The sequence below is a fragment of the Cupriavidus sp. 21MJTG02-4 genome (assembly GCF_057798975.1).
Window position 1 is genome coordinate 1 of record NZ_JBYOJP010000020.1, and the last position, 112181, is coordinate 112181.

Annotated in this window: 107 protein-coding genes and 1 riboswitch (1 of these 108 running past the window's edge); of the genes, 48 read left to right on the forward strand and 59 right to left on the reverse strand. The window is 66.0% G+C overall.

The window, feature by feature from the left end; all coding sequences use genetic code 11:
• The 11 genes from pgk to AC3FKH_RS29185 all read right to left on the reverse strand — a co-directional run.
• The coding region (pgk, locus tag AC3FKH_RS29135) for a phosphoglycerate kinase (protein WP_488679169.1) at nt 1–815 on the reverse strand (815 nt) is incomplete at its 3' end.
• Between the two features lie 9 nt (nt 816–824).
• Nucleotides 825–1835, reverse strand: a complete 1011-nt coding sequence (gap, locus tag AC3FKH_RS29140) for a type I glyceraldehyde-3-phosphate dehydrogenase (RefSeq protein WP_488679170.1) — start codon at nt 1833–1835, stop codon at nt 825–827.
• 60 nt (nt 1836–1895) lie between these two features.
• Nucleotides 1896–2603, reverse strand: a complete 708-nt coding sequence (gph, locus tag AC3FKH_RS29145) for a phosphoglycolate phosphatase (RefSeq protein ID WP_488679171.1) — start codon at nt 2601–2603, stop codon at nt 1896–1898.
• The gene (gene tkt / locus AC3FKH_RS29150; RefSeq protein ID WP_488679172.1) at nt 2600–4624 is read right to left on the reverse strand and encodes a transketolase; all 2025 of its coding nucleotides are present in this window, start codon (nt 4622–4624) and stop codon (nt 2600–2602) included. Before tkt ends, gph begins: the two co-directional genes overlap by 4 nt.
• A gap of 9 nt (nt 4625–4633) precedes the next feature.
• Complete coding sequence (locus tag AC3FKH_RS29155) at nt 4634–5512, reverse strand: phosphoribulokinase (protein WP_488679173.1); 879 nt, start codon at nt 5510–5512, stop codon at nt 4634–4636.
• A gap of 11 nt (nt 5513–5523) precedes the next feature.
• On the reverse strand, nt 5524–6618 hold the full coding sequence (locus AC3FKH_RS29160; protein ID WP_488679175.1) for a class 1 fructose-bisphosphatase: 1095 nt from the start codon (nt 6616–6618) through the stop codon (nt 5524–5526).
• A 52-nt stretch (nt 6619–6670) separates the two neighbouring features.
• Nucleotides 6671–7396, reverse strand: a complete 726-nt coding sequence (rpe, locus tag AC3FKH_RS29165; RefSeq protein ID WP_488679176.1) for a ribulose-phosphate 3-epimerase — start codon at nt 7394–7396, stop codon at nt 6671–6673.
• A 1-nt stretch (nt 7397) separates the two neighbouring features.
• Nucleotides 7398–8159 carry an HAD family hydrolase gene (locus AC3FKH_RS29170; protein ID WP_488679177.1) on the reverse strand — a complete coding sequence of 254 codons (762 nt, stop codon included), beginning with the start codon at nt 8157–8159 and terminating at the stop codon, nt 7398–7400.
• 3 nt (nt 8160–8162) lie between these two features.
• Nucleotides 8163–9122 carry a CbbX protein gene (gene cbbX, locus AC3FKH_RS29175; protein ID WP_488679178.1) on the reverse strand — a complete coding sequence of 320 codons (960 nt, stop codon included), beginning with the start codon at nt 9120–9122 and terminating at the stop codon, nt 8163–8165.
• A 165-nt stretch (nt 9123–9287) separates the two neighbouring features.
• Nucleotides 9288–9707 carry a ribulose bisphosphate carboxylase small subunit gene (locus AC3FKH_RS29180; protein WP_488679179.1) on the reverse strand — a complete coding sequence of 140 codons (420 nt, stop codon included), beginning with the start codon at nt 9705–9707 and terminating at the stop codon, nt 9288–9290.
• Between the two features lie 56 nt (nt 9708–9763).
• The gene (locus AC3FKH_RS29185; protein WP_488679180.1) at nt 9764–11224 is read right to left on the reverse strand and encodes a form I ribulose bisphosphate carboxylase large subunit; all 1461 of its coding nucleotides are present in this window, start codon (nt 11222–11224) and stop codon (nt 9764–9766) included.
• A gap of 165 nt (nt 11225–11389) precedes the next feature.
• On the opposite strand from AC3FKH_RS29185, the gene AC3FKH_RS29190 reads away from it, so the two are divergent.
• The 5 genes from AC3FKH_RS29190 to fdhE all read left to right on the forward strand — a co-directional run bounded on the left by AC3FKH_RS29190 (nt 11390) and on the right by fdhE (nt 18098).
• The gene (locus AC3FKH_RS29190; RefSeq protein WP_488679181.1) at nt 11390–12340 is read left to right on the forward strand and encodes a LysR family transcriptional regulator; all 951 of its coding nucleotides are present in this window, start codon (nt 11390–11392) and stop codon (nt 12338–12340) included.
• Between the two features lie 233 nt (nt 12341–12573).
• A complete protein-coding gene (gene fdnG / locus AC3FKH_RS29195; protein ID WP_488679182.1) occupies nt 12574–15663 on the forward strand; it encodes a formate dehydrogenase-N subunit alpha in 3090 nt (1029 codons plus the stop codon).
• Nucleotides 15660–16550: a formate dehydrogenase subunit beta gene (gene fdxH, locus AC3FKH_RS29200; RefSeq protein ID WP_488679183.1), complete on the forward strand. Its 891-nt coding sequence runs from the start codon at nt 15660–15662 to the stop codon at nt 16548–16550. Before fdnG ends, fdxH begins: the two co-directional genes overlap by 4 nt.
• Before the next feature lie 13 nt (nt 16551–16563).
• On the forward strand, nt 16564–17238 hold the full coding sequence (locus AC3FKH_RS29205) for a formate dehydrogenase subunit gamma (protein WP_488679184.1): 675 nt from the start codon (nt 16564–16566) through the stop codon (nt 17236–17238).
• Nucleotides 17235–18098 (forward strand): formate dehydrogenase accessory protein FdhE, encoded by an 864-nt coding sequence (gene fdhE / locus AC3FKH_RS29210; protein ID WP_488679185.1) that lies wholly within the window; start codon nt 17235–17237, stop codon nt 18096–18098. The genes AC3FKH_RS29205 and fdhE overlap by 4 nt, the downstream gene beginning before the upstream one ends.
• 58 nt (nt 18099–18156) lie before the next feature.
• On the opposite strand, the gene AC3FKH_RS29215 is transcribed toward fdhE, so the two are convergent.
• Together AC3FKH_RS29215 and AC3FKH_RS29220 are read right to left on the reverse strand one after the other, a co-directional pair.
• Entirely contained in the window at nt 18157–20232 is a 2076-nt protein-coding gene (locus AC3FKH_RS29215; protein ID WP_488679186.1) for a sensor histidine kinase, read from the reverse strand.
• Nucleotides 20205–21608: a sigma-54-dependent transcriptional regulator gene (locus tag AC3FKH_RS29220; RefSeq protein ID WP_488679187.1), complete on the reverse strand. Its 1404-nt coding sequence runs from the start codon at nt 21606–21608 to the stop codon at nt 20205–20207. Before AC3FKH_RS29220 ends, AC3FKH_RS29215 begins: the two co-directional genes overlap by 28 nt.
• Before the next feature lie 321 nt (nt 21609–21929).
• Between AC3FKH_RS29220 and AC3FKH_RS29225 the strand changes: the two genes are divergently transcribed.
• The 9 genes from AC3FKH_RS29225 (at nt 21930) to moaA (ending at nt 30812) form a co-directional block, all read left to right on the forward strand.
• Entirely contained in the window at nt 21930–23372 is a 1443-nt protein-coding gene (locus AC3FKH_RS29225; protein WP_488679188.1) for an L-lactate MFS transporter, read from the forward strand.
• Between the two features lie 32 nt (nt 23373–23404).
• A complete protein-coding gene (locus AC3FKH_RS29230) occupies nt 23405–23527 on the forward strand; it encodes an MFS transporter small subunit (RefSeq protein ID WP_488679189.1) in 123 nt (40 codons plus the stop codon).
• 283 nt (nt 23528–23810) lie between these two features.
• Complete coding sequence (locus tag AC3FKH_RS29235; protein WP_488679190.1) at nt 23811–25250, forward strand: cytochrome ubiquinol oxidase subunit I; 1440 nt, start codon at nt 23811–23813, stop codon at nt 25248–25250.
• Nucleotides 25251–25263: 13 nt separating this feature from the next.
• On the forward strand, nt 25264–26271 hold the full coding sequence (gene cydB / locus AC3FKH_RS29240; RefSeq protein WP_488679191.1) for a cytochrome d ubiquinol oxidase subunit II: 1008 nt from the start codon (nt 25264–25266) through the stop codon (nt 26269–26271).
• Nucleotides 26271–26420, forward strand: a complete 150-nt coding sequence (locus AC3FKH_RS29245; protein WP_488679192.1) for a DUF2474 family protein — start codon at nt 26271–26273, stop codon at nt 26418–26420. The genes cydB and AC3FKH_RS29245 overlap by 1 nt, the downstream gene beginning before the upstream one ends.
• Nucleotides 26421–26424: 4 nt before the next feature.
• On the forward strand, nt 26425–28512 hold the full coding sequence (locus AC3FKH_RS29250; RefSeq protein ID WP_488679193.1) for an FUSC family protein: 2088 nt from the start codon (nt 26425–26427) through the stop codon (nt 28510–28512).
• The gene (locus tag AC3FKH_RS29255) at nt 28499–28711 is read left to right on the forward strand and encodes a DUF1656 domain-containing protein (protein WP_488679194.1); all 213 of its coding nucleotides are present in this window, start codon (nt 28499–28501) and stop codon (nt 28709–28711) included. The genes AC3FKH_RS29250 and AC3FKH_RS29255 overlap by 14 nt, the downstream gene beginning before the upstream one ends.
• Nucleotides 28708–29532 (forward strand): HlyD family secretion protein, encoded by an 825-nt coding sequence (locus tag AC3FKH_RS29260; RefSeq protein WP_488679195.1) that lies wholly within the window; start codon nt 28708–28710, stop codon nt 29530–29532. The genes AC3FKH_RS29255 and AC3FKH_RS29260 overlap by 4 nt, the downstream gene beginning before the upstream one ends.
• A gap of 179 nt (nt 29533–29711) precedes the next feature.
• Nucleotides 29712–30812 carry a GTP 3',8-cyclase MoaA gene (gene moaA, locus AC3FKH_RS29265; protein ID WP_488679196.1) on the forward strand — a complete coding sequence of 367 codons (1101 nt, stop codon included), beginning with the start codon at nt 29712–29714 and terminating at the stop codon, nt 30810–30812.
• A gap of 18 nt (nt 30813–30830) precedes the next feature.
• On the opposite strand, the gene AC3FKH_RS29270 is transcribed toward moaA, so the two are convergent.
• The 5 genes from AC3FKH_RS29270 to AC3FKH_RS29290 all read right to left on the reverse strand — a co-directional run bounded on the left by AC3FKH_RS29270 (nt 30831) and on the right by AC3FKH_RS29290 (nt 37046).
• On the reverse strand, nt 30831–31097 hold the full coding sequence (locus AC3FKH_RS29270) for a transcriptional regulator (protein WP_488679197.1): 267 nt from the start codon (nt 31095–31097) through the stop codon (nt 30831–30833).
• Nucleotides 31084–32544, reverse strand: coding sequence for an aminotransferase-like domain-containing protein (locus AC3FKH_RS29275; RefSeq protein ID WP_488679198.1), 1461 nt, complete (start codon nt 32542–32544; stop codon nt 31084–31086). The genes AC3FKH_RS29270 and AC3FKH_RS29275 overlap by 14 nt, the downstream gene beginning before the upstream one ends.
• Before the next feature lie 65 nt (nt 32545–32609).
• Entirely contained in the window at nt 32610–33821 is a 1212-nt protein-coding gene (locus AC3FKH_RS29280; RefSeq protein WP_488679199.1) for a molybdopterin molybdotransferase MoeA, read from the reverse strand.
• Nucleotides 33815–34687: a formate dehydrogenase accessory sulfurtransferase FdhD gene (gene fdhD / locus AC3FKH_RS29285; RefSeq protein ID WP_488679200.1), complete on the reverse strand. Its 873-nt coding sequence runs from the start codon at nt 34685–34687 to the stop codon at nt 33815–33817. The genes AC3FKH_RS29280 and fdhD overlap by 7 nt, the downstream gene beginning before the upstream one ends.
• A 31-nt stretch (nt 34688–34718) precedes the next feature.
• On the reverse strand, nt 34719–37046 hold the full coding sequence (locus AC3FKH_RS29290; RefSeq protein WP_488679201.1) for an FdhF/YdeP family oxidoreductase: 2328 nt from the start codon (nt 37044–37046) through the stop codon (nt 34719–34721).
• A 518-nt stretch (nt 37047–37564) separates the two neighbouring features.
• Between AC3FKH_RS29290 and AC3FKH_RS29295 the strand changes: the two genes are divergently transcribed.
• Nucleotides 37565–38674 carry a hypothetical protein gene (locus AC3FKH_RS29295; protein WP_488679202.1) on the forward strand — a complete coding sequence of 370 codons (1110 nt, stop codon included), beginning with the start codon at nt 37565–37567 and terminating at the stop codon, nt 38672–38674.
• 75 nt (nt 38675–38749) lie between these two features.
• Here the strand turns inward: AC3FKH_RS29295 and AC3FKH_RS29300 are convergent, their stop codons facing one another.
• The 7 genes from AC3FKH_RS29300 to madL all read right to left on the reverse strand — a co-directional run bounded on the left by AC3FKH_RS29300 (nt 38750) and on the right by madL (nt 44716).
• Nucleotides 38750–39571, reverse strand: coding sequence for a GntR family transcriptional regulator (locus AC3FKH_RS29300; RefSeq protein WP_488679203.1), 822 nt, complete (start codon nt 39569–39571; stop codon nt 38750–38752).
• Between the two features lie 72 nt (nt 39572–39643).
• A complete protein-coding gene (locus AC3FKH_RS29305; RefSeq protein ID WP_488679204.1) occupies nt 39644–40498 on the reverse strand; it encodes an isocitrate lyase/PEP mutase family protein in 855 nt (284 codons plus the stop codon).
• Nucleotides 40495–41025 (reverse strand): LeuD/DmdB family oxidoreductase small subunit, encoded by a 531-nt coding sequence (locus AC3FKH_RS29310; protein ID WP_488679205.1) that lies wholly within the window; start codon nt 41023–41025, stop codon nt 40495–40497. Before AC3FKH_RS29310 ends, AC3FKH_RS29305 begins: the two co-directional genes overlap by 4 nt.
• Complete coding sequence (locus AC3FKH_RS29315; protein WP_488679282.1) at nt 41022–42317, reverse strand: 3-isopropylmalate dehydratase large subunit; 1296 nt, start codon at nt 42315–42317, stop codon at nt 41022–41024. Before AC3FKH_RS29315 ends, AC3FKH_RS29310 begins: the two co-directional genes overlap by 4 nt.
• A complete protein-coding gene (locus AC3FKH_RS29320) occupies nt 42317–43285 on the reverse strand; it encodes a tripartite tricarboxylate transporter substrate binding protein (protein WP_488679206.1) in 969 nt (322 codons plus the stop codon). The genes AC3FKH_RS29315 and AC3FKH_RS29320 overlap by 1 nt, the downstream gene beginning before the upstream one ends.
• Nucleotides 43286–43523: 238 nt before the next feature.
• Entirely contained in the window at nt 43524–44306 is a 783-nt protein-coding gene (gene madM / locus AC3FKH_RS29325) for a malonate transporter subunit MadM (protein ID WP_483711697.1), read from the reverse strand.
• A 14-nt stretch (nt 44307–44320) separates the two neighbouring features.
• Nucleotides 44321–44716 carry a malonate transporter subunit MadL gene (madL, locus tag AC3FKH_RS29330; protein ID WP_488679207.1) on the reverse strand — a complete coding sequence of 132 codons (396 nt, stop codon included), beginning with the start codon at nt 44714–44716 and terminating at the stop codon, nt 44321–44323.
• Nucleotides 44717–45193: 477 nt separating this feature from the next.
• Here madL and AC3FKH_RS29335 point away from each other — a divergent pair, with 477 nt between their 5' ends.
• Complete coding sequence (locus tag AC3FKH_RS29335; RefSeq protein ID WP_488679208.1) at nt 45194–45685, forward strand: tripartite tricarboxylate transporter TctB family protein; 492 nt, start codon at nt 45194–45196, stop codon at nt 45683–45685.
• 4 nt (nt 45686–45689) lie between these two features.
• Nucleotides 45690–47234, forward strand: a complete 1545-nt coding sequence (locus AC3FKH_RS29340) for a tripartite tricarboxylate transporter permease (RefSeq protein ID WP_488679209.1) — start codon at nt 45690–45692, stop codon at nt 47232–47234.
• A gap of 90 nt (nt 47235–47324) precedes the next feature.
• Here the strand turns inward: AC3FKH_RS29340 and AC3FKH_RS29345 are convergent, their stop codons facing one another.
• Nucleotides 47325–48368 carry an AraC family transcriptional regulator gene (locus AC3FKH_RS29345; RefSeq protein ID WP_488679283.1) on the reverse strand — a complete coding sequence of 348 codons (1044 nt, stop codon included), beginning with the start codon at nt 48366–48368 and terminating at the stop codon, nt 47325–47327.
• Nucleotides 48369–48598: 230 nt separating this feature from the next.
• Here AC3FKH_RS29345 and AC3FKH_RS29350 point away from each other — a divergent pair, with 230 nt between their 5' ends.
• Complete coding sequence (locus AC3FKH_RS29350; protein WP_488679210.1) at nt 48599–49444, forward strand: TauD/TfdA dioxygenase family protein; 846 nt, start codon at nt 48599–48601, stop codon at nt 49442–49444.
• Nucleotides 49445–49640: 196 nt separating this feature from the next.
• On the opposite strand, the gene AC3FKH_RS29355 is transcribed toward AC3FKH_RS29350, so the two are convergent.
• The 7 genes from AC3FKH_RS29355 to AC3FKH_RS29385 all read right to left on the reverse strand — a co-directional run bounded on the left by AC3FKH_RS29355 (nt 49641) and on the right by AC3FKH_RS29385 (nt 59030).
• Entirely contained in the window at nt 49641–50630 is a 990-nt protein-coding gene (locus AC3FKH_RS29355; RefSeq protein WP_488679211.1) for a Bug family tripartite tricarboxylate transporter substrate binding protein, read from the reverse strand.
• Nucleotides 50631–50686: 56 nt separating this feature from the next.
• Entirely contained in the window at nt 50687–51754 is a 1068-nt protein-coding gene (locus AC3FKH_RS29360; RefSeq protein ID WP_483734616.1) for a beta-keto acid cleavage family enzyme, read from the reverse strand.
• Between the two features lie 63 nt (nt 51755–51817).
• The gene (locus AC3FKH_RS29365; RefSeq protein WP_488679212.1) at nt 51818–52798 is read right to left on the reverse strand and encodes a quinone oxidoreductase family protein; all 981 of its coding nucleotides are present in this window, start codon (nt 52796–52798) and stop codon (nt 51818–51820) included.
• A gap of 312 nt (nt 52799–53110) precedes the next feature.
• A complete protein-coding gene (locus AC3FKH_RS29370) occupies nt 53111–54268 on the reverse strand; it encodes a porin (protein WP_488679213.1) in 1158 nt (385 codons plus the stop codon).
• An 800-nt stretch (nt 54269–55068) separates the two neighbouring features.
• The gene (locus AC3FKH_RS29375; protein WP_488679214.1) at nt 55069–58578 is read right to left on the reverse strand and encodes a pyruvate carboxylase; all 3510 of its coding nucleotides are present in this window, start codon (nt 58576–58578) and stop codon (nt 55069–55071) included.
• A 67-nt stretch (nt 58579–58645) separates the two neighbouring features.
• On the reverse strand, nt 58646–58843 hold the full coding sequence (locus tag AC3FKH_RS29380) for a hypothetical protein (protein ID WP_488679215.1): 198 nt from the start codon (nt 58841–58843) through the stop codon (nt 58646–58648).
• Between the two features lie 13 nt (nt 58844–58856).
• The gene (locus AC3FKH_RS29385; protein ID WP_488679217.1) at nt 58857–59030 is read right to left on the reverse strand and encodes a hypothetical protein; all 174 of its coding nucleotides are present in this window, start codon (nt 59028–59030) and stop codon (nt 58857–58859) included.
• Nucleotides 59031–59241: 211 nt separating this feature from the next.
• Here AC3FKH_RS29385 and hisN point away from each other — a divergent pair, with 211 nt between their 5' ends.
• Entirely contained in the window at nt 59242–60021 is a 780-nt protein-coding gene (gene hisN, locus AC3FKH_RS29390) for a histidinol-phosphatase (RefSeq protein WP_488679218.1), read from the forward strand.
• 16 nt (nt 60022–60037) lie between these two features.
• Here hisN and AC3FKH_RS29395 read toward each other — a convergent pair whose 3' ends face one another.
• Both AC3FKH_RS29395 and AC3FKH_RS29400 read right to left on the reverse strand, forming a co-directional pair.
• Nucleotides 60038–60646: an HD domain-containing protein gene (locus tag AC3FKH_RS29395; protein ID WP_488679219.1), complete on the reverse strand. Its 609-nt coding sequence runs from the start codon at nt 60644–60646 to the stop codon at nt 60038–60040.
• A gap of 84 nt (nt 60647–60730) precedes the next feature.
• Nucleotides 60731–61174: a GNAT family N-acetyltransferase gene (locus tag AC3FKH_RS29400; RefSeq protein WP_488679221.1), complete on the reverse strand. Its 444-nt coding sequence runs from the start codon at nt 61172–61174 to the stop codon at nt 60731–60733.
• Nucleotides 61175–61454: 280 nt separating this feature from the next.
• Between AC3FKH_RS29400 and AC3FKH_RS29405 the strand changes: the two genes are divergently transcribed.
• The 6 genes from AC3FKH_RS29405 to AC3FKH_RS29430 all read left to right on the forward strand — a co-directional run bounded on the left by AC3FKH_RS29405 (nt 61455) and on the right by AC3FKH_RS29430 (nt 66184).
• Complete coding sequence (locus AC3FKH_RS29405) at nt 61455–62249, forward strand: IclR family transcriptional regulator (RefSeq protein ID WP_488679222.1); 795 nt, start codon at nt 61455–61457, stop codon at nt 62247–62249.
• An 82-nt stretch (nt 62250–62331) separates the two neighbouring features.
• On the forward strand, nt 62332–63099 hold the full coding sequence (locus tag AC3FKH_RS29410; protein WP_488679223.1) for a glutamine ABC transporter substrate-binding protein: 768 nt from the start codon (nt 62332–62334) through the stop codon (nt 63097–63099).
• Nucleotides 63100–63117: 18 nt separating this feature from the next.
• Nucleotides 63118–63786, forward strand: coding sequence for an amino acid ABC transporter permease (locus tag AC3FKH_RS29415; protein WP_483711715.1), 669 nt, complete (start codon nt 63118–63120; stop codon nt 63784–63786).
• Complete coding sequence (locus AC3FKH_RS29420; RefSeq protein ID WP_488679224.1) at nt 63783–64544, forward strand: amino acid ABC transporter ATP-binding protein; 762 nt, start codon at nt 63783–63785, stop codon at nt 64542–64544. Before AC3FKH_RS29415 ends, AC3FKH_RS29420 begins: the two co-directional genes overlap by 4 nt.
• 2 nt (nt 64545–64546) lie before the next feature.
• Nucleotides 64547–65491 (forward strand): formimidoylglutamase, encoded by a 945-nt coding sequence (hutG, locus tag AC3FKH_RS29425; protein WP_488679225.1) that lies wholly within the window; start codon nt 64547–64549, stop codon nt 65489–65491.
• 273 nt (nt 65492–65764) lie between these two features.
• Complete coding sequence (locus tag AC3FKH_RS29430; protein WP_483734630.1) at nt 65765–66184, forward strand: hypothetical protein; 420 nt, start codon at nt 65765–65767, stop codon at nt 66182–66184.
• Here AC3FKH_RS29430 and AC3FKH_RS29435 read toward each other — a convergent pair.
• From AC3FKH_RS29435 to cls, 4 genes are all read right to left on the reverse strand, one after another.
• Nucleotides 66181–66375, reverse strand: a complete 195-nt coding sequence (locus AC3FKH_RS29435) for a hypothetical protein (RefSeq protein WP_488679226.1) — start codon at nt 66373–66375, stop codon at nt 66181–66183. The genes AC3FKH_RS29430 and AC3FKH_RS29435 overlap by 4 nt on opposite strands.
• A gap of 58 nt (nt 66376–66433) precedes the next feature.
• Entirely contained in the window at nt 66434–66793 is a 360-nt protein-coding gene (locus tag AC3FKH_RS29440; protein ID WP_488679227.1) for a hypothetical protein, read from the reverse strand.
• Between the two features lie 308 nt (nt 66794–67101).
• Nucleotides 67102–67758, reverse strand: coding sequence for a TetR/AcrR family transcriptional regulator (locus tag AC3FKH_RS29445; protein WP_488679228.1), 657 nt, complete (start codon nt 67756–67758; stop codon nt 67102–67104).
• A 91-nt stretch (nt 67759–67849) separates the two neighbouring features.
• A complete protein-coding gene (gene cls / locus AC3FKH_RS29450) occupies nt 67850–69283 on the reverse strand; it encodes a cardiolipin synthase (RefSeq protein ID WP_488679229.1) in 1434 nt (477 codons plus the stop codon).
• A gap of 282 nt (nt 69284–69565) precedes the next feature.
• On the opposite strand from cls, the gene AC3FKH_RS29455 reads away from it, so the two are divergent.
• Nucleotides 69566–70366: a response regulator transcription factor gene (locus tag AC3FKH_RS29455; RefSeq protein WP_488679230.1), complete on the forward strand. Its 801-nt coding sequence runs from the start codon at nt 69566–69568 to the stop codon at nt 70364–70366.
• On the opposite strand, the gene AC3FKH_RS29460 is transcribed toward AC3FKH_RS29455, so the two are convergent.
• Complete coding sequence (locus AC3FKH_RS29460) at nt 70335–72170, reverse strand: phosphodiesterase (protein WP_488679231.1); 1836 nt, start codon at nt 72168–72170, stop codon at nt 70335–70337. The genes AC3FKH_RS29455 and AC3FKH_RS29460 overlap by 32 nt on opposite strands.
• A gap of 285 nt (nt 72171–72455) precedes the next feature.
• Between AC3FKH_RS29460 and AC3FKH_RS29465 the strand changes: the two genes are divergently transcribed.
• Complete coding sequence (locus tag AC3FKH_RS29465; protein ID WP_488679232.1) at nt 72456–74057, forward strand: methyl-accepting chemotaxis protein; 1602 nt, start codon at nt 72456–72458, stop codon at nt 74055–74057.
• A gap of 192 nt (nt 74058–74249) precedes the next feature.
• Nucleotides 74250–74843, forward strand: coding sequence for an HAD domain-containing protein (locus AC3FKH_RS29470; protein ID WP_483711725.1), 594 nt, complete (start codon nt 74250–74252; stop codon nt 74841–74843).
• A 68-nt stretch (nt 74844–74911) separates the two neighbouring features.
• On the opposite strand, the gene rocF is transcribed toward AC3FKH_RS29470, so the two are convergent.
• Nucleotides 74912–75826, reverse strand: a complete 915-nt coding sequence (gene rocF / locus AC3FKH_RS29475) for an arginase (RefSeq protein WP_483734638.1) — start codon at nt 75824–75826, stop codon at nt 74912–74914.
• A gap of 99 nt (nt 75827–75925) precedes the next feature.
• Nucleotides 75926–76453: an MgtC/SapB family protein gene (locus AC3FKH_RS29480; RefSeq protein ID WP_488679233.1), complete on the reverse strand. Its 528-nt coding sequence runs from the start codon at nt 76451–76453 to the stop codon at nt 75926–75928.
• 145 nt (nt 76454–76598) lie between these two features.
• Between AC3FKH_RS29480 and AC3FKH_RS29485 the strand changes: the two genes are divergently transcribed.
• Nucleotides 76599–76970: a 5-carboxymethyl-2-hydroxymuconate Delta-isomerase gene (locus AC3FKH_RS29485; RefSeq protein WP_483734640.1), complete on the forward strand. Its 372-nt coding sequence runs from the start codon at nt 76599–76601 to the stop codon at nt 76968–76970.
• Between the two features lie 277 nt (nt 76971–77247).
• On the opposite strand, the gene AC3FKH_RS29490 is transcribed toward AC3FKH_RS29485, so the two are convergent.
• Together AC3FKH_RS29490 and AC3FKH_RS29495 are read right to left on the reverse strand one after the other, a co-directional pair.
• Entirely contained in the window at nt 77248–77709 is a 462-nt protein-coding gene (locus tag AC3FKH_RS29490; protein WP_483711729.1) for an HU family DNA-binding protein, read from the reverse strand.
• 299 nt (nt 77710–78008) lie between these two features.
• Nucleotides 78009–78254: a hypothetical protein gene (locus AC3FKH_RS29495; protein ID WP_488679235.1), complete on the reverse strand. Its 246-nt coding sequence runs from the start codon at nt 78252–78254 to the stop codon at nt 78009–78011.
• 109 nt (nt 78255–78363) lie between these two features.
• On the opposite strand from AC3FKH_RS29495, the gene AC3FKH_RS29500 reads away from it, so the two are divergent.
• From AC3FKH_RS29500 to AC3FKH_RS29510, 3 genes are read left to right on the forward strand one after another with little or no spacing between them, the layout of a single operon-like run.
• Nucleotides 78364–78741: a PepSY domain-containing protein gene (locus AC3FKH_RS29500; protein ID WP_488679236.1), complete on the forward strand. Its 378-nt coding sequence runs from the start codon at nt 78364–78366 to the stop codon at nt 78739–78741.
• A gap of 20 nt (nt 78742–78761) precedes the next feature.
• On the forward strand, nt 78762–79436 hold the full coding sequence (locus AC3FKH_RS29505) for a response regulator transcription factor (RefSeq protein ID WP_488679237.1): 675 nt from the start codon (nt 78762–78764) through the stop codon (nt 79434–79436).
• A gap of 8 nt (nt 79437–79444) precedes the next feature.
• Nucleotides 79445–80779 (forward strand): sensor histidine kinase, encoded by a 1335-nt coding sequence (locus tag AC3FKH_RS29510; RefSeq protein WP_488679238.1) that lies wholly within the window; start codon nt 79445–79447, stop codon nt 80777–80779.
• Nucleotides 80780–80803: 24 nt separating this feature from the next.
• Here AC3FKH_RS29510 and AC3FKH_RS29515 read toward each other — a convergent pair whose 3' ends face one another.
• Entirely contained in the window at nt 80804–81301 is a 498-nt protein-coding gene (locus AC3FKH_RS29515) for an Mpo1 family 2-hydroxy fatty acid dioxygenase (RefSeq protein ID WP_488679239.1), read from the reverse strand.
• A 173-nt stretch (nt 81302–81474) separates the two neighbouring features.
• On the opposite strand from AC3FKH_RS29515, the gene AC3FKH_RS29520 reads away from it, so the two are divergent.
• The 4 genes from AC3FKH_RS29520 (at nt 81475) to AC3FKH_RS29535 (ending at nt 85964) form a co-directional block, all read left to right on the forward strand.
• A complete protein-coding gene (locus AC3FKH_RS29520; protein ID WP_488679240.1) occupies nt 81475–82266 on the forward strand; it encodes a Crp/Fnr family transcriptional regulator in 792 nt (263 codons plus the stop codon).
• Nucleotides 82267–82280: 14 nt separating this feature from the next.
• A complete protein-coding gene (locus AC3FKH_RS29525) occupies nt 82281–83126 on the forward strand; it encodes an arylamine N-acetyltransferase family protein (protein WP_488679241.1) in 846 nt (281 codons plus the stop codon).
• Between the two features lie 198 nt (nt 83127–83324).
• Complete coding sequence (locus AC3FKH_RS29530) at nt 83325–84089, forward strand: SDR family oxidoreductase (protein ID WP_488679242.1); 765 nt, start codon at nt 83325–83327, stop codon at nt 84087–84089.
• A gap of 126 nt (nt 84090–84215) precedes the next feature.
• Nucleotides 84216–85964, forward strand: coding sequence for a class I adenylate-forming enzyme family protein (locus tag AC3FKH_RS29535; protein ID WP_488679243.1), 1749 nt, complete (start codon nt 84216–84218; stop codon nt 85962–85964).
• Between the two features lie 39 nt (nt 85965–86003).
• Here the strand turns inward: AC3FKH_RS29535 and AC3FKH_RS29540 are convergent, their stop codons facing one another.
• The 3 genes from AC3FKH_RS29540 to AC3FKH_RS29550 all read right to left on the reverse strand — a co-directional run bounded on the left by AC3FKH_RS29540 (nt 86004) and on the right by AC3FKH_RS29550 (nt 87452).
• Nucleotides 86004–86477: a CreA family protein gene (locus AC3FKH_RS29540; protein WP_488679244.1), complete on the reverse strand. Its 474-nt coding sequence runs from the start codon at nt 86475–86477 to the stop codon at nt 86004–86006.
• A gap of 7 nt (nt 86478–86484) precedes the next feature.
• Entirely contained in the window at nt 86485–86970 is a 486-nt protein-coding gene (locus AC3FKH_RS29545; RefSeq protein ID WP_483711740.1) for an acyl-CoA thioesterase, read from the reverse strand.
• Nucleotides 86971–87170: 200 nt separating this feature from the next.
• A complete protein-coding gene (locus AC3FKH_RS29550; protein WP_008651272.1) occupies nt 87171–87452 on the reverse strand; it encodes an HU family DNA-binding protein in 282 nt (93 codons plus the stop codon).
• A 520-nt stretch (nt 87453–87972) separates the two neighbouring features.
• Here AC3FKH_RS29550 and AC3FKH_RS29555 point away from each other — a divergent pair.
• Both AC3FKH_RS29555 and AC3FKH_RS29560 read left to right on the forward strand, forming a co-directional pair.
• Nucleotides 87973–89175: an ammonium transporter gene (locus tag AC3FKH_RS29555; RefSeq protein ID WP_488679245.1), complete on the forward strand. Its 1203-nt coding sequence runs from the start codon at nt 87973–87975 to the stop codon at nt 89173–89175.
• A 189-nt stretch (nt 89176–89364) separates the two neighbouring features.
• Nucleotides 89365–90192 (forward strand): mechanosensitive ion channel family protein, encoded by an 828-nt coding sequence (locus tag AC3FKH_RS29560; RefSeq protein ID WP_483711742.1) that lies wholly within the window; start codon nt 89365–89367, stop codon nt 90190–90192.
• A gap of 3 nt (nt 90193–90195) precedes the next feature.
• Here the strand turns inward: AC3FKH_RS29560 and AC3FKH_RS29565 are convergent, their stop codons facing one another.
• Nucleotides 90196–91416 (reverse strand): Bcr/CflA family multidrug efflux MFS transporter, encoded by a 1221-nt coding sequence (locus AC3FKH_RS29565; protein WP_488679246.1) that lies wholly within the window; start codon nt 91414–91416, stop codon nt 90196–90198.
• Nucleotides 91417–91782: 366 nt separating this feature from the next.
• On the opposite strand from AC3FKH_RS29565, the gene AC3FKH_RS29570 reads away from it, so the two are divergent.
• Entirely contained in the window at nt 91783–92373 is a 591-nt protein-coding gene (locus tag AC3FKH_RS29570; RefSeq protein WP_488679247.1) for a hypothetical protein, read from the forward strand.
• A gap of 55 nt (nt 92374–92428) precedes the next feature.
• On the opposite strand, the gene mdoH is transcribed toward AC3FKH_RS29570, so the two are convergent.
• The 3 genes from mdoH to AC3FKH_RS29585 form a co-directional block, all read right to left on the reverse strand.
• Complete coding sequence (mdoH, locus tag AC3FKH_RS29575) at nt 92429–95032, reverse strand: glucans biosynthesis glucosyltransferase MdoH (protein ID WP_488679248.1); 2604 nt, start codon at nt 95030–95032, stop codon at nt 92429–92431.
• Nucleotides 95005–96606, reverse strand: a complete 1602-nt coding sequence (locus tag AC3FKH_RS29580) for a glucan biosynthesis protein G (RefSeq protein WP_488679249.1) — start codon at nt 96604–96606, stop codon at nt 95005–95007. The genes mdoH and AC3FKH_RS29580 overlap by 28 nt, the downstream gene beginning before the upstream one ends.
• Before the next feature lie 356 nt (nt 96607–96962).
• Complete coding sequence (locus AC3FKH_RS29585) at nt 96963–97301, reverse strand: hypothetical protein (protein ID WP_488679250.1); 339 nt, start codon at nt 97299–97301, stop codon at nt 96963–96965.
• A gap of 237 nt (nt 97302–97538) precedes the next feature.
• Here AC3FKH_RS29585 and AC3FKH_RS29590 point away from each other — a divergent pair, with 237 nt between their 5' ends.
• A complete protein-coding gene (locus tag AC3FKH_RS29590; protein WP_488679251.1) occupies nt 97539–97949 on the forward strand; it encodes an RT0821/Lpp0805 family surface protein in 411 nt (136 codons plus the stop codon).
• Nucleotides 97950–97963: 14 nt separating this feature from the next.
• Here AC3FKH_RS29590 and AC3FKH_RS29595 read toward each other — a convergent pair whose 3' ends face one another.
• Nucleotides 97964–98515 carry a surface-adhesin E family protein gene (locus AC3FKH_RS29595; protein ID WP_488679252.1) on the reverse strand — a complete coding sequence of 184 codons (552 nt, stop codon included), beginning with the start codon at nt 98513–98515 and terminating at the stop codon, nt 97964–97966.
• Between the two features lie 92 nt (nt 98516–98607).
• The gene (ribB, locus tag AC3FKH_RS29600) at nt 98608–99279 is read right to left on the reverse strand and encodes a 3,4-dihydroxy-2-butanone-4-phosphate synthase (protein ID WP_488679253.1); all 672 of its coding nucleotides are present in this window, start codon (nt 99277–99279) and stop codon (nt 98608–98610) included.
• 177 nt (nt 99280–99456) lie between these two features.
• A riboswitch (FMN riboswitch) is annotated at nt 99457–99620 on the reverse strand.
• A gap of 220 nt (nt 99621–99840) precedes the next feature.
• Here ribB and AC3FKH_RS29605 point away from each other — a divergent pair.
• Nucleotides 99841–100467: an acyloxyacyl hydrolase gene (locus AC3FKH_RS29605; protein ID WP_488679254.1), complete on the forward strand. Its 627-nt coding sequence runs from the start codon at nt 99841–99843 to the stop codon at nt 100465–100467.
• Here AC3FKH_RS29605 and AC3FKH_RS29610 read toward each other — a convergent pair.
• Both AC3FKH_RS29610 and AC3FKH_RS29615 read right to left on the reverse strand, forming a co-directional pair.
• Nucleotides 100455–101336 (reverse strand): helix-turn-helix domain-containing protein, encoded by an 882-nt coding sequence (locus tag AC3FKH_RS29610; RefSeq protein ID WP_488679255.1) that lies wholly within the window; start codon nt 101334–101336, stop codon nt 100455–100457. The two genes, AC3FKH_RS29605 and AC3FKH_RS29610, sit on opposite strands and share 13 nt — an antisense overlap.
• A gap of 168 nt (nt 101337–101504) precedes the next feature.
• Nucleotides 101505–101702 carry a hypothetical protein gene (locus AC3FKH_RS29615; protein WP_483711753.1) on the reverse strand — a complete coding sequence of 66 codons (198 nt, stop codon included), beginning with the start codon at nt 101700–101702 and terminating at the stop codon, nt 101505–101507.
• Between the two features lie 196 nt (nt 101703–101898).
• Between AC3FKH_RS29615 and AC3FKH_RS29620 the strand changes: the two genes are divergently transcribed.
• The 3 genes from AC3FKH_RS29620 to AC3FKH_RS29630 all read left to right on the forward strand — a co-directional run bounded on the left by AC3FKH_RS29620 (nt 101899) and on the right by AC3FKH_RS29630 (nt 104817).
• Complete coding sequence (locus AC3FKH_RS29620) at nt 101899–103212, forward strand: hemolysin family protein (protein ID WP_488679256.1); 1314 nt, start codon at nt 101899–101901, stop codon at nt 103210–103212.
• Nucleotides 103213–103230: 18 nt separating this feature from the next.
• Nucleotides 103231–104553: a GGDEF domain-containing protein gene (locus AC3FKH_RS29625; RefSeq protein ID WP_488679257.1), complete on the forward strand. Its 1323-nt coding sequence runs from the start codon at nt 103231–103233 to the stop codon at nt 104551–104553.
• 132 nt (nt 104554–104685) lie between these two features.
• Nucleotides 104686–104817: an entericidin A/B family lipoprotein gene (locus AC3FKH_RS29630; RefSeq protein WP_483714360.1), complete on the forward strand. Its 132-nt coding sequence runs from the start codon at nt 104686–104688 to the stop codon at nt 104815–104817.
• Nucleotides 104818–104914: 97 nt separating this feature from the next.
• Here the strand turns inward: AC3FKH_RS29630 and eda are convergent, their stop codons facing one another.
• From eda to AC3FKH_RS29645, 3 genes are all read right to left on the reverse strand, one after another.
• Nucleotides 104915–105556 (reverse strand): bifunctional 4-hydroxy-2-oxoglutarate aldolase/2-dehydro-3-deoxy-phosphogluconate aldolase, encoded by a 642-nt coding sequence (gene eda / locus AC3FKH_RS29635; protein ID WP_488679258.1) that lies wholly within the window; start codon nt 105554–105556, stop codon nt 104915–104917.
• A 61-nt stretch (nt 105557–105617) separates the two neighbouring features.
• On the reverse strand, nt 105618–106553 hold the full coding sequence (locus tag AC3FKH_RS29640) for a sugar kinase (protein WP_488679259.1): 936 nt from the start codon (nt 106551–106553) through the stop codon (nt 105618–105620).
• A 12-nt stretch (nt 106554–106565) separates the two neighbouring features.
• The gene (locus tag AC3FKH_RS29645; RefSeq protein ID WP_488679260.1) at nt 106566–107834 is read right to left on the reverse strand and encodes an amino acid deaminase; all 1269 of its coding nucleotides are present in this window, start codon (nt 107832–107834) and stop codon (nt 106566–106568) included.
• 172 nt (nt 107835–108006) lie between these two features.
• Here AC3FKH_RS29645 and AC3FKH_RS29650 point away from each other — a divergent pair, with 172 nt between their 5' ends.
• The 4 genes from AC3FKH_RS29650 to AC3FKH_RS29665 all read left to right on the forward strand — a co-directional run.
• A complete protein-coding gene (locus AC3FKH_RS29650) occupies nt 108007–108927 on the forward strand; it encodes a MurR/RpiR family transcriptional regulator (protein WP_488679261.1) in 921 nt (306 codons plus the stop codon).
• A 3-nt stretch (nt 108928–108930) separates the two neighbouring features.
• Entirely contained in the window at nt 108931–110394 is a 1464-nt protein-coding gene (locus AC3FKH_RS29655) for an N-acyl-D-amino-acid deacylase family protein (protein WP_488679262.1), read from the forward strand.
• A 40-nt stretch (nt 110395–110434) separates the two neighbouring features.
• Nucleotides 110435–110827, forward strand: coding sequence for a RidA family protein (locus tag AC3FKH_RS29660; RefSeq protein ID WP_488679263.1), 393 nt, complete (start codon nt 110435–110437; stop codon nt 110825–110827).
• A gap of 116 nt (nt 110828–110943) precedes the next feature.
• A protein-coding gene (locus tag AC3FKH_RS29665; RefSeq protein ID WP_483711762.1) for a GntP family permease crosses the window boundary here: on the forward strand, nt 110944–112181 show its 5' portion. Its footprint extends 124 nt past the window's final position; the window shows 1238 of its 1362 coding nt (coding positions 1–1238); it begins with the start codon at nt 110944–110946; its stop codon lies off the right edge, out of view.

Sequence of the window (112181 nt, forward strand, 5' to 3'; positions counted from 1 at the left end):
CGCGCGGCCATGATGTCGATGATGGCCTTGGCGTCGGCGACCAGGTCGGCCTCGGCCAGCGACTTGCCGATCTTCAGGCCGGCGGCCAGCAGGAAGGTGTTGGCGATGCCGCCGCCGACGATCAGGTGGTCCACCTTGCTGGCCAGCGACTTCAGGATGGTCAGCTTGGTCGACACCTTCGAGCCGGCCACGATCGCCACCAGCGGGCGCGCCGGCTGGCCCAGGGCCTTGCCCAGCGCGTCGATCTCGGCCGCCAGCAGCGGGCCTGCGCAGGCGATCGGGGCGTACTTGGCGATGCCATGCGTGGTGGCCTCGGCGCGGTGGGCGGTGCCGAACGCGTCGTTCACATAGACATCGCACAGGCTGGCCATCTTCTGTGCCAGTTCGTCGCTGTTCTTCTTCTCGCCCTTGTTCATGCGGCAGTTTTCCAGCAGCACGACCTGGCCGGGCGGCACCTGGAAGCCACCCTCGGTCCAGCCGGAGAGCAGCGGCACCTGGCGGCTCAGCAGCTCCGACAGGCGGCGCCCCACCGGCGCCAGGCTATGGCGCGGGTCAGGCCGCCCTTCCTCGGGCCGGCCCAGGTGCGAAGTGACCATCACCGCAGCGCCCGCCTGCAGGCAGGCCGCGATGGCGGGCACGGAAGCGCGGATACGGGTGTCGTCGGTGATATCGCCCGCGGCATCCTGCGGGACGTTGAGATCGGCGCGGATGAAGACCCGCTTGCCAGCCATCCTGCCTGTGGCGAGCAGCGCGGCCAGCGTGTGCGGCGCCGTGGATTGCGGCAGCGAGTGCGCAGCATGGGATTCGCTCATCATGGCCTCCTGTCAGCGCGCCCCGGCGAGCGCCACCGCGGTATCCAGCATGCGGTTGGAGAAGCCCCATTCGTTGTCATACCAGGCCGAGACCTTGACCAGCGTGCCGTTGACCTTGGTCAGGGTGGCGTCGAAGGTGGACGAGGCCGGGTTGTGGTTGAAATCCACCGAGACCAGCGGCGCCGCGTTGTAGTCCAGGATGCCCTTGAGCTCGCCTTGCGCCGCGGCCTTGAGGATGCCGTTCACTTCGTCCACGGTGGTGGGCCGCGCGGCGACGAAGGACAGGTCGACCAGCGACACGTTGATGGTCGGCACGCGCACCGCAAAGCCATCCAGCCGGCCGTCCAGCTCCGGCAGCACCAGCCCCACCGCGGCGGCTGCACCGGTCTTGGTGGGAATCATCGACATGGTGGCCGAGCGCGCACGGCGCAGGTCTTCGTGGTAGACGTCGGTCAGCACCTGGTCATTGGTATAGGAATGCACCGTGGTCATCAGCCCGTTCACCACGCCCAGCCTGTCATGCAGCGGCTTGACCAGCGGCGCCAGGCAGTTGGTGGTGCACGAGGCGTTGGAGACGACCGTGTCGGTCGCCTTCAGCACGTCGTGGTTCACGCCGTAAACGATGGTCGCGTCCACATCCTTGCCGCCGGGGGCGGAGATGATCACCTTCTTCGCGCCGCCCTTCAGGTGGGCCGAGGCCTTTTCCTTGCTGGTGAAGAGCCCGGTGCACTCCATCACCACATCCACGCCCAGCTCGCCCCACGGCAGCTCGGCCGGATTGCGCCGGGCCAGCACGCGGATACGGTCGCCGTTGACGAGGAAGGCATCGCCGTCGACCGAGACCTCGCCCGGGAAGCGTCCGTGGACGGTGTCGTACTGGGTCAGGTGGGCATTGGTCGCGGCGTTGCCGAGATCGTTGATGGCGACGATCTCGATATCGTGCCGCTTGCCGCCTTCATAGTGGGCGCGCAGCACGTTGCGGCCGATGCGGCCATAGCCATTGATGGCAACCTTGATAGTCATGCTGTCTCCGTGTCGTTGTCTTGATATCTTTGCCTGCCGGAATCGCGTGCCGGCCCGGGCTCAGGCGGCTGGCGCCAGCCGTACCGGCGTCAGCAGTGCCGGCAATGCCTCCAGCGAATCGATCAGCGCATCCGCGCCCAGCGCCGCCGGCCCGCCAGGACCGGCGTAGCCGTAGCGCACCAGGCAGACCGGCATGCCGGCCGAGCGCGCCGCCTCCACATCCACCGGCGAATCGCCCACCAGCACGCCCTGCGCGGGATCGACGTCGAGCAGGCGGCAGGCATGGCGCAGCGGTTCGGGACTGGGCTTCATCTGCGCAATCGAGTCGCCGGCCACCAGCACATCCATGCAGGCGGCCAGGCCGGTCATGGACAGCAGCGGCGCCGCCAGCGCCTGCGGCTTGTTGGTCACGCAGGCAAGGCGGTAGCCCTCGCGCCGGAGCGCGTGCAGGCCTGCCTCCACGCCCGGGAAGACGGTCCCGAACTGGCCGTTGGTATCGGCATAGTGGCGATGGAAAAGCGCCACGGCGTCGGCGGCGTCCACCCGCGTTGCCAGGTGCGCAGTCTCAAGCACGCGCCGCACAAGGTTGGGCACGCCGCGGCCGATAAAGCCGGCCACGGTCTCGAACGGCAGCTGCGGGCTGCCGAGGTCGGCCAGCATGAGGCTGGCGGCCCCGACGATGTCCGGCGCGCTATCGACCAGCGTGCCGTCCAGGTCGATCAGCACCGCGGCGCAGGGCGTGGGTATCACGGACAGGGCTGCCATCATGCGTCCTCCAGCAGGGCCAGCGCGGCAGCCGCGACATGGGCCGGGGTCAGGCCGAAGTGCTGATACAGCGCCTCGGCGGGCGCGGACTCGCCAAAGGTGTCGATGCCCAGCGCCCTGCCCCGCTCGCCCACCACGCCGCGCCAGAACCAGGTGCCGCCGGCCTCCACGCTGACGCGCGGCACGCCGGGCGGCAGCACCGTATCGCGGTAGGCCGCGTCCTGTGCATAGAACAGCTCGACGCAGGGCATCGACACCACGCGCGCGGCGATGCCGGCATCGGCCAGCTGCCCGGCCGCACGCACGGCGATTTCCACCTCGGAGCCGGTGGCGACCAGCACCACGCGCGGCGCCGGCGCATCGCGCAACACGTAACCGCCGCGCGCAATGGCGTTGCGCTGCGCCGCATCGCGCGCGAACGGGGTCAGCGCCTGGCGCGACAGCACCAGACAGGTCGGCCCGTCCTCGCGCCGCAGCGCCGCCAGCCACGCGTATGCGGTTTCCGCGCCGTCACAGGGGCGCCAGACCCGGTTGTTGGGAATCAGCCGCAGGCTGGCGGCATGCTCCACCGGCTGGTGCGTGGGGCCGTCCTCGCCCAGCCCGATGGAATCGTGGGTCAGCACGTGGATCACACGCAGGCGCATCAGCGCCGCCATGCGGATGGCGTTGCGCGAGTAGTCGGAGAAGGTCATGAAGGTGCCGCCGTAGGGAATCAGCCCCCCGTGCAGCGCAATGCCGTTCATGACCGCGGCCATGCCGAACTCGCGCACGCCGTAGCTCACGTAGTTGCCGTGCCCGGCATGATTGACCCAGATCGAGGCCTTGACGTTGGTCAGGTTGGAGCCGGTCAGGTCGGCCGAGCCGCCCAGCAGTTCGGGCAAGGCAGAGGTCAGCGCCTCCAGGCACAGCTGCGAGGCCTTGCGCGTGGCGATCTTGCCTTGCAGCGGCGAAGGTGCGTCCGCTTGCGCCTCCAGTTGCGCGAGCAATTCCGCATCGAAGCCGTTCGGCAGGCAGCCCTGGACACGTCGCAGGAACTCTTCGGCCAGTTCGGGGTACGCGGCGCAATAGCCGGCGAAGCGCTCCTCCCATTCGGCCTCGCGCGCGGCGCCCTGCGCGCGTGCGTCCCAGGCGTCGGCCACGTCCGCTGGCACGGTGAACGGCGCGGCCTCCCAGCGCAGCGCGTCGCGCATGGCGGCAATTTCCGCCGCACCCAGCGGCGCGCCGTGCACGTCATGCCCGCCGGCCTTGGCGGGCGCGCCGTTGCCGATCACGGTCCTGCAGCAGATCAGCGTGGGCCGCTCGTGCTCCGCCTTGGCCGCGGCCAAGGCGGCGTCGATGGCCTGCGCATCGTGCCCGTCGACGCCGGCGATCACATGCCAGCCGTAGGCGGCAAAGCGCTTGGGCGTATCGTCGGCAAACCATGCGGCCACGTCGCCGTCGATGGAAATGCCGTTGTCGTCGTACAGGCAGATCAGCTTGCCCAGCCTGAGCGTTCCCGCCAGCGAAGCGGCCTCGTGGCTGAGCCCTTCCATCAGGCAGCCATCGCCGAGGAAGACATAGGTACGGTGGTCGACGATATCGATGCCGGGCCGGTTGAAGGTAGCGGCCAGCAGCCTTTCCGACAACGCCATGCCGACGGCATTGGCAAGGCCCTGCCCCAGCGGACCCGTGGTGGTCTCGATGCCCGGCGTCACGCCCACTTCCGGATGGCCTGGCGTGCTCGCGTGCAGCTGGCGGAACTGGCGCAGCTGGGACATCGGCACGTCATAGCCGCTCAGGTGCAGCAGCGAATACAGCAGCATGGAAGCATGGCCGTTGGACAGCACGAAACGGTCACGGTCGGGCCAGGCGGGGTTGGCCGGGTTGTGGCGCAGGTGGCGCCGCCACAGGACTTCAGCCATCTCGGCCATGCCCATGGGAGCGCCGGGGTGGCCGGACCTGGCCTGTTCGACCGCGTCGGCGGCGAGGAAGCGCAACGCGTTGGCACAGCGCGCCGCGGAGTCGATGCATTCGGGTGCGTTCATCTGGGCTCCTTACTGGGTGGCGCGCTTGCGGCGCTCCATCATGCGCAGCACGAATGGCGTGAAGATCAGCTGCATGGCCAGTTCCATCTTGCCGCCCGGGACCACGATGGTGTTGGCGCGCGACATGAAGGAGTCATGGATCATGCTAAGCAGGTACTGGAAGTCGATCCCCTTCGGGTTGGCAAAGCGGATCACCACCATGCTTTCATCCGGCGCGGGAATCTCGCGCGCGATGAACGGGTTGGACGTGTCCACGCACGGCACGCGCTGGAAATTCACATGCGTGTGCGCGAACTGGGGGCAGATGTAGTTCACGTAGTCCGGCATGCGGCGCAGGATGGTGTCGGTCACGGCTTCGGTCGAGTAGCCGCGCTGCTTCTTGTCGCGCCACAGTTTCTGGATCCACTCCAGGTTGATGACAGGCACCACGCCGATCAGCAGGTTGGGATACTGGGCAACGTTCACCTCGTCGGTGATCACGCCGCCGTGCAGGCCCTCATAGAACAGCAGGTCGGTGTCGGCCGGCAGCGGCTCCCACTCGGTAAAGGTGCCGGGCTCTTGCCCGAAGGGGGCCGCTTCCTCCACGCTGTGCAGGTAGCGCCGGCGCATGCCGGTGCCGGATTCCGCATAGGAGCGGAACAGGTTCTCGAGCTCGCCGAACAGGTTGTTCTCCGAGCCGAAGTGGCTGAAATTCATATTGCCGGTGCGCTCGGCCTCGGCCATCTTGACCTTCATCTCGGCACGATCGTAGCGGTGGAAGCTGTCGCCTTCGATCACCACCGACTTCACGCCCTCGCGGCGGAAGATGTTTTCGAAGGTACGGGTCACCGATGTGGTCCCGGCGCCCGAAGAGCCGGTGATGGCGATGATGGGATAACGTTCTGACATGGCCAGGTACCTCAGGTGGACGCGCGGAACAGGCTGCGCTCGTTGAACAGGGGATTGGGTAGGTCGGGGTCGGTCTGCTCGGTGTGGTAGCGCTCGATCCGCTCCACTTCATTGCACGAGCCGAAGATCACGCCGATGCGCTGGTGCAGCGCGCCCGGCGCCACCGACATCAGCGCTTGCCGGCCAGTGCTGGCGCGCCCGCCGGCTTGCTCCATCAGGAACGCAATCGGGTTGGCTTCATAGAGCAGGCGCAGCCGCCCCGGCCTGGCCGGATCCCTGGTGTCGCGCGGGTACATGAAGACGCCGCCGCGCATCAGGATGCGGTGCGCCTCGGCCACCATCGAGGCGATCCAGCGCATATTGAAATCCTTGCCGCGGGGCCCGGTCTGGCCAGCCATGCACTCCGACACGTATTGCTTGATGGGCGCCTCCCAGAAGCGGCTGTTCGACGCGTTGATGGCAAATTCCCTGGTATCGGCCGGCACGCGCAAGTTCGGATGCGTGAGAAAGAATTCCCCCAGGTTCGGGTCCAGCGTGAAGCCATTGACCCCGTTGCCGACCGTCAGCACCAGCATGGTGGTGGGGCCGTAGAGCGCGTAGCCCGCCGCGACCTGGGCCGTGCCGGGCTGCAGGAAGGCCTGCTCGGTGACATCGGCCGTGCCCTCCGGCGCACGCAGCACCGAGAAGATGCTGCCCACCGAGACATTGACGTCGATGTTGGATGAGCCATCGAGCGGATCGAACACCAGCAGGTATTTGCCGCGTGGATGGTGGCGGGGGATCTGGTACGGCGCCGCCATTTCCTCCGAGGCCATGCCGGCCAGGTACCCTCCCCACTCGTTGACGCGCAGGAAGGTCTCGTTGCTGAGCACGTCCAGCTTCTGCTGGACCTCGCCCTGCACGTTGACGGCTGCCTCGGCTCCGCCCTGGGCGCCAGCCTGGCCGTGCAGGCCGCCCAGCGCGCCGAATGCCACGGCCCGCGCAATTTCCTTGCAAGCCATGGCGACATTGAGGATCAGGCCGTTGAAGCCGCCGCTGGCGTCCGGATAGCGGCGGCGCTCCTCGATCAGGAATTGCGTCAGGGTCATCCTTTGGACTTCAGGCATGACAGGTCTCCTCTAGATTGGCGATGTGTTCTTGTGTGGTGCCGGCTGCCGGCTACGTGACGGTGGCGGCCTCGCGAAGGCGGCGCAGGATGCTCCAGTAGCCGCCGTCGGCATCCGGCGCGCCAAAGACGGCGCTGCCGGCGACGAAGGTGTCGGCACCCGCGCGTGCGATTTCGGCAATGTTGTCGGCCTTGACGCCGCCATCGATCTCCAGCCAGACCGCCCGCCCGCCAGCCGCTTGCTGCCGGTCGATGCGCGCGCGCACCTGGCGCACCTTGTCGAGCACGCCGGGAATGAAGGCCTGGCCGCCGAAGCCTGGGTTCACGCTCATCAGCAGCACCAGGTCGAGCTGGTCCAGCGTATGGTCCAGCCAGCCCAGCGGCGTCGCTGGGTTGAGTACCAGGCCAGCCTTGCAGCCGTGGTCGTGGATCAGGCCGATGGTGCGGTCGACATGGCGGCTCGCCTCCGGATGGAAGCTGATGATCCCTGCGCCGGCCTTGGCGAATAGCGGGATCAGGGCGTCCACAGGCTCCACCATCAGGTGCACGTCGATGGGAACGGAGACGAGCGGCCGGATCGCCTCGCACACCATCGGCCCGATGGTCAGGTTGGGCACGTAGTGGTTGTCCATCACATCGAAGTGGATCAGGTCCGCACCGCCGGCCTCGACCGCGCACACCTCTTCGCCCAGCCGCGCAAAATCGGCCGACAGGATGGATGGCGCCAGGCGAACTGCGCGCTTGCCGCCGTGGCTTGCATCGTGGTCAGGAACGTGCATCTCAGGCTGCCTCGAACAGGGTGCCGCGATGCCAGTTGCGCAGTGCGGCCAGGTCGGCCCAGCGGTGTGCCGCGCCGGGCTGCTGCGGGATCGGTTGTTCCGGGTCGCCCAGGTGCGGCAGCACCAGCAGCGCGCCGTCGAAGCAGTCCTGCGCGGTGTAGGCCGTGGGCGTGATTACGGTGGCAATGCCGGCCGCCTGCGCGGCGCGCAGCCCGTTCGCCGAGTCCTCGATGGCCAGGCAATCCCCAGCCTCCAGGCCAAGGCGCTCCAGCACGGCCAGGTAGACATCGGGTGCCGGCTTCTTGACGGCGGTGGTGCCGGCATCGCAGATGGCGGCAAAGCGCTCGCGCCAGCGGGCGCCGAACGGCGTGCGCAGCAGCACGTCCAGATTGGCCGGCGTTGTAGTGGTGGCAATGGCGATGGGCACGCCCGCCTTGCCGGCCTCTTCGATCAGGCGGGCAACGCCGGGCCGCAGCGGCAACTGGCCGCTGCCGACGCGCTCGGCGTAGTGGCGCGTCTTGATCGCGTGCACGGCGTCGATGGTCTCTTTGATCTTGCAGCCGCGGGCCTCTTCCGGGTCCACCATGCGCCAGTAATGCATCAGCCGCTCTTTGCCCCCGGCCACCTTGAGCAGCCGGGTGTAGAGCGCCTCGTCCCAGCACCAGTCGAGGCCGACCTCGGCAAAGGCGGCGTTGAAGGCCTGCAAGTGGGCGGTCTCGGTATCGGCAAGCGTGCCGTCGACATCGAAGATCAGGGCTTTCATGGTTTACTCCGCGGCCGCAGCCTGCGAGAACACGCGGCTGGCGAGCAGGTCGCCGGCCGTGATGGTGGTCAGGGCACGGTCATCCACCACCGTGCCGGCGTCGTCGAGCAGGCGCGAGGCATGGCGCAGGCGCGCGCGGTCCAGCGCATTGCGCACGCTGCGGGCGTTGGCGAAGTGCGGCTGGGCCATGCGCCGGGCCAGGTAGTCGGCAAAAACGGCGCGGCTTTCCTCGTCGAAGCGATATTGCATTTCGCCCAGCATCAGGTCGGCGATCTGGCGCAGCTCGTCCAGCTGGTAGTCGGGGAAATCGATATGGTGGGCAACGCGCGACGACATGCCCGGGTTGGACTCGAAGAAGCGGTCCATGCGGTCCTTGTAGCCGGCCAGGATCACCACCAGGTCTTCGCGGTTGTTCTCCATCACCTGCAGCAGGATCTCGATGGCCTCCTGGCCGTAGTCGCGCTCGTTCTCGGGGCGATAGAGGTAATAGGCCTCGTCGATGAAGAGCACGCCGCCCATGGCCTTCTTCAGGATTTCCTTGGTCTTGGGCGCGGTATGGCCGATGTACTGGCCGACCAGGTCATCGCGGGTCACCGCCACCAGGTGGCCGCGGCGCACATAGCCCAGCTGGTGCAGGATCTGCGCCATGCGCATGGCCACGGTGGTCTTGCCGGTGCCGGGATTGCCGGTGAAGCACATGTGCAGGCTGGGGGCTCCCGCGCTGAAGCCGCGCGCGGCGCGCAGCTTGTCCACCAGCAGCAAGGCTGCGATATCGCGGATGCGGGCTTTCACCGGCTTCAGCCCGATCAGCTCGCGGTCGAGCTGGGCCAGCAGTTCGGCAATGCCCGAGCTGGCCAGCGATTCGGCCAGCGAGCCTGGCAAACTCGCTGGCAAACTCGCTGGCAGACCCGCAGGCAAGGCAGCAGGCGATTGCAGCGGCGCGGTCGTTTCGGGTGCGGACATGACGGGCTTCCTGGGAGTCAATCGATCAATCGGTTCGCTGAATTCGAGGCGCAGCTTCCCCCCCGGCGCGCAGCCATCAGGCCGCGCAGCCGCTGGATTGCAGCGTCAGGAAATCGCCGGCGGCAGCGCCTTGGTGGCGCTGCGCGGCGGCTCAGCCGGTGCCGCTCAGTAGCGGCTGCCCTCTGGCCGTGCCTGCACGGCGTAGCTCTCGATCGAGTAGCGCAGGGTGCGGCCCGGCTCTTCTTGACGCACCAGGCGGAAACCCGGTTCGTCAGCGGGACGATTGACGATGAACGACATCACCACCGATTCCACCGTATGCGTCGAGTCAAAGGCCGTGACGCGGATGTAGTGGTTGGGGAAGGTGTTGCGCGCGTTGTTGATCTCCAGCAGGATGCCGGCCGCATCGCGCAGGTCGAACATCGGCAGCCCGAACATCTCCCAGTAGGTATTGCGCGGATGCGGGTCGTCGGTGTACTCGATGCCGACCGCCCAGCCCTGGTTCAGGCAGTATTCGAGCTGGCTGGTGATCTGCGCGTCGGTGAGGTCGGGGAGGAAGGAGAAAGTGCCTTGGGTAATACGCATGATGTCCTCTCGTTCTTTGGGTTCGGTCTTCGTGCTTCGGTTGCGTGGCATCCGGTTCAGGCCACCGACGCGGTCGGCACAAAGTCCGAGGTATCGGTCGGCGTGTAGTTGAAGCTGATATCGCCCCAGGTATCGAGCGCCGCCCGCAGCGGACCGCACCAGCGCGCGGCATCGCGCAGGATCTCCGGCCCTTCGTTGAGGATGTCGCGCCCTTCGTTGCGCGCCAGCACCATGGCTTCCAGCGCGACGCGATTGGCGGTGGCGCCGGCCTGGATCCCCTGCGGGTGGCCGATGGTGCCGCCGCCGAACTGCAGCACCACATCGTCGCCAAAGAGGTGAATCAGCTGGTGCATCTGGCCGGCGTGGATGCCGCCCGAAGCCACCGGCATCACCTTGCGCAGCGAAGCCCAGTCCTGGTCGAAGAACAGCCCGCGCGTCAGATCGGTACGCGTGTAGGCATCGCGGCAGACGTTGTAGTACCCCTGCACGGTCAGCGGATCGCCTTCCAGCTTGCCCACCGCGGTGCCGGTGTGCATATGATCCACGCCTGCCAGGCGCAGCCATTTGGCGATGACACGGAAGGACACCCCGTGGTTCTTCTGGCGGGTATAGGTGCCGTGTCCCGCGCGGTGCAGGTGCAGGATCATGTCGTTCTGGCGGCACCAGTTGCTCATCGACTGGATACAGGTCCAGCCGACGATCAGGTCGATCATGATGATGACCGAGCCCAGCGACTTGGCGAACTCGGCGCGCCGGTACATCTCTTCCATGGTGCCGGCGGTCACGTTCAGGTAGCTGCCCTTCACCTCGCCGGTCGCGGCCGAGGCCTTGTTGACCGCGTCCATCACGAACAGGAAACGGTCGCGCCAGTGCATGAAGGGCTGCGAGTTGATGTTCTCGTCGTCCTTCATGAAGTCCAGCCCGCCCTTCAGGCCCTCATACACCACGCGGCCGTAGTTGCGGCCCGACAGGCCCAGCTTGGGCTTGGTGGTGGCGCCCAGCAGCGGACGGCCGAACTTGTCCAGGCGCTCGCGCTCCACGATGATGCCGGTGGACGGGCCGGCGAAGGTCTTCACATAGGCGACCGGGAAGCGCATGTCTTCCAGGCGTGCCGCCTTGATCGGCTTGAAGCTGAAGACGTTGCCGATGATCGAAGCGGTCAGGTTGGCGATCGAGCCTTCCTCGAACAGCGACAGGTCATAGGCCACGTAGCAAAAAAACTGCTCGGGATTGTTGGGCACCGGATCGACCCGGTAGGCCTTGGCGCGGTACATGTCGCAGGCGGTCAGGCGGTCGGTCCACACCACCGTCCAGGTGGCGGTGGACGATTCGCCGGCCACCGCCGCGGCGGCCTCGACCGGATCCACGCCGTCCTGCGGCGTGATGCGGAACAGCGCCAGCAGGTCGGTGTCCTTGGGCTCGTAGTCCGCGTCCCAGTACCCCATCTCCTTGTACTTCATGACGCCGGCGTCATAGCGTTTGCGCGGCTTGGCTTGGACTGGTTCAGGTGCATTCATGCTGGTCTCCTTGCGTGGTTGAGCGTCGTGGCTGCTGCGTTGATGCAAAGATATAAGCTCGCCTCCATAAGGTAAATTCAGATATTCTTAGTGCCTGTATAAGCAATCCCTTAAGTGCGAACCAGACAGCACATCACGGGAACATCCAAAAGCCGCCCTCACTCCATGTCCTTCCTGCGCGCCCTCACCCTTCGTCAGTTGCAGATCTTCGTCACCGTGGCCAGGCACGCCAGCTTCGTGCGCGCGGCCGAGGAACTGCACCTGACCCAGCCAGCGGTCTCGATGCAGGTCAAGCAGCTGGAATCCGTGGTCGGCCTGGCGCTGTTCGAACGCGTCAAAGGGCAACTCACGCTGACCGAGCCCGGCGACCGCCTGCTGCACCACGCGTCCCGGATCCTCGGCGAGGTCAAGGACGCCGAGGAAGGCCTGCAGGCGGTCAAGAACGTCGAGCAGGGTTCGATCACGATCGGGCTGATCAGCACGGCCAAGTACTTCGCGCCCAAGCTGCTCGCCGGGTTTACCGCGCTGCACCCGGGCATCGACCTGCGCATCGCTGAAGGCAACCGCGAAACGCTGCTGCAACTGCTGCAGGACAATGCGATCGACCTCGCGTTGATGGGCCGGCCGCCGCGCGAGCTGGATGCCGTGTCGGAGCCCATCGCCGCGCATCCGCACGTGCTGGTGGCCGCGCCGCGCCACCCCTTGCACGACGCAAAGGCGTTCGACCTGCAGGAACTGCGTCACGAGACCTTCCTGCTGCGCGAACCGGGTTCCGGCACGCGCACCGTGGCGGAGTACATGTTCCGTGATCACCTGTTCACGCCGGCCAAGGTGATCACGCTGGGCAGCAACGAAACCATCAAGCAGGCCGTGATGGCCGGCATGGGCATCAGCCTGTTGTCGCTGCACACGCTGTCGCTGGAACTGCGCACCGGTGAGATCGCGCTGCTGGACGTGACAGGCACGCCGATCGAGCGCATCTGGCATGTCGCGCATATGGCAAGCAAGCGCTTGTCGCCGGCCGGCGAGAGCTGCCGTGCCTATTTGCTCGAGCACACGGCCGAGTTTCTGGGGAAGGAGTATGGGGGGCTGATGCCTGGGCGGCGGGTGGCCTGACCCACAACCAGCGGCGTGGCCAGCAATCTGAACCGCAGCTTCGGCTGCGGTTTTTCATTCCGGACGCCCGACACAACTTGTGTCTGTGCAGATCGTCGCTTCCGGTCAGATCAACTTCGTCAGAAAGCCATCACTTAAGGGATCACTTATGGATGGCCAAAGAATCGCTGAATTTACCTTGAGTGGACAGGCGGATATCTTTGGGCGGAAGGAGACATGACGATGAGACCACGATGATCAAACCCACCCATATCGGACGTCGGCAGTTCCTCAAGATCCTTGGGGCTGGGTCCGTTGCCGTCTCGGCCTCTGCCCTGGGCCTGGGTACAGCCTGCGCACAGGCTCCGGCGGGCGTGCGCCCCTACAAGCTGCTGCGCGCGAAAGAGACGCGCAACAACTGCACCTATTGCTCGGTCGGGTGCGGCCTCCTGATGTATTCGCTGGGTGACGGCGCCAGGAACGCGAAGGCGCGCATCTTCCACATCGAGGGGGATCCCGATCACCCGGTCAGCCGAGGTTCGCTCTGTCCCAAGGGCGCGGGGCTGCTCGACATCGTCCATTCGAAAAACCGGCTGCAGTATCCGGAGTACCGCGCGCCGGGGTCGAAGGAGTGGGTGCGCATCAGTTGGGACGATGCGACCAGGCGCATCGCCCGCCTGCTGAAGGACGACCGGGACAAGAACTTCATCGCGCGCAACGAGAAGGGCCAGCTGGTGAACCGCTGGCTGAGCTCGGGCATGCTCGCCTCCTCGGCGGCCTCCAACGAAACGGGGGTTCTCGACTTCAAGTTCGCCCGCTCCCTGGGCATGCTGGGCCTGGACTGCCAGGCGCGCCTGTGTCACGGGCCAACGGTTTCAGCGCTGGGGCCGTCTTTCGGCCGCGGCGCGATGACGAACCACTGGGTCGACATCAAGAACGCCAATGTCGTCATGGTCATGGGCGGCAACCCGGCCGAGGCCCATCCGGTCGGCTTCAAATGGGTGATCGAGGCCAAGATCAGGAACAAGGCCAAGGTCATCGTCATCGATCCGCGCTTCAACCGCACCGCCTCGGTTGCCGATATCTTCTCGCCGATCCGGGCGGGGTCGGACACGGCCTTCCTGATGGGCATGGTCAACTGGCTGCTGCAGCACGACAAGATCCAGCACGACTATGTGCGCGCGTACACCAACGCGCCGCTGATCGTGCGCGAGGATTTCGGCTTCGAAGAAGGGGTGTTCTCGGGCTTCGATCCCGAGAAGCGCGCCTACGACAAATCCTCCTGGACCTATGAACTCGACGCGGCGGGGAACGCGAAACGCGATCCCTCGATGCGCCATCCGCGCTGCGTGCTGAGCCTGCTGAAGCGGCACGTCTCACGCTATACGCCCGAAAAAGTCGAGGAGATCACCGGCGTCAGGCAGGCCGACTTCCTGCAGATCGCCGAGATCGTGGGCGCATGCGCGGCGAAGGACAAGACGCTGACCTGGCTTTACGCGCTCGGCTGGACGCACCACACCGGCGGCGCGCAGATCATCCGCGGCGCGGCGATGATCCAGCTGCTGCTGGGCAATGTCGGCATGTCGGGCGGCGGCGTGAACGCGCTGCGCGGACATTCCAATATCCAGGGCTATACCGACCTTGGCCTGCTGTCGGTGCGGCTGCCGGGCTACATGGACCTGCCCACCGACAGGCAGCAGACGCTGAAGCAATACCTCGCCGATGCCACCCCGAAAGCGCTGCTGCCCGACCAGGTGAACTACTGGAAGAACCTGCCCAAATTCTTCGTCTCGCTGCAGAAGAACCTGTACGGCAAGCATGCCACGGCGGACAACGACTGGGCTTTTGACCTGCTGCCGAAATGGGACCGCAGCTACGACATGCTGGCCTATTTCGACCTGATGTACCAAGGCAAGGTCAACGGCTATGTCGTCCAGGGATTCAACCCGCTGGCGGCGATGCCTGACAAGAACAAGTCTTCGGCCGCGCTGTCGAAACTCAAATTCCTCGTCGTCATCGACCCGCTGGTGACCGAGACCTCGAACTTCTGGCGCAACGAGGGCAAGTTCAACGACGTCAAAACCGAAGAGATCATGACCGAGGTCTTCCGGCTGCCGTCGAGCTGCTTTGCCGAGGAAGACGGGACCGTCGTGAATTCGGGCCGTTGGCTGCAATGGCACTATGCGGGCCAGCAGCCGCCGGGCGAGGCGCGGCATGATCCGGCCATCCTCGGCGGCATCATGATGGAGCTGCGGCGGCTCTACGAAAAAGAAGGCGGCGCCTGTCCCGAACAGGTGTTGCACATGACCTGGGACGAGGACACCTATCACGATCCCTGCAGGCCCCATCCCGAGGAAATGGCCAAGGAGGCCAACGGCTACGCGCTGGCAGACGTGTTCGACGAGACCGGGAAGAAGATCCTGCGCAAGGGCCAGCTTCTGGATTCGTTCTCGCAACTTCGCGACGACGGCACGACCTCGAGCTACTGCTGGATCTTCACCGGTTCCTGGACCGAGGCGGGCAACCAGATGGCCAGGCGCGACAACACCGACACCGGCCTTGGCAACACGCCGGGCTGGGCGTGGTCCTGGCCCGCTAACCGCCGCATCCTCTACAACCGCGCCTCGATGGACGAGATGGGGAACCCCTGGGACCCCAAGCGCCAGATCCTGCATTGGAACGGCGAGAAATGGGTGGGCGCGGATGTGCCCGACTTTCCGCTCACTGCGGCGCCCGGCTCGCCCGTCGGGCCCTTCATCATGCTGCCCGAGGGCGTGGGGCGCCTGTTCTCGGCCGGCGGCATGATCGACGGTCCCTTTCCGGAGCATTACGAGCCGGTCGAAAGCCCGATCGCGAAAAACCCGCTGCACGAAAAAGTCACCCACAACCCCACCGCCCGCATCTTCCAGAACGATGCGCAGCGGATGGGCAACCGCACCGAGTTTCCCTATGTCGCCACGACTTATTCGATCACGGAACTGTTCCGCCACTGGACCAAGCACTCGCACCTGAACGCCATGCTCCAGCCCGAGCAATTCGTCGAGATCGGCGAACAGCTTGCCGCGGACAAGGGCATCGCCCATGGCGACACGGTGAAGATCACCACCAGGCGCGGGCACATCACTGCCAAGGCCGTGGTGACCAAGCGCATGCGCACGCTCCGGGTGGCCGGGCAGACCGTCGAGCAAATCGGCATCCCCTGCCATTGGGGCTTCGAGGGGGCGACGCGCAAGGGCTATCTGGCCAACACGCTGGCGCCGGGCGTAGGCGACGCCAATTCGCAAACTCCGGAATTCAAGGCATTCCTCGTAAACATTGAAAAGATGGCGGGAGCACAGGCATGAACTCACAGAACATCATCCGTCGCTCGGCCTCATCGGAACTGACGCCGGCCCCTCGCATCCGCGACCATCAGATGGAAGTGGCCAAGCTGATCGACGTGTCGACCTGCATCGGCTGCAAGGCGTGTCAGGTCGCCTGCAACGAATGGAACGACCTGCGCGGCGACGTGCAGGAGAATGTCGGCGTCTACGACAATCCGCGCGATCTGTCGCCAAATACCTGGACCCTGATGCGCTTCACCGAGCATGAAGACCAGGCGGGCAAGCTGGAATGGCTGATCCGCAAGGACGGCTGCATGCATTGCGAGGATCCCGGCTGCCTGAAAGCCTGCCCGGCGCCCGGCGCCATCGTGCAATATGCGAACGGCATCGTCGACTTCCAGTCCGACCTGTGCATCGGCTGCGGCTATTGCGTCGCCGGCTGCCCCTTCGACGTGCCGCGTATTTCCAAGATCGACAACAAGGCCTACAAATGCACGCTGTGCTCTGACCGCGTCTCGGTCGGGCAGGAGCCTGCCTGCGTCAAGACCTGCCCGACCGGTGCCATCTCCTTCGGCTCGAAGGCAGAGATGCAATCGCTCGCCGCCGAGCGCGTGGCCGAGCTGAACGAGCGCGGCTATGCCAAGGCTGGCCTGTATGACCCTGCGGGGGTCGGCGGCACCCACGTGATGTACGTGCTGCAACATGCCGACGAACCGAAGCGTTACGCGGGCTTGCCGAAGGCCCCGGAGATCAGCCCGGTCGTCTCGGGCTGGAAGGATGGTTTGAAACCTGTCGCCGCCGTCGTCGGCGCGGCGGCCGTGGCAGGCATGGCGGCGCATTTCATGGCGGTTGGCCCCAACACCACCGAAACGGACGATCACGACGCCCCGGCTGACGGCGCGGCATAAGCGGAGACCGGAAATGGCGACCCACAACGACAGGATCCTGCGCACCAGATTCTCCGAGCGGCTGTGTCACTGGGCGATCGTGTTCTGCTTCTTCCTCGCGGCGGCTTCGGGAATCTCGTGGTTCTTCCCGACGGTGAGCTGGATGAGCGGCGTCCTTGGCACGCCACAGATGGCGAGGCTGCTCCACCCGTTTCTTGGCATCGCCGTATTCGCGGGGCTTTGCTACATGTTCGTGCGCTTCGTCGGCTACAACCTTCCCGCGCGCACCGACGCGATCTGGCTCCGCCGCGCCAGGGAGGTGCTCCTGAACCAGCATGGCGGCGAACCGCTGCAGATCGGCAAGTACAACGCCGGCCAGAAGGTGCTGTTCTGGCTCATCATGGCTTCGATACTGGTCCTGCTTGTATCGGGGCTGATCATGTGGCGCGCCTATTTCGCAGAATACTTCGCGATTCCTGTGCTCCGTCTGGCGATCATGGCGCATTCCGTCGCGGGGATCGGGTTGATCCTGCTGATCGTGGGCCACATCTATCTGGCAATCTGGGTCCGCGGATCGATCATGGGCATGGTGACGGGCTACGTCTCGCGCGCCTGGGCCCGGCAGCACCATGACCGCTGGGTTGGCGAGTTGACGGCGAAAGAATCGAAAGCGGCCGAAACGGCCGAAGCGAAGGGGCACGCGTCATGAACCCACATCGGACAACGCCGGGCGCAGTGCCATCGGGCGAGGCCTCCCGGCATTTCAGCCCGCTGCTCCAGCCAGACCTTGCCGGTCTCTATGGCCGCCGCGCCACGCGCCTGCGCGCGCTGGCCGAAGGGCACGGCCTTGCCGACTACCTGCGCCTGGCCGCCCGCGTGGCAGAGGTGCAGGCAGCGCTTCTGCCCGAGGCCGGCGGGTCCGGTCCGACAAACGCCAGGGACATCCCGCAGGAGGGGAATTGGGGCGCCCTGCTCGATCGATTGGTTGCGCGACTTGCGCACGATGTTCCCGCCACGGTGGCCCCGCATCTTGCGGCGCTGCGCGACCTCCCCGCGGATGCTCGCCTTGGCGCCGCCCAGGCGCTGACCGAGGGTCGTTTCGCGGCGGTGCCAGCGGCCATCGCTCCCATCCTCTGGGCTGCGCTCTCGCTGCAATGTGCCAGCGCCGCGCGCGCCGCTCCCGCGCCCGCCAGCGGCCCCGCCGAGCACGCGTCTTGCCCGGTCTGCGGCACTGCCCCCGTGGCAAGCCTGATCCTGATCGGCGATCGTCAGGGCATGCGCTATCTGCATTGCGCCCTCTGCGAGAGCGAGTGGCACATGGTACGGGCGAAATGCACCAACTGTGGTGAAGCCTCGGACCTTGACTACCTCAGCTTCGACACCGCCGAAGCCACGGTGCGCGCCGAAAGCTGCGGCGTGTGCCACGGTTATCTGAAGGTCATTTCACTGGAACGCGACCAGCAGGCCGAGGCCGTGGCCGATGACCTGGCCACGCTGGCGCTGGACGATGCCGTGACGGCGGAGGGCTATCAACGCACCGGATTCAATCCGTTCGCCCTGCCGGGATGAAGTCCTGCCCGACGCGATGCGCGCGTGATCGCGCAGCATGGCGCTGCCGCATGCCGCGTCAGCACACTTCGCCGCCAGCCTCTGACTGCGCCGGGACCCCGTCGCCGCGCAGCCACACAACGAACTCGGCGCCCTGCCCCAGCGTGCTTTCCACCGTGATGCGGCCGCCATACCGCTCCACCAGCGCATAACTGATCGACAAGCCCAGCCCGGTTCCCATCTGTTTCCTGGTGGTGAAGAACGGGTTGAACAGGTTGGGCAGGTCTTCTTCCCGGATGCCCTGGCCGGTGTCGCGCACAGAAAGCGTCACGCCCTGCCCGTCCCCGTCCCCGTCCCAATCGCGCGTGCCCAGCGTGAGCGTGCCGCCGTCCTGCATGGCGTGGATGGCATTGGTCAACAGGTTGACCACCACCTGCTGCAACTCGCTGCGGCTGATGCGCACCTGCCGCGTGGCGAGGCAGTCCAGCTCGACCCGGATCGCTGCGCCCTTCAGCATGTGCCGGACGAGGTCGACGCAGCCTGCCGCGACCTCGCCCACATCCAGGGTCTCGACATTGCCGGCGTAGGCCTCCGGCCGGACAAACTGCAGCAGCCGGCTGGTCAGCAGCTGGATGCGTCGGACCTGTTCGTCGATCAGCCGCAGTTCATGCCGGATCGGCTCCGCCGCCGGGCCCAGGATCTCGCGTGCCACGTCCAGGTTGCCCTGGATCACGGCAATCGGGTTGTTGACTTCATGCGCCACGCCAGCGGTAAGCTGCCCCGCGACGGCGAGCTTTTCCGACGTGATCAGCTGCTGCCGGGCCGCCCGCAAGATGGCATTGGATGCCTCCAGCTCGCGGGTGCGCTCGGCCACCTTGCGATCGAGCGAGTCGGCCCAGTTCCTGAGCTCGGCATTGCGCTGCTGCAGGTCCGACAGCAATTGGTCGAACTGGCCGGCAAGCTGGCCCAGCTCGTCTTCGCTGTCCACCGGACCTACCCGTGCCTGCGCATCGCCGGCCTTCAGCGCCTGCATGGTGCCGACCATCCGCACCATCGGCGCAAACACGCGCCTGGCCCATCGCAGCGAAAACAGCGCCCCGGCCACGGCAAGCAGCAGGAACAAGCCCACCAGCACGCCCAGCGCCAGGTCTTTGGCCTGGCTGACCGGCCTGGCCAGGTAGCCCACGTACAGCATGCCGATGCGCTGGCCGCGGCTGTCCGCGATCGGCTCATAGGCGCTCATGTACCGGTCGCTGACGACGAAGGCCAGGTCCAGCCATTTCTCGCCGCGCAGCAGCACCTTGTCGCGCACCTCGCGCGAGACCCGCGTGCCGAGCGCCCGCTCGCCATGGAACAGCCGCACATTGGTGGCAATGCGCGTGTCGTCCAGGAACAGGGTCGCCGTACCCTGGCTGCCGCGCGGCAGGGATTCGGGCTGGTAGACCAGCGCGTTGATCGTGTCGATAAAGCCGAGGTTGTTGTTCAGCAGCGTGCCGCCGTGCAGGATCGCCACCAGATTGCCCGCTTCGTCGAACACCGGCGCCGCCGCATGCACCACCATGCCGCGGGTTTCCAGAGTCTTGTCGGTGGGGGCCGCATTGGCCGTGGGCCGCAGCGCCACCTGTGCGCGCCGGGCAAGCTCGCCGGAGACAGCGGCCAGCTGCGTGGCGGACCAGGCGTCGGTGGCGACGTCCGCGCGGCCGGCCGCGGCACGGGTCACCACGCGCCACGCGGCGTAGTCCGACCCTGCCGCGCCGGCCGGCGCAGCAGCCAGCAGCCGCCCGTGCGGATCCAGCAACTGCAGGAAGTCGAGCCCGTGCGTGCGCCGCGCGTCGGCCAGGATGCCGGGCATGGCGTCGCGGCGGCCAAGTCCGTCCACCAGCGCATACGACCTTGCCTCCTGCAGGACACGGTCGCCCACGCCGCCCACCATATGCTCGAAGTATTCGTGGGCGACCAGCAGGTCGCTGTTGACCTTGTAGGCCAGCAGCGCCTGGAACGCGCGGTTGCCCCACAATCCGATGATCAACAGCAGCGCCACCAGCGCCACCAGCAGGGGCGCGACCACGATCGACACAAGCTTGGCGCGCAGCGAGGCGCGATAGTGGCGCAGCAGCGCGGCCGGGCTCAAGGACGCAGGCCCCACTGCAGGCATTTGCGGTCCAGGGTGCGGCGCGAGATGCCTAGCCGGCGCGCCGCTTCCACGCGGTTGCCGCCCTCCGCCGCCAGCACCTGGAGGATGTGCCGCCGCTCCACAGATTCCAGCAGCGTGGCGTCGTCGGGCGGCGTGGCCGCGTCCTCGCAGGCCTCTTCCGGCAGGGTAGCCAACGCCAGCTCGGCATGCTGCGCCAGCAATTCGACCGGGTATTCGCCCAGGATCAATGCCCGCTCCACCAGGTTGCGCAGCTCGCGCGCATTGCCTGGCCAGTCATAGCCCTTGAGGACCCGGACCAGTGAAGGCGACAGCGGCACCGGGGGCAGTCCGAGTTGTGCGGACAACTCCTCCGAGAAATGCTCGGCCAGCGGCACGATGTCTTCCGGCCGCGTGCGCAACGCCGGGATGGCGATGGACACTACGTCGAGCCGGTAGTACAGGTCCTGCCGGAAGCGCCCGGCGGCAACTTCGTTGGCCAGGTTGCGGTTGCCGGCGGCGACAATGCGAACGTCCACGCCAATCTCGCGCTCGCTGCCGAGCGGCCGGATGCGCCGGTCTTCGATGACCCGCAACAGCTTGGCCTGCATCGCCAGCGGCAGCTCCGAGATCTCGTCCAGGAACAGCGTGCCGCCGTCCGCATAGAGGAACAGGCCGTGACGCGCCCCGGCCGCGCCCGTAAAGGCCCCCTTGGCGTGGCCGAACAATTCGCTTTCGATGATCTCGGGCGCCATCGCGCCGCAATTCAGGGGCACGAACTGGCCCTGCCGCCCGCTGAGGCGGTGCAGCTCGCGCGCCACCACTTCCTTGCCGGTGCCGGATTCGCCCGTCACCAGCACCGTCGATGGCATCGGTGCCACCCGCGCCACCAGCGCCATGACCTTCTTCATGGCTTCCGACTCGCCGATGAAGTGCTTGTGGATGGTGTATTTGTCCAGCTCGCGGCGCAGCAGGTAATTCTCGCGCGCAAGACGGGTCCGGTCGAAGCAGCGCCGGATGGCGTTGAGCATCTGGTCGACGCGAAATGGCTTGACGATGAAATCGGCCGCGCCGGAGCGTAGCGCCTCGATGGCCGTCTCCATGTCGGCGAAGGCCGTCATCAGGATCACGTCGGCGGGGTTGCCGGCCGCGCGCAGGGCCTGGAGCCACTCCACCCCGCTGGCACCAGGCAACGCCACATCGAGCAGGATCAGGTCGAAACGGCGTTGCTCCAGCAGCGCGGCGCCGGCTTCGGCGCTGTCGGCCGTCACCACGCTGCCGACCTTGCTTTCCAACGCCTTGGAGAGGAACGAACGCATGCCGGCCTCGTCGTCCACCACAAGGATCGTGCGGTGCTGCCAATTGTCCGTTTCAGCTGCGTTGCTTTGTCGTTCGCCCATCACTTTGGTCATTGAGCCCGCTATGAGATACCGCCCGCCGGGCAATAGGAGAGTCTAGCGACAGCGCGCTAACCGGCTGTATTGGGGGTAAACCGAGCCAGCCGCCAAAGCCGCTGCCAGAGATGGACAGTTTGGCCCGTGCAACGGGCCGCCGCCTGGACATTTTGTCCATGGCTTCGCCGCAACGCCCGCACCGCGCGGCGCAAACCATTGACGGCAAAGGGCATCCGCCATGGGCACGGCTCTTGCAAAACGACGCGCTCCAGCCCATCGCACCCCGATGCAAAAAGAGGCTGCCACTTCCAGGTAGGAGACAACTTCATGTCATATCCCGCGCAAGCGCAAACGCCGTCGCAATCCTCGCCACAGCGGTCCCGACACGCGTCGCCGTCCGGGCCATCGTCGCGCCCCTCGGCCTTCTCCAAGGAGGCGATAATCGCCGGCCCGGGCTTCAACCGCTGGATGGTGCCGCCTGCCGCGCTGGCCGTGCACCTGTGCATCGGCCAGGCCTATGCCTTCTCGGTTTTCAACGAGCCGCTGACCCGGATCCTCGGCGTCACCCAATCCGCGCCGGGCGACTGGCAACTGACCACGCTGGGCTGGGTGTTCTCGCTGGCGATCTTCTTCCTCGGCATCTCGGCCGCGTTCGCTGGAAAGTGGCTGGAAAAGGTCGGGCCCAGGCGCACCATGTTCACCGCCGCCTGCTGCTTCGGCGGTGGTTTCCTGGTGTCGGCGCTGGGCATCTGGCTGCACCAGATCTGGCTGCTGTACCTGGGCTACGGCGTGCTGGGCGGGATCGGGCTGGGGCTCGGCTATGTGTCGCCGGTCTCCACGCTGATCCGGTGGTTCCCCGACCGCCGCGGCATGGCTACGGGGCTCGCAATCATGGGCTTCGGCGGCGGCGCGATGATCGGCGCGCCGCTGTCGGTTGCGCTCATGAACCACTTCAAGAGCGCGACCAGTGCCGGGGTGGCGCAGACCTTCCTGGTCATGGGCGTGGTCTATTTCATCTCGATGTCGATCGGCGCGCTGGCCATCCGCATCCCCGCCCCGGGCTGGGCGCCCCCGGGCTACGTGCCCGCCACCAGGGCCAGCAAGATGGTCACGCACGCCAACGTGCATATCGACCAGGCGCTGAAGACGCCGCAGTTCTACCTGCTCTGGCTGATCCTGTTCCTGAACATTACCGCCGGCATCGGCGTGCTGGGCCAGGCCGCGGTGATGATCCAGGAAACCTTCAAGGGCGCCATCACGGCCGCGGCCGCCGCGGGCTTCGTGGGGCTGCTCAGCATCGGCAACATGACGGGACGCTTCTTGTGGAGCTCCGCCAGCGACTACTTCGGCCGCAAGGTGACCTACGCCATCTTCTTCGCCTTTGGCGCGGCGCTCTACATGGCCGTGCCGGCCGTCGGCGCGTCGGGCAACGTGGCCCTGTTCGTGGCCTGCTACTTCCTGATCCTGACCATGTATGGCGGCGGCTTCAGCACCATTCCCGCCTATCTGGCAGACATGTTCGGCACCGCCTACGTCGGTGGCATCCATGGCCGCCTGCTGACCGCCTGGGCCGCCGCCGGGATTGCCGGGCCGGCGCTGGTGAACTACATCCGCGAGCACAAGCTGGCACTGGGCGTGCCCAGGTCGGAGGTCTACGTCGACACCCTGCACATCATGGCAGGCCTGCTGGTGGTGGGTTTCGTCTGCAACCTGCTGATCCGGCCCGTGCATGATCGCCACCACCTGCGCGAAGTGGCCAGCGCCGCCTGAACGCCATGTCCCAACACACAGGAACCCCAGCCATGCAAAACGACCGGACTTTCGGCAAGACCCTGCTGCTGCTCGCGTTCTGGGCCTACGTGCTCATCCCGCTGGGCACGGGCATCTGGTCGACCCTCGGGAAGGCCATGAAGCTGTTCAGCTGAGCGACCGCGCCGGCCCTGCGCCGCAGGACGCCGGCGCGGTCCCCGCAGCGTGTTCCGGACCGACTACGCGCAGGATCGATCCATGACTGTGATCCTGCGCGACCGTGCCATCTGTACCGGTGGCGCAAGGCGCCTGGCGAGCGCCGCGTCCGGCCTGCACAACTGAGCATGAGCAGTTCGGCAGGAACTGTATCCCTCGCGGGCAGGCTGTCATCCGTACGCTTGTCCGTAGTGTCGCGCGACACGCCGTCGTGCCGGCGGCAACCCCACGGAGAGCACATCGATGCACGGACTCACAGCGCTGGAACTCGCTCGAATCCAGTTCGGATTCACGGTTTCCTTTCACATCTTATTTCCCGCCATCACGATCGGGCTGGCGTGTTTCCTGGCGTTCCTGGAAGCACGCTGGCTCTACACCCAGGACACCGTGTACAAGACCCTGTACCAGTTCTGGATCAAGATCTTCGCATTGAACTTCGGCATGGGGGTCGTTTCCGGCCTGGTCATGGCCTATGAGTTCGGTACCAACTGGTCTGGCTTCTCGCAGTTTGCGGGGGGCGTCACCGGACCGCTGCTGACCTACGAGGTGCTGACCGCCTTCTTCCTGGAAGCGGGCTTCCTTGGCGTGATGCTGTTCGGCTGGAACCGCGTCGGGCCCGGGCTGCATTTCTTCTCGACGGTGATGGTGGCGCTCGGCACCATGATTTCCTCCACCTGGATCCTGGCGTCCAACAGCTGGATGCATACCCCTGCCGGCTACGTCATCGTTGCCGGCAAGGTGGTGCCGACCGACTGGTTCGAGGTCATCTTCAATCCGTCATTCCCCTACCGCCTTGCGCACATGGTCATCGCCGCGCTGCTGTCCACGGCACTGTTCGTGGCGGCAGCCTCGGCCTGGCAACTGCTGCACGAGCGCGCCGTGCCCGCCGCCCGCAAGATGCTGTCGATGGCCCTGTGGATGGTGCTGATCGCGGCGCCCATTCAGGCGGTGGTGGGTGACGCCCATGGCCTGAACACGCTGGAGCACCAGCCCGCCAAGATCGCGGCGATGGAGGGGCACTGGAACACCGCCGCCAGCGATGACAAGGGCGGCTTCCCGCTGATCGTCTTCGGCATTCCGGACATGGAGCGCGAGCAAACCCGCTACGCCATCGAGATCCCGCGCCTGGGCAGCCTGATCCTGACGCACAGCCTTGATGGCCAGATCCGCGGCCTGAAGGACTTCCCCAAGGAAGACCGCCCCAATGCCACGGTGCTGTTCTTCACCTTCCGCGCCATGGTTGGCCTGGGCGTGGCAATGATCCTGTTCGGCCTGCTGGGTTGCCTACTGCGCCGCAACGGCGCCCTGTACCGGTCCAGGGCATTCCTGCGCCTGGCGGTGCTGATGGGCCCCGCCGGCCTGATCGCGCTGCTGGCCGGCTGGATGACCACCGAGATCGGCCGCCAGCCGTGGGTGGTCTATGGACTGCTGCGTACCCATGATGCCGTTTCCACGCATGCCGCGGCCCCGGTGGCGCTGTCGCTGGCGCTGTTCGTGGTGATCTACTTCGTCTGCTTCGGCGTGGGCATCCGCTACATGCTCAAGCTGGCCAGCGCCGGCCCCGCCCCTGACGCGCATTCCCACGACGAGCCGTCCTACGGCCCGGGCAGCGTCGTTCCCGCCGCCATCGCCGTGGCTTCCGCACCCAACGCGATGGCCCGGCACGGCCGCCGCGAAATCTGAACTGGTGATCGACATGGGTATCAACCTTCCCGTTATCTGGGCCGCCCTGATCTTCTTCGGCGTCATGATGTACGTCATCATGGACGGATTCGATCTGGGCATCGGCATTCTCTTCCCCTTCGTCGGCGACCGTCATGACCGCGACGTCATGATGAACACAGTGGCGCCGGTCTGGGACGGCAACGAAACCTGGCTGGTGCTGGGCGGCGCGGCGCTGCTGTGCGCCTTCCCGCTGGCCTACTCGGTGCTGCTCACTGCGTTCTACCTGCCGCTGATGTTCATGCTGATGGGGCTGATCTTCCGTGGCGTGGCCTTCGAGTTCCGCTTCAAGGCGAGCGACCGCAGCCGCCCCTACTGGGACGCCGCCTTCACGTGGGGCTCGATCACTGCGGCCTTCTTCCAGGGCGTGACGCTGGGCGCCTATATCGACGGCATTGCCATGGAAGGCACCACCTTCACCGGCGGCGCGCTCGACTGGCTGGCGCCGTTCCCGCTCTTCTGCGGCGTGGGCGTGGTGATTACCTACGCCTTCCTCGGCGTCACCTGGCTCATCATGAAGACCGAAGGCCGGCTGCAATGGACCATGCTGCGCGTGACCAACGTGCTGACCGGCGTGATGCTGGCGATGGTCGCCGCGGTCAGCGTGTGGACACCGCTGACCCATCCCGAGATCGCGCAACGCTGGTTCGCGCTGCCTGACCTGTTCTTCTTCCTCCCGGTACCGCTGCTGGTGCTGGCCTCGGCCGCCGGCATCTACCGCGCCCTGCGTGGCCAGCCCAACGTGGCGCCGTTCCTCTATGCGCTGCTGATGATCTTCATGGGCTATACCGGGCTGGCCATCAGCATCTGGCCCAACATCATCCCGCCTTCGATCACGATCTTTGATGCGTCGTCGCCGCCGCAAAGCCAGGGCTTCGCGCTGGTCGGCACCCTGTTCATCGTGCCGATCATCCTGGCCTACACCGCGTGGTCGTATTACGTGTTCCGCGGCAAGGTCAAGCGCGGGGAGGGCTACCACTGATGGCCGACATCCTGCGTTCCCGGGCCACTGCGCGGCTGGCAGCCCGTCTTGGCTGGCTGCTGGCCCTCTGGCTGGCGGGCGTCGGCACGGTCTTCGTCTGCGCCAGCCTGATGCGGCTGCTGATGCGCGCGGCCGGGCTTGCCAGCTGAAGCCATGCCGTCCTCCAGCCTGCTTTCACGCGCGGCGCCATTCACGCTCGGCGCCCTGGCAACGATACGAGGCGCATCTCCGGAGCTTCGGCCGTGGATCCATTCCCTCAAGGTATTCGGTGCCGCGATGCTGGCGCTTTATGCGGCGCTGGCGCTGGGCCTGCCGCGTCCCTATTGGGCCATGGCCAGCGCCTACCTGGTTTCCAGCCCGCAGGCCGGCGCCACCTATGCCAAGGGTACTTTCCGCGTTGCCGGTACGCTGCTGGGTGCCGTCTGCGCAGTGGCACTGGTCCCCTGGCTGGTCGACGAGCCCGTGCTGCTGATGGCGGCGATCGCGTGCTGGACTGGGGCCCTGCTCTACCTGTCCCTGCTGGAGCCGGCGCCGCGCAATTACATCTGCCTGCTGGCTGCCTATACGCTGCCGATCGTGGCGCTGCCGACGGTGACCGCACCGGCCGGCGTCTTCGACATGGCGCTCGCCCGGATCGAGGAAATCGTGATTGGCATCGTCTGCGCCAGCGTGGTCAGCGCAGTGGTCTTCCCGGTGAGGACAAGGCCGGCGCTGACCGCGCGCACATCCGCGTGGCTGGGCCACGCCTCGGGCTGGATCGCCGGCATGCTGGCCACCGATACCAGCCCGGCGCAGCGCCATGACCGCTTCGGCCTGCTTGCCGCCGATATCCTGGCGATGGAAACACAGATTGCCCAGCTGACCTATGAATCCGATGGCGCGCAGACACTGCGCTGTGCCCGCGCCCTGCACCGGCGGATGAAGTCCCTGCTGCCGTTGGTGCTGGCACTTGCCGATGCCGCCAGCGCCCTGCGCCGGCACCCGGCGGGCCTGCCCGATGCCGTCGCGCAACGGCTGCGCGCCACGCTGGCATGGATCGCCGGCGAGCAGGATGCGTGCCGGCCGGTGCCGTCCTGGTTCCTGCCAGGCGTGGCGCAGGCCGCACCGGCGGACTGGCATGCACGGCTGGTCGCAACGACCCATACCTACCTCGACGAACTGGCCGACCTGTGGCACGACTGCCGCCTGCTGCAGGCGAGCCTGCGCCGGGACGGGCGCGAGCCCGCCGCGCTGCGCCATCGCGTGGAACCCGCTGGGCAGGCACGGCACCATGATCACGCCCAGCTGTTGTTCCGGGCTGCCACGGCCGGCACGGCCACGTTCGTGGCGGGCCTGCTGTGGATGGCTTCGGGCTGGGTGGACGGGGCCGGCCCGGTCGGCCTGGCCGCGCTCGCCAGCTGCTTCATTGCCACCACCGAGGATCCACGGCTAATGGCCGGCCGGGTGATCGCATGGAGCGTCGCGTGCGCGCTGCTGTCCTGGTACTACCAGTTCGTGGTACTGGTGCTGGCCCATGACTTTGGCTCGCTTGCCGCCTTGCTGCTGGGGCCCTACCTGGTCATTGGCGCGATGACGACGCAACCGCGCTTCGCGCTGTTCGGGGTGTTGCTGGCAGTCACGGCGGCGTCGTTCCCAGGCCCGCAGCACCTCAATGCCGCCAGTTTTGCCGGCATCTTCAACAGCAGCCTGGCGAGCCTGGCTGCGCTGGCCTTCTCCACATTGTGGGCGGTGCTGATGCAGCCCTTCGGCCAGCAGCTTGTGGCCTACCGGCTGGCCCGGGCAAACTGGGACGAGATTGCGCTGGCCGCGCATCCGCGTGCGTCGGTCAACAGCGCCCGGCTGCGCGGGCGCATGCTGGACCGGCTGCTGCGCCAGTGGCCGCCGTTGACGCGCCGGCATATGGCAAACGGTGAGCAGGCCGGCGGCGCCGTTGCCGACTTCCTGGTCGAAGCGGCCGCGCTAGGGCTGCGGCGCACCTCCATGCGCCTGCCGGCGCCACGCCGCCGTGCCGTGGAACGCGTGCTGGCGGGGGTGGCGCGCCACTACCGCCAATGCTCGCGCGCCGGCCATGCCTGCACGCCGCCGCCGGAGTTGCCCGCGAAGATCGACGCGGCCTTCGCGGCACTGTCCGCGACAACGCACGGCAGCTTGCGCGCCGCGCTGGCGGCGCTCGCCAGCATCCGGCTTGCCCTGTTCCCGCAGTTGCCGCTGACCGACGGAGGCCGCCATGCACGCCACTGAATTCGACGTGTACGGCGTCTTTGTGCCGGCCACCGTGGCATGGATGCTGGCCGCATTCGCCGTGACTGCCGGCGTGCGCGCCGTGCTCGATCGGTTCGGCTTCTACCGCATGGTGTGGCACCGCTCACTGTTCAATTTCTCGCTCTACATCCTCATACTGCGCGCGATCGTCGCGCTCGTCTGGCAGGCTCCATCATGAATCGCAAGCTTTCGCTGATCGGCCCCATCGTGGTGACCCTGGCGGCCGCGGCCGCCGCGGCGCTGGCCGGCTGGCATCTGTGGCAGTACTACACCGAGGCGCCGTGGACGCGCGACGGCCATGTGCGGGCGGACGTGGTCCAGGTGGCCCCGGACGTCTCGGGCCTGGTCACGACCGTGCTCATCGGCGACAACACCCGGGTCCATCGCGGCCAGGTCCTGTTCGTGGTCGACCAGGACCGCTTCAGCCTGGCCCTGAGACGGGCGCAGGCAGAGGCCGTGTCGGCACGCGCGGCGCTGGCCCAGGCGCGGCGCAACCCGGCGGGCACCGAGGCCGTGGCTGTCGCGCAGGCGCGGGTGGAAGACGCCGATGCCGCGGTGGACCTGGCCAGGCTGAACCTGGCCCGTTGCCGCGTGGCCAGCCCGGTGGATGGCTACGTCAGCGACCGCCTGCCGCGGGCTGGCGACTTTGCCACCCGCGGCAAGCCCGCCTTGTCAGTGGTGGCCAGCGGCTCGCAGTACGTGGAGGGCTATTTCGAGGAAACCAAGCTGCCCGCTATCCGCGTCGGCAGCCTTGCCGAAGTCCGCATCATGGGCCTGCGCACGCCTTTGCGCGGGCATGTCCAGAGCATTGCGCCCGGCATCGAGGACCAGGACCGCGGCAGGGGGCCGAACCTGCTTCCCAGCGTCAACCCGACTTTCAACTGGGTACGGCTGGCGCAGCGCATACCGGTACGCATCTCGCTGGACCAGGTGCCACCCGATGCACGCCTGGTCGCCGGCCAGACCGCCACGGTCAGCATCAGCGGGCCGCGCGGGTGAGGCAGCGCCTCCCAGCGCACATCGGGGCGCGGCACGGGCGCGCCCGGCCAACTGTTCTGCTGCCAGTTCCGGGGATTTGTGCGCCTGCCGGGCAGCCATCCGTCCCTACCATGGACTCCATGGCGCGGGCATCCAGCCGTCGCGCCACGCCCCACGCCATAGCCCCAGGGAGATTCGCCATGCACGCCACGCTTGTGCAAGAAGTGCCCGCCGCCTCCAGCCTTGAGGCGCTTGTAGCGGCCCCGCCAGCGACCGCCTGCCGGGACCAGTTGGGCCGTCCGCTGCGGGACCTGCGGCTCTCCGTGATCGACCAGTGCAACTTCCGCTGCACCTACTGCATGCCCAGGGAGCGTTTCGGGCGCGACTATCCGTTCCTGTCCTCCGAGCAACGTCTGTCCGACGCGGAGTTGCTTCGCATCGTGCGGGCCTTTGTCAGCCTTGGCGTGGAGAAGGTGCGCCTGACCGGCGGCGAGCCGCTGCTGCGCAAGGGCATCGAGTCGCTGGTCGAAGCCATTGCCGCCATGCACACGGTCGACGGTGGCCAGGTGGAAGTGGCCATGACCACCAATGGCAGCCTGCTTGCCCGCAAGGCCCGTTCGCTGCGGGACGCAGGCCTTGGCCGGGTCACGGTCAGCCTGGACAGCCTGGACGACCAGATCTTCCGCGCCATGAACGACGTCGATGTCCCGGTCGGCTGCGTGCTCGAAGGGATCGAGGCGGCATGCGCCGCTGGCCTGGCGCCGGTCAAGGTCAACTGCGTGGTCGAGCGCGGCACCAATGACGCACAGGTGCTGCCGCTGGTCGAACACTTCCGCGGCAGCGGCGTCACGCTGCGCTTTATCGAATATATGGACGTGGAAGGCCCCAGCGCATGGTCGCAGTCACGCGTCGTCCCCTCCGACGAGATCCGCGGCATGGTCGAGCGCGCCCATGCGCTCTTGCCGGTCGCCAGGCGGCACGGCGAGACCTCCAGCAACTATCGGCTCGCGGACGGCAGCCTGAAGCTGGGCTTTATTTCCAGCGTGTCGCACCCGTTCTGCGGCGATTGCACCCGCGCGCGCGTTTCGGTCGACGGCCGGTTGCACCTGTGCCTGTTCGCCACGAATTCCGTCGACCTGCGCCCGCATCTGGGTGCCGACCGCCCGGCCGACGCCGTGGCGCAGGAGGTCCGCCAGGCATGGCAGGCGCGCGGCGACCGCTATTCCGAGTTGCGCGCGGACCGGCTGGCCAGCGGCAAGCGGCAATACCCGACGGTGCGCATGTCGCTGGTGGGCGGCTGAACCGCCGCTGCGCGGGTCTCAGGCGGTATCCGGGAGCACCTGCGCGGCAAGCTCCGCGCCGGCTTGGGTGAGGCTCGCGTGTCCGCGGCCATCCTCGTTGATCGCAACGTCGGCCAGCCCGGCGGACTGGAGTTGCGTCAGCACGCGCCGCAGCACGCTCATCGGCAGTTGTGCCCGCTTGGCGACCTTGGCAAGCGACCACGGACTGGCGCTGCCCTCGCGCCCGGCCTGGCACAGGACCTGGAGCACTGCGAGGATGGAGGGATCGATATCAGTGTCTGGCATGATCGTGCCCGTCCCCGGCAGACTCGCCGCTGTGCGCAAGCAGGTGCTGCGCGATCTTGCCCAGCGTCTGCACGGCCGACTCGATGCCGGGTGACCATTCAGCGCTGTAGTTCAGCCGGATGCAGTGGCCGTAAGTGGCCCCGGGCGCGAACATATGCCCCGGCGCAACGGTGATGCGGTGCTCCAGCGCGGCGTGGTACATCTCCATGGCATCGATGCCCTCTGGCAACTGGACCCACAGCACATAGCCCCCCGCCGGCCGCGACGTGGTGGTGCCGTCCGGAAAGAACCTGCGCACGGTGGCGGCCATGATGCTGGCCTGCTGTGCATAGGCCTTGCGCACCCGCCTCAGGTGGAAATCGTAGCCGTCATTCTTCAGGAACTCCGCGATGGCCAGTTGCGGGATGGCGGGCGTGGTCAGCGTATTGAGAAACTTGAGCCGTTCCACCGCTTCGCGGTAGCGGCCCGGCAGCGCCCAGCCGATCCGGTAGGCATTGGTCAGCGTCTTGGAGAATGAAGAGCAATGCAGGACGATGCCGGCCTTGTCAAAGGCCTTCAGCGAGCTGGGATGGGACTCTCCGTAATAGAGCTCGCCATAGACGTCATTCTCGATGACGGGGATATCCTTCTCGGTCAGCATGGCCACCAGGCTGCGCTTCTTGTCATCGGGCATCTGGAAGCCGAGCGGGTTCTGGAAATTGGGCATCACCATGCAAGCCGCCACGCCCTTCTCGTCGATCAGCCGCGCCAGCGCGCCGATATCGATGCCCTCCACCGGATCGGTCGCCACCTCGATGACACGCATGCCCAGGCGCTCGATGGCATGGAGCATGGCGTAATACGTCGGCGACTCCACCGCGATGGTGTCGCCCGGCCTGGCCACGGCCTGCAGGCAGAGGTTGATTGCCTCGGTGGCGCCGATCGTGACGATGACCTCGTTGGGGTCGATGGCGTAGCCGTTCTCGAGATAGCGGCGCGAAATCTGCCGGATCAGCTCGGGGCTGCCGGGCGGCAGATCGTCCAGCATGGTCCACTTGGCATAGCGGCGCGCGATGTTGTTGGCGTACTGGTTGATGCGCTGCCACGGAAACAGCGAAGGGTCCGGATAGGGCGAGCCGAGCGGCACGGCGTCATCGGATCGGATCGAACGCAACGTGGACAGCACCAGTGCGCTGACATCCACCGCCGAAGGCTTGGCACTGGGCCTGGACGGCCGCAGTTCGAAAGCGGGCGCGCCGGGCCGCGCGCGCACAAAGTACCCGGACTGTGGCCGCGATTCGATGATGCCGCGGCTCTCCAGCGTGACATAGGCGCGGATCACCGTGGTGATGCTCATGCGGTGGTGCTGGCTGGTCTGCCGCACCGAGGGAATCCGCTCGCCGGGCAGCAGTACGCCTTGCTGCACCAATGCCTCGATATCCGCAGCCAGCTTTTCATATAGTTTCACGCTGCGCCCCTTGCCAGTCGCTTCCGCCCGGTCGGTGTCTGAACTGGCTTCCCACCGGGCCGTCGTCAGCTGAGCCAATGATGGAAATCATAGTATGGCAGCGGCACATTCTGGCGTTGTCCGGCGCAATGCGGTTCGACGCGCACAAGGCCGCTGGCCCGGCCGAGCGCCGACACGGACGCCGCACCTTGCTGTGCGTTGAGCTGCACCACGCTCTCCCGGCCGTCCGGGTTGCCCATCTCGCCCACGCGCCAGAACGCGTCGCCGCGGTGCGTGCGCAGGCCGGTCAGTGCCGCCCTGATCCGGCCGACCGGCGGGAACAGCTCCACCCGCCCCTGCAGGCGGCGCAGCAACGGTGTTACCAGCAGCGCGAAGGTGGCATAGGCCGCGGCCGGATTGCCGGGCAGGCAGACGACGGGCTTGCCGCGCAGGCGCCCCGCCGTCACCGGCTTGCCGGGTTTCATGTCGACGCCGCGGCAAAGCAGTTCGCCACCCGCCGAGGCCAGCGCCGCTGTCACCAGGTCGCGCTGGCCGACCGAGGCCCCGCCGGCCACCAGCACCAGGTCGGCATCGGCCGCCAGTTCCCGCAGCATGTCATGCAGGGCGCGCTCGTCGTCGCGCACATGGCGGTGGCAAGACACCACGGCCCCCATCGACTGCACCAGCGACTCGAGCATCGGGCCATTGACGTCATGCACCTGGTACACGTCGCGCGGCTCATCGTGCGCCGCCACCTCATCGCCCGATGTCAGGATCGCCACCTCCACCAGCCGGCAGACCGGCGCCTCCGTCAGTCCCTGCGAAGCCAGGGCGGCAATATGTCCGGCGTTCAGCAGCGTTCCGGCCGGCAGCAGCAGGTCGCCACGGCGGGCATCCTCGCCCTTGCGCCGGATATGCTGGCCCGCCTCGGGCACCCTTGCGCACGCGACGCCCAGATAGGTCTCGGAGGCGTCTTCCTGCGCAACGACAGCATCGGCGCCAGGCGGGATCACGCCGCCGGTGTAGATGCGAATGCCGTGGCCGGGCAGCAGCGGCTGGGGCCGCGTGCCGGCATAGACCACCTGCTGCAGCCGCAGGCGGGCGTCGCCGCGACAGTCTTCGCAGCGCACCGCATAGCCGTCCATGGCGCTGCGGTCCGCCGCCGGCGTATCGATGACCGCGTGGATATCGCTGGCCAGCACGCGGCCTGTCAGCAGGCCCCGCCACACCGTCTCGATCTCCCGCACCGGCTCCGCGCTCATCGCAAAGACTGCCTGGGCCTCGTCGAAGCTCAGCATGCCTCGCCTCCCCGTATCGCGCTCGCGGCTTGCGCGTCATTGCCGAGGCCCAGGGCGGCGCCGGTGTAGTCAACGTAGCCGTCCTTGCGGCAGAAGCTGAGCAGGCGCAGGCCCGCCTGCTCAGCGATCCGGATCGCCAGCGAGGTTGGCGCCGAGATCGTGGCCAGCAGCTGGATGTTCATGCGCGCCGCCTTGCGCACCAGCTCATAGCTGGCGCGGCTGGACAGCAGCACAAAGCCGTCGTCCATCGCCACGCGCTGCATCGCCAGGTGGCCGATCAGCTTGTCCAGACCGTTGTGCCGGCCGACATCCTCGAATACATGCAGGATCTCGCCGCGCGCATCGCACCAGGCCGCCGCATGGACGCCACCCGTGGCCCGCATCAGCCGCTGGTGCGACGGCAGCGCCGCGACCGCGCGCTCGATCATCTCGCGCGACGGCTCCAGCAGCCTGGCCGGCGCCGGCATGCGCGCGGGCTGCAGGTCGAGCAGCTCGATGCTCTCGATACCGCAGACACCGCAGCCGGTGCGGCCAGCCAGCGCGCGCCGGCGCGCCCGCATGGCGGCAAAGGCGTGCTCGCTGATCTCCATCTGCACTTCGGCGCCGTGCCGGTGCACGCGCACTTCCAGGTCGTGGATCTCCGCGTTGCGGCCGACGATGCCCTCGGTCAGCGAAAAGCCGACCGCGAATGCCTCGAGGTCCAGCGGCGTCGCCATCATGACGGCGTGCGAGATGCCGTTGTACACCAGGGCCACCGGCAGTTCTTCGGCCACGTCGTCGATGGCTGGCTGCGCCGTGCATTCCCTGTGCCGCACAATGCTGCGCGCTTCATAGCCTGAGTGTTCAACCAGTTCGGTGCAATCCATGGATTCCTCGCCAATCATGGTGCCGCGCGCGTTACGCCGCCACTGCGGGCTGACGACGGGACGGCGTCAGCAACACCGGCACCGACTTCGACGTGGGCGTGCCGCAGCCATCGCCGGTGCTTTCCAGCGGTACCAGCGGATTGGTCTCAGGGTAGTACGCGCCAAGGCAGCCTTGTGGAATGTCGTACTCGACCAGCACGAAGTCCTCGACATGGCGTTGCACGCCGTCGTCCCAGACACTGGTGATGTCCACGTGCTGCCCCGCCTTCAGGCCAAGCCGCGCCAGGTCGGCCGGATTGATGAAGACCACCCGGCGCAGGCCGAACACGCCGCGGTAGCGGTCATCCAGGCCATAGATCGTGGTGTTGTACTGGTCGTGCGAGCGCGTCGTCATCATCACCATCAGCTTGTCGCCATACTGCGCGCGGGCACGGTTGATGGGAGTGTCCTTGTCGATGCGGTTGACGAGGAACTGCGCCTTGCCCGAAGGCGTCTGCCAGACGCGGTGGCATGCCGCAGGCGTCAGGTGGAACCCACCCGGCACAGCCACGCGCTCGTTGTAGCGCTCGAAGCCTTCGATGACCTGTTCAATGGCATCGCGAATGCGGGCATAGTCCTGCGCGTACCAGAGCCAGTCGATCTTCTCCGAGCCAAGCGTGGCGGCCGCCATGCGCGCGACGATGGCGATTTCCGACAGCAGGTGCGGCGACGCCGGCGCATTCATGCCAAAGGAGATATGGACCATGCAAACCGAATCCTCGACGGTCACGCCCTGCGACACGCCGTCCTGCTGGTCGATCTCGGTGCGGCCCAGCGTAGGCAGGATCAGCGACTCCTTGCCGTGCACCAGGTGGCTGCGGTTGAGCTTGGTGGCGATATTCACGGTCAGCGCGCACTGGCGCAAAGCCTCGAAGGTGCGCGGGGTATCGGGCGTGGCGGTGGAGAAATTGCCGCCCAGGCCGACAAAGACCTTGACCTTGCCCTCAAGCATCGCCGAAATGGTGTTGACCACGTCATAGCCATGCTTGCGCGGCGGCTCAAAGCCAAAGACGGCCTGCAGGCGGTCCAGGAACGCCGGTTCCGGCTGTTCCTCGATGCCCACCGTGCGGTCGCCCTGGACGTTCGAATGCCCGCGCACCGGCAGCAGCCCGGCACCGGGGCGCCCGATATTGCCGCGCATCATCATCAGATTGGACAGGATCTGTACCGTCGGCACCGAATGCTTGTGCTGCGTCAGCCCCATGCCCCAGCAGGCGATCACGCGTTTGCCCCGGGCGTAGACCTGGGTCAGCGCATCGATGTCCTCCTGTGACACGCCCGATTCCGCGACGATGTCCGTCCAGCTTTGCGCGCGCAGGTCTTCGACAAAGTCGCCGAAGCCGATGGTGTGCTCGCGCACGAAATCCACGTCGATCAGGCGCTCGCGGCCGTGCTTGATCGCCTCGTTGTCCAGTTCGACCAGGCGCTTGGCCATCCCCTTGATCAGCGCAAAGTCGCCGCCGAGCCTGGGTTGCACGAACATCGAGGCAATCCGGGTACTGGAGCCGGTCAGCATCTCCACCGGGTGCTGCGGGCTGGTAAAGCGTTCCACCCCGCGTTCGCGCAGCGGATTGATCGAAACGATGGTGGCACCGCGTCGCGCGCACTCGCGCAGCTCGCCCAGCATGCGCGGATGATTGGTCGCGGCGTTGTGGCCGAACAGCAGGATCGTGTCGGCATGCTCGAAGTCGTCCAGCACCACCGTGGCCTTGCCCACGCCTATCGTCAGCGGCAAGCCGCGGCTGGTGGCTTCGTGGCACATGTTCGAGCAGTCGGGGAAGTTGTTGGTGCCATAGGCGCGCACGAACAGCTGATAGAGGAACGCGGCCTCGTTGCTGGCCCGGCCCGACGTATAGAATGCGGCCTGGTTCGGATCCGTCAGGGACCGCAGGTGGCGCCCGATCAGCGCAAAGGCCTCATCCCAGGCGATCGCACGATACTTGTCGGTCTGCGGGTCGTAGACCATGGGGTGAGTCAGCCGCCCGTGCTGCTCCAGCTCGAAATCCGTTTGCGCCATCAGCGACGTGACGGTGTGCTGCGCGAAAAAATCCGGCGTGACCCGCATGCTGGTCGACTCGGCTGCCACGGCCTTGACGCCGTTCTCGCAGAACTCAAAGGTGGAGGCGTGCTGCCGGTCCGGCCACGCGCACCCCGGACAGTCGAAGCCATCCGCCTGGTTCTGCTTGAACAGCATCTTGTACTTGCCACCGGCAACCTTCTCCTTGATCAGGTTGATGGCAACGTACTTCAGCGCACCCCAGCCGGCGGCGGGGTGGGTGTAGGGCGCGATGTGGCCTTTTTCAGGGGTCGGGGAGCTCATTGGCGTGGTGTCCTGTAACGACTGGAACGGCGTCCGGCCTGCCCGTGCTGTCCGTGGGCGGGTGCGGATCGTCGTGGTGTCACCAGATTAGATTTCCCGCGTGCACCCAGGTACATACAAACGGGTGCTTGCCCGGAGAGCACAGTTTTGCGGTGGGTGCCGGCGCGGAGTTCCTCGGTAACCAGCGTTTGACCGTCGCCCTGACGCAATCGGTTATCATTCCGCTTCTGCAAATTACGACCAGTAGAGTCGTTCAGAGACGAATCGGACACTTTGTGACGAATTCGCCTCGAAGTAGCGTTTCGGACTTTCCGCTCGCCCGTCATCTACGCGCAATGCGAGACCGCCACTGCGGTCCGTCCAATCGTCAATCCGGTCAATCCCAGCATTTAATAATCTGTCTTGCAGACGGAAAGGGATATTATCGTTCCAAATTTAAATCACAAACTTAAATTAGCATGGATGTAAAAGAAACAAACTGTTTCAGCAGGCAATTTTCTTTAAAAAATATGATATTTATGGCAGCCGTTCCCTTGGCATTGGCTGCTTGTGGCGGTGGCGGGGAAAACTCGACCTCGGCATCGTCCACTCAAAATTCAACCAATCAAATCACTTCGCCGCAGAGTGCCTCGACGACAGGTTTCAATATCGTCGATCACCTGGATGCACTGAGGATTGCCACCGGACCATTCGCCGGCGCTTATCAGGTCGGCATCGGCAGCAATTATTTGAACTGGTATTTTGCAAATCTCGGATTGCTCCCGTTCATCAGGGAACGGCCCAGTGAAGTCCGGAATTATATGAACGTCTACATCCGGAACGTAGACAAATCGAATTACACCATCAATGACGTAAAATTTGGCGGCGACACAAATTTACCCGTTTCATGTCCGGCAGACTCAAATGATTCGTATGCCTCGAGCTTCCTTTCGTTGGCGTCCGAATACCTGAAGGTCACTGGCGATGTCGCATGGTTCCGCGATAACCTGCCAATCCTCAAATCCATTGCTTACTCAAACCTCGCCGCGACGCAAAAGCCGAACGGGTTGATTCCGGTATTTCGGCGAGACTACGCACCGCCCACGGATCCCAGCTATTGTCCGGTCTTCAGGCAATCGGATATCGCGTACACCGAAGACAATACCGAGAACTACCGTGGTCTGGTCGACTTTGCCGGTGCCCTCGACTCGATTGGCGAAGCGGATGCCGGTTACTACAGACAAGTGGCCGCGTCGGTCTCGGCCGGCATGCAACAGTTGTCCAATGGAACCAACTTCTATGCCGCCGATGTCGAACAGACCGTCAGTCCGGGCTTCTATCCCGGCACGGTCACCCAGGTCTTTCCGCAGTTGTACGACGTTCCGCTATCCGCGGATTCCACGGCAACGCAAAATCGCTATGACATTGGTTATGCCTATTTGAACGCGCATGCGCCAACCTGGTCCACGCAGATCGAACCGAGCGCGAATTATCCGTGGATGCTGCTGGGTTATGTGGCGGCGAAGCGGGGAGACAAAGCGCGGGCGCAACAGCAGATGGCTTTGCTCAGGGCCAACACCGGCGTGGCGATCATCAATGAAATCGGCTTCTACAAGCGCATTCTCGATACGGGCGTAAGCGAGAGCTGATTCCGTCCGCGTGCATACCTCCACGTCTGTCGCATCCTCTGTGGCGATCTATTGAGGCATCGGCGTCACGCCCTCTCACTCCAATGGCAACGCCGGCGTCGCCCCGCCCTGTTCCGCCGCCCTGGATGCATCCGCGTCGATCCAGACGCGCGTGGAGCCGCCCACGCGCGACAGCCGCATCTGGTAGGTGTACCGCTCCGGGTGATATAGGCCGACCAGGTACTGAACGCGGCGGCCGTGCCGGTCCGTGGCGATGCGCGCGACGCGCAGCAGCGGCACCCCGGGCGTGATGCGCAGGATGCGCGCGACATCCAGGTCGGCCACGGCGGCGCCCAGGGTCTGGTCGGCGGACACGACATGCACGCCATGCTGTTCCAGTGCCACCAGCATCGGCGTGTCCTGTAGCGTATGGCGATCGAGCGCACCGGCAAGGTCGTCGGGAACGAAGACCTCGGTGTAGGCGATCGGCTGCGCCTTGAATTTGCGCACGCGCACCACCTTCAGCACGGGCGCGCCGGGCGGCAGGCCCAGCGCGGCGCTGACCGCCGGCGGCGCCGGCATGCGCTTCCATTGCAACACGGTCACGCGCGTGCGCATGCTGACGCTGACGATGTTGTCGAGCAGGCCGCCCTGCACCGTGGCGGCTGACGCCTCATGCCGGAAAGTCGGCACCGTGCCCTTGCCGCGCAGCCGGGCAACCATGCCCTCTTCCTGCAGCCGCGCCAGCGCGGAGCGCACGGTCACGCGCGCCACGCCGAATTCCTCGGCCAGCTGGCGCTCGCCTGGCAGCGGCATGCCGGTCTCGTAATAGCCGCCGCGTATGCGGTCGCGCAGGATCAGGCGGACCTGCTGGAAGCGCGGCAGGTCGGGACTGGCGTCGAAGGTCATCAGCGGCATGGAAGACTGCGGTGGCAAAACATGGCGCCACGGTACGCCCGTGGCACCGCCAGAGCAAGCCGACCCCGCGCCCTACTCGTACCGCTTGCCCAGCGCCAGCATCTCGGGCGTGCCGATCAGTTCGTTGAGCGCCTGGAACGACAGCATCCGGTCCAGGTAAGGCGTGGTGGTGTGGTGCGCGCCCAGGCTCTGCAGGTAGTCGCGCAGCGCAAAGGCCAGCGCGCGCACGGTGCCGCCCGGAAAGATCACGACCCGGAAGCCGATCTCTTCCAGTTCCGGCGCGGGCAGCACCGGCGTCTTGCCACCTTCGACCATATTGGCTAGCAGCGGCGCGCGCTGCCCCAGCCGCGCGATCGCCGCCGACATGTCGTCGCGGCCGCGTAGCGCTTCCACGAACAGCAAGTCCGCGCCGGCCTCGGCATAGCGCTCGGCACGCTCCAGCGCCGCTGCCATGCCCTCCACCGCCACCGCGTCGGTGCGCGCGATGATGAGCGTATTGGCGTCGCGGCGCGCGTCGCATGCGGCGCGGATCTTGCCCGCCATCTCCGCCGCGGAGATCACGGTCTTGCCGTCGAGGTGGCCGCAGCGCTTGGGGCTCGCCTGGTCTTCGAGCTGGATCGCCGAGGCTCCGGCACGCTCGAGCGTGCGCACCGTCTGCACGACATTGAGCGCGTTGCCGAAGCCGGTGTCGGCATCGACGATCAGCGGCAACGCCACGCGTTCGCGGATATTGCGCGTGACCGAGGCAACGTCGTCGAGCGACAGGAAGCCGATGTCCGGCCGGCCGAAGCGCGTATAGGCGATGCTGGCGCCCGACAGGTAGGCCGCCTCGAAACCGGCCTGTTCCACCAGCAAGGCAGAAAAGGCATCGTAGACGCCCGGGGCGGTGACGATGCGGGGCTGTTGCAGGCGCTGCTTGAAGGTCATGGTGTGGTTCTGGTCAGGGAAAGTTGGCCCGCCGCGATCTTGCGCGCCAGGTGCGGCACCAGCCCCCCGTCGCGGATCATCGCAACCAGGTGGGGCGGAATCGCCTCGCATTGCACCGGCGATGCCCCTTCGATGACGACCCGGGCGTTGTCGATATCGCAGGCAACGCGCTGTCCCGGCTGGATCTGCGGCAGCGTGGGGCAAATGAACAGGGGCAGGCCGAGGTTGAAGCCGTTGCGGTAGAACAGGCCGGCGAACGACCGCGCCACCACCGCGACCACGCCCAGGTGGCGCAGCACTTCGACCGCCTGCTCGCGCGACGACCCGGCGCCGAAATTGCGCCCGCCGAACACGATGTCGCCCGGGCGCACCGTGGCGGCGAACGCAGGGTCGACATGTTCCATGCAATGGCGTGCCAGTTCGCCGATGCCGAACTTCATGTAGGCGCCAGGTGCCAGCAGGTCAGTATTGATATCGTCGCCGAAGACCCAGGCGCGGCCCGTTTCATGCGATGTAGCCAGGTTCACGCCAGCATCTCCCGTGGATCGGCAATGCGCCCCGCGATCGCCGAGGCGGCGACCGTGTAAGGCGAACCAAGATAGACCTGCGACGAGGCGGCGCCCATGCGTCCCTTGAAATTACGCGCCGTGGCGCTGATCACCACGGTGTCTTCGCCAAAGCGGTGCTCGCCGTAGCCGGCGCACGCGCCACAGGCGTTCGGCAGCAATTCGGCGCCTGCGCCGACCAGCGCGGCAAGCGTGCCTTCGCGCGCCGCCTGGGCCTGGTCGGCGGCGCTGGCGGGCGCCACCAGCAGCCGCGTATCGCGTGCCACGCGCTGGCCCCGGAGCACCTCCGCGGCCATGCGCAGGTCGTCGAGCTTGGCACCGGTGCAAGCGCCGATATAGGCGATGTCGATGGCCACGTTACCCAGGGTGTCGACGTCCCCGGCGTCGGCCGGCGTATGCGGCCGCGACACCTGCGGCGCGAGCGCGGCGGCGTCGAAGTCATGCGTGGCCAGGTATCTGGCGCCGGCATCGGAAGTCCATCGCGCCAGGTCGATGGCGTCGGCCTCGACCCCGGCGGCGCACAACCAGTCGCGCGTGACCGCGTCCGGCGCGACCAGGCCGACCTGGCCGCCAAGCTCGGCGGTCATGTTGGACAGTGTCATGCGCTCCTGCATGGACAACGCCGCCACGGCAGCGCCCGTGTATTCCACGGCCTGGTACTGGCCGCCGTCCATGCCGAACTGCGTGCACATGCGCAGCATCATGTCCTTGGCGGACACGCCCGCGGCCAGCCTGCCGTGCCACTGCATGCGGAGGGTCTCGGGCACGCGCACCCAGATCTCCCCGGTCACCAGCACGCCAAGCATCTCGGTGGCGCCGATGCCGAACATATAGGCCCCGAACGCGCCGCCAGTCGATGAATGGCTGTCGCCGCCTACCGCGAACATGCCGGGGCGTAGATAGCCTTTCTGCGGCACCACCACGTGGCAGATGCCTTCCATGTCATGGAAGCGCGCCACGCCGGTTTCCCTGACCCAGTCGCGCGCGATCTGCACGATCCTCTGACTGTCGGGGTCATGCGCCGGCACGTAGTGATCGGTGACGACCACCACCCTGGACGGATCCCAGACCCGCGCGCCGATCTTCTCCAGCAGCGGCTGCACCCGGCGCGGACCGCCCGAGTCGTGCATCATCGCCAGATCCACGCGGCAGGTGACAATCTCTCCCGGCGTGACGTGCGTGCGGCCCGCCGCGCGCGCGAGCAGCTTCTGCGCCAGGGTCTGCGGCGCGTCCTGTACTGAATCCTGCGCCATCATTCCACCCGCGTGCCCGACGCCTGGATCACCTTGGCCCAATGCTGGATATCGCTGCGCACAAACTGTGCGAACGCCTGTGGCGTCATGCTGACGGCGCTGGCCGCCTCGGCCTCCATGCGCTGCTTGTAGGCAGGATCTTCCACCGCGATCCTGACCGCGCGATAAAGCTGGTCGGTAGTGGCCTGCGGCAGCTTCGCGGGCCCGAACAGCCCGAACCACGCCGATGACTCGAAGCCCTTGACGGTGCTGCCAATCGCCGGCACGCCCGGGAACTGCGCCAGCGGCTGCTTGCTGCTGACGCCCAGGATCTTGAGCGTGCCGGATCTGACGTGCGGCAGCACATTGACGGTGCTGGCGAACATCAGGTCCACGGTGCCGGCCAGCAGGTCGGTCAGCGCGGGATTGGTGCCCTTGTACGGGATGTTGAGAATGTCCGTGCCGGTCTGCTGCTTGAACTGCTCGCTGGCCAAATGCAGCGATGAACCTTGCGCGCCGATGGCAAAGCTGAGCTTGCCGGGATTGCGCTTCGCGTAATCGATCAGGCCCGCGGTGCTGTCGAACGGCGCGCTCTTGCGCGCCACCAGCACGCTGGGCACGCGCGCGACCATCGAGATCGGCGTGAAGTCCCTGACCGCGTCGAACGGCAGGTTCTTGTACAGCGACGCGTTGATGGTATGGCCGGTGAAACTCATCAGCAGCGTGGAACCATCCGGTGCGCCGCGCGCCACGTACTGCGCGGCGATATTGCCGCCGGCGCCGGGCTTGTTGTCGACCACCACACTGCGATGCAGCGTCTCGCCCATCGACCGGGCAATCAAACGCGCCAGTGAATCGGTGGTTCCTCCGGCGGGGCTGCCGACCACGATCGTGATCGGCTTGTCGGCGGCGGCCTGCGCGGCGGGTGCGATCGTGGCGAGGGTAGCCAGCGCAGCGCCGGCCAGTAATTGTCTTCTGCTCAGGGGCATATCGGTCTCCACCGCTGTCTTGTCTGCTTCAGGGGCAGTCCGACTGTATGCCCGGCCGCCAGGCCGTTCAATGGAACCGCGTGGTCCTGTCTACGAGACCAGTGCGGCCAAGGCACATCAGGGAAGGCGTGGAGCGAGCTGTGCACCTGATGAGGTCCGCTGGCCGCGACCGGCACCTCAGGCTCGCGGCCTGTGCCATACCCACGGCTGCAGGCCTGCACGGATGTGAAACGTCGGATCAGCCGCCCACCAGCGCCTTGGTGGCCAGGTACAGCACCGACGGCCCGAGCAGGCATCCGAGCCCGGTGTGGAACGTGGCCACCAGCGCGCCATAGGGCACCAGCCGGCGGTCAGTGGCCGCCAGCCCCGCCGATACGCCGCTGACGGTACCCGCCAGCCCGCCGAACACCATCGCGGCGCGCGGGTTGTTCAGTCCGAGGAAGCCCGCGGCGAACGGCGTGCCGACCATCACGATGATGGCCTTGATGAGCCCGGTGGCAATCGACAGCGCAATCACGTCGGAGCTGGCGCCCAGCGCCGCGCCCGTCACGGGGCCGACGATATAGGTCACCGCGCCGGCGCCGATGGTCGTCATGCTGACGGCATCGCTGTAGCCGAATGCCCGCGCCACCAGCGCGCCGACGATGAACGGCACCACGGTTCCCAGCAACAGCGACACGGCACCCACCATGCCCGCCTTGCGGGCCTCGCGCACCTGCACCTCGAAGGCGGTAGCGACAATGGCAAAGTCCCGCAGCATGGCACCGCCCATCAGGCCGATGCCCGAGAACAGCGCGAAATCGGCCAGCCCTTTTTCCTTGCCGGTCACCACGCCGCCGTAGTACGCCAGCGCCAGGCCGATCATGATGGCGATGGCCGAGGCATGCAGGCGCCCTTTCGTGAGCCGTTTCGATATCTGGGAAGACACCCACATCACGATGCCTACGGTGGCGAATGCCGTTACCAGGCCGTTGTGGAGCAGGACGTTGTCGAACATCGTGGCCGGGGAAGCGATAGTCATGGCGATCTCCTGGCTTATCGGGAAACGGCTTCGGCCGGCAGCGGCGGCAGCGGCTCGTGGTCGCCGGAGCGGCTGAGCAGCGCAATCAGGCAGGCGCAGGCAGCCACCGACAGGATGGCCGCCAGCAATGCAACCGGGCCGCCACGCAGCGCCGCCACCACATTCTGCTGCGCCGCCATCGCCACGACCACGGGGATATACATCGCTCCCCAGAACCCCACACCGGCCTCCGTCTCTTTCGGCATCAGGCCCCGGTCATGCAGGTAGAGCCGCAGGAATATCAGCAGCAGCATGGCGATGCCCACGCCGCCGACGTTGGACTTGACGCCGATGGCGGCGCCCAGCAGGTCGCCGAGATACAGGCCCACCAGATGGCAGATGGCCAGTAATGCGGTGCCGTAGATGATCATGGTTGTCTCCAGTTGGCGTTTTAGGCACCGCATGTCGCGGAGCCGGTCATTTGCAGACAACTCTAGGAACCGCGCTGCCCGGCATCAATCAACCAGCCACGTCCGATCATTACGGTACGGTTAAGCATTTCTGGTGCGCGCCCCCTCTCCGGCAGCACTTTTCCTCGTCGGCTTGCACGCCATCCTGTCGCCCCCACGGCGTGCTTTCCCCCTTTCAGGCGCGATGCCTGTCCTCTCCTCAATACAACCAGCCGCGCCTTACGTTCAATACAGGGGATTACACCAAGGCTCTCCTCCTTCGCGCCAAATACATCACGTTGTGATGCATTTCGTAAGCTTTCCGCAAGCCGCCTGAAAGCCCGTTGCAAGACATCGCTTGTAGATTTGCCTGACCCGCATGCGCGGGCACAGAAGGAGACAGACGATGTTCGATCACACTATGCAGCGCCCATCGCAGGGCTGCCGGGGGGCCGACCAATGAGCCAGGCCCTGCGCTTCAAGAAGGACTACTACGGCGGCGCCCTGATGGTGCTGACGGGGCTGGCAGCGGTATTTGCCGGTCTGCAGTACCACACGGGCACGCTCAGCCATATGGGTCCGGGCTTCTTCCCCGTGGCCATTGGCACGCTGCTGACATTGGTTGGCGTGCTGATCGCCATGTCGGCTCGCAATGAGCCGGCGCCCTCGGCGCAAGCCGAACAGGCGTCGGGACATGGGCACAGCCATGCGGCGCCCGACCTGCGCGGCACGGTCTGCATCGTGCTCGGCACGCTTGCCTTTCTGCTGTTCGGCGTTTATGGCGGCATGATTCCGGCGACGTTTGCCATCGTCTTCATTTCCGCGCTCGGCGACCGCACCAACAACGTCAAGCAGGCTGCCGGCCTGGCGGTGGCGATGTGCGTGATCGCGGCCGTGGTGTTCTCTTGGCTGCTGCAGATCCAGCTGCCGCTGTTTATCTGGGGAAGGTGAAGCCATGGTATCGAATGCTCTGCATGACCTCTGGTTCGGCTTCGGTGTCGCGTTCCAGGGCAGCAACCTGATGTGGTCGTTCTTTGGCGTGCTGGTCGGCAACCTGATCGGCGTGCTGCCCGGCATGGGCGCGCTCTCCGCCATTTCGATCCTGTTGCCGCTGACGTACGCGATGCATCCCGTGCCCGCCATCCTGATGCTGGCCGGCATCTTCTATGGTTCGCAATATGGCGGCGCCATTGGCGCCATCCTGCTCAACCTGCCCTCGCATCCGCCGCACGCCGTGACGTGCCTCGACGGGTATCCGATGACGCGTGCCGGCAAGGGCGGCACGGCGCTGGGCATCACCATGATCTGCTCGTTCTTTGCCGCGTCGGTGGGCATCCTGGTGATGATCTTCGCGTCGCCGTTGCTGACCGCCATCGCGTTCAAGTTCGGCCCGGCGGAGATCTTCTCGATCATGCTGCTCGGGCTGCTGGCGGGATCGACGATGTCGCGCGGGTCGCCGCTCAAGGGCGTGGCGATGACGCTGTTCGGCTTGCTCTGCGGCGTGGTGGGGACGGACGTCAATACCGGCACGTTCCGCTTTGCGATGGGCATTCCCGAACTGAGCGACGGACTGGAGCTGGTGGCCATCGCCATGGGCCTGTTCGGCGTGGCGGACTTCATCCTCAACGTCAACCGCATGAAGACGGTGACCAGCAACGCCAAGCTGCGCATCCGCGACATGCGTCCGAGCCTGGCCGAGCTGAAGCAGGCGTTCTGGCCGATGGTACGGGGCACCGGCGTGGGGACACTGTTCGGCGCCATGCCCGGGACCGGCCCGACGATCACGACCTTCGTGGCCTATGCGCTGGAGCGCAAGATCTCGAAGTCGCCCGAGAAATTCGGCACGGGCATGATCGCCGGCGTGGCCGCGCCGGAGGCATCGTCGCACTCGAAGACGCAGGTCGACTTCATCCCGACGATGAGCCTCGGCATTCCCGGCGATGCGGTGATGGCACTGATCCTGGGCGCGCTGATGATCCAGGGGATTGCCCCGGGTCCACAGCTGATCAGCGATCACCCGGACATTTTCTGGGGCCTGATTGCCAGCTTCTGGATCGGCAATGTCATCCTGATGATCCTGAACGTGCCGATGATCGGCGTGTGGGTGAAGCTGTTGCAGGTGCCCTACCGCTATCTGTTCCCGTCGGCCATGTTCTTTATCGCCGTGGGCGTGTTCAGCACGCAAAGCAGCCTGTTCCAGATCTGGGAAGTCCTGGCCTTCGGCCTGATCGGGGCGTTGCTAATGTACCTGAACTTCTCGGTGGCGCCGATCCTGCTGGGCTTCGTGCTCGGGCCGATGGTCGAGGAGAACTTCCGCCGCGCGTTGCTGCTGTCGCGCGGCGACCTGGCGGTGTTCGTGGAACGGCCGATCAGCTGCGTGTTCGTGGTGATCTCCGCGCTGCTGGTGATCGCGGTCACATGGTCCGCATGGCGCGCGCGCAGTGGCAAGAAGGCGCCGGTGGTCGAGGTCCCGGATGCCGGGCTGGCGGTGAACGAGTAATGGCGGCCGACTGAACGGAAGCGCTGACCTGCAAAGCCCCGGAAGACGGTGTCTTTCCGGGGCTTTGCATTGTTGGTGTGCCACCCGGGGTTATGCCCCGCTCTCCCCCGAAGCCCCGGCCTGCCGGCGCGCGGCGCCGCTTGCAGCCCGGCTTTCCTTCGGGCTGCATCCGAACTGCGCGTGATACCAGCGCGAGAACCCACTGGGTGCGGAAAAGCCGAGCAGCGTCGCCACCTCGGTCAACGGTCGATCGCTCTCGATAACATGGCGCGTCGCAAGCTCTATGCGGATGTCGTTGACGATCGACGAGAAGCTCTGGCCCTGCTCCGCCAGCCGGCGCTGGACCGTGCGGCATACCACGCCCATGTGTTCGGCCACCTGCTCGATGCTGCAACGCCCGCTCGGCAATAGCAGGGGAATTGTGCGCCGCACGTCTTCCAGCATGGTCGACTGCTGCGGCACGCCGGAATCGTCGATCAGCCGCTGCGCGTAGCGCACCATGGCCGGATCGGCCCAGGGGTTGCGCGCGTCCAGATCGGCCTTTGCGCAGACGATGCCGTTGAAGTCACAGTCGAACTGGACGTAAGGACCGAAAAACCGCTGGTGAGCACTGAGATCGACCGGCGCGGCGTGCTCGAAGCACACCCGTTGCGGCTGCCAGTCCGGCCGGATGAGCTGGCGTATCAACCGCACCATGACTCCAAGCGCCAGTTCCACCCGCTGGCGGGTCGGCTGATTGGGGTTGCCGGCGATCAGCGCTTCACGAATGATGACCAGTTCGCCACATTCCTCGACCCCGAGCGACTGCGCGCCATTGAGCATCGGCTGGTAGCGCATCAACATGCCGAGCGCGTCGCGCAGCGTGGCCTGGTCGCGGACCAGCATGCCCACCGCGCCGAGATTGGACAACAAGCGCGATTCGGCCATGCACAGCCCGAAACTCTCATTGCCCGACAGGGTCGCGGATGCCTGGAGCAGGCGCCCGAAACGCTCGACCGGAATCATCAGGTCCGGCTCGTGCAGCACGCTTGGACTGATCCCTGCGTCCATCATCATCCGCTCCGGATTCAACCCGGCGGCACGAGCCACCTCGCTGTAGTTGGTGAGGGCCGCGGCGCGGACAAGTAACGACATCAGGGACCACGCAGAAAGTTGACGGCTCATGATAAATGGCTGTCACGTATTGTCAATTGACGATAACCCGTGCGCTTCGGGCGCCATCCCTGTCGTAGAAAGCCAAGTTCACGGCGTGCAAGGCCAAGCGGAAGATGTCGTCACGACGGATGATCCGGAGTGCAAATCAAGAACCGCCCGAACGCGTTGCAACCTCCCTTGCATGCATGGGCACCGTAGGAGACTTGGAAATGAAGATCAGGCAAATCACCCCCGCCATCGGGGCCGAGATATCTGGCGTCAACCTCGGCGACGCGGCGCGCGATCCGGCGCTCTTCGCCGAGATCAAGGCGGCGCTGCTCAAGCACCGGGTCCTGTTCTTTCGCAAGCAGGAGATCACGCGCGCCGAACACGTAGCCTTCGCGCGCTGCTTTGGCGAACTGGAAGACCATCCTGTCGCCGGCAGTGTTCCCGAACACCCGGGCCTCGTGAAGGTCTACCGCAGCGACAACCCGCACAGCTACGAGAACAGCTATCACTGCGACGGCCTCTGGCGCCCCAACCCGGCCATGGGAGCCGTGCTGCGCTGTATCGAGTGCCCCGAAATCGGCGGCGACACCATCTGGGTCAACATGGTGAAGGCGTACGAGGAACTGCCGGAAGACATCAAGAAAAAGATCGACGGCCTGCGCGCGAGGGCCAGCATCGAGCACAGCTTCGGTGCCGTCATGACGCCGGAGAACCGCGCCAAGCTGGCCAAGGATCATCCGCCGGTGGAGCATCCGGTGGTACGCACCCATCCGGAAACCGGCGAGAAGATCCTGTTCGTCGGCGCTTCGTTCACGACGCACTTCACCAACTACAGCACCCCGGAAAACGTGCGCTACGGCATCGACAAGTCGCCCGGCGGCCCGCTGCTGCTGCAATACCTGAACAGCCGCGCCACCATTCCCGAATACCAGGTGCGCTGGTCCTGGCAGGAAGGCGACGTTGCGATCTGGGATAACCGCTGCACGCAGCACTATGCCCTCAACGACTACTTCCCGGCACCGCGCAAGCTGGAGCGCGCCGGCATCATCGGCGATATCCCCTACTGATTCGCAAGGGCCGCGCCTCATGGCGTGGCCATGCTTGACGCGACAGGAGCATCAAGAAGGCGCATCCGGCTGTCGAAGCCGGCATACTGCATAGCCATGCAGCAACGCCGAGCGCAAGCGCGAACATGGGCGGACAAGTGTCCGCCCATGTTCGCGCTTGCGGCCCGGTGAGTCCACACGGACCGGGCACGGCCGATCAATCGAGCCGGATTCCCGCATCCGCCGCGATTTTCGACCAGACCTGCAGGTCGCGGCCGACGATCTCGCCGAACTGCACCGTGGTCTTCACAGGCGGCGGCGCAAAGTTCATGGTGTGCATCATGGTGGCAAGCTCAGGGGATTTCTGGACCTTGTTGACTTCATCGGCCAGCCTCTTCACGATCGCCGGGTCGGTTCCCGCTGGCGCGAACATGCCGAACCAGCCCACGGCATCGAATTTATAGCCCTGTTCCGTCATGGTCTTGACGTCGGGGAACTGCGGCGCGCGCGAGTTGCCTGCAATGGCGATGGCGCGGACCTTCCCCGAGCGAAGGAAGGGGACGGGCGCGCCGGGGTCGGTCCAGCCGATCGTCAATACGCCCGCGGAAAGGTCGGTCAACAGCTGATTCGAAGTCCGGTACGCAACGTGTGCGGTTTCCATGCCGGTCTGCTTCTTGAGCCACTCCATCATCAGTTGCCCCGAAGATCCCGCCGACCAGGTACCGTAGCTGTACTTGTCCGGATTCGCCTTCAGCAGCTTGACGAGTTCCGGCAGGCTGTGGACCGGCAGGTCACTGTTGACCAGCAACATCACGCCACCCTCGGCCGTCTCGGCAATGGGTACCAGGCTCTTCTTCGGATCATAGGGAATGGTCTTCAGTACCGCCGGAGCAATGACCATGTTCGTTGCCGTGGTGTAGAGGATCGTGTATCCGTCAGCCGGCGCCTTGATCACCGCGCTGGTGCCAATCACGCCACCGGCGCCCGGCCGGTTGTCGACCACGACCGGCTGCTTCAGGGCCACCGACAGGCGTTGCGCCATCACGCGTGCCAGGGCATCGGTTCCCGATCCTGCCGACGACGCGACGATCATCTGAATCGGGCGCGAGGGCCAGGCGCCGCCCTGCGCCTGCGCTGAAGCGCACAACGCCAGCAACGCACCCGCGCCCAGCGTGGCCGCAACCAGCTTCTTCAATCGAAATGCCATTGTCATCCTCCATGTACCCGGTCTGTTGCCAATCGATCTGGCCCGCTCGCTTAACCTCAGGCCGCCATGTTTTCCTGCTTGCGCAGGAATCCCTGGTGGCCACCATTGCGATTGGGCGCGAAGCCGTTGGCCTGAAGCGTTTCTTCCACGGTGTCGTAGAACACCCCCAGCTTCAGGATTTCCCGCGTCTGCTGCGCAGTCGCGATGGGACGGCCGAATTCGCCGGCGATACGCACCAGTTGCTTGATCTGCTCGACCGTGCTCATCTTTCCCGTGCGGGTCTGGTTCCACAGCACGTCTTCGATGCCGCACCGCACGTGCAGGCCCAGGGCCATCCCGATCATGTTGATGGGCAGCACATTCAGCACCGAACTCTCCACCGTCAGCACGGCGCCATCGGGCACGGCACGCAGCATGTTGGCCAGGTTGTAGATGTTCGCCTGGTCCATGCCGCCGCTGATCGCTACCCAGTTCATCACCAGCGGCCCCTTGTAGACGCCGCGGCGAATCATCCGCTCGATCGTTTCAAAGCTGTTGATGTTGTAGCACTGGAATTCGCTCTGGATTCCGGCGGCGGTCAGGCGCCGGATATGCTCCTCGGCCCAACTGGGGTTCGAGGGCACGACCATGTCCTTGTAGGTGTCGTAGAGGTGCGGGAAGCCACGCGATACCCCCTTGAAGTCGTCGACGCCGGCGTGCTCCGTCACGTTCATCTGCGCCGTGTTGACGGTCACCGTCACCTGGTCGGGTTTCGGATCGAGTTCGGCCAGCATATGGCGCGTGTCATCGTCCAGCCATTTGGCGGCCTGCCCTTCTTCGGGAGCGAAGCTGATCGAGCCGCCCACCTGGATGACCATTTCCGGGCAAGCCTTGCGCACGCCGGCGATCAGCTCGTTGAACGTGGACAGGCGCTTGCTGCCCTTGCCGTCGGCTTCACGCACATGCAGGTGCAGCACGCGCGCACCGGCTTCGTAGCAATCCACCGCCTTCTGGATCTGGTCTTCCATCGTGACGGGAATATCTTCCGGGAAGTCGGAAGGAATCCAGCCCGGTGCATAGGGCGCGGCGGTGATGATCAGGGGCTGCTGGTTCTCGGGATACAGGTGGCCGTCAAGGAAGTTCATGGTGATGGATATCCAGGTTGCTATGCAAAGGCTGAAAAAGTCGAAACAGACAACAGCGTGCTGTCAGATGACGAAGATGGAAGAGCCCGTGGTCTTGCGGGCCTCGAGATCGCGATGCGCCTGCGCGGCGTCCTCCAGCGCATAGCGCTGGTTGATCCCGATGCGGATGCGGCCTGCCGCCACGTGGCCAAACAGCTCGTCGACGAGTTCCGCCTTTTCGGCAGGGTCGGCGATATAGTCGGCCAGGCCCGGGCGCGTCAGGAATGCCGAGCCCTTGCGGGCCAGGATGGCCGGATCGAACCCCGTGACCGGGCCCGAGGCGAAGCCCACGCACACCAGCAGGCCGCGGCGCTTGAGCGAGTCCAGCGAGGACATGAAGGTGTCCTTGCCTACGCTGTCGAAGACCACGTTCACGCCCACGCCGTCCGTCAGTTCGCGCACGCGCTTCGCCACGTCCTCATGGCTGTAATTGATGGTGTGGTCGCAGCCATGGGCGCGCGCCACTTCGGCCTTGGCGTCGGTGGAAACCGTTCCGATCACCGTCAGTCCCTGGAGCTTGGCCCATTGCGAAATGATCAGCCCGGCGCCGCCTGCCGCGGCATGCAGCAGGATGGTGTCGCCGGCCTTGAACGGGTAGATCCGGCGCATCAGGTACGCCGCCGACAAGCCCCGCATGGTCATGGCCGCCGCGACTTCGCAGCTGATGGACTGCGGCAGCTTGATCAGCGGTGCGGCAGCGATAATCCGCTCCGTGCTGTAGGCACCGAGCGTGTTGGTAAAGCCCGTATAGGTCACGCGGTCGCCGACCGCCAGGTGCGTGACACCGGCGCCGACGGCTTCGATCACGCCGGAGGCCTCGTTGCCAAGGCCACTGGGTAGTGGAACCTGGTAAGTGCCGCTGCGAAAGTAGGTATCGGCAAAGTTCAGCCCTACGGCCACATGGCGCACGCGGACTTCCCCCGGCCCCGGCTCGCCCACGCTGGCGTTCTCGAAGCGAAGGACCTCGGGTCCGCCTGTTTCGTAAAATTTCACGGCTTTCGCCATGTCGTCTCCTGTTCTTTATCTGATCTGATCTGATCGTTCACCCGCGGCTTGCCGTTCAGGCGCGCCAAAGCGACAACCAATCTTCTGGCCTGGCGCGACTTTTCGCTTTGCCGATGACGTCTCGAGCTTTTCCTTTTGTGACACGCCGGCGCATGAGCATGGCTGCGCAGGCATCGCTCAAGACGGAAATGTCGACCCGCTTGCTGTGGCCGTCGCCAACGCAAAAGCGCCAGCGCGCCCTGCCACGAAATTCGGGCAGCGCGCGCTGGCGCTCGTATGTGATGCGGGAGCCCTGCTCTGCTCCCGGCTGGCTCAGAAGATGTGGCGAATACCCACGGCAGCGCCGACCATCGACGTCTTGCCATTCGGCAGCGCGTAGCTGTTCAGCGTCAGGCTGGTGGCATAGTTGCTTGCGGCCGATTCCATGGCCAGGCCGGCGTTCCTGGAGTAGGCCGCAGTCAGGTACAAGTCAGTACGCTTCGAGAACGAATAGTCGGCGATCAGCGCGATCTGCCACGGATTGGCGACGCCGGTGTTGCCGCCGATATTCTTTACGTTCTGATAGTCATACTCGAGCGTGAAGTCCAGCGCGGAAGACAAGCGGTATTGACCGCCAATCCAGTAGAAGTCGTCGCGCAGAATCAGCGTACCGTTCTGGTTCTTGTTCTGGCCCCAGCGGTAGCCACCCATGATCTTTGCCGTGTCATTGAAGGCAAAGCTGCCCATGACCGCCGCCTTCTTGAAAGCACCGTTGCCGGTCGCCATCGTCGGATTCCACTGGTCATAGGCGACACCTACGCCGAAGGGCCCCGAAAGGTAGCTCACGCCGGCACCATAGGCCGAGTCGCGACGGAACTGGCCTGGCACCTCGCCATTGCCGCCCGCACCCGGAACCGTCGCGATGACTTGCGGCAGTGCCGTGCCGACGCCGAACGACCAGTTTGCCATGACGGTCAGGCCGCCGAACGTGCCCGTATACTTCGCGGTGTTGTCCTCGCGGAAGTTGCCGCCGGCGATCACGCCAACGGGCTCATACTGCGTGGCGTAGCGCGCTGGCACAAAGTTGGCCAGCGTGGAGAACATGGAATGGTACTGCCGGCCGAAGGTGAACTGGCCATAGGGCGCAGTCAGGCCAGCGAAGGCCTGGCGACCAAACAGCCGTCCGCCCTGCTGCATGGTGCCGGTATCGGAATTGAAGCCACTCTCCAGAACGAAAATCGACTTCAATCCGCCGCCCAGGTCTTCCGTGCCACGCAAGCCCCAGCGAGAACCCGAGTAGCCGCCAGCGTCCTCGCGGATCACCTTGCCGCCCTGCCCCGGATTGAAGTTATTGCTCGCCGACGGCACCGCTCCGACGTGGTTGACGTACTCGACGTTCACGTCTACCACGCCATACAACGTCACGCTGGATTGCGCCTGCACCGCTCCGCAGGCGCATGCCGCCGCCAGGCCAATCATCGTCTTCCTCATTACCTTGTCTCCTCTGCCCTTGTCTGTTTGATTTGTCCAGCCTTCCTCGCTACGACGGGGCAATCCTACGGAACAGCGCCGTTGCCTGACGCGGCCGCGACCCGGAAGTCGCGAATTGGAAAGTCCGTGTCCTGATCAGGCAAAACCCGATGCCAGCAATGCCAAATACCGTCTGAAAAAGGCGACATGCCGGGCGATGGCAGGTGCTGCTGTTTCGCCGGCGTTGCCGGCAGGGGCTTTGGGGGGATGACTGGTTCGTCGCGCTTGGCAAGCGCCGTTGTTTCGCCGGCGTGGCCGGCTGGGGTCTCTGGTTATGACCAGGTCGTCGTTCTTGGCAGGCGCCGTTGTTTCGCAGGCGTGGCCGGCTGGGGTCTCTGGTTATGACCAGGTCGTCGTTCTTGGCAGGCGCCGCTGTTTCGCCGGCGTAGCCGGCGAGTTACTTCTTGTCCAAGCGACAAGAAGTAACCAAGAAACGCGTTTACTTGCCCTAACGGGCGAATATTGATCGTAGCGTGCGGAGAATTTCGTACGGGTATGGGCTTCAGAGAATGCCCGGCTGCCTGCCGCGTGGAGCGCGTCCGTCTGCAGGCTCTCACACAATGATTGAACCAGCCCCGAACCTGTCCGTGGCCCGACACTGCGAGCGTTATCGCATCATCGCCTACGGCTGCTGCGCGGCTCAGTAGTTGGCAAGCGGGACGACCGAAGAATCCAAGAAAATAGGGCAATCGCGAGATTGCCCTATTCCACTCAATGCCAATGATCAGCGACCGGTGCGGACGCCGGCCAGTCACCCAACCTCAATCCATACCTTTCAGTTCGATCAGCAACTCCTTCGCCGCCACACGATCGCCTTGCTTCACGTGCACGGCAGCAATCTCGCAGTCGCGCTCGGCCGCGATATGGGTTTCCATCTTCATCGCCTCCAGCGCCAGCAGCGTCGTGCCAGCCGCGACCTTTTGCCCCGGCTGGACTGCCACCGTCACGATCGAGCCCGGCATCGGCGCGGCAATATGCAGTGGATTGTCGGGATCCGCAACGTTCCTGCTCTGGCGCGCCGGACCGGCTTGCGCGGCGCTGCGCTGTTCGATCACCGCCGTGCGCGACTGTCCGTTCAGCTCGAACTGGACCTTGATGTTGCCCTCTTCGGCATCGGGATGCGTGCCCTGCAGCGAGACCAGCAAAGTCTTGCCCGCCGCGATATCAATGGCGACCTCTTCCTGGGGCTGCAGTCCATACAGGAAAGCCGGTGTCGGCACGACCGACGTATCGCTGAAGGTCCGCACGTGCGCGTGGTAGGCGACCGCCTGCTTGGGGTACATCAGGTAAGACGCAAGCTGCCGATCGTCAATCGACTGTTCGCACGCCGCTTCCGCCTCGGCGCGTGCGGCATCGAGGTCCACTGCCGGGATCTGGTCGCCGGGCCGGTAAGGCGCGGGCGGCTCGCCGCGCAGGACTTTGCGCGAGAGGTCCGCCGGGAAACCATCGGGCGGGAAGCCCAGTTCGCCCTTGAACAGCGATACCACCGACTCGGGGAACGCAATCTCCTTGGCCGGATCGCAGACATCGGCGGCACTCATGTCGTTGGCCACCATCATCAGCGCCATGTCGCCGACCACCTTGGACGTCGGCGTGACCTTGACGATGTCGCCGAACATCTTGTTGACATCGGCATACGCGCGCGACACCTCGGTCCAGCGATGCTCGATGCCGAGCGAGCGGGCCTGCTCGCGCAGGTTCGTGTACTGGCCACCGGGCATCTCGTGGCGGTAGACATCAGCCGTGCCGGCGCGGATCTCCGATTCGAACGGCGCGTAGTAACGACGCACGCCCTCCCAGTACATCGACGCTTCGTGCAGGCGCTCCAGGTCGAGACCGGGGTCGCGCTCGCTGCCGGCCAGCGCCGCGGCAATGCTCGACAGGTTCGGTTGCGAGGTGAGCCCGCTCATGGCATCGAGCGCGCCATCGACGGCATCGCAGCCGGCGCCGATGGCGGCAAGGGCCGAGGCAGCCGAAATACCGCTGGTATCGTGCGTATGGAAATGCACCGGCAGGCCCGTCTCGTCCTTGAGCGCCTTCACCAGCGCGGCCGCAGCCTGCGGACGGCAAATGCCCGCCATGTCCTTGATGCCCAGCACGTGCACGCCGGCCGCCTGCAGTTCGCGCGCGATGCCGACGTAGTACTTCAGGTCGTACTTGGGACGCGAGCCGTCGAAAATGTCGCCCGTGTAGCAGATCGCGCCTTCGCACAGCGCCCCGCTCTCGCCCACGGCGTCGATGGCCACGCGCATGTTTCGCACCCAGTTCAACGAATCGAACACGCGGAACACGTCCACGCCGGCGCTGGCGGCCTGGCGGACAAAGAACTTCACCACGTTGTCCGCGTAGTTGGTGTACCCGACCGCGTTCGAGCCGCGCAGCAGCATCTGGAACAGGATGTTGGGAACGCGCTCGCGCAGTTGCTCGAGACGCTGCCACGGGTCTTCCTTAAGGAAGCGCAGCGCCACGTCGAAGGTGGCGCCGCCCCAGCACTCCATCGAGAACAGTTGCGGCAGTTCGCGCGCGTAGAACGGTGCGATCGGCAGCATGTCCGCGGTGCGCATGCGCGTGGCGAACAGCGACTGGTGCGCATCGCGCATGGTCGTGTCGGTCAGCAGCACGCGCTTCTGTTCCAGCATCCAACGCGAGAATTTCTCCGCGCCGAGTTCGCGCAAGAGGTCACGCGTGCCCGTTGGAAGCGCCCCGGCGGTATCCATCGCGGGCAGCACCGGGCTCGGCAACGGCAGCGGCGGCAGCGAGCGGCCGTTGATTTCCGGATGCCCGTTGACGCACACATCGCCGAGATAGCGCAGCAGCTTGGTCGCTCGGTCCTGCCGCTTGGCGAAGGCCAGCAGTTCCGGCGTCTTGTCGATAAAGCGCGTCGTGACCTCGCCCGAGCGGAAAGCCTGATGGTTGATGACGTTCTCGAGGAACTGCAGGTTGCACGCGACGCCGCGGATGCGGAATTCGCGCAACGCGCGATCCATGCGCCGGATCGACTCGGGGGCAGTCGGCGCCCAGGTGGTGACCTTGACCAGCAGCGAATCGTAGTAAGGCGTGATCACGGCACCGCCGTAGGCCGTACCGGCGTCCAGCCGCACGCCGAAGCCCGCCGCGCTACGGTAGGCGGAGAGCCTGCCATAGTCCGGCAGGAACCCGTTCTCGGGATCTTCGGTCGTGATCCGGCATTGCAGGGCATGCCCGTTCAGCGAGATGCCCGCCTGCTCCGGCACGCCGGCCGCGCGCACGACGATCTTGCCGTCGGCATCGCGCGTGTTCTCGGTCATGCCGATATGGCCGCCCTCGGTGATGCGGATCTGCGCCTTGACGATATCGACGCCGGTGACCATCTCGGTGACCGTGTGCTCGACCTGGATGCGCGGGTTGACTTCGATGAAATAGAACTGGCCCGAATCGGCATCCATCAGGAATTCGATCGTGCCGGCATGCGTGTAGCCGACCGCGCGCATCAGCCGCATGGCCGCGTCGCACAGTTCGGCCCGGCCGGCGTCGTCGAGGTACGGCGCCGGCGCGCGCTCCACCACCTTCTGGTTGCGACGCTGCACGGTACAGTCGCGTTCGTACAGGTGCACCAGGTTGCCGTGCGTATCGCCCAGCGCCTGCACTTCCACATGGCGCGCGTTGCGCACCAGTTTCTCGACATAGACCTCATCGTTGCCGAATGCGGCCAACGCCTCGCGGCGTGCGGCCGGCAGCAAGGTCTCCAGATCCTGTTCGTTCTCCAGCATGCGCATGCCGCGCCCGCCGCCACCCCAGCTCGCCTTGAGCATCAGCGGGTAGCCGACGTCGGCCGCCAGGCGCTTGCACTCGTCCAGGTCATGCGGCAACGGATCGGTCGCCGGCATCACCGGCACGCCCGCCTCGATCGCCGCGTTGCGCGCCGCCACCTTGTTCCCCAGCTTGCGCATGACGTCCGGCGACGGGCCGATCCAGCGGATGCCGGCGTCCATCACCGCTTGTGCGAAATCCGGGTTCTCCGAGAGAAAACCATAGCCCGGGTGAATGGCATCCACCTTCGCCTGGCGGGCGATGCGCAGGATGTCGTCAATGTCGAGGTAGGCCGCCAGCGGCTTCTTGCCCTCGCCAACCAGATAGCTTTCGTCTGCCTTGAAGCGATGGAGCGCGAGGCGGTCTTCCTTCGAATAGATCGCCACGGTCCGGATATTCATCTCGGCCGCGGCGCGCATCACGCGGATCGCGATCTCGGAACGGTTGGCAATCAGCAGGGATTTGATTGGGGTGTAGTTCATGGGGCGAATAGAAAGCGGTTAGGAAGACGCAGCCTCCACCTGTCGGCGGGCCAAAGCGAAGGGAGCTTTATTCGTGACGGGCAAAGGGCGTGTGCGAATCCATCCAGTCGTGGTGTCCCCTGCCGACGGCCCAGGCCCAATGGGAACGCCGGGGAAGCGCCTCGGCGCGATGTCCGCCTTCGCCCCGTGCCTGGCCTTGCAGCTTGCTTCCCTCGGCGGCGGCCTCGTGCTCCCCGCCTGCTTCGATCTCTCCGTAATACGTCACCGTGTACTCCTCCTCAAACGCTTGCCGCCATTGCAATGGCGATTTCAATACGAGATTTGCGGGCGCGATTTCCTCCGCCCCAGTTGTATGCCGACATCGCAAGAAGCGCACCAACGCCGTGCGGCATGTCTAAACCATTGTTTTTATTTGGAATTGCAGTGCCGACGCGCGATGACGATTTCATCATCGGATTTCATAATTGCAACTATGAAATCCGATGAAACGACTGGTCGACGGCATTCGTGTGACATAACCGGCATGTGCCGGCCATTGCTACCAACGAAGAGATGGCTTCTAATCCTCCAGATTAGGCAGGAACAGAACCGAGCGAAACCACACCAGCGACTACAATCGCGGGCACGTTTTCCCTATGCCACACCTTTAAATCGCCACGCCCCATGCACGCAAATCAGCACGCCGAATTTCTCGCCTTCGCCGGCCGCCTGGCCGATGCAGCCAGCGCTGTCACGCTGGCCCATTTTCGTGCACCGTTGGAAGTGGTGGACAAAGGCGCCGCACGCTTCGACCCCGTTACCGTCGCGGACCGGGAAGCCGAGCGCGCCATGCGCGACCTGATCCGAAGTAGCTATCCCAACCACGGCATCCTTGGCGAAGAGGAACAGCGGGTCGCCGGGACCGAGCCGTTCTCCTGGGTACTCGATCCGATCGACGGGACCCGCGCATTCATTACCGGCCTGCCGCTCTGGGGAACGCTGATCGCACTCAATGATGGCCAGCATCCGGTACTGGGCATCATGGACCAGCCGTTCACGCGCGAGCGCTTCTCGGGCGACGGCAACCAGGCCTGGCTGAATGGCAAGCCATTGCGGGTGCGGCCCTGCCAGTCGTTGTCGGAGGCCAAGCTGCTCTGCACCACGCCCGACATGTTCGAGGCCGGCGTGCAATGGGACGCTTTCCAGCGCGTGGCGCGGGCAGCCAGGATGCAGCGATACGGCGGGGATTGCTACGGATACTGCATGGTTGCAGCGGGCCAGGTCGACGCCGTGGTCGAGGCGGGACTGCAGCCTTATGACGTGCAGGCCCTGATCCCGATCATCGAAGGCGCCGGCGGGATCATGACGAGCTGGACCGGCGGCGACCCCCAACATGGCGGAGCCGTGGTCGCTTGTGGCGACGCCCGCGTGCATGAGGAAATCCTTCGGCTGCTCAACGGGTAAGGCTGGGGAACGCGCGTTACCGCCTGTCGGCGGCTCCTTCAGCGTCGGGCTTGCGGAAGTGTTCCTGGACAAGCCTGGCAGCGGCTTCCCAGAGCGCCGGCGCACCGCGTTCGATCGGCGGCTGGCAGCGCGCGATGACCTGTTCTTCGGTGACTTCGCACTCGACCCAGGTACCGCCTTCCGTCGCCGCGTTGTGGAGCATCGGCTGAAACCTGTCCAAGGCCTTGGCGAACCTTGCGTCGTCGCTTTCGCCGGCTTCGAACTCGAACCAGAGATCGCGAAACTCCGCCGCCTGCGCTTGCGGCAACAACGAGAAGATGCGCTCGGCCGCCAGTTGCTCACGTTCCGCCTGGCCGGCATGGGTCGAGGGGACATGGAACGGCACATCGCCCGCATCGATCTCGACAATATCGTGGATCAACAGCATCTTGACGACGCGAGGCACATCGACGGGCGCTGCCGCATGCTCCGACAGGACCAGGGCGTACATGGCGAGATGCCAGGAATGCTCGGCACTGTTCTCGCGGCGCGACTGGTCAATCAGCGGCGACAGCCGTACCACGCTCTTCAGCTTGTCGATCTCGCGGAGGAAGGACAGCTGGCGTACCAGATTGGACGGGTTCACGGTGGAATACAGGGGCGGGGGTGGTGAGGCAAGTCTAGCAGGCGACCGTCCCGGCCACCGGCCACCGGCCACCGTCGACCCGGCTCAGGTCAGCTGCCGCGCCATGTAATGGGTTCGCTCTCCGAAGCTGCGCAGCACGGCCAGCGGCAATTGCGTTTCCCGTACCAGGCTGTCGACCGCGGTCAGGGTGAAGCCGTGGCGCGCGAAGAAGCCCGGGTGCTGGTTCGTCAGCACGGCGGCATTGAGGCAGCCACCGGCCCTGGCTCGCATCAGCAAGGCGCTGACGATATACGTGGCCAGCCGTCGTCCGCGGAATTCGGGCAGGACCGCGACGGTATGCACGGCCAGCGTGCGGCCGTATTGTTCGCCGTACGCGCAGCCGATGATCTGGCCATTGAGTTCCGCCACATGGAACAGCCGGGGCATGTCACTTGCCTCGGCGAGCGTCACGCCACATTGGGTCAGTACATGCGCAATGATCGCCAGGTCATTGGCCAAAGCAGCCCGCAGGCGAACGTCTCTTGTCATCTTGCATGCTGCGTGGTGGTAGCTCGCCCCTGCCCTGGCGCCGTTCCGGCGACCGTCTTGAGGGGGAACCGCGAAATGAGAAAACTATGCCGCCGGCGGGCCGGACTGTCATCACCCGAGTGAGTCGATTGGCGCTTCCGTTGGCTGGCGGCGCCGCATGGCGCGGCGCGCACTTGGCGCATTCAATGTGCGAATTTAAGGGTTATCCCTATCGCATCAATCCCATTTTTTGGGACTGATGGTTTTGATTTTTGGGAATGAAGTCCTATTCTTCGTCCCTATGCTGAATGCTGTCGACAACCCTGGCGCCGTGACGCCCCCGACCTCCACGCCTGGCGAATCCGGCCAGCCCGCGGGCGGCGCCGATCGCGTGCTGTTCGTGCTGGCGGCGCTGGCACAGCATGGCGCACCGATCTCGGTGCGCGAGCTCGTTGCCAAGACCGGACTGCCCAAGAGCACGCTCTACCGCCAGTTGCTGATGCTCAAGCGCTGGGGCTTTGTGCTGGAGTCCGACGGCGAATACGCGCCGGGCCCGATCAGCCTGCAACTGGCGCTCGGCTTTGACATGGCTTCGCACCTGGCCCGCGAAGCCCTGCCCGATATGCGGCTGCTGGCCCAGCAGTCCGATGAAAGCGTGGGTCTGGTCGTCGCCGTCAAGGATCACGCCGTGTGCCTGGAGATGGTGGAAAGCCGCCAGTCGCTGCGCTGCTCGTTCGAAAAGGGCCGCGGCGTGCCGCTGCGCGCCGGTGCATCGGCCAAGTCGCTGCTGGCGTTCATGCGCGACGAAGCGCGCGAGCGTCTTGTCCATGCCCTGTGCGCACCGGACGAAGCCGAAGGGCTGCTGGCCGAACTGAGCGCGATTCGCCAGACCGGCTACGCCGTCAGCGAAGGCGCGGTGGATCCGGGAGTCTGGGGCGTGAGCGCCCCGCTCTTCTCGCGCCGCGGCAAGGCTGACGCGCTGGGCTCCATCACGCTGATGGTGCCGGCCACACGACGGCAAGGGCGCGAGACCGCGCTGATCGACATGACCGTGGCAGCAGCCATGCGAATTTCCGCGCGGCTGCAGTCTTACTGAAAACACCACGCAACTTATTACCGCCGCCGTCGATACACCCCTGCGACGGTTGCCCCCTGTTCCCGAGAAAAAGGAGACCTCCATGAACCTTCGTCGCAAATGCCTGATGGCCGGCCTGACGGCCCTGATCGGCCTGACTTTCGGTGCCGCCGCCCACGCCGAGGACAGCGCCGTGCTGCGCGTTGCCACCGACGCCACCTTCCCCCCGATGGAATTCGTCGAGAACGGCAAGCGCACCGGCTTTGACGTGGAACTCGTCGAGGCCATGGCCAAGGTCATGGGCAAGAAGGTGGAGTGGACCGATATCGACTTCAAGGGCCTGGTCCCGGGACTGGTCTCGCGCCGCTTCGACATGGCCGTGTCCGGCATCTACATCACCCCCGAGCGCCGCAAGGTGGTGGACTTTACCGAGCCCTACTACACCGGCGGCCTGGTGGCACTGGTCAAGAGCAGCAACACCTCCATCCATACCCCGGCCGACCTGAACGGCAAGAAAGTCAGCGTGCAGGTGGGCACCAAGTCGGTCAGCTTCCTGCGCGACACGTATCCGAAGGTGGAGCGCGTGGAGGTGGAGAAGAACCAGGAAATGTTCAACCTGGTCGAGATCGGCCGTGCCGACGCCGCCGTGACCGGCAAGCCGGCCGCGATGCAGTACGTCAAGACCCGCGGTGGCCTGCGCATGGTGGAGCAGCCGCTGACCACCGAGGAATACGGCATGGCCGTGCGCAAGGACACGCCCGAACTGACCCGCGCCCTCAATGCCGCGCTGGCCAAGGTGAAGGCCGATGGCACCTACGCCAAGCTGACCCAGAAGTGGTTCGGCGCCGCCGCCAACGCAGCCGCCAAATAAGCCGCGCGGATCATCATCATGGAACTGGATTTTTCTCCTGTCTTTGCCGGCTGGCCTGACATCCTCCACGGCGCCATCGTCACCGTGGAGGTGACCGCCTGCGCGCTGGTGCTTGGCTGCATCATGGGACTGCTGGTCGGCATCGGCCGCCTGGACCCGAAGCGTCGCTTCATCTATGGCATCTGTACGGCGTACGTGACGTTCATCCGCGGCACGCCGCTGCTGGTGCAGCTGTTCCTGCTGTTCTTCGGGCTGCCGCAATTCAACATCCTGCTGCCGGCCTTTGTGTGCGGCGTGATCGGGCTGGGCATCTATTCCGGCGCCTATGTGTCGGAAATCGTGCGCGGCGCGATCCAGTCCGTGGACAAGGGCCAGATGGAGGCGGCCCGCTCGATCGGCATGTCTTCCGGCCAGGCCATGCGCGCGGTGATCCTGCCGCAGGCCATCGTGCGGATGATTCCGCCGCTGGGCAACGAGTTCATCGCACTCATCAAGAACTCGGCACTGGTGTCGCTGCTGACCATTGCCGACCTGATGCACGAAGGCCAGAAGATCATCAGCGTGTCGTACCGGTCGCTGGAGGTCTATCTGGCGATCGCACTGGTTTATCTGATCCTGACAAGCGCGGCCGGGCTAATCCTGCAACGCGCAGAACAACGGCTGCGCATGGGAGGCATGGTGCAATGAGCGATTCCGCAATCATCCGGATCCGCAACCTGGGTAAATCGTTCGGCGGCCATACGGTCTTGCGCGGCATCGACTTCGATGTGGAGCCGTCGCAGGTCGTGGTCGTCATCGGCCCCAGCGGCTCGGGCAAGAGCACGTTCCTGCGTTGCTGCAATGGCCTGGAACAACCCGAAGCCGGCACCATCGACATCGTCGGCAAGCGGCTGGTGACCGAAGGCCAGCTGATCGGCGAACACGAGCTGAACCAGCTGCGCACGGAAGTGGGCATGGTGTTCCAGTCGTTCAACCTGTTCCCGCACCTGTCGGTGCTGCACAACGTCACGGTCGGCCCGCGCATGCTGCGCGGCGTCTCGCGCGAAGACGCCGAGCGCAAGGCGACGAGCCTGCTCGAGAAAGTCGGCCTGGCGCACAAGGCCCACGCCATGCCCGCCAGCCTCTCCGGCGGCCAGAAGCAGCGCGTGGCCATTGCCCGCGCACTGGCGATGGAACCGCGCGTGATGCTGTTCGACGAGCCGACCTCGGCACTGGACCCGGAACTGGTCGGCGAAGTGCTGCAGGTGATGAAGGTGCTGGCCGCCGAAGGCATGACCATGGTGGTGGTCACGCATGAAATGGGCTTTGCCCGCGAAGTGGCCGATGTGGTGGTGGTCATGGACGGCGGCGGCATCATCGAGGCCGGCCCGCCATCGGTCATCTTCTCGGCGCCGACGCAGGAACGCACACGCGGCTTCCTGCAGGCTGTGCTGACGCGGGCGTGAGGATGGCTGTGTCCCAGAATCTCTGGCAGGGCCGCGTCGATAGCGGCGAGCGTGGCGACACCACGCGCCTGTTCCGCATCGTGCATGCATTGCAAACGGCAGACCTGACACCCCTGGGCGGCGCGCCGGTGCTGCTGGGCTTCAGTTGCGATGCCGGCGTGCTGCGCAACCAGGGCCGCCCCGGTGCCGCGCAAGGTCCGGACGCCATCCGCCGCGCGCTGGCCAACGTCCCGGCACACGGACTGCCGGCCTTGTACGACGCCGGCAATGTCGGATGTGAAGACGGCGACCTGGAATCGGCCCAGCTCGCGCTGGCGCAAACCGTGCGCGCCGTGCTGGCGCGCGGCGGGCTTCCGCTGGTGCTGGGTGGCGGCCACGAAGTGGCCTGGGGCACGTGGCAAGGGCTGCGCGCGCATCTGGACGCACAGGACGATGGCGGGCGTGTGCTCATCATCAATATCGACGCCCACTTCGACCTGCGCACCAGCCGGCCCGCAAGCTCCGGCACACCGTTCGACCAGATCGCCAACGCCTGCGCAGAACGCGGACAGCCGTTCGACTACGTCTGCCTGGGCGTCAGCCGCCTCAGCAACACGCCGGCGCTTTTCGGCCGCGCCGATGCATTGGGCGTCTGCTATGTGGAAGACGTCGACATGCAGGAGCGTCACCTGCCATCGCGCCTGGCGGAGCTGGAAGCGCGCATCGCTGCCACCGACCACGTGTACCTGACCATCGACCTCGACGCATTGCCGGCGGCCGTGATGCCGGGCGTGTCGGCACCAGCCCCCTATGGCGTGCCGCTATCCGTGGTGGAGGAAGTGGCCTTGCTCGCCCGCCGCAGCGGCAAGCTGCGCGTCGCCGACCTGGCGGAATACAACCCCCAATATGACCGCGACCACCTCGGTGCCCGCGTGGCCGCACGCCTGGCTTGGCGGCTGTTTGGCTGACAACGCCACCGGGGGGTCGGAATCCGCACTGCAATAAGTACAAGCGCGGCCGGCGGCCAAGGCGCGTGGTCTGGCGATGGTCCTGTTGTTTGCGCTGCAATACGGGTATATCGCTAGCGCGGCGCGCTGACCGGCCTGCCTATACTGGCAGGCAAACCGGGCACCGACAGGGAACTGTCCGCGCTGCGCTCTGAATTCTCTGCAGGCATCGGCGGCTTTCGCTTCGGATGCACTCCGCTTGCCTGCCCACGGGCCATGAACATGGAGAAGGGCATGCCCAACGAACAATTTTTAGCGACCCAGGAAACACGCCGCTCGGGCTTGCAGGCCCTGCGCGCGGCGCTGCTTCAGGTCCACAAGGAAGTCATCGGCTACGACCGCGGCCAGTATGAGCGCCTGAACGGCCCCATCCCCGCAGGCTTGTTCGTGCAGCGGGTGACAGAAGACAGTTTCTTTCGCTGGCTTGACCCGCTGTCGCGCCTGATCATCGAGATCGACGAAGAACTGGAGTCACCCGAACACCACGATGAAACCTGCCGCGCCGTCGCGCGTGCCGCCGAAAGGCTGTTCAGTGAAAAGGGGGATGGCGCGTTCCGCAAGCGATATCAGGAGGCGCTGCAGGATGAATCCGGCGTCATCGTGGCGCATGGCCGCTTGATGTCCGTCATCGGACAGTTGCGGCAGTTGCCTTAGGCCTTGCTCCGCGACGGCTTCTTCTGCTGTCGCAACACCTCGGCATCCACTGCAACCGGATCACTGGCCGGAAAGGTCTCTTTGAGGGCCTCGTCCAGGTCACGCTCGATCTGGTCGTCAGGCATCGCTGGCGCGGGCTTGTCATGCGTGCGGCCAGGCTTCGGCGCATTGGCTGGTACTCGTGTGCTCATGGCAACACTCCTTTTTTGGCGGCCTGGGTAAGCATCCTTTACGGCGTCCGCGTCGGGCTCAGCGCCCGTGTCCGCCGTGTGAACCGCCGCCGCGCCCGCCCCCACGGCCACCGCCATGCCAGCCTCCACCGCCACCGCCGCCATGCCAGCCTCCACCGTGACCGTGCCAGCCGCCGCCGTGGCCGCCATACCAGCAGCATCGCCCGCCGCCGTAGACGTACGCAAAGCTGCCATAGTAGCCACCATAGCCCGGACCGTAATAAGGGTAGCCAGGCGTCACGGGATATCCGCTGTAGTACGGCGAGCCAGCCGGATAAGCCGGATAAGCCGGATAGGTGCTGTCGTAATAGTCCGGATACACCGCGCATCCCGCCAATAGCGCGGCCACGGCTGCTGCTGTGAAAATCCTGTTGACCATGTATCGCATGATCCATCCAAAGCCTGCTTGCGGGCCGGATTGTCCGCCTTGTCCCTGTTAGACAGGCTGCGCCCCGGGTCGATTCCCCCAAGCGTCCTTCCTGCCCGAGAATTCCCCGACTTGGTGTCCAAAGACACAATTCCTGAACCAATTTAGGACTTATCCGATTTTCGAATGAGAACTAACGGAATAGATTTGCCGGGCACCCATCCCGCGGGTGCCCCGACGAGCCAGGGCCCCCCTTCCTGGTTCCTTGCCCTGCCACGATGGTTCCCGCCGTCGTGGCATTTTTTTTGAGCCAGTTGGTCTCAGCCCGGCGTCTGGAGTCCCTGCTCCACCATATCGATCAAACGCTGCCCTAGCCCCTCGGCTTGCGCCGGCTCCCTTCCGCGCAAGGGCCCATCGAGCAACAGCATGGATAGGCCGTGCACCGCTGACCAGGCCAGGTATTCGGCGCCGGGACGGCGCCGGGCAGGCAGGATTCCAGCATCGACCATCTGATCCAGCGCAGCCGACAACAATTCAAAGGGATTTAGCCCGCTGTCGCCCGCTTTCGCCGGGTCGGCATCGGTCTCCACATCGTCCGGTACGGAAAACGCTGTTCGGAACAACCCGGGTTCGGCAAGGGCAAAACGCAGATAGCCGGTGCCGACCGCACGCAGCCTGGCGCGAGCCAGCGCCGCCGAGCTGCTGCCGGGGCGGATATCGCCCATTTCGGCTTCCATGGCCACGGCCAGCGCGGATAGCGCCGCCGCGCGCACGGCCTGCAACAAATCCTGCCGGCTCGAAAAATGCCGGTAGGCCGCGTTGGGCACCACGCCAACGCGACGCGTGGCTTCGCGCAGGACGATGGCATCTGGTCCCCCTTCGCGCGCCAGGGCGATGCCGGCCTCCAGCAGCGCGCGGCGCAGGTCGCCATGGCGATACGTCGCGCGGGCCGGCGTAGGTGAAGCAATCCGGCTCATGATTTCCCCCAGTACATGCTGTTCTTATCTTGCCCTGCCAATAGTGAACAGTGTACACAATAGATGCAACGGCGCTGTTCCGGTGCTGCGGCTAGAGGATCGGCGCAAACAGCTTCGCCACATGCATCGCGACGCGCAACGGCGCCGGGGCCCTGAGAAACTCTTCGACGCCGATCCGCCGCGCCTGGGCGAAATCTGCCTCCAGCATCTCGGCGACCTGGCCGGCAAACGACCGATCAGCGGTCATGACCATCAGCTCGAAGTTCAGCCGGAATGAGCGGTTGTCCAGGTTCGCCGTGCCAATTGCTGCGGCGTCGTCGTCGATCAGGATGACCTTCTGGTGGAGAAAGCCCGGCTGGTAGCGGTACAGCTTGATGCCGGCGGTCACCGCCTGGTGCGCGTAAAGCGTGGACGCGGCAAAGACTACGAGATGATCCGGCCGCGCCGGGATCAGGATGCGGACATCCACTCCGCGCAGAACAGCCAGCCGCAGCACGGCGAAGACCGCCTCGTCCGGGACGAAGTAAGGCGACGTGATCCAGACCCTGTGCTTCGCCGCCTGGATCGCCTCGACAAAGAACAGCGAGCACGTTTCCTGCGCATCAGCGGGACCGGTCGGCACCACCTGGCAGGTCATGCGGCCGACCTCGTCCGGCGGCGGCATCAGCAGGTACGGCACTTCGCGCGCGGCCCAGTACCAGTCCTCGGCGAACGCCATCTGCAGGTCCAGCACGGCACTGCCACGCACGCTGATATGGGTGTCGCGCCACGGCGCCAGCGGCGGCCGCAGGCCAAGATATTCCACGCCCACGTTGTGCCCGCCGACGAACGCCTGCGCGCCATCGACGATGACAAGCTTGCGGTGGTTGCGGAAATTGAGCTGGAAGCGGTTGACAAAGCCACGGTGAGTGGAGAACGCACGCGCCTCCACGCCGGCGGCCAGCAACGTTTTCACGTAGCCGCGCGGCAGGGCGTGGCATCCGATGCTGTCATAGAGAAAGTAGACCTTGACGCCCGCCTGCGCGCGCTCGCACAGCAGCGCCTGGAGGCGCCGGCCAAGCACGTCGTCGTGGACGATGAAGAACTGGACGATCACCACCTGCGTGGCGGCCGCCACCGCCTTGAAAATGGCTTCAAACGTGGCCGTGCCATTGACCAGCAGCCGCACATCGTTATTGGCCAGGCAAGGCATGCCGGTCAGCCGCGGCAGCGCGCGCATGCAGACCTGCTCCGGCGCATGCACCACGCAGGCGCTGCGCGCCTCACGGTCCGCGGGCGTCATGCCGTGGCGGATCTCCCGCAGCCGGTCGTCGTTGAACCGGCGCGCGTTGACGTAGCCGGCGAACCGGCTCCTGCCGAAGATCAGGTAGGGCACCAGCGCGAAATACGGCATCATCACCAGCGACCCTGCCCAGGCGATCGCGCCCGGCGCCGTACGCACCGTCATGACGGCGTGCAAGGCGGCCAGTACGCCGATGATGTGGAATATCAGGATGACCGTCGCGACAACGCTCGCGCTTAGCATCTGCAGGCTTCCCAGGTTCTCACCATGCGGAACCGGATCACGATAAGCCCTATTTTGGCACAGCAAAGTGCCGGCCGCGGCGCCGACGCCCAACCGAGCCCCGCCTCCCCCACGTGAAAAGCGCGCAACGCAATCCGGCGCCGCTTCTGCGCTACCTCAATTTTCCGGCTGGAATCGGATTTGTCCGATTGTTATGCGCCGTTTGCCTTTATACGCTCTCGAATCAATGCCTTTCGGCAATCCCGACCTCCAGACTCCTGCCTCCACCGTATGCCTGACCCTATGAACATCGCGCTGCTGAGCGGTCAGTCAGCGCAGCTGAAAGCCGTGCCGGACCTGCTGGCCCGCTCAGGCTTCCGATGCAATGTCTTTGCCTCGCCGCGCGCGCTCATCCAGGGCGTCAGCCTGGCTTCGTACGACATGCTGCTGATCCACGACGAACTGCCGGACACCGTTGCCATCGATGTCATCCGCACCGTGCGCTGCGCACGCTCGCGGGATCTGCCGATCATGATGCTGGGTGGCGGCGGCAGCGGCAGCGAGGAGGCACTGGTCGAGGCCCTGGACGCCGGCGCCGATGACTACCTTTGCGGGCCGCTGAGCACGCGCGTGCTGCTGGCGCGCATGGCCGCGCTGCGCCGGCGCGCGACGGGGGACCGCCAGAGACAGGGCCTGGTGGTGCGCGCGGGCCAGTACCAGCTCAACAGCGTGGGCCGCTTCGCGACGCTGAACGGCGAACGCCTCACCCTCACGCCCAAGGAATTCGACCTGGCCATGCTGCTGTTCTCCAACGCCGGGCGCGTGCTGGCCAACCGCCGCATCGAACAGGCCATCTGGCATCATGAACTGCCGCCTTTGTCGCGCGCACTGGCCGGCCTGATGTCGCGCCTGCGCAAGACCTTGCGGCTCAGTCCCGAAACTGGCATTTCGATCACGGTGGTCTACGCGCATGGCTATCGCCTGGACGTCCATGACGATGGCGGCTCCCATGCGGCTCCCCAATCCGCAATCGGGCAAACCGCCCCTCAAACTGGCCCTGACCTGACGCCGGCTATGCTGGCAGGCGGTCTGCCAGCGTCCTGAAGTCGAGTACGGCAATGCCGTTGGCCGCCCGCTTGGCCTCATGCTTGGCGGCCGCCGCCGCAGCGCCTATCTGCTGGCTGCCCACGCGCTGCCAGCCACTCACCGCCTCTGCTTCCACGCGCACCACACCGGCCGCCATCGATACCGGCGGGAAGAAAACCGGCTGACCGTTGCGATCCTCGGCGTGGATGCCGCCGGCGGCGCGGTCTGCCGGCGTGTACATGTCTCGCGCCGCATCATTGAAGCGGCGAATGGCCGCGCCCACGCGCACCGCCCAGTCCGCACTCTGGTAAAGCACCAGGAAATCGTCGCCGCCGACATGTCCCAGAAAATCGCGTGCCGGGTCGCAAGCCTCGGTGAGGATGGCTGCGGCGCCCTTGAGCATCTCGTCGCCTTCCCAGTAACCGTACTTGTCGTTGTAGGACTTGAAGTGGTTCAGGTCGACATAGCACGCGTAGAACGCATTGCCGGCTTCGATCAGCCGATCGATATGCTGGTTCAGCGGAATATTGCCTGGCAGGAAGGTCAGCGGGTTGGCGTAGCGCGCCGCCTCCATGCGGATCTCGGTGATGGCACGGACCAGGTCCGCGCCGGTGCCCAGGCCCATATAGCGTCCGTGGCTGGTGATGACAAAGCCGTCGGCCAGCGAGCGCGGGTTCTCGCCGGCCAGTATCTGCGTCATGGTTTCCAGCCCCGCATGCAGGTCGAAACAGGCGGGCTCGCAATTCGCCAGCGTAATGCAGGCCCTCTTGCCGTACAGCTCGCGATGGAATGGCGCCGCGTAGCGATCCATGAAATTCTGCCGGTTGATAATGGCCAGCGGCTTCTGGTCTTCGCTGACGATCGCCACGGCCGGCAGTTCCGGCTGCGACTGAAACACGCGCAGCACGTCGTCATTGGCCGTCCCGGGCAAGACCGCGGGGGCCGCGCGCAACAGACGACCTGCCGTGATGCCCGACCAGCCGGAACGGACCATCTGGGGAAACACCGCGATCTGACGCGACGTCAGCACCCGTCTGACCTGCGTGCCGACCCGGGCGGGCGGCTCGGCCTCCGGCCGGCCAAGGTAGTAGCCCTGCGCACCCGCCACGCCGAGGTCGCGGACTACGGCCAGCTCGTCTTCGTCCTCGATGCCTTCGGCGATCACACGGCCGCCAAATGCCCCCATCATCCGCAATACGCCGCGCAGGATCTCCAGCCGCCGCGAACAGGAGGCGACGCCGCGGACCAGCGACTTGTCGATCTTCACGAACTGCGGAGACAGGTGGGCCAGCAGGTCGAGGTTTGCATGCCCGGTGCCGAAGTCATCCAGCGCGTATTGCATGCCGAGTTCGCGCAGCACGGCCATGGCCTGCCCGAAGGTGGCCGCATCGCCGATCGGCGTCTGTTCCGTGACCTCGATCACGATGCGTGCCGGCGCGACACCGGCACCGATCAGCATGGAAAAGCCGCTGCCGCGTCCCGCGAGCAAATGGCGCAGGGTAAGCGGGCTGAAATTGAGAAAGAGCTTGCCCGGCAGATCGAGCACGCGCCAGGCCGCCAGCGCTGTCCGCGCGGCCTGCGTCTCCAGCGCAATGGTGCCCGCATGGCTTTGCGCCAGCCTGAACAGTGCCTCCGGACTGGCATAGGAGGAGCCGGCCGGCCCGCGGATCAGTGCTTCGTAGCCCAGTATTTCCGCCGATTCAGCCTGCACGATCGGCTGAAATACGGCGTGCAAGGGTGGCAGCGACGGCCACTGCAATGGCAAGGAACAGCCCGCCTCGGGGCGGCTATCGGAAGGCATGGCGGCAGGCGAGCCTGGCATAAAGTGACCGGAAGATTGCTGGGCAAGCGCCCGGCGCACATTTCATGACAATAATGTGACCGCAATATGACATCGAGGCACACCGCCAGACCGTCACGCCAGCGTCACATTCCTGTTCGACTATCCGTGCCGGCCGAGGCTCGCGCACTCCACGCCTTCCATAAGCGCGATTGCCCGGCCTGGGTCAGCAACGTCCGGGATCCCGGTGTCAGCGGCAGTGCCAGCAGCACCTGCGCGATCCGACGGACAGGTCATGCGGGCACCATGCCCGCCGGAGTCGTATTCGTGTTGCAATCACTCAAGTTGTTCCGTCCGACAGGCCGTGTCCACCGGGCATCGCGATTTGCGCGCCTGCCATTGCTGGCGCGACTGTGCGCAGCGTTCGCGCTGGTGTACTTGTTCGGCGCCGCGGTCGGCGTGACCGGCATTGTGAATCTCATTGACTTGCGCCAGCGCAGTGACGCCCTGTATCGACAGGACATGCACGGCGCGATCTCCGCCGAGCGCGCGCAATCGGCACTGGCCCGGCTCGGCCGCGCCCAGTTGTCGATAACCATGGCGACCAGTGGTACAGAGCGCGATGAAGCCGCCGCCGACATCGATGCCGCGCTGGGCCGGCTCGATGCGGCGCTCGACGGTATCCGGCACGCCGCACCGGCTCAGGCCGAGCGCTTGCAGCCCGAACGCGTTCAGGCGGGCAAGCTGCTGCAGGCCTACGTTGCACTGGTGCGGCAGCAACCGCTGGACCCGTTGCAGTTCGACAGCGCGGTTTCCGTAGATGGCCATTTTGTTGGCGAACAACTCACGAAGCTCAGCGGCATGATGGAAGATACGCGCGCGCGCCAGGAGCGGCAGGCTGCCGACACCATGGCCAGCGTGGGCTCGCGCCAGGCCGCGGCGCAGGCGCTGATGATCGGCCTGCTGGCCGCGAGCCTGTTCGCTGCCGCCGGTCTGGCATGGGTTGCCGCGCGCAGCCTCACCACCGAGCTTGGCGGCGAACCGGCGGACGCTGCGGGGGCCGCCACGCGCATTGCGGCCGGCGATCTGACCGGCGCCATCCGTCTGCGCAACGGTGACGCGCACAGCGTGCTGGGCCTGCTGTCGCGCATGCGCGACCAATTGGCCGGCGTGCTGGCGCGCATCCGCGATTCCGCCGCGGACATCACCGCCGCCAGCGCCGGCATTGCCGCCGGCAACCACGACCTCGCGGCACGCACCACCCAGCAGGCCGCCGCGCTGGCTGAGGCGGCCGGGAGCGTGCGCCGCCTGGCCGCACTGGTCGAACAGGCCCATGCGCAGGCCACTGAATCCAGCGGCGTCGCGCAGCAAGCGCGTGAAGCAGCGAACTCCGGCTCGGCTGTCGTGCGCGAGATGAGCGGCGCCATGGAAGCCGTGCACGTGCATTCACGGCAAATCGCCGAGGTTGTCACGCTGATCGAGAGCATTGCGTTCCAGACCAACATCCTTGCGCTGAATGCTGCCGTCGAAGCTGCCCGCGCCGGCCCGGCCGGGCGCGGCTTCGCGGTGGTGGCACAGGAAGTCCGGGCATTGGCGCAGCGCAGCGCCAGCTCGGCCCGCGAAATCGGCGGCATCGTCGGCAACGCCACGCGCGAGATCGAGCGCGGTACGCAGCTGACCGCGGAAGTCGTCAACGCCATGGGGCGCATCGACGCCGCCGTGAGCCATAGCCACGAACTGGCCAGCCAACTGTGCGGACTGGCCGACGAACAGGCAATGGGCGTACGCACGGCCGGACACTCGGTCAGCCAGCTCGAACAAACCGCGCAACAAAACGCAGAGCTGGTAGATACCGTTGCCGCACAGGCGGAGCGCCTGGACGCCCTTGCAGCCGGGCTGGAACAGGACGTGGCGCGCTTCCGCTTTTAGCCGGGTGGACGCCGCAGACGTAAAGATGTGTCAGCCGGAAACATTTGACATTGAGAGGTAACCGGCATTTACGACTTCCGCGAGGAAGTTACAGATATGTTTCATTTGGGGGCGGCCGAGTTGCGCGCAGGCCGCGGGTTGCCGAGTAATCTTTGCTCACACCAACCCGATGGGTAACCCCCCAAGGAAATCATGTCCGAACGACTCATCATGCTGGACGTACCTGGCGTACTGTATTCCGACCGGTCCCAGGCCCGGCTCGGCGGGGTTCCCGACTCGGGCACCTTGCGCGATGTCCACTTCTTCGATCCCATCGCGCTGGGCTATATCCGTCGGCTCTTCGGCCTGGCCGGGGCCCGCGTGGTGGTGTCCGACGCCTGGCGACGCGGCACGCCGGCCGCCATCTTTCAACAGCTGGACCTGCAGGTCGAAGGCATGACGCCGCCGGTGGCCGGCGGTCACGGCGCAGAAATTGACGCCTACTTTGCTCGCCGCGCGCTGCCGTCTTCCTATGCGATCGTGTCTTGCGCACCGGCCGAATCGATGACCGAAGCGCAGCGCGAGCATCTGGTCAGCGTCGACCCGGCCCAGGGCCTCACGGTCGCGAACTTCCGGCAGGCGCTGGATATTCTTGGCGTGGCCTGCCCGTCCACGCTGATGCCGCCGCCGCGGCTCGACGCAGGCCTGCGGGCCAAGCTGGCCCAGTTGCAGCGGCTGGCGCGCGAAGAACCGGCCCGCTTCGATCCCCCTGTGCAGCCGGCCGCCGCCGCGGCACTGCACGCCTGAGCGCGACCTCCGCCTGCTGAAAAAAGGGTGCCGCGGCACCCTTTTTGTTGCATCGCCGCGAGGCGCCGTCAGCGTGCCCGCAGCAGCGTGGATTTGCCGAACAGGCTTTCCAGGAAGTCCACCACCAGCCTTGCCGTCTCGTTGCGCACATCGCAGGCAGGGTTGAGTTCCATCACGTCCAGCGAGGACAACCGTCCCGTATCGGCGATCATCTCCATGCACAGCTGCGTCTCGCGATAGGTCGGGCCGCCCAGCACCATCGTGCCGACGCCCGGTGCAATGGCGGAGTCGATGAAATCCACGTCGAAGCTCACATGGAGGTGCGTGTCGTCGTCCACGCCGGCCAGCGCCTGCTCCATGGTCTGGCGCATGCCGTACTCGTCGATATAGCGCATGTCGAATACCTTCAGGCCGAGCCCATGCAGCCGCAGCTTTTCCTGCGCGTCGACGCTGCGGATGCCTACTTGCCGGATTTCCTGCGGCAAGACCGCCGGAGCGTGGCCGCCAAGCATGGTCAACGGCGCAGGGCCGTCGCCGCACAGGCAGGCCACCGGCATGCCGTGCATATTGCCGGTCGGCGTGCTGGATCCGATGTTGGCATCGGCGTGCGCGTCGAGCCAGAGCACCACGAGCTTGCGGCCCGCCTGGCGACAGTGGCGCGCCACGGCGCTCACCGACCCCACCGCCAGGCAGTGGTCCCCGCCTAGCAGCACCGGCATCCTGCCCGCTTCGAGTACACGCGTGCTGGCTTCAAAGACGCCGCGGTTCCATGCCACCACTTCATCGAGGTGGCGCAAGCCCTGCACCGGCGCTGCCAGCGGATTGACCGGACCGGCAATATTGCCGTCATCGCGCACATCCAACCCCATCCTGGCGAGGGCCGGGACGATGTCGGCGATGCGCAGCGCCTCCGGCCCCATGGTGCAGCCTCGGGTGCTCGCGCCGACATCCGTCGGCGCGCCAAACAGCGTAATCGGCTTCATGGGGGGCTCCTGTGGACATTTGACCGGTAACGGTGCCCCGGGAAGAGCGCCGTCCCTGTCAGGTCTGGCAACTTGCAAGGTTCCCGATCGCTCTATGCTTCAAGGAAAGAGATCGTCTTCGTGATCGCCGCGCTCGTCGGTACTGCGCTGCTTGCCCGCGCCGTTGTCGCGAACACCATGCTTGTCGCCATTGATCGGATCCAGCACGCGATGCAGCCGCGTTTCCAGGCGTCCGCCAATCCATAGCAATGCCATGCCGAGCACCAGCGCCAGGCCCCCGACCACGTAGTAGCCCGCGCCCGCCGCCGCGCCGAGGATGGCAGACAACCAGATTGCCGCCGCAGTGGTCAGCCCCTGCGGGCGCTGGTGCGTGCCATGCCGTGCAATCACGCCCACGCCCAGGAAGCCGATGCCGGTCAGCAGGCCCTGCAGCACACGCGAGACGGCGTCCATCGGGTGTCCGGACTGCGTCACCAGGCATACCGCCGTTGCCGCGCCCAGCGATACCAGCCCCAGCGTGCGCATGCCGGCGGCCTTGCCGCGCAGGTTGCGGTCCAGGCCGATCACGGCGCCAGCGAGCAACCCCAAAAACAGGCGCAGAAAGATTTCGAAGCTGATGGTTTCCATAGGTGTTCTTGTGTCCGGTCCGACGCCGCAGGCGCTGATGCAAGCTTACCTCAGGCAACCGGGCATGACGGCCGAATGCCCTTATCATGGCAACTCGCCCCGGGTCTCCAGCGGCCCGGCCTGTACCGCCTCACCCTACCTTGCCATGCCTCATCTCGTCATCGAAATCACCGAAAACACGCGCCTCAACTGTTCGCCGGAAGAACTGCTCGACGAGGCCAACGCCGCGCTGCTGGCGTCCGGCGAATTCGGCGAGGCCGATATCAAGTCACGCTGCATCACGCTGTCCACGTTCCGCCAGGGCGTGCAGGCCGCCGAGCGCGCCTTCGTGCACGCACGGCTGTCCATCCTGGATGGCCGCGAACTGGCGGTCAGGCGCGCGCTGGGCCAGGCCGTCTGCGATGTCATCGCCGAAGCGGTACGCCCCGCCACCGCCGAAGGACAGAGCGTGCAGATCAGCGTCGAAGTCTGCGAGATGGAACGCGCCAGCTACGCCAAGCAGATCGTGGGCGGCTGACGCGTGCCGTGCCCAGATCTCGGCGCACAAAAAAGAAAGCCCGCGGCCATCGCTGGCAGCGGGCGGGGCTTCCGGGAAGACACCGGGAGCCAGTTGCCATGGGGAGCGCCCCCGCACCCATGACGCTTTGGATTCTAGACAACCACTCCTGCCGCCAGTTTGACCTGGGTTAAGTCGAAGCGAGTCTGGCGGACCGGCCGTGCCGGGCGGTGCCTGACCGGCAAAATAAAAAAGGAGCCGGCTAGCGGCTCCTTTTTCATGCGGATCAACTGGCCGTTCAGGCAGCAGCGTCCTTCAGCTTCTTCAGCGGGCGAACCTTCACCTTGACGCTGGCCGGCTTGGCCGGGAACCAACGCTCTTCACCGGTGAACGGGTCCTTGCCGAAGCGCTTCTTCTTGGCCGGCACTTGCTGCGCGGTCACCTTCAGCAGGCCCGGCAGCGTGAATTCGCCTGCGCCCTTCTTGTTCAGCGCGCTGACGATGGTGTTTTCCAGATGGGCCAGCACCGTCTTCACGGTCTTGGGTTCCAGCTCGGTCTGGGCTACCAGGTGAGCGACCAGGCTCGACTTGTTGAAGGTGTCCTTCAGCGGGCGCGGGGTCACCGCGGCAGCCGGAGCAGCCTTCTTGGCCGGCGCGGCCTTCTTGGCGGCAGCCTTCACGGGTGCCTTCGTTGCCGCGGCCTTCTTGGCAGCGGGCTTGGTTGCAGTCGTCTTCGCGGTCGGTTTCGCTTTGGTCGCCATGTCGATTTACGAGAGTTGAACAATTCAGAGCCGGACATTCGACGGCTTCGCATCGCGTTGCCAATACCCCATGCCGGCGCCACTGAATCATAGCGGAAACATCCGTGTGTCAAAGGGATTTCATGCGCGCAACGCCAAAAACCCCGTGAAAACCCGGTGTTTTGTCGCGGCTTAACCTCAGCGCGAACGCGCAGAAGCACTACGTCCCCCCACTTTCGCGCGGTCAGGCGTGTTCGGCGGCAAGAAATTCGCGGCGTGAGGAATCCCCGCCAACCCTCGTTACCCCTGTTTTTCAGGGACTATTCGCCAAGCCACGTTGCAATCAGCGGGCCGGCAACCATGGTGCCGAGGGCGATCAGCGACAAGCTTGCATCGGCGCGCGACCACTCGCGCAGCATCGCCACGAGGCCGGCGTGCATCCAGAACAGGCTCGAAACGCAGAGCAGCGAGAACAGCGCGCCAGCCGCCAGAAGTGCCACGCGCCGGTCCGCAGGGCGCTTTGGTGTCGACGGTGACAGGGATGCGGGAAACGGTCGGTGCGACATGGGCTGGACTCCTCGAACGGTTGGCGAGCATTGTCGCGAGCGGCACCTGAACGCCGGCTGAGGCATCCGTTCAGCCTGCGTTCAGCCGTTTTGATGCAAACTTCAGGCCATGAACCGCATTCGCGCATCCCGCCCTGCCTGCCCCCGCCACGCGCGCCGCCCTGTGTTCGTGCTGGCCGCGGCCACCGTTGCGCTGGCGCTCGGGATCGCCGGCCCCGCCCATGCCGACAAGGATGCCGACCGCGCCCGTGCAGCGGTGCAGTCCGGCGAAATCCTGCCGCTGTCGCGGATCCTTGAGGCGGTATCGCAGCAGTACGCCGGGGATGTCATCGGCGTAGAACTCGATCGCGACGACGGCGTCTGGCAGTACGAGGTCAAGCTGCTGCTGCCGGGCGGCTCCGTGGCCAAGCTGGAATACGATGCGCGCACCGGCGCGCTGCTCAAGGCGAAAGGCCGCAACCTCGAGCAGGCGCGCAAGCAGCCCTGACGCTTCCGGAGCCCCACATCATGCGCATCCTGCTGGTGGAAGACGAACCGACGCTCGCCGGCCAGGTCCAGGCGAGCCTGGCCGCGGCGGGCTATGCCGTCGACATGGCGGCCGACGGCCTCGACGCCTGGCACCTCGGCGCGAACGAGCCCTACGACGCGGTGGTCCTTGACCTGGGCCTGCCGCGCCTGGACGGCCTGAGCGTGCTGCGCCGCTGGCGCGCGGAACAGGTCAACGTTCCCGTGCTGATCCTCACCGCGCGCGACAGCTGGACGGAGAAGGTCGAGGGCATCGATGCCGGCGCCGACGACTACCTGGCCAAGCCCTTCCGCATGGAAGAACTGCAGGCCCGCATCCGCGCGCTGATCCGGCGCGCGCACGGCATGCCGGCTCCGGAGCTCAGCTGCGGACCTGTCCTGCTCAATCCGCGCGCCGGCACCGTGACCGTGGACGGCGCCGCCGTGGTGCTGACCGCGCACGAATTCAAGGTGCTGGACTACCTGATGCACCATCCAGGCTCGATCGTCAGCAAGACCACGCTGACCGAGCACATCTACGCCCAGGACTTCGACCGCGACAGCAACACCATCGAAGTCTTTATCGGCCGGCTGCGCCGCAAGCTCGGCGTCGACGTGATCGAAACCGTGCGCGGGCAAGGCTACCGGCTGCGCCCGCCCGCTGCCGGCGGCGTGTAAAGGAAAGCATGCGCAACTCGCTGGCGCTACGCCTGCTCGCCGTGGCCGCCGTGTGGCTGGCCGCTGCGCTCGGGGCCAGCTGGTGGATGCTGTCGACGCTATTCGAGCGGCATGTCAACGACACCTATGTCCGGCAGCTCGAGCACCAGCTCACCAGCCTGACGGCCGCGCTCGACTGGAGTCCCGATGGCCGGCTGCAGTTGACGCGCGCCCCCGCCGATCCCCGTTATGAACTCCCCTATTCCGGCGCCTACTGGCAGGCGCGCGCACCCGGTGCGCTGCTGCGTTCGCGCTCGCTGTGGGATACCGAGATGCCGGAAAAGGCCGCGCACAAAGTCGCCGGAACCCCTGCGGAAGTGCGTGCCGGGCCCAACCGTCAGTCGCTGCTGGTCGTGTCGCGCCGCATCGTGCTGGCCTCGTCCGACACGCCTGTCGACGTATCGGTTGCGCTGGACCGCACCGAGTTGCGCGCGGCACGGCGCGCCTTCAACACCATGCTGGCCTGGTCGCTGGGCGCGCTCGGCATGGGGCTGATGCTGGCGGTGGCTGCCCAGGTGCGCTTCGGGCTGGCGCCGCTCAAGCGACTTCGGCGAGCGCTGGCGGCCATGCAGGCCCGGCGCGAGCGCCGCCTCGGCGGCAAATGGCCGACCGAGGTGCAACCACTGGTCAGCGAGATCAACACGCTGCTCGATGACAACACTCAGGCGCTGGAGCGGTCGCGGCGGCAGGCGGCAGACCTGGCCCATGCCGTCAAGACGCCACTGGCGGTGCTCGCCAACGAAGCCGTCAGCCTGCCGGACCCGGCCGCCGTGGCCATAGCGCGCCAGGTGGATGCCATGCGTCGGCAAGTCGACCACCACCTGGCGCGCGCGCGCGCGGCGGGCGCCGCGGCCGCACGCGGCGAGCGCATCGAGGCAGGCCCCGCCGTGCGCGAACTGACACGCGCGCTGATGCGCCTGCATGATGCGCGCCAGCTCGACATGGACGTGGAGGGCGAAGGACACTTCGCCGGCGACCGTCAGGATCTGGTGGAAATGCTGGGGAACCTGCTCGACAACGCCTGCCAGTGGGCGCGTTCGCAGGTGCGCATCCGCCTGCATGAGGATACGGGTGCATCGGCCCTTGAAATCCTGGTGGAGGATGATGGCCCCGGCATGCCGCCCGAGGCGCGCGGGTTGGCCGCGGCCCGTTTCGGGCGCCTCGACGAAAGCGCCGCCGGCAGTGGACTTGGCCTCGCCATCGTTACCGAAATTGCCGCCATGTATGAAGGATCGCTGGAGCTGGGCACCAGCACGCTGGGCGGGCTGGCCGCGCGCCTGCGATTGCCGGCCGGCATGGCGTGAGCGACACCGCTGCAAGCTGCCGCGTCAGGACGCGCGTGCCTGCATGGCGTCGCGCGTATCCGCCGCCAGACCGCACGCGAACGCGGTTTCCGCCACCAGGAACAATGGGCCGACCAGGAGCCCGACCAGGTCATCGACGAAGGCGGGCTTGCGGCCTTCATAGTAGTGGCCGATGAACTGGATGATCCAGCCCGCGACGAACAGTCCCACGCCGGCGGCAAGCCATGCGCCCGTGGGCAGCGCCGCGAGATGCGCGCCGGCGTACACGAACAGCGCCAGGACGATCACCATGGCGAGGCCGAATCCCGCCGACAGACGCAGGTAAAACAGGCACGACAGCACGTACACCACCATGGCGGGCGTCAGATAGGCCGAGCCTTCCCCCAGCGGCATGGCGGGCCGCCCGAGCAACGTGGTGACGGCAAGCACGATCATCGGGATACCAATGAAATGCGTGGCGACGTTGCGTGCGTCGCGGTGATAAGCGGCGTAGTTGGCCAGGTGTTCGACCAGGGTTTTCATGGGGCGTCTCCTTTTACGCGGGCCCGGTGGCTACGGCAGCCCCGGCGCCTCGGCTGTGTTGTGGGTTCGGATTTATAGTAGTGGGCGGGTCCCGCGGCGTCTGTCCGATTTTTGACAGTCGGACGCGCCGCGCGGTTACGTGACAACCCGAACAGAACAAGACAGGAGGCAACATGGGCATGGCTCAGTCCCCCGGCGACACGCGCGGCCCGTCAGGCATCCCTCGCGCCACACCTGGAGGCCGCGCGGCACCTTCGCGCCCGGACGCCGCTGCCGCGCTGCACGCCAGCCCGTGGTTTGCCCAGTTGCCGGAGGCGTTGCGGCAAGCGCTTCTTGACGATGGCACCTGGCGCCGGCTGGCCGCGGGCGAAGCCCTGTTTGCGCGCGGTGACGCGTTCGACGGGCTCTATTGCGTGGCCGGCGGCACCATGCAGGTCGATGCCGCCGGAGAATCCGGCAAGGCAGCGCTGCTTGGCCTGCTGGAATCCGGCGCCTGGTTCGGCGAGATCTGCCTGTTCGACGGTCTGCCGCGCACCCACGACGCGCGCGCCGTACACGCCGCGCTGCTGTGGCATGTCCCACGCGCGAGCCTGGAGCGCCGGCTCGCGCAGCATCCAGCCTGGTGGCGCGAGTTCGGCTTGTTGCTGGCCGCCAAGACGCGCATGGTGTTCGACTATGTCGAGGAAATGCAGTTGCTGCCGCCAGCCGCGCGCATCGCCCGCCGGCTGGCCGCCATTGCGCGCGGCTATGGCAACCCGCCTCACGCTGCGGACGGCGCAGCCTCCACTACGCTACCTGCCGCCCAGACCGTGAAGATTCCGCAGGAACAGCTGGCGCAGATGCTCGGCCTGTCGCGGCAGACGGTCAACCAGGCGCTGCGCGAGCTGGAATCGCGCGGCCTGCTGCGCCTGCGGTACGGCAGCGTCGACTTGCTGGACCTTGCGGCACTCGAAGCGCTCAACTGAAACCAGTACGCGAAATGATCATGCTCGACCCCAACCGCCTCGATGCCTACCTTGATCGCCTGGGCATCGGTGCCCCGTCCTCGCCCACACTGGAAGGACTCAACGCGCTGATCGCCGCGCAGCTTGCGCACATCCCGTTCGAGAACATCGACCCGCTGCTGGGCAGCCCGGTGCGAATCGATATCGACGCCATATTCGACAAGCTCGTGACGCGCCGGCGCGGCGGCTATTGCTTCGAGCTCAACACGCTGCTCGCCGCCGCGCTGACGTCCCTGGGCTACGCCGTGACGCCGCTGGCGGCACGCGTGCGCTGGGGCGTGGCCGACACGGTGCAGACACTGGCCTCGCACATGCTGCTGCGCGTGGAAGTGGCGCATCGCAGCTATCTCGCCGATGTAGGCTTTGGCGGCCCCACGCCTTACCAGGCGCTCCCCCTGTCCGCGCCGGCCGCCAGGTCGTTCCCGTACCGCCTGGTTGCGGCGCCGGAAGACGCCATGCCCGGCGCGTTCCATTGCCAGGATATGGAAGTGCGCGGCACGGAGGGCTGGCTCAAGGTCTACCGCTTCGACTTGTCGCCGCAGCCGTGGATCGACTTCATCCCGCGCAACTGGTACATCAGCACGCATCCGGACAGCATCTTTACGCAGCGGCTTATGCTGGCCCGCACCGACGGCGACGTGCGCCTGACCCTCGCCAATGGCGAACTGGCCGAACGCGGCGCCAAAGGCAACCTGCGGCGGCAGACGCTGACTTCGGCCGACGAGGTCATCGACGCGCTCGTCAATCGCTTCCAGGTGGAACTCGACGCCGACTCGCGCGGCCGGCTCGAACGTGTGCTGCCCACGCTGCTGCACGGCTGAACCCCGGCGCTGTGCGGACGCGCTCATGCATGCCGCGCATTGCCCGCAGAAAGAATACTGATATGGGCCCGCAGGCGGCCGCTTGCCTGTGGACTGGGCCAGAGGCCCCAACCATAATGTGCCGGCAGGCCCCCAGGGGCGCTGTCCAACAGAACACAGGCAGGCCCCGAACGGGCCGCACCGATATCAGGAGACTCCATGTCATTGTTCGATTTGTCGGGCAAGGTCGCGATCGTGACGGGCTCATCGCGCGGCATCGGCCGCGCCATTGCGGAACAGATGGCGGTCCAGGGCGCCAAAGTGGTCATATCGTCGCGCAAGATCGAAGCGTGCCAGGAAGTGGTCGACGCGATCAATGCGCGCCACGGCGCCGGCACCGCGATCGCCATCCCGGCCAATATCTCCTCGAAGGACGACCTGCAGCGCCTCGTCGATGAAACCAACCGCACGTTGGGCAAGATCGATGTCCTGGTCTGCAATGCGGCATCGAACCCGTACTACGGTCCGATGAGCGGCGTGTCCGACGACCAGTTCCGCAAGGTGCTGGACAACAATGTCATCTCGAACCACTGGCTGATCCAGATGGTCGCGCCGCAGATGATCGAACGCAAGGACGGGTCGATCATCATTGTCTCGTCCATCGGCGGCCTGCGCGGCTCGCCGACCATCGGCGTGTACAACATCTCGAAGGCCGCCGACTTCCAGCTCGCGCGCAACCTCGCCGTGGAATTCGGCCCGCACAATGTGCGCGTGAACTGCATCGCGCCCGGACTGATCAAGACCGATTTCGCACGCGCGCTGTGGGAAGACCCCGAGCGCTACAAGCAATCGACCCAGGGGGCGCCGCTGCGCCGTATCGGCGAACCGGTCGAGATCGCCGGCGCGGCTGTTTTCCTGGCCTCCGCCGCGAGCACGTTCATGACGGGCCAGGCCATGGTCGTCGACGGCGGCGTCACGATCTGATGCCCTTACGCAAGGCGGCGCGGCTGCATTGCGCGCCAGCCCGGCGATTCTGCATTTCCTGCATTTCCCCTGAAGGACGGCGTATTGCGCCGTCCCCCAACCTGCATTGCAGTCCGGGAGGCAGTCATGTCCAGCAATTTCGAGCCGGCCGCCAACTGGCCCGCCATGTCACTGGCCGCGGCCCACGCCCGGCTTACCGCCCCGGGCGCTCCGTTCGAAACGGAAACGCGCGTCATTCGCGGCATTCCCACCACCGTCTGGAAAAACGCGCCGCCCACGCTGCGCGACCTGTTCCTTGCCACGCAAGCCTTCAGCGAACGCACCTTCGTGGTGTACGAAAACGAGCGCGTCACCTATGCAGCCTTCCGGCGCGCGGCATTGCATGTCGCACAGGCACTCGTGCGTGATGGCGTCCGCCCCGGCGACCGCGTGGCAGTCGCCATGCGCAACCTGCCCGAATGGCCGGTGGCGTTCTACGGCGCGCTGCTGACCGGCGCCATCGTCACGCCGCTGAATGCATGGTGGACCGGCGCCGAGCTTGAATATGGACTGGTCGATTCAGGCAGCCGCGTCGCCATCGTCGACGCGGAACGGCTGGATCGACTCACCGGACATCTGAGCAATCTTCCCGCGCTGGAGCGTGTGTACGTATCGCGCGCGGGCTCGCTCGACGGAGATCCGAAGGTCGTGCCGCTGGAAACCGTGACCGGCCACTCCGCGACCTGGGCGACGCTGCCCGAGCTGCCGCTTCCCGACGTGGACATCGCACCGGAAGACGACGCAACGATCTTCTATACCTCGGGCACCACCGGCAAGCCCAAGGGCGCACTGGGCACCCATCGCAATGCCACCAGCGTCGCCGTGGCCGGCCTGTTCAGCCCGCTGCGCAACTTGCTGCGCCGCGGCGAGCCGATTCCCGCACCGGACCCCGCTGCGCCACAGAAGGCCGCGCTGCTGTCCGTGCCGTTCTTCCACGTGACCGGCTGCATGGCCGTGCTGAACAATGCGCTGGCGAGCGGCGGGAAAATCGTGCTGATGCATCGCTGGGATGCCTTGCGCGCGCTCGAACTGATCGAACGTGAGCGTTGCACCACGGCCGGCGGCGTGCCCACCATCGCCTGGCAACTGCTGGAGCACCCGGAGCGCGCGCGCTTCGACCTGTCGTCGCTGGAGAGCATCAGCTACGGCGGCGCGCCGGCCTCGCCGGAACTGGTTCGTCGAATCGGCGAAACCGTTCCGCAGTCGGCGCCGGGAATCGGCTGGGGCATGACCGAAACGTCCGCCACGTTCACGAGCCACAGCGCGGAAGAATACGTACTGCGTCCGGAAAGCAGTGGTCCGGCCCTGCCGATTGGCGAAATGAAGGTCGTGGATGGCCGCGGACACGCGCTACCGGCCGGTGAAACCGGCGAGCTGATGGTGCGTGGCGCGAACGTGGTGCGCGGCTACTGGAACAAGCCCGAGGCCACCGCACAGACCTTTGCCGATGGCTGGCTGCGCACCGGCGATATCGCCAGGCTCGACGATGAAGGCTATCTCTACATCGTCGACCGGATGAAGGACATGCTGATCCGTGGCGGCGAGAACATCTACTGCATCGAGGTGGAAAGCACGCTGTACGAGCACCCGGCGGTCATGGATGCCGCCCTGGTCGGCATTCCGCACAAGGTGCTGGGCGAGGAACCGGGGGCCGTGGTCAGCCTGAAGCCCGGCCTGCACGCGACCGAAACCGAGCTGCAGGCGTTTGTCGCGGAACGGCTGGCGGCGTTCAAGGTGCCGGTACGGATCGTCGTGCTGCCCGACCTGCTGCCGCGCAATGCGAATGGCAAGATCCTGAAGTCGAACCTGCGCAAGCTGTTCGGGCCAGACGCATGAGAGGCGCCCGGCAACCCGGATAGCCGGGCGTTCGCGCGCTTACTTGACCGGAATGGCGGTCGCGGCGGGCACCGGCACGGCCGTCACGCTGTTCTGCGGGCTGCCGCTGACGATGCGGTCGGAATACGTCAGGTAGACCAGCGTATTGCGCTTGCGGTCGACGGCGCGGATCACATGCAGGGTCTTGAACAGGATCGACATGCGCTCCGAAAACACGTCGTCCTGCTGGCGCAGCGGCGCCTTGAACGTGATCGGCCCCACCTGGCGGCACGCGATCGACGCCTCGGGCGGGTCTTCCGCCATGCCCAGCGTCCCCTTGATGCCCCCCGTGCGCGCGCGCGACACGTAACAGGTCACGCCCTGCACCATCGGGTCGTCATACGCCTCGATGACGACCTTGTCCGAGCCGGTCATGCGGAAATTGGTATTGACGCTGCCGATTTCCTCGGCCAGCGCATGGGTGCCGCCCGCCGTCAGGCAGGCAGCGGCAAGCAGGGAAAGCATGCGCGCCATGGCCAAATCAGCTCCCGGTCACCTTGATGGCGTCGCGGCGTTTTTCCATTTCCTGGCGCAGTTCGCGGCGCTGCTGGGCCGCCGCAAAGCGCTGGCGCTCGACTTCGTCGCGCGGCTCCAGCGGCGGCACCTCGGCGGGCGCGCCGTTGTCGTCGACCGCCACCATCGTGAAATAGCAGCTGTTGGTGTGGCGCACCAGCTTGCTGCGGATATTCTCGGTCACAACCTTGATGCCGATTTCCATGGAGCTGCGTCCGGTGAAGTTCACCGCAGCCAGGAAGGTCACCAGTTCACCGACGTGGATGGGCTGGCGGAACACCACCTGGTCTACCGACAGCGTGACCACGTACCGGCCGGCGTAGCGGCTGGCGCAGGCATAGGCCACCATGTCCAGGTACTTCAGGATGGTGCCGCCGTGCACGTTGCCGGAGAAATTGGCCATGTCCGGCGTCATCAGCACGGTCATGGAAAGCTGGTGGGACTGGTCGTTCATGATGGAGGTGCGGGTTGCGGGGGCCGAGGCGCGGCAGTGTAACCCGTAAACCGGCGTTTGAGGGGCGCCGGGACGCATGTGGCCAGGGTAGCCGCCTGATATGGTTCGAGCGCCACGCGCGCGGCATGGCCACCTCACCGCACCGCCAATAAAAAAGCGGCCCGACAGGCCGCTCTCTCGCTACTCCGGACGCAAACCGCTTACTTCTTCTTGTTCACGGCGTCCTTGAAACCTTGTCCAGCAGAAAACTTGACGGTCTTCGCGGCCGGAATCTTGATCGTTTCGCCCGTGCGCGGGTTGCGGCCCGTGCGTGCGGCGCGTTTACCCGAGCTGAAGCTGCCAAAACCCACCAGCGTTACCGAATCACCCTTTGCCACTGCCTTCTTGATACTGTCCAGCGCTGCGTTGAGCGCACGCTCGGCTGCGGCGTTGCTCAGTTCTGCTTCCGCGGCGATGGCCGATACCAGTTCACCTTTATTCATGGCTGATTTCCCTTGTTGGTCGTCGTCACCGATGTATCTGCCAGCAGGCATTGCATCGATCGGCGCAGTCTAATCTGCCCTTCGCGCCTTGGGCAATCCCCAGTGGCACCAATGCAACGAAAAAACCCGGAAATCCTTGCTTGAGGCCGGTTAGCGGGCGATTTCCCGCTCTGTTCCGGCGTCTTTCTCTCCGTTATTTCGGACTGGAGCGCAAGCGGACAGTGCCGGCCTGTCGCCCCGTAGCAAGGCATCTCGGTGCAGCACCCAGCATTCACCGCTATGGTGCAATGCACCGTCAAGGTTCATAAAAGCGCCTGCCGGCTGCCTCATTCTGGCGCGCACCGACGCTGTGGCTGTTTTCGTCATCGACGATCTGCACCACCTCGCCCCTGGAAACAGGGGCCGCCCGTTCGGAAATCCGGTGCGAATTCCACCATGGCGGTGCAAATAGCACCAGTATGCAGCCAGTTCTGGAACGGTTTTTGCATACCCATGCTCCCATTTTGAGCATGAGGGACCTATGGACAATTGGAAGACTGGCACCGACGCCATGTTTATCCTGCTTGGCGCAATCATGGTGCTGGCCATGCACGCCGGCTTCGCTTTCCTGGAACTGGGCACGGTGCGTAAGAAGAACCAGGTCAACGCGCTGGTGAAGATCCTGGTGGACTTCGCGGTTTCCACCATTGCCTATTTCTTTGTCGGCTATACCGTCGCCTACGGCGTGCAGTTCATGGCAGGCGCCGATACGCTGGCGCAAAAGAGCGGCTACGAACTGGTCAAGTTCTTTTTCCTGGCGACCTTTGCCGCGGCCATTCCCGCGATTATCTCGGGCGGCATTGCCGAACGTTCGCGTTTCAATCCGCAACTGGTCGCGACCTTCGTCCTGGTGGGCTTTGTCTATCCGTTCTTCGAAGGCATTGCGTGGAACCATCGTTTCGGCATCCAGGACTGGATCACCAGCCTGACTGGCGCCCCGTTCCATGATTTCGCCGGCTCGGTCGTGGTTCATGCGGTCGGCGGCTGGATCGCCCTGCCCGCGGTGCTGCTGCTCGGCGCGCGCCGTGGCCGATACCAGAAGGATGGCCGCATCAGCGCGCACCCGCCGTCGAACATTCCGTTCCTGGCGCTCGGTGCATGGGTGCTCGCGGTGGGCTGGTTCGGCTTCAATGTCATGAGCGCCCAGACCGTGGACAAGATCAGCGGGCTGGTCGCCATCAATTCACTGATGGCCATGGCCGGCGGCACGCTGGCGGCCTGGTGGGCCGGCCGCAACGACCCGGGCTTCGCCTACAACGGCCCGCTGGCAGGCCTGGTCGCCGTCTGCGCGGGTTCCGACCTGATGCATCCGCTCGGCGCGCTGATCACGGGCGCCGTGGCCGGTGTGCTGTTCGTCCATCTGTTCACGCTCGCGCAAAACAAATGGCACATCGATGATGTGCTCGGCGTGTGGCCGCTGCATGGGCTGTGCGGCGCCTGGGGCGGCATTGCAGCCGGCATCTTCGGGCAGCACGCGCTGGGCGGGATCGGCGGTGTTTCGCTGGGCTCGCAGCTCATCGGTACCCTGCTCGGCATCGTGATCGCCCTGGCGGGCGGCACAATCGTCTATGGCACGCTCAAAAAGCTGGTCGGCATCCGCCTCGATGCGGAAGCCGAATTCAACGGCGCAGACCTGACCCTGCATCGCATCTCGGCCACGCCCGAGCGCGAAACCAACTGGTAAGCCCGCCGCAGGAACGCGCGCGCAGGCGCCGTTCCTGACAATTCTTTTCTTGAACTTCCCCAGACGGCATGGCAATAATTGCCGTGCCCGTCATCTTGCGACGCGCCAGCGTGCAAGATTTGCAGCCAGTCTTCGCAGTTCTTCGTTTCGTGCCGGCTCTTTGCCGGCCAACCGACCAGGGGAATGCCGATGGATGCGTCAACGTTGGAGAAGTTGAGGATCGTGGTGATTGCCTATGCCACGGAGTTCGGGGTCAAGATCCTGGCCGCGCTGGCCTTCTGGATCATCGGCCGCTGGCTGATCCACGTGGTGGTGCGCATGGTCCAGGGCGGGCTGGGCAAGCAGCAGGTGGATCCGACCCTGCTGCGCTACGTCGGTTCGATCGTAACGGTCGCGCTGAATGTGGTCCTGGTGATCGGCATCCTCGGTTACTTCGGCATCCAGACCACGACCTTCGCGGCATTGATTGCCGCAGCCGGCGTGGCCATCGGCATGGCCTGGTCGGGCCTGATGGCCAACTTCGCGGCCGGCGCCTTCCTGGTCGTGCTGCGGCCGTTCAAGGTCGGGGATTTCGTGACCATCGGCGGGGTCACCGGCACGGTGCGCGAGATCGGCCTGTTCGCCACGACGCTCGACACGCCCGACAACGTCCTGACGGTGATCGGCAATAACAAGATCTTCTCGGACACCATCCAGAATTTCAGCATCAACCCGTTCCGCCGCGTCGAACTGAAGGCCCAGCTCGCCGGCAGCACCGACGCTGCCGCGGCGATGACGCTGCTCAAGGAGCGTATCGGCGCGATTCCGAACGTCCTGGCCGATCCTCCGGTCGACGTCGAGATCCTCGAATTCACGCTGGTGGGGCCGGTCCTGGCGGTACGTCCGTACTGCCACAACGACCATTACTGGCAGGTGTATTTCGACACCAATCGCATCATCCGCGAAAGCTTTGGCCAGGCGGGCTACGCCGCGCCCATGCCGGCGCAGATGGTGGTCGTGAAAAACGCCGCGGCCTGACGCTCAGGCTACCGCCGTCGCAGACGGCCGCGCGCTCCCCCAGGCGCGCAGCGCTACCGCACCGATACCGCACACGGCCATCACCACTGCCAGCGGCAGGGCCGTGCCATCGTGCCACAGGCTGACGGCGGCGCCCGCGACGGTGCCGAGCGAGAACTGCAGCGTGCCCATCAGCGCGGAGGCCGTGCCGGCGCGATGCCCCTGATGCGTCAGCGCCAGCGCCGACGCATTGGGCGTGATGCAGCCCAGCGATCCGATAAAGACGAAGAACCCGGCCAGCAGCACGGGCAGCACCAGCACGCCGGCCAGCGCCGCGGCCGCCAGCATCAGGCCCGCGGCGCAGGGTGCCAGCACCGCGCGGCCGAGCACCCGGTCAAGCGTGCGCCCTTGCACCAGGCGCGCATTCAGCTGCGACATGGCGATCAGCCCGAACGCATTGGCACCGAAGACAAAGCCATAGTGCGAGGGGTCGATGCCGTGGAGTTCGATCAGCACGAACGGCGACCCGGCGATATAGGCGAACATGCCGGCCTGCCCGAATCCGGCTGCCAGCGAATAGCCCAGGAACTCGCGGTCGCGCAGCAGCTCGATATAGCTGGCTGCGACCGTACCGGGATGCAGCCGCGCGGCGCGTTCCCGCGGCAGCGACTCTTCCATGCGGAAGTGCACCAGCGCCAGGATCAGCAGGCCCGCAAGCGTCAGCAGCCAGAAGATGGCGCGCCAGCCCAGCGTAGTCAGGACGGCGCCGCCGATGATCGGCGCCAGGATCGGCGCCAGCCCCATCACCAGCATCAGCGACGAGAAGGCCCGGGCCGATTCGTGGGCCTCGAGCCGGTCGCGGATCACCGCGCGGGCCATCACCATGCCGGCGCAGCCGCCCAGCGCCTGCAGGAAACGCCAGAGCATCAGCGACTCGACGCTGCGCGCCATGGCGCAGCCGGCCGCGGCCAGCGCGTACAGCGCCAGTCCGACGTACAACGGCGGCTTGCGTCCGAAGCGGTCGCTGATCGGTCCATAGAATGCCTGCCCGAGTGCCAGCCCGACCAGGAACGTGCCCAGCGTCAGCTGTACCTGGCCGATATCCACGTGCAGGTCCGCGGACAGCGCCGGGAAGCTGGGCAGGTACATATCGATCGACAACGGCGCAATGGCCGTCAGCGAAGCACAGATCAGCAGCCAGGCGGGAAAGCGCGCAGCCTTGTGGCTGCTGGAGGATTGAGGCATCAGTGTGAGTTCCGGAAGTCCTTGCCGGCGGCTGCGGCGCGTGCCAGCCAGCCGCCAGACCGCGAATTGTTGCACAGCATGACAAACCTGGCTGGAATGACAGAATTCGATGCCGGTAACATCTGTCGCCCGGCTGCGGCGGCACCTTGCCATGCCCCGCCAACGTCGGGTTCGACAAATATCCTAATCTTGGCAGTATTGGACTGACTGGCAATTTTGCGAAGCCGCGCACGCGTTAACGTGTGGCGCCGCTTTCACGCGAATGGGGGTGGAGGGTACAATGCGAGCCTGTTGGCCCTGTCCATGCGACAGACCGGCGGCCGCGCAGAGAGGGGCGACAGGCTTGCCCCGGCAACGTTATCCTGCATGAGACTACGACACACGCCGTTCACCGCTACGCTAGTCACAGCCGCTCTCGCGGCTGTACTGCTGCGGCCCGGGCCGGCGCAAAGCGCCCCGACACCGCTGCGCTCGCCCGCCTCGGCCACGGCGCCGGCGCCCGCCCCCGTATTCGATGAAGCCGACGCACTGTCCCGCATGCTCAAGGGCGCCGCCACCGGGCAGAATACCGGCGCCGCGGGCGTACCCGAACTGCTGCGCAATACCAATCGGCCCGACAGCGTGCTCGCGCGCGCGTGCCGTCAGCTCAACGATGCACTGCCGATAGAAATTGATGGGGAAACCCGGCTGCGCCGATGCCAGTCGACGCCGGGCAAACACGTCCTGTTCCAGCTCGAGCTGACCAACTACCGTGGGCCGATGCTGGATCTTGCAAGCTTCGAGGTCAACTACGCGGCGCCGCTGCAGCGCAATATCTGCGCCAACCGCGACGTGGAAATCCTGACCAAGCTTGGCGTCAGCATGATGTTCCGCTACATGACACGGAACGATCGCGGCGAACGCCGCGTGGGCGACGTCTACATCAACGCGCCGATCTGCACCGCGGCCCAGCGCTGAGGACCGCGGCGGAACTTCGTTGCGCAGCGCAGGCGTACCGCGCCCCTGCTCCGTATCAGGCGGCGCGCGGACGCAACGGCAGCACGTTCGGGGCGCGCCGGGCCAGCAGGCGGATATCCTTCCACCCGGCATCGGCCAGCGGCGATCCCCACACCAGTTCATGCAGCCTTGACAGCGCAAACGGATCACCCAGCAGGATATGCCGCTGCGACGCCGTCAGCGCGCGCGGGCCGCTCGTCAGTGCATGCTGTACCAGTGCGGCGTGACGCTCCTTCACCGATGCCGGCTGCACGACACGGGCCGATGCCGTGGCACACATCAGCGCGTTGGTCACCGGATCCACCACGGCATCCACGAAGTCGGGCGTCTCGGCCACTTGCTCCACGTGTTGCTGGGTTTCGACGATTTCCCTTGGCGGCATGGCTTCCTCGGGAATCATGAACAGCCCGGCCTCGCGCGATGCGCGGCCGAACGACACCCGCGACAGCATGACCGACAGCGGGATCGACAATGCCAGCGAACCCACGATCGGCAGCAGCCACAGCACGAACGACGGATTCAGCCAGTAGACCAGCGCACCCCACGCGAGCCCGAGCACCGTGTGCCATCCATGCCGGCGCAGCGCTTCGCCCCAGGAGGTCTCCGCGTCCTCGCGCGGCGGCGATTTCCAGGAAATCCCCCAGCCGCTGTAGGCCGCCACGACGAACTTGGTGTGGAACAGCATCCGGGTCGGCGCCAGCAACGCGGACAGCACGACCTCGATCAGCACGCTAAGCACCAGGCGCGACAAGCCACCATACTGGCGGGCCTGCCGCACCAGCAGCAGCACACTGGCCAACTTGGGCAGGAACAGCAGCGTGGCAGTGGCCGAGAACAGCGCTAGCGCCTTCTCCGGATGCCATTCGGGCCAGGTCGGAAACAACTGGTAAGGCTGCGTGAAATATTCAGGCGGCACCAGTGCATGGCGGGCCAGCATCGCCGTGGACAACAGCAGGAACAGAAACCACAGCGGCGCCGACAGGTAGGCCATGATCCCGGTCAGGAACACCGCACGGTGCACCACGTGAAAGCCCTGCTTCAGCCACAACCGGAAATTCATCAGGTTGCCCTGGCACCAGCGGCGGTCGCGCTTGACCTCGTCCAGCAGGTTCGGCGGCAGTTCCTCGTACGAACCCGGCAGGTCGTACGCAATCCATACGCCCCAGCCCGCGCGACGCATCAGTGCGGCTTCGACAAAGTCGTGCGACAGGATCTCGCCCGACAGCGGCCCGCGCCCGGGCAGCGGCGCCAGCGCGCAGTGTTCCATGAAGGGCTTGACGCGGATGATCGCGTTGTGGCCCCAGTAGTGCGACTCGCCCAGTTGCCAGTAATGCAGGCCCGCCGTGAACAGCGGACCGTACACGCGCGTGGAGAATTGCTGTACGCGCGCATAGAGCGTTTCACGCCCCACTGCCAGCGGTGCGGTCTGGATGATGCCCGCACCCGGATTCGCCTCCATCAGGCGCACCAGCGTGGCCAGGCAATCGCCGCTCATCACGCTGTCGGCGTCGAGCACCACCATATAGCGGTACTTGCGGCCCCAGCGACGGCAGAAGTCGGCCACGTTGCCAGTCTTGCGCTTGACGCGGTGTCGGCGCCAGCGATAGAAGATGCGACCGAAACCGCCTACCGCGCGGCACACTTCCATCCACGCGTCGACCTCGGCCGTGCGCAGGTCCGGGTTGCCGCTGTCGGACAGGACGATGAAATCGAAATTGGCCAGGTGGCCCGTGCGCTCGAGCGATTCGTAGGTCGCGCGCAGCCCCGCAAAGACGCGGGTCACGTCCTCGTTGCAGATCGGCATGATGACCGCCGTGCGCGCATCGGGCGCAAGCGGTGCATCGGACGCGGCCGAGCGCGAGATCAGGTGCCGGTCGCCGCCTTTGGCCAGCACCAGGAAACCCATCATGGCCGTCCAGAAGCCGGCCGAAACCCACGAGAACAGCACTGCGAACAAGACCAGGATCGCGATCTCGAGCGGATCGGCGCCATGGTATGGCAGCACCTTGGTCATGAAGTACGTGGCCAGCACCGTCTGCGCGACCACCAGCCCCAGCAGGAACCAGCGCCGGTGCGAACCGGCGGGATGCCACTTGCCTTCGGCATCGGGACCATCGTGCAGGGTGTCCCAGGTGTCGGGAACTTGCGGGCGGCCCAGCATGCGGCGCCAGGTGTTGCGCAGCCAGCCTGTGACGATATGCGGCGGCCACTGGCGTGGCACCATCGAGCTGCGTTCCGGCTCGGGTCCGGTGTCTACATGGACGGTGCCGTCGGGTCTGCGCTTGAGCAAGGGCTCGCCGGCGGCTTGCGGATTGCCGTAGGCCAGCGAGAAGCGACGCGCTACGGAAGCGTAGGTCGGTCCGCCTGGCGCGGGGGATTCACCCTTGGCGGGTTCGCGCGCCGATAGCCTGGATTGCAGTTGCTCGATCGCAGCCTGGGCATCGCGTGGATCGATGGCGATTCCGGCGGTTGCCGAGGTTGCGGCGGTCACGGGCGCAGGCGGATCGGCCAGCAATTCCGTGCGCAATTCAGAGGATACGGGCAGGCGGTCGACATAGCGCTCGCATGCCGCCGCCTGGGCCGGTCGCTGCTTTAGCCTGGGGGTAAGATGTAGCTCCACGTCTCGGATAAGGTTGTATTGCCGTTGCGAAGATAGCCGCGCAACTCAACCGGCTTGTTGACATCCTTGCGGCGCATCACCATGGTCATGCGCCAGCCGCCGGTGGCGTCATTGCGCTGCACCGACGTCTTGATCAATTCGGCATTGGCATCGGCCGACACCACCGGGTCGATGCGCACATCGGCCGGCAGCTTGTGGAAGGCAGGGCCTTCGAAATCCACCACCAGCGAGAAGCTGGTGTCGTCCTGCTTGCGCGTGAGGCCCTGCCCCAGGCGCGTCTGCGTGACCCACGACAGCGGCGGCATCTGCTCGCCATCTTTCTGCCACATCAGGCGGTACTCGTAGTCAAACGGCTGCCTGGGCTTGGGCGGGCTGTCGGGCACCCAGTAGGCCACGATGTTGTCGTTGGTCTCGTCGGGTGTCGGGATCTGCACCAGCTCTACCCTGCCCGAGCCCCAGTTCCCGCGGGGCTCGACCCAGCCGCTCGGCCGCCGCTCATACCACGCGCCGATCTCCTGGTAGCTGGCAAAGCTGCGGTCGCGCTGCATCAGCCCGAAGCCCTGCGGATTGGTCGCGGAAAAAGACGTGACCAGCAGGCGCTTCGGATTGACCAGCGGCCGCCAGACCCATTCCCCGGTGCCGAGATGAATCGAAAGCCCGTCGGAGTCGTGGACTTCCGGACGGAAGTCGGACTGCGACGAAGGCTGGTTCTCGCCGTACAGGTACATGCTGGTGAGCGGCGCCAGGCCAAGCTTGGTCACGTTCTCGCGCAGGAACAGGCGCGACTTGACCTCCATCGCGGTCTCTTCGCCGGGCTTGATGACGAAGCGGTAGGCACCGCTGATGCGGCGCGAATCCATCAGCGCATAGATCGTCAGCTGCTTGTCCGAAGCCGAGGGCCGCTCGATCCAGTACTCGACGAAACGCGGGAACTCCTCGCCCGAATTGAGCCCGGTGTCCACCGCTAGTCCGCGCGCGGAGAGCCCGTACCACTGATCCTTGCCGAGCGCTCGGAAGTAGCTCGCGCCCAGGAACGATGCCAGCTCGTCCTTGCGCTTGCCCTGGTTGAGCGGATACAGCACGCGGAATCCGGCGAAGCCCAAACCCTTGAGCCGCGCGGCATCGACCTTGTGCGGACCGTAGTTGAACGCGGCCGGATCGAAGCGGAACTCGCGCACGCTACCGCTGACCACTTCGTGGATGCGTACGGGCTGGTCGAACACCATGCCCTCATGGAAGAACGACAGCTCGAACGGCAGGCGCGTATTGCGCCACGCAAAGCGCTCGGGCTTGTATTCGATCTCGCGGTACTGATCGTAGGACAGTTCGCGCAACTCACGCGGCAGGTTCTGCGGGGGTGCCTTGTACGGAGACGCCGCCAGCTGGCGTGCCCGCGCCGCGACCGTTTCGAAATCGAAGGCATGCGCCGCCATGGCGAGCACGGCCAGCGCGCCGCCACCCAGCCACCGGGCCATGCGCGCACGCGCGCGTGCCGATGCCCCGCGACAGCGGGCACGGTCGGAAGGCCGTGCAGGCGAAGGTTCGGACAGGCGTAGCGTGGCGTTTGATGACATGAATGCCCAGATTGGAAATGTGGACGGTGCAACCGGCTCTTGCGGCCGGAATGGCGGACAGCCTGGTGGACGACTCAGGGGTCCGCCAAGCAAGAGACAGACCTGACACGACGGTCATGGCCGGCCCGGGCGCGAAAAAACCGAGCCAGCCGGCCCGGTCTCGCTTTGGGTGCGAAGTGCAATAAACCTTAACAATTCGAGACGAAAAAGTCACGTTTCGATCACGCAAGGTTTGCAACAAAATGAAACCCCTGCCGCGGCAAAGGCGCATCGCGCCGTCGTCGCGGACGTCCGCGTCACACCGTGCGGACAGCAGCAACTGCCGCGCGGCGTGGGCCCCGGTCAGCTACCAGGCGCTACTGCTTCGCACCGTCGGTGTAGGTGTCGAACTTGCCGGCCTTGGCGCCGTCCGTGTACGGGTCAGTCTTGCCGACCCGCTTGGCATCGTCGATCGGCTGGAGCTGGTCGGTACGCGCGCCGGGGGCCAGCGATGTCACGTTGTCGGACTTCGCGCCTTCGGTGTAGACATCGAATTTGCCGGTCTTGGCGCCGTCGGTGTAGGTGTCGAACTTGCCAGCCTTGGCGCCGTCCGTGTACGGGTCGAACTTTCCGCTCTTGGCAGCCGGGGACTGGGCATGCACGACGCCGAACGCGGCGGCGAAGGCCAGGCCGAGGGTTAGGTGGCGCAGCTTCATGGGGACTCCTCTCGCGGTGATTGCGCGTTGTGCCCCGTTTGCCTGTCGATGCGGATGGCGTCGTGCAAGCATCAGTGGCAACAATCAACGCTAGGCCAGTGAAAATCCCCTGTCAACCACGCCCCCGCGCAAGCGTCGCAAGAGGCGCCGCCAGTCGTCATCGGTGCGCTGGTTGGGCTTACAATGCACTGGCCCGCGCGACGGCACGCCGCGCCAACGAACCGAAAAGGAACGACCATGCTGTCTCGGCAAGCCCGACGCCTCCCCACCGTTGCCCTGGCCAGCGCCCTGGGCGCCACGCTGATGTTCGCCGTGTCCGCTCCCGCCCAGGCTTACTTCGACAACTACTTGTCCGGCACCATCATCGGCAAGCTGAACAAGGATGAAGCGGCGTCGTTCGCCAAGTCGATCGGCAAGGCTTTGAATGACACCGCTGACGGTCAGTCGATCACCTGGGAGTTTCCGGCCAGCGGCAAGCGCCTGCCCGTGGACGGCACGCTGACGCCGGTCACCAGCAAGACCGACCAGGGCCAGTCATGCCGGCGGCTCAAGACCGACCTCAAGCGCGGCACCGCCGAAGAGCACTGGAGCGGCTGGTTCTGCAAGCAGAAGGACGGCCAGTGGAAGTCACGCCAGGTCGCTGAATAAAGGCCGGCAGGTCGTCAACGGCACAGCCGGCGCATCAGCTCCGAGGCCACCGATCCGGTGGCCGCCGGCTGGAACCGCGTAGCTTGCGGCGAGCGGATCGTGTAGAGCACCTCGCCGCGTGCGAAGCGCTTGCTGTAAAGCGTCTGCTCCACCACGGCCACCATCGACGATGCGCAGTTGAGCACCATGCGCTTGAGCGATGATCGGATCGGTTCGCCATTCGTGGTGCGGATCACCCCGGTCGGCGCATTGCGCATCACCACCACGCCGACCTCCGGCCCGGCACGCTTGACGGCAACCTGGTCGAAGTACGAAATCACGCCGTTGGCGCCCATCAGCGGAAGCCAGCGCTGCGGATCCGGTGCCGCCGCTTCCGGCGCGGCGACAACGGTACAGCCTTCGCGTGGCGTGGCGCGGAAGACCATGTCTCCGGACGCCTGCTGGCACTGGTACAGGCCGGCAGCAGCAGGACGGCTCTCGTAGCCCATCCCGGATTCAGCGTGGGCGCTCAGGCCCATGGCGCAGCCGCACAGCACGGCAGCGCATCGGACAATGCGGAAAATCATTGAATCACCCTCGAATTGACGGGAAAAACGAGCCGCATTGTCGCATATGCCGCCGCGCTTGCCGACCCGCGCGACGTGAATTCAAGCTCGCATCAACCGTGAACCTCGCGCCAGGCAACCAGATCGGCGATCGTGAGCACCGGCAGCCGGTACATTTCAGCGAACGCCAGCGCCTCGGGCCGGCGCGCCATGGTGCCGTCGGGATTCATCAGTTCGCATAGGACCGCGGCGGGGGACAGGCCGGCCATCCGGGCCAGTTCCACCGAGCCTTCGGTATGCCCGCGGCGCACCAGGACACCGCCATCCACGGCGACCAGCGGGAACACGTGGCCCGGGCTGACCACCGCATCGCGCCCGGCATCGTCCGCGATTGCCGCGCGAATGGTCGTGATGCGGTCCACTGCGCTCACGCCGGTGGTAACGCCTTCGCGCGCCTCGATCGACACGGTGAACGCCGTTCCGAACTGGCTGCGATTGTTTTCCACCATGGGGCGCAACCCTAGCTCTCGCACCTTGCCGGCCGTCAGGCACAGGCACACGATGCCGCTGCATTCGCGGATCATCATGGCCATGTTGGAGGGCGTCAGGCACTCGGCGGCCAGGATGAGGTCGGCTTCGTTCTCCCGATCGTCGTCGTCGAGCAGCACAACCGGGCGGCCTTCGCGCATGGCGTCGAGCGCCTGCGCAATGCGCAGGGCCAACGGGCGCTCGTCCGCGCCGGACGCGAGCGTAATGGAATCGGACTCGTTGGAAAGGTTTGACATGAAACGCTCCTTGCTAGCTGATCAGTGGGCGTTTCAGGGTGAGGATCAACGGAAGCACGCAGGCAACCCCGGCAGGCACATGGCATGACGGCACGCACCCGTGCGCGGACTCATGCGTCCGGCCGCGGCAAGCGTGACCATCGATGCCTTGCGCCCGAGCCGGCCAGGCAGGCTTCCGCCCATCTTCTTTCATCCGGACTATGACCGTCGGCCCTGGCCTCGCACCAGGTCTGCTGACCCTGCACGCAATGTGCAGGCGCTCGCGGGCTCGCCGCATCGTACGGAAACGTACGCTGCGGCATACCGCCGGTGGGGACTTTCACCCCGCCCTGAAGACGTAACGGTGCCGGCGTCTGCGCCCGTGCTTCGACAGCAAGGCGCGAAGCGAGCCGGCGGGCCGATGGTAGCACGACTGTTCTTTTTTCTTCGGCGTGCAACGTGGCCCGCCGTGTACTACAACTAGCTTAGGTGTGATGAAAAAGGGACTGTGCGCGTCACCGCCCGGTCCCGGACGCGCCCCTGTGGCACGGTCCGGGGATCCCAGACAATAACGAGCCAACTATGCGACCGCTGCCCGATGCCCGGCCCGGCTGTTCCGCGACTATCCCCCTGCGCCGCAAGCCTTCCAGACGGCGATGTATTCGGCAGGCGGCCCTGCTCGCCCTTCTCTCGGGCGCGGCCCTCGGCAGCAGCCCGGTGCAGGCGGCCCCGCCCATCCCAGCGGTCCAGATCGGCTATGGGGTCGACAACAAGCATGACATCCAGAAGATCGAAGCCGCCTTCCAGTGGGACTCCGGCTTCGCGTGGGGCAACCCGCAAGGCCTGCTGGCCGACGTGCTCTGGGAGGTCAATGTTGCACGCTGGCATAGCACCAGCAGCAACAACCCCCGCAACCCCTGGGAATTCGGCTTCTCGCCGGTGGCCAGGCTGCAGTGGAAGCGCTATAGCTGGGTGCCGTTCCTGGAACTGTCGCTTGGCGTGCGCCTGTTGACCGAGACCCGAACTTCCGACGATCACGTGTACTCCACCGCCTTCCAGTTTTCGGAATACGCGGGTGTCGGCGTGGCGTTCGGCAAGACGCAGCAGTTCGCGGTCGGCTACCGCTACCAGCACATCTCGAATGCCGGGATCAAGGAGCCCAACCCCGGCACCGGCTTCAGCACGGTGTACCTGCGCTACCGCTTCTGACGCCGCGGAGGTGAATCGTGCGCCAGCGTCTCGAACACCTCGCGCGTGGCCTCGTCGGCCGGAAAAAAACACTCGATGCGCATTTCCTGCAGCGTGACGTCCTGCGGAATGCCAAGCGTCGTGATGGTGGAAAACAACGAGGCGCGGAACGCTCCGGCACGCAGCGTGACCGGCAGCACTGGCGGCGGCGGTCCCTCCGCCGCGTCCTCATCAGGCAGCAGCGCACCGGCCGGGCTCACCATATCCGGATGCCAGGCTGCGATGCGCGCGAAGATTTCGCGCGCCGACTGGTCATTCGCCTGGACCTGGAGTTCCTGCCTGACGCGCCGCAGCAGGTAGCGGCCAACCTGCCGGGCGTTCTCGATCACCGGCCACAAGCCGTGCGGATCGAACACGGTCAGCATCAGGTTGATGCGCTCGCCGCCCTCCTCCAGCGCCGCAGGCACTCGGCCGTCGAGCAGCACATCGAACATGCGGCGATAAGCCGGGTTGGCGTCGACCAGGTTCCAGAAGCGGTCGAGCACCACGGCCGGGAACGGCTCCTGCTTCGCGAGAATCAGCGAAATGGCCTGCTGGACCATCTGCAGAGGCGGAGAGACGAGCGTGTGTTCGCTATATCCCGGAGCAAACCCGCCCGCCAGCAACATGCGGTTGCGCTGGCGCAGCGGCACGCCGAGCCGCTCGGCCAGCGCCAGCACCATCTCGCGGCTAGGCCTGGAGCGGCCGGACTCAAGGAAACTGATGTGGCGCTGCGACACCCCCGCTGCCAGCGAAAGCGCAAGCTGGCTATAGCCGCGCCTGCCGCGCCAGTATCGAAGCAGGCCGGGAAAATCGAGGGCGGTTTCGGAACCGGGCGTCAGCGTCTCCATGTGGCGTATTACAGCATGAGACACATTGCCCGGCGACTACCTTGAAGGTAATCAGCAAGATTCACGGACGCCCGATGCCAATGCCGAACAACCTCATCAGCCGACACCATGGATCTGGCGGCATGTCAGCGACGCCCCAGCGCCCGAGCGCAGGGGGGCAACCGCGCATCAGCAGTTGCCCTTCTTGGCTTGGCCCGGTGGACAGAAGCTCTGGTTACCGTACTGATCCACCCTGCAGTTTCCCTTCTTGGCCTGGCCAGGCGGGCAGCCACCGTGCCCGGCGCCGTAACCGTCGTCGTATGGGGCGACCACACAGCCGGCCAGCAAAGCCGTGCTCGCCAATAGCAGCGCAAGTCCTCGGAACATTATGTTTTCCCTTTTGTGGAGATTATTGTCAGAAGAGGATAACGGACCGGCTTGCTTGCGCCAGTAACAAATCGAAAATAGCCACGATTTTTGCCACACCTGCATGGGCGCAGTCCACATCACCCCGAGACAGCTTGTAACAGGCGAATGGTATGCTTGACCTTTTGATTCCCGCGCGCGAAGGGCGCGCACCCTGATGGAAATTGCCATACTGCTGGCGCTGATTCTGCTCAACGGTCTGTTCGCCATGTCCGAAATCGCGCTGGTCACCGCCCGCAAGGCGCGTCTGCAGCGCCGGATTGAAGAAGGCGACCGCGGAGCAATCGAGGCTGTCAAGCTTGGCGAAGACCCGACCCGCTTCCTGTCCACCGTCCAGATCGGCATTACGTCGATTGGCGTGCTCAACGGCGTGGTGGGCGAATCCACGCTGGCGCAGCCGCTGGGCGTATGGTTGCAGGGCTTCGGGCTGACACAGCCCACTGCGGGCTACGTGGCAACGGCCATCGTCGTGGCTGGCCTGACCTATTTCTCGATCGTGCTGGGTGAACTGGTGCCCAAGCGCCTGGGACAGCTGGCCCCCGAGGCCATCGCCCGGCTGGCGGCACGGCCGATTGCCTGGCTCGCCGTGGCCAGCACGCCGTTCGTCAAGCTGCTGTCCGGGTCGACACGCCTGGTCCTGCGTGCGCTTGGCGTCAATACCAATCGCGGTCCGGGCGTGACCGAGGAAGAAATCCACGCACTGCTGGTCGAGGGCTCGGAGGCCGGCGTCATCGAGCATCACGAGCACACCATGGTGCGCAATGTGTTCCGCCTCGACGACCGCCAGCTGGCTTCGCTGATGGTGCCGCGCGGGGACGTGGTGTACCTGGACATCGAAGTGCCGCTGGAAGACAACCTCAAGCGCATCGAGGAATCGGACCATTCCCGCTTTCCGGTCGTGCGCGGCGGCATGCATGACATCGTTGGCGTGGTGAGTGCGCGCCAGTTGCTGGCCCGCCGCCTGCGCGGCGAGGAAGCCGACCTGATGACCGTGGTACAGCCGGCGGTCTTCGTGCCCGAGAGCGTCACGGGCATGGAACTGCTGGAGAACTTCCGCGGCTCCGGCGGCCAGATTGCGTTCGTGATCGACGAGTACGGCGAGGTGCTCGGGCTGGTCACGCTGCAGGACCTGATCGAAGCCATCACCGGCGAATTCAAGCCCGATAGCGTGGACGAGGAATGGGCGATCCAGCGTGAAGACGGCTCCTGGCTGCTCGATGGCCTGATCCCCATCCCCGAACTGAAGGACCGCATCGGCCTGCGCCAGGTGCCCGAGGAAGAGAAAGAGCGCTACCACACGCTCTCCGGCATGCTCCTGCTGCTGCTCGGCCGCCTGCCGCAAACCGCGGACAGCGTCCAGTGGCAAGACTGGCGCTTTGAAATCCTGGACATGGACGGCAAGCGCATCGACAAGGTCCTGGCCTCGCGCGTGCCGCCGTCCGAAGGCCCCGAAGAGGACACCACCGGCTGACGCCGGCATATGGATCGCATGCGCCAAGACGACGCCGACAACAGCGCCGGTCAACGTGCCGGCAATGCGTACGACATGGTCCAGCCGGCCGCCTTCGTGGCTGCGCTGGCGGATTGCCGCGCATCTTCCGGCGGCGCGCAACTGGTCATTCTCGCCATTCGACTGGATCGCTTTGACAGCGCGTGCGAATCGCTCGGGCCCAAAGGGGCGGCCCGGCTGCGCCAGCTCGTGCAGGCGCGCCTGATGCGCTGGCTTCATCCGCAAGCCCGCGTGTACTGGCTGGGTTCGGCCGATCTTGCCGTGCTTACCTTGCTGCCGGCCTCAACGCCGGACCCGGTCCGATTGGGACAGCGCCTGGCCGATGAACTGGCCCGCCCTTTCACGCTGGATGGCGCCGAGCCGTTCCTGTCCTGCAGCGTGGGCGTGTCGCTCGACCACCCCGACGTAGCCGCCGAACGCAGCCTGCAGCATGCCGTCGACGCCATGCTGCGGATCTGCCGCCAGGGGGGAGACGGGCTGGCCAGCGCCGCGCGGGCCGGGCCGCCCGCCGAGGACCAGGTGCTCACCGCCTTGCCGCACGCGCTGGAACGCGGCGAACTGGGCCTGCACCTGCAGCCCCGCGCCGATTTCGAAGGCGCACGGATCAGCGGTTACTCGGTGCGGCTGCGCTGGCGCCATCCCGCACTCGGCAGGGTCGCTCCGCAGGACTTCCTGCCAGCGCTGGATAGTCTCGGGCTGATGGGACCGGTGGGCAACTGGCTGCTTCACAGCCTGGCACCGCTGGCTCGCGCGGCGGCGGATATTGGCCCGCTGCAGTTCACCTTGCTGGCCTCCAGTGCGCAACTGCATCAGCAGGACATGGTCGATGCGCTCGCGCGCACGCTCGATACCGGGGCCATCGCACCGCAACGGCTTTGCATCGAAGTGCCCTCCACCAACGTGCCGGACGACGCGGAACTGATTGGCAGGTTCGAAGCGCTGCGCCGGCGCGGCCTGCAACTTGCGCTCGGCGACTTCAACGATCGCCCGGAAAGCCTGGAGACCTTTGGCCGCCTGCGGCCAGACCGTGTCACGCTCGACGTGCGCAGCCTTGGCCACGCCCACCAGCCCACCAATGCAGCGGCTGGCTTGCGTGCTGCCTGTACCCTGGCGCGCAAGGCAGGCGCCATGGTTTGCGCCAAGGGCGTGGAAACGCGCAAGCAACTGGAACAGGTGCACGGCTGGGGCTGCCACAGCGTCCAGGGCTATTTGCTCGCCCAGCCGTTTCCGGCCAACTGGCTCGCACAGACACACTGGGCCATCCAGCAGCGCGCCCGGGAGTTGCTCGGGCCGGCCGCGTGAGGCGCGTGATGCGCCTGGTGCGCGTAATGCGGCTGGGTACGATTTACAAATTGCCACACATCAATGTGATCCCAAGCGGCACTGGCGGGTAAAATCTGCCCGGAAATTTCCATGAACTCAAAGGAGCCCGGCGTGAAAAAAGGTTGGATCTGGTGCGTACTGTTCGCGACCTTGCTGGCTGGCTGCAATACCATGGCCGGACTCGGCCAGGATCTCCAGCGCGGCGGCCAGAAACTGGAAGGCGCGGCAGACAGCCACAAGTAAGCGGCCAAGCCTTTTTGGAAGGGCTCGGCGCACAGGACAAAACGGCACGCAATGCGTGCCGTTTTGCTTTCATTTCGGAAGCGGTGGTGTCCGAAACTCAGGGCAGCCGCAGCGACGCGGCGTGTTCGGCCAGCTTACGGATGCGGCCCCAGTCGCCGGCGGCGACGGCGTCCTTGGGCACCACCCAGGAACCGCCCACGCACGCTACGTTCGGCAAGGCGAGGTAGCTCGGCGCCAGCGCCGCGTCAATGCCGCCTGTCGGGCAGAAACGCAGCTGCGACAGCGGCCCGTACAGCGACTTGAGCATCGGCACGCCGCCCGCGGCCTGCGCCGGGAAGAACTTCAGGAAGGAGAAGCCGGCTTCCAGCGCGGCCATCGCCTCGCTGGCCGTGGCCACGCCGGGGAGCAGCGAAATGCCGGCTCCCTGCGCCCCTGCCGCCAGCGCGGGCGTCAGGCCAGGCGACACGGCAAACTGCGCGCCGGCATCGCGCACGGCATGGAGCTGGTCCACGGTCAGTACCGTGCCGGCACCCACGCACGCACCCGGGATCCTCGCCGCCACGGCACGGATGGCGTCCATGGCCACCGGCGTGCGCAGCGTGATTTCAAGCAGCGGCAGCCCGCCGGCCACCAGCGCTTCGCTGACGTGCAGGGCCTCCTCGACGGAGCCGAACTCCAGTACAGGAATGACCGGCACATTGGCCAGCCGCGGGAGCAGCGGGGAAGGTTGAACTTGCATGGCAGTCTGGATGGTTGCGGAGAAGAAGGAAGATCCGTGGATCAGTCGATCCATGCATCAATCAGGCAATCACGGACACCGACTGCGCCAGCCTGGCGAGCACGGTTTCCGCGGATGGAATCGGCGCCACTGCGCCATAGCCCGTGGTGGACAGCGCGGCCGCCACGTTGGCAAAGCGCGCGGCCTCGAACGGATCGGCACCCGCGGCAAGCCGCGCGATGAAGCTGCCGCCAAAGCAATCGCCGGCCCCGGTGGCATCGACCGGCTTGACGGCAAACGGCTGCACCAGCGTGCGTGATGCGGCCGTGGCCACATAGGCGCCCTCTTCGCCGAGCTTGAGCGCCACCAGGCCAACGCCGCAGCCAAGCAGGTAGTCGACGATGGCGTCCCGGTCATCGAGCCCGGTCAGCACGGTAATGTCGTCCCAGCTCGGCAGGCACACGTCCGTGAGCGAGAACGCCTCGCGCATGATGCCGCGCGCCCGCGCCAGCGACCACAGGCGCAGCCGCAGGTTGGTATCGAGCGACACCTTCGCGCCGGACTTGCGCGCATGCTCCATCGCGGCCAGTCCCGCATCGCAGGCGCTGGTGCTGATGGCCAGGCTGATGCCAGACAGGTGCAGGAACTTGGCCTGCGCGATCGCGGCCAGCGGCAGCTGTTCGTGATGGTAACGAGCCGCGGCGGAACCTTCTCGCAGGTAGTCGAAGCGGTGGCCGTGGCTGTCATGGCTGACGAAATACACACCGGTCGGCGCGACCGGGTCCACCCGGACGTAACGCGTGTCCACGCGCTCGTGCGTCCACAGCGCCATCAGGCGTTCGCCGAAGCTGTCGGCACCCACCGCCGAGATGTAGCCCGTGGTCGCCCCCTGTCGGGCGGCAGCAATGCAGAAGTTCGAAGTGTCGCCGCCAAAGCCTTGCAGGTAGCGGGTCGGATCGTCGGGCTGCTGGTTGAACTCCACCAGCGGCTCGCCATAGGCCAGGATATCGATGCTCATGGCGCGCTCGCCTCAGAAGAAGGTCTGGACAATGTCGATGACGCGCATGTCGCCGTTCAGCACGGGAATATGGCGCCACTTGTCGAAAGTCAGGCACGGGTGCGAGATGTCGAAGGCGATCATGTCGCCAACCCGGATATCGTCGCCCGCGCGGATCTGCAGGTACGCGTGCTGGTCCATCATGCCCGTGACTTCCCAGTGCGCGGGCACGGCCACCGGCGCGGCGCTGCCCGGGCGGTAGATCACCGCCGGAATCGGCATGCCGGCATCGAACGCGGCGTCGCGCTTGCCCATGCCGATGATGGCCCGGTCGGGCTCGGGCACCGATTGCACATAGGCCCACAGTTGCAGCGCGGGCAGCAGGCCTTCGCGCATTTTCTGCGCCACCGGGTTGCTTGCCAGGATGCGTTCCTGCGCGGCCTTGTAGACGCCCACGTCGTGGGTCAGGTAGCAGCCGGGGCGCAGCACAACCTCGATCGGCGTGCCGATATCGGTGCGGGCAAATTCTTCCGCCACCACGTCGTACCAGGCGGAGCCGGCCCCCGACATCACCACCGGGCTGCGGCCGAAGCGGCCTTGCTGCGCAATCTCGCGCGTGACCGCCACGGTGCGCTGCAGGAAGCTGCGGATCTCCGCCTCCTCCTTCAGCACGCCTTCATAGATCTCCACGCCCGCCAGCGACAGCGCATCCGGCCAGCGCGCCAGCGCCGCCAGCACGTCGGCCTGCTGCGCGGCGTCGCGCACGCCGGTGCGTCCGCCCTCCACGCCCAGCTCCAGCAGCACCTGCAGGGTCTGGCCGCGCTCGCGGAAGTACGCGCCGAGCTGGTCCACCAGGTCAGCGGAGTCGACCAGCGAGAAAAACTCGAAGCCAGGATCGCGCAACAGGTCGGCAATGATTTCCATGTTGCGGCGGCCCACCAGCTGGTTGGCCATCAGCACGCGGCGCACGCCGTGGGCATGGGCCGCGGCGGTCTGGTGCGCCGTCGCCAGCGTTATGCCCCAGGCGCCGGCGCCAAGCTGGCGCGCAAACAGCTTGGGCGCCATGGTCGTCTTGCCATGCGGCGCAAGCTGCACACCGTATTCATCCATGAAGCGGCGCATCCATTGCAGGTTGTGAGACAGGCGCTCCTCGTAAAGCACCGCTGCAGGAAGGCTGAGCTCTTCCTGCAGCAGGCTCCAGCCGGTCTGGCCGGCGTCTTCGGGCGCAAGCGGGGCCTCCAGCCTGCCCAGCGCCTTGTTGAGCGGATCGATCGTGCCGGCTTGGTACTTTATTTCACGCATGCCTGTCATCACCCTGAAAAAATCTGATTGACGTAATGATATCCCTGAAATTACGATATTTCATCCTTGTTATAAAGTAACACACCGTTCGCGGATGGTGAGCCTGATGGCTCGCAACCGGACCGGCACTATCAGTTATAGCCCTTCGCCAGCCCCAAGACCTTTCCGAGCCATGACCGCGCCCTTCGACATCCTGACCCGCATTGCCGAGCGCGGCCCCGCGTTGCGGCTGGCCGAGCAGAAAGTGGCGCAAGTCGTACTGGAAGACCTTGCCGGCGCGGCGGCGGCCAGCATCAATGAGCTGGCGCGCAAGGCCGGCGTGAGCGAAGCCAGCGTGACGCGCTTTGCCAAGGCGATCGGTTGCCGCGATGTGCGCGACCTCAAGCTGCGGCTGGCGCAGGCTACCGCGGTCGGCATGCGTTTCCTGCAGCCGGATGGCGCACCGGCGCTGGCCGACACCCCCGCCACCCTGGCCGACCGCATCCATGCCGACGTGCTGGGCGCGCTCGAAGTCAACCGCAAGCTGATCGATGCCGACCGCATCGATCAGGCCGCGCGCCTGTTGCTGGGCGCACGCATGGTCTACGCTTTTGGCATGGGCGGCGGCTCGTCCTTCATGGCCGACGAGGCGCGCCACCGCCTGGCGCGGCTTGGCCAGCCGGTGGCCAGCTACCAGGATGCACTGCTGCAGAAGATGGTGGCGGCAACGCTCAGCCGCGACGACGTGGTGCTTGCGTTTTCCGCCAGCGGCAGCGTCCCGGAAATGCTGGCGAGCTGCGATATCGCGCGCGAGTACGGCGCCACGCTGGTGGCCGTGACCGCGCTGGGTTCGCCGCTGGCCGCGCGTGCGGACGTGCTGCTGCCCGTGCGAACGCTGGAGACCGATTTCATCTTCAAGCCGTCGGCCTCGCGCTACGCGATGCTGCTGGTGCTGGACGTGCTGGCCACGCAGTGCGCGCTGCTGCAGCCGGACCAGAGCAAGGAACGGCTGCGCCGCCTGAAATACGTGCTCGACACGCACCGCGGCCCCGGCGGCGAGCGCGGCCAGGACACAGGCGCCGGCTTGGACGGCCGCCAGCCGCTCGGAGACTGACCTATGCCCCACCTGTTCGATACCCTGATCCGCTGCGTCACGCTGCTCGATGGCTCTGGCGCCGCGGCCCGCATGGCCGACGTGGCCCTGCGCGACGGCTTGATTGCGCGCATCGACGAAGCCGGCGCCATCGACCCCGACACCGCCGCCAATGTGGTCGAAGGCCACGGCCTGGTCCTGTCGCCCGGCTTTATCGACGTGCACACGCATGACGACACCAACGTGGTCCGCCAGCCCGAGATGACGCCCAAGCTGTCGCAAGGCGTGACCACTGTGATCGTCGGAAACTGCGGCATCAGCGCGGCACCGGTGGTGCTGTCGGGCGATCCGCCCGACCCGATGAACCTGCTCGGGCATGCCGACGCCTTCCGCTATCCGGACTTCCGCTCGTATGTGGAAGCCGTAGATGCCGCGCGGCCCGCCGTCAACGTTGCGGCACTCGTCGGCCATACCGCGCTGCGCAGCAACCAGATGGACACGCTGGACCGCACCGCCACACCCGCGGAGATTGCCGCCATGCGCGCGCAGCTTGAAGAAGCGCTGCAGCATGGCGCGCTGGGCCTGTCCACCGGGCTGGCCTATGCCAACGCCTTCTCGGCGACCACGGCGGAAGTACTGGCCCTGGCCGAGCCGCTCGCCAATGCCGGCGCGCTCTACGCCACGCACCTGCGCAGCGAATTTGCCGAGATCCTCGACGCGATGGACGAGGCGTTCCGCATTGGCCGCCACGCGCGCGTGCCCGTGGTGATCTCGCACCTGAAATGCGCCGGCGTGCCCAACTGGGGCCGCAGCTCGGAAGTGCTCGGCGCGCTCGACGCCGCGCAGCGCTGGCAGCCCGTGGGTTGCGACTGCTATCCCTACACCGCGAGTTCGTCGACGCTGGACCTGAAGCAGGTGACCAGCGATTTCGACATCATGGTGACGTGGTCCGAAGGCGCGCCGGAAATGGGCGGCCGCCTGCTGGCCGATATCGCGACCGAATGGCAGGTCGACCTGCACGAGGCCGCGCGCCGCCTGATGCCGGCCGGCGCCGTCTACCACTGCATGGAGGACGCCGACGTCGATCGCATCCTGAGCCATCCGGCCACCGTGGTGGGCTCCGACGGCCTGCCCAACGACCCGCTGCCGCATCCGCGCCTGTGGGGCGCGTTCCCGCGCGTGCTCGGCCACTATGCGCGCGACCGCGAGCTGTTCCCGCTCGCGGTGGCCGTCAACAAGATGACCGGCCTGTCGGCCGAGCGCTTCGGCCTGGCCGGCCGCGGCTTTGTGCGCGAAGGCTACTGGGCCGACCTGGTGCTGTTCGACGCCGACACCATCCGCGACGCGGCCAGCTTTACCGATCCGATGCAACCGGCCGAAGGCATTGCCGCGGTCTGGGTCAACGGCGAGCTGTCCTGGCAGCAGCGCCAGCCCACCGGGGTGCGCGCCGGCCGGTTCCTGCCGCGCGGCTCCCGGCCGGCGGCCTGACTTCCCCCCTTTTTTGTTTCACCCGATTTCAGGAGTTTTCATGGATATCAAGCGATTCGGCGTAGAAGGCGGCACCGGCCAGGGCGGCCAGCACATGCCATTTGCCCGTGCGGTGGCTGCCGACGGCTGGCTCTACGTTTCCGGCCAGGTGCCGATGATCAACGGCGAACTGGTCGACGGCAGCATCGTCGCGCAGACGCACCAGGCCATCAAGAACGTACTGGCCATCCTGGCCGAGGCCGGCTACGGCCCCGAGCACGTGGTGCGCTGCGGCGTCTGGCTGGACGACGCGCGCGACTTCGCGGCGTTCAACAAGATCTTCAAAGAATACTTCGGCGCCAACCCGCCCGCCCGGGCCTGCGTGCAGTCCAGCATGGTGGTGGATTGCAAGGTCGAGGTGGACTGCATTGCCTACAAGAAGCCGGCGGCCTGAGCCGATCGCCTGCTGATTGCCTGATTGCGTTTTCCCCGCCCGCAACCCGGGCGGGACATGAACTGAACTACAAATATTGCCGTCACAAGCGGCCTTTTTTCCACAAAGGAGACAACATGGGTGCCGTCACCGGAACCACACTGTTGGTGTACGCGCTGATCGCCGTGATCGCCCTGGTCATACTGATCGCGCGCTTCAAGCTGAATCCCTTCATCACCCTGGTTGTCGTCTCGGTCCTGCTCGGCTTCGCCGTGGGCATGCCGATGGGCGACATCATCAAGTCGTTCGAAGCCGGCGTGGGCGGCACGCTCGGCCATATTGCCCTGGTGATCGGCCTGGGCACCATGCTCGGCAAAATGATGGCCGAGTCCGGCGGCGCCGAACGCATCGCGCGCACGCTGATCGACTTCTTCGGCGAGAAGAACGTCCACTGGGCAATGGTGACCATCGCCTTTATCGTCGGTTTGCCGGTCTTCTTCGAGGTCGGCTTCGTGCTGCTGATCCCGATTGCCTTCAACGTGGCCAAGCGCACCGGCACGTCGATGGTGCTGGTCGGCATCCCGATGGTGGCCGGCCTGTCCGTCGTGCACGGCCTGATTCCCCCGCACCCGGCCGCTCTCCTGGCCGTGACGGCATACGGCGCGGATATCGGCAAGACCATCATGTACGCGCTGATCGTGGGCGTCCCGACCGCGGCCATTGCCGGCCCGCTGTTCGCCAAGCTGATGGACCGCTACGTCAAGCTGCCCGACGTCAACCCGCTGGCCGCGCAGTTCACCGAGGAAGACGAAGGCGTCAAGGCCTCGCACCAGTTGCCCGGCTTCGGCATTACGGTGTTCACCATCCTGCTGCCCGTGATCCTGATGCTGATCGGCAGCTGGGCCGACCTGTTCACCACGCCCAAGACCTTCGCCAACGACTTCCTCAAGCTGATCGGCAACTCGGTCATGGCGCTGCTGATCGCCGCGCTGGTGAGCTTCTACACCTTCGGCAAGGCACGCGGCTTCAACCGCGAGGCCATCCTCAAGTTCACCAACGAGTGCGTGGCGCCTACGGCCATCATCACGCTGGTGGTTGGCGCGGGTGGTGGCTTCGGCCGCATCCTGCGCGACTCGGGCGTGTCCAATGCAATCGTCGACGTGGCCACCAACGCCCACGTTTCCGTGCTGCTGCTGGGCTGGCTGGTGGCCGTCATGATCCGGATCGCCACCGGTTCGGCCACCGTCGCCATGACCACTGCCGCCGGCATCGTCGCGCCGATCGCGGCCAGCGTGCCGGGCACGCGTCCCGAGCTGCTGGTACTGACCACCGGCGCGGGCTCGCTGATCCTGTCGCACGTGAACGACGGCGGCTT

Coding starts and splice junctions, on each gene's coding strand:
- gap (WP_488679170.1), bottom strand. CDS start 1,835: ATGACTATCAAGGTTGCCATCAATGGCTATGGCCGCATCGGCCGCAAC.
- gph (WP_488679171.1), bottom strand. CDS start 2,603: ATGATGGCAGCCCTGTCCGTGATACCCACGCCCTGCGCCGCGGTGCTG.
- tkt (WP_488679172.1), bottom strand. CDS start 4,624: ATGAACGCACCCGAATGCATCGACTCCGCGGCGCGCTGTGCCAACGCG.
- AC3FKH_RS29155 (WP_488679173.1), bottom strand. CDS start 5,512: ATGTCAGAACGTTATCCCATCATCGCCATCACCGGCTCTTCGGGCGCC.
- AC3FKH_RS29160 (WP_488679175.1), bottom strand. CDS start 6,618: ATGCCTGAAGTCCAAAGGATGACCCTGACGCAATTCCTGATCGAGGAG.
- rpe (WP_488679176.1), bottom strand. CDS start 7,396: ATGCACGTTCCTGACCACGATGCAAGCCACGGCGGCAAGCGCGCAGTT.
- AC3FKH_RS29170 (WP_488679177.1), bottom strand. CDS start 8,159: ATGAAAGCCCTGATCTTCGATGTCGACGGCACGCTTGCCGATACCGAG.
- cbbX (WP_488679178.1), bottom strand. CDS start 9,122: ATGTCCGCACCCGAAACGACCGCGCCGCTGCAATCGCCTGCTGCCTTG.
- AC3FKH_RS29180 (WP_488679179.1), bottom strand. CDS start 9,707: ATGCGTATTACCCAAGGCACTTTCTCCTTCCTCCCCGACCTCACCGAC.
- AC3FKH_RS29185 (WP_488679180.1), bottom strand. CDS start 11,224: ATGAATGCACCTGAACCAGTCCAAGCCAAGCCGCGCAAACGCTATGAC.
- AC3FKH_RS29190 (WP_488679181.1), top strand. CDS start 11,390: ATGTCCTTCCTGCGCGCCCTCACCCTTCGTCAGTTGCAGATCTTCGTC.
- fdnG (WP_488679182.1), top strand. CDS start 12,574: ATGATCAAACCCACCCATATCGGACGTCGGCAGTTCCTCAAGATCCTT.
- fdxH (WP_488679183.1), top strand. CDS start 15,660: ATGAACTCACAGAACATCATCCGTCGCTCGGCCTCATCGGAACTGACG.
- AC3FKH_RS29205 (WP_488679184.1), top strand. CDS start 16,564: ATGGCGACCCACAACGACAGGATCCTGCGCACCAGATTCTCCGAGCGG.
- fdhE (WP_488679185.1), top strand. CDS start 17,235: ATGAACCCACATCGGACAACGCCGGGCGCAGTGCCATCGGGCGAGGCC.
- AC3FKH_RS29215 (WP_488679186.1), bottom strand. CDS start 20,232: ATGCCTGCAGTGGGGCCTGCGTCCTTGAGCCCGGCCGCGCTGCTGCGC.
- AC3FKH_RS29220 (WP_488679187.1), bottom strand. CDS start 21,608: ATGGGCGAACGACAAAGCAACGCAGCTGAAACGGACAATTGGCAGCAC.
- AC3FKH_RS29225 (WP_488679188.1), top strand. CDS start 21,930: ATGTCATATCCCGCGCAAGCGCAAACGCCGTCGCAATCCTCGCCACAG.
- AC3FKH_RS29230 (WP_488679189.1), top strand. CDS start 23,405: ATGCAAAACGACCGGACTTTCGGCAAGACCCTGCTGCTGCTCGCGTTC.
- AC3FKH_RS29235 (WP_488679190.1), top strand. CDS start 23,811: ATGCACGGACTCACAGCGCTGGAACTCGCTCGAATCCAGTTCGGATTC.
- cydB (WP_488679191.1), top strand. CDS start 25,264: ATGGGTATCAACCTTCCCGTTATCTGGGCCGCCCTGATCTTCTTCGGC.
- AC3FKH_RS29245 (WP_488679192.1), top strand. CDS start 26,271: ATGGCCGACATCCTGCGTTCCCGGGCCACTGCGCGGCTGGCAGCCCGT.
- AC3FKH_RS29250 (WP_488679193.1), top strand. CDS start 26,425: ATGCCGTCCTCCAGCCTGCTTTCACGCGCGGCGCCATTCACGCTCGGC.
- AC3FKH_RS29255 (WP_488679194.1), top strand. CDS start 28,499: ATGCACGCCACTGAATTCGACGTGTACGGCGTCTTTGTGCCGGCCACC.
- AC3FKH_RS29260 (WP_488679195.1), top strand. CDS start 28,708: ATGAATCGCAAGCTTTCGCTGATCGGCCCCATCGTGGTGACCCTGGCG.
- moaA (WP_488679196.1), top strand. CDS start 29,712: ATGCACGCCACGCTTGTGCAAGAAGTGCCCGCCGCCTCCAGCCTTGAG.
- AC3FKH_RS29270 (WP_488679197.1), bottom strand. CDS start 31,097: ATGCCAGACACTGATATCGATCCCTCCATCCTCGCAGTGCTCCAGGTC.
- AC3FKH_RS29280 (WP_488679199.1), bottom strand. CDS start 33,821: ATGCTGAGCTTCGACGAGGCCCAGGCAGTCTTTGCGATGAGCGCGGAG.
- fdhD (WP_488679200.1), bottom strand. CDS start 34,687: ATGGATTGCACCGAACTGGTTGAACACTCAGGCTATGAAGCGCGCAGC.
- AC3FKH_RS29290 (WP_488679201.1), bottom strand. CDS start 37,046: ATGAGCTCCCCGACCCCTGAAAAAGGCCACATCGCGCCCTACACCCAC.
- AC3FKH_RS29295 (WP_488679202.1), top strand. CDS start 37,565: ATGGCAGCCGTTCCCTTGGCATTGGCTGCTTGTGGCGGTGGCGGGGAA.
- AC3FKH_RS29300 (WP_488679203.1), bottom strand. CDS start 39,571: ATGCCGCTGATGACCTTCGACGCCAGTCCCGACCTGCCGCGCTTCCAG.
- AC3FKH_RS29305 (WP_488679204.1), bottom strand. CDS start 40,498: ATGACCTTCAAGCAGCGCCTGCAACAGCCCCGCATCGTCACCGCCCCG.
- AC3FKH_RS29315 (WP_488679282.1), bottom strand. CDS start 42,317: ATGGCGCAGGATTCAGTACAGGACGCGCCGCAGACCCTGGCGCAGAAG.
- AC3FKH_RS29320 (WP_488679206.1), bottom strand. CDS start 43,285: ATGCCCCTGAGCAGAAGACAATTACTGGCCGGCGCTGCGCTGGCTACC.
- madM (WP_483711697.1), bottom strand. CDS start 44,306: ATGACTATCGCTTCCCCGGCCACGATGTTCGACAACGTCCTGCTCCAC.
- madL (WP_488679207.1), bottom strand. CDS start 44,716: ATGATCATCTACGGCACCGCATTACTGGCCATCTGCCATCTGGTGGGC.
- AC3FKH_RS29335 (WP_488679208.1), top strand. CDS start 45,194: ATGAGCCAGGCCCTGCGCTTCAAGAAGGACTACTACGGCGGCGCCCTG.
- AC3FKH_RS29340 (WP_488679209.1), top strand. CDS start 45,690: ATGGTATCGAATGCTCTGCATGACCTCTGGTTCGGCTTCGGTGTCGCG.
- AC3FKH_RS29345 (WP_488679283.1), bottom strand. CDS start 48,368: ATGTCGTTACTTGTCCGCGCCGCGGCCCTCACCAACTACAGCGAGGTG.
- AC3FKH_RS29350 (WP_488679210.1), top strand. CDS start 48,599: ATGAAGATCAGGCAAATCACCCCCGCCATCGGGGCCGAGATATCTGGC.
- AC3FKH_RS29355 (WP_488679211.1), bottom strand. CDS start 50,630: ATGGCATTTCGATTGAAGAAGCTGGTTGCGGCCACGCTGGGCGCGGGT.
- AC3FKH_RS29360 (WP_483734616.1), bottom strand. CDS start 51,754: ATGAACTTCCTTGACGGCCACCTGTATCCCGAGAACCAGCAGCCCCTG.
- AC3FKH_RS29365 (WP_488679212.1), bottom strand. CDS start 52,798: ATGGCGAAAGCCGTGAAATTTTACGAAACAGGCGGACCCGAGGTCCTT.
- AC3FKH_RS29370 (WP_488679213.1), bottom strand. CDS start 54,268: ATGAGGAAGACGATGATTGGCCTGGCGGCGGCATGCGCCTGCGGAGCG.
- AC3FKH_RS29375 (WP_488679214.1), bottom strand. CDS start 58,578: ATGAACTACACCCCAATCAAATCCCTGCTGATTGCCAACCGTTCCGAG.
- AC3FKH_RS29385 (WP_488679217.1), bottom strand. CDS start 59,030: ATGATGAAATCGTCATCGCGCGTCGGCACTGCAATTCCAAATAAAAAC.
- hisN (WP_488679218.1), top strand. CDS start 59,242: ATGCACGCAAATCAGCACGCCGAATTTCTCGCCTTCGCCGGCCGCCTG.
- AC3FKH_RS29400 (WP_488679221.1), bottom strand. CDS start 61,174: ATGACAAGAGACGTTCGCCTGCGGGCTGCTTTGGCCAATGACCTGGCG.
- AC3FKH_RS29405 (WP_488679222.1), top strand. CDS start 61,455: ATGCTGAATGCTGTCGACAACCCTGGCGCCGTGACGCCCCCGACCTCC.
- AC3FKH_RS29410 (WP_488679223.1), top strand. CDS start 62,332: ATGAACCTTCGTCGCAAATGCCTGATGGCCGGCCTGACGGCCCTGATC.
- AC3FKH_RS29415 (WP_483711715.1), top strand. CDS start 63,118: ATGGAACTGGATTTTTCTCCTGTCTTTGCCGGCTGGCCTGACATCCTC.
- AC3FKH_RS29420 (WP_488679224.1), top strand. CDS start 63,783: ATGAGCGATTCCGCAATCATCCGGATCCGCAACCTGGGTAAATCGTTC.
- hutG (WP_488679225.1), top strand. CDS start 64,547: ATGGCTGTGTCCCAGAATCTCTGGCAGGGCCGCGTCGATAGCGGCGAG.
- AC3FKH_RS29430 (WP_483734630.1), top strand. CDS start 65,765: ATGCCCAACGAACAATTTTTAGCGACCCAGGAAACACGCCGCTCGGGC.
- AC3FKH_RS29435 (WP_488679226.1), bottom strand. CDS start 66,375: ATGAGCACACGAGTACCAGCCAATGCGCCGAAGCCTGGCCGCACGCAT.
- AC3FKH_RS29440 (WP_488679227.1), bottom strand. CDS start 66,793: ATGGTCAACAGGATTTTCACAGCAGCAGCCGTGGCCGCGCTATTGGCG.
- AC3FKH_RS29445 (WP_488679228.1), bottom strand. CDS start 67,758: ATGAGCCGGATTGCTTCACCTACGCCGGCCCGCGCGACGTATCGCCAT.
- cls (WP_488679229.1), bottom strand. CDS start 69,283: ATGCTAAGCGCGAGCGTTGTCGCGACGGTCATCCTGATATTCCACATC.
- AC3FKH_RS29455 (WP_488679230.1), top strand. CDS start 69,566: ATGAACATCGCGCTGCTGAGCGGTCAGTCAGCGCAGCTGAAAGCCGTG.
- AC3FKH_RS29460 (WP_488679231.1), bottom strand. CDS start 72,170: ATGCCAGGCTCGCCTGCCGCCATGCCTTCCGATAGCCGCCCCGAGGCG.
- AC3FKH_RS29470 (WP_483711725.1), top strand. CDS start 74,250: ATGTCCGAACGACTCATCATGCTGGACGTACCTGGCGTACTGTATTCC.
- rocF (WP_483734638.1), bottom strand. CDS start 75,826: ATGAAGCCGATTACGCTGTTTGGCGCGCCGACGGATGTCGGCGCGAGC.
- AC3FKH_RS29480 (WP_488679233.1), bottom strand. CDS start 76,453: ATGGAAACCATCAGCTTCGAAATCTTTCTGCGCCTGTTTTTGGGGTTG.
- AC3FKH_RS29485 (WP_483734640.1), top strand. CDS start 76,599: ATGCCTCATCTCGTCATCGAAATCACCGAAAACACGCGCCTCAACTGT.
- AC3FKH_RS29490 (WP_483711729.1), bottom strand. CDS start 77,709: ATGGCGACCAAAGCGAAACCGACCGCGAAGACGACTGCAACCAAGCCC.
- AC3FKH_RS29495 (WP_488679235.1), bottom strand. CDS start 78,254: ATGTCGCACCGACCGTTTCCCGCATCCCTGTCACCGTCGACACCAAAG.
- AC3FKH_RS29500 (WP_488679236.1), top strand. CDS start 78,364: ATGAACCGCATTCGCGCATCCCGCCCTGCCTGCCCCCGCCACGCGCGC.
- AC3FKH_RS29505 (WP_488679237.1), top strand. CDS start 78,762: ATGCGCATCCTGCTGGTGGAAGACGAACCGACGCTCGCCGGCCAGGTC.
- AC3FKH_RS29510 (WP_488679238.1), top strand. CDS start 79,445: ATGCGCAACTCGCTGGCGCTACGCCTGCTCGCCGTGGCCGCCGTGTGG.
- AC3FKH_RS29515 (WP_488679239.1), bottom strand. CDS start 81,301: ATGAAAACCCTGGTCGAACACCTGGCCAACTACGCCGCTTATCACCGC.
- AC3FKH_RS29520 (WP_488679240.1), top strand. CDS start 81,475: ATGGGCATGGCTCAGTCCCCCGGCGACACGCGCGGCCCGTCAGGCATC.
- AC3FKH_RS29525 (WP_488679241.1), top strand. CDS start 82,281: ATGATCATGCTCGACCCCAACCGCCTCGATGCCTACCTTGATCGCCTG.
- AC3FKH_RS29530 (WP_488679242.1), top strand. CDS start 83,325: ATGTCATTGTTCGATTTGTCGGGCAAGGTCGCGATCGTGACGGGCTCA.
- AC3FKH_RS29535 (WP_488679243.1), top strand. CDS start 84,216: ATGTCCAGCAATTTCGAGCCGGCCGCCAACTGGCCCGCCATGTCACTG.
- AC3FKH_RS29540 (WP_488679244.1), bottom strand. CDS start 86,477: ATGGCGCGCATGCTTTCCCTGCTTGCCGCTGCCTGCCTGACGGCGGGC.
- AC3FKH_RS29545 (WP_483711740.1), bottom strand. CDS start 86,970: ATGAACGACCAGTCCCACCAGCTTTCCATGACCGTGCTGATGACGCCG.
- AC3FKH_RS29550 (WP_008651272.1), bottom strand. CDS start 87,452: ATGAATAAAGGTGAACTGGTATCGGCCATCGCCGCGGAAGCAGAACTG.
- AC3FKH_RS29555 (WP_488679245.1), top strand. CDS start 87,973: ATGGACAATTGGAAGACTGGCACCGACGCCATGTTTATCCTGCTTGGC.
- AC3FKH_RS29560 (WP_483711742.1), top strand. CDS start 89,365: ATGGATGCGTCAACGTTGGAGAAGTTGAGGATCGTGGTGATTGCCTAT.
- AC3FKH_RS29565 (WP_488679246.1), bottom strand. CDS start 91,416: ATGCCTCAATCCTCCAGCAGCCACAAGGCTGCGCGCTTTCCCGCCTGG.
- AC3FKH_RS29570 (WP_488679247.1), top strand. CDS start 91,783: ATGAGACTACGACACACGCCGTTCACCGCTACGCTAGTCACAGCCGCT.
- AC3FKH_RS29580 (WP_488679249.1), bottom strand. CDS start 96,606: ATGTCATCAAACGCCACGCTACGCCTGTCCGAACCTTCGCCTGCACGG.
- AC3FKH_RS29585 (WP_488679250.1), bottom strand. CDS start 97,301: ATGAAGCTGCGCCACCTAACCCTCGGCCTGGCCTTCGCCGCCGCGTTC.
- AC3FKH_RS29590 (WP_488679251.1), top strand. CDS start 97,539: ATGCTGTCTCGGCAAGCCCGACGCCTCCCCACCGTTGCCCTGGCCAGC.
- AC3FKH_RS29595 (WP_488679252.1), bottom strand. CDS start 98,515: ATGATTTTCCGCATTGTCCGATGCGCTGCCGTGCTGTGCGGCTGCGCC.
- ribB (WP_488679253.1), bottom strand. CDS start 99,279: ATGTCAAACCTTTCCAACGAGTCCGATTCCATTACGCTCGCGTCCGGC.
- AC3FKH_RS29605 (WP_488679254.1), top strand. CDS start 99,841: ATGCGACCGCTGCCCGATGCCCGGCCCGGCTGTTCCGCGACTATCCCC.
- AC3FKH_RS29610 (WP_488679255.1), bottom strand. CDS start 101,336: ATGGAGACGCTGACGCCCGGTTCCGAAACCGCCCTCGATTTTCCCGGC.
- AC3FKH_RS29615 (WP_483711753.1), bottom strand. CDS start 101,702: ATGTTCCGAGGACTTGCGCTGCTATTGGCGAGCACGGCTTTGCTGGCC.
- AC3FKH_RS29620 (WP_488679256.1), top strand. CDS start 101,899: ATGGAAATTGCCATACTGCTGGCGCTGATTCTGCTCAACGGTCTGTTC.
- AC3FKH_RS29625 (WP_488679257.1), top strand. CDS start 103,231: ATGCGCCAAGACGACGCCGACAACAGCGCCGGTCAACGTGCCGGCAAT.
- eda (WP_488679258.1), bottom strand. CDS start 105,556: ATGCAAGTTCAACCTTCCCCGCTGCTCCCGCGGCTGGCCAATGTGCCG.
- AC3FKH_RS29640 (WP_488679259.1), bottom strand. CDS start 106,553: ATGAGCATCGATATCCTGGCCTATGGCGAGCCGCTGGTGGAGTTCAAC.
- AC3FKH_RS29645 (WP_488679260.1), bottom strand. CDS start 107,834: ATGCGTGAAATAAAGTACCAAGCCGGCACGATCGATCCGCTCAACAAG.
- AC3FKH_RS29650 (WP_488679261.1), top strand. CDS start 108,007: ATGACCGCGCCCTTCGACATCCTGACCCGCATTGCCGAGCGCGGCCCC.
- AC3FKH_RS29655 (WP_488679262.1), top strand. CDS start 108,931: ATGCCCCACCTGTTCGATACCCTGATCCGCTGCGTCACGCTGCTCGAT.
- AC3FKH_RS29660 (WP_488679263.1), top strand. CDS start 110,435: ATGGATATCAAGCGATTCGGCGTAGAAGGCGGCACCGGCCAGGGCGGC.